Below are 115,343 nucleotides of genomic sequence, written 5' to 3'. Positions count from 1 at the left end.
CATAGGCCATCTTGCTCAGCCCCTCGTCGTGAATCAGCAGCACCGGCGACAGGCCGATCCAACCGATCAGCGGCAAGCCGACCAGGCCCAGCGCAGCGCTGCCGGCGACGAAGCGACGATTGCTCAGCAACTGGACATAACCAGACAACAGCGGCAGCAGGTGAATCGGCGTGAACGGCAGGCGGCTACCGTCGCGGCGCTCGACGCCGAGGGTTTCCGGCATGAAGCGATACAGCAGCCCGAGGGTCAGCAGCGCACCCACGGCAAAAGCCACGAACAACCAGCGCCAGTCCAGCCACTGCAGCATCAACGTGCCCACCAGCGGCCCGAGCAAGGGCGAAAGCAAGGCGATATTGGCCAGCAAGGCCATCATGCGTACGGCATCGGCCTCGCTGAAAGCCTCGTTCAAGGCCGGGTAGCTGACGGTGACGACAAAGCCCAGGCCGATCCCCTGCAACAGCCGCAGCAGGTTGAACAGGCCGATGTCCTGCACCCAGAAGGTCGCCAGGCAGGCTACACCAAAGATCACGCAGCCAGCGAGCAGCAAGGGCCGCCGGCCATAGCGGTCGGCCAGCGGACCGATCAGCCATTGCAGGACCACCCCACCCAGCAGGTACAGGTTCAGCGCGTGCGGGATAAATTCCGGACTGGCGTTCATCTCGGTGACCACATCCGGCATGGCCGGCATGACCGCATCGCTGGCCAGGTAGGTGAGCAGCTCGAACAAGGCCAGGGTCAGACCAAACAGCAAGGCACGGGCCGGGGTGATATACAGCAGTGGTTTCATGGCAGACATCAGTGGATACGAAAGGGGTCAGGTTATATGCCAGAAATGGCACGTTCTGGCTGTGAACAAGTGTAATTAGGGACAAAACAAAACGCGGGCTTGCCCGCGAATGCCCAGCGCCAGCAACATCGTTGCGGCGGGTACACCCGCGGAACAAGCCCGCGCAGTTACAGCGAACGCGGTTTACTGCGCGGCAGTCTCCTGCACCACGCGGATCACCCGTTGCGGGAACGGGATATCGATCCCTTCTGCCTTGAGCCGGTCGCGAGTGCGCTCGTTGAGCATGAACATCACGTCCCAGTAGTCGGCCGTTTTCGTCCACAGACGCAGGGATACCGTGATCGAGCTGTCGCCCAGGGTAGAGATCACCGCCTGCGGCGCCGGGTCCGGCAGCACGCGCGGGTCGTTGGCCAGCTCCAGCAGCACATTGCGCGCCTTCTGCAGGTCAGCTTCGTAATCAACGCCCACATCGAACACCACCTTGCGCGTCGGCTGACGGTTGGTGTTGGTAATGATGCCATTGGACAAGCTGCCGTTCGGCATGATCACGGTCTTGTTGTCACCGGTGCGCAGCACTGTGTGGAAGATCTGGATGCTGTCGACAGTACCGCTGACGCCTTGCGCCTCGATCCAGTCGCCGATGCGGAACGGGCGGAACAGCAAGATCAGCACACCACCGGCGAAGTTGGCCAGGCTACCCTGCAACGCCAGGCCAATGGCCAGGCCGGCAGCACCAATGGCCGCGACGAACGAGGTTGTTTCGATGCCGATCATCGAAGCGACGCTGACCAGCAGCAAGATCTTGAGGATGATATTTGCCAAGGTACTGATGAAGCCCTGCAAGGCCAGATCGGCGTTGCGCAGCCCAACCAGCTTGCCCAGGCGGGCGCTGAGCTTGTTGGTAATCCACCAGCCAACCGCCAGGGTCAGCAGCGCCAGCAGCAGACGGCTGCTGTATTGCATGATCAATGGCAGCCAGGTTTGCGATTGGCGAACCAGTTGATCGACCTCATTGGTCAAATCCATAACTTTCTCCTGATGCCAAACGGCATGTACACAGTGAAGCAGGCCGCAGACAGGCCGCGGCGAGGAGCCCCATGGACCTCAATGTGGCAATGGGGTTCCTGCAGCCAGGTCAATCGCGGAAGTTGTTGAACTGCAGCGGCATGTCGAATTCCTTGGCGCGCAGTGCGGCGATCGCTTCTTGCAGGTCGTCACGCTTCTTGCCGGTGACGCGTACCTGCTCACCCTGGATGGCGGCCTGGACCTTGAGCTTGGCGTCTTTGATGTGGGCGACGATCTTCTTCGCCAGCTCCTTGTCGATGCCTTCGCGGAAGGTCGCTTCCTGTTTCATTTCCTTGCCCGAGGCATAGGCGTCCTTGACCTCCAGGCACTTCACTTCGATCTTGCGCTTGACCAATGCGCTGCGCAGGATCTCGACCATCGCCTCGAGCTGGAACTCGGCCTCGGCGGTCATCAGCACGGTCTGGTCCTTTTCCTTGAATTCGAAGCTACCCTTACCTTTGAGGTCGTAGCGGCGGTCCAGCTCCTTGATGGCGTTGTCGACTGCGTTCTGCACTTCGTGCTTGTCCAGTTCCGATACCACGTCGAACGAAGGCATGGTTGTTCTCCAATATGAAAGCGCCGCGCTCAGCGTGAAGATGGAGCGCGCAGGGTTTGATGGTTAAAATGCGGGACACATTATAACGGGTTGCGAAACGTAGATGAGCAGCACCTGGCATATTCTCGGCGCCGGCAGCCTGGGCAGCCTCTGGGCCTGCCGGCTGGCCCGCGCAGGCAAGGCGGTCCGTTTGATCTTGCGCGACCCGCAGCGCCTGGCGGCGTACCAGGCCGTCGGCGGCCTGACCTTGATCGAGCAAGCGCACAGCAGCTTTTTTGCCATCCCCGCCGAAGCCGATGAAGCGCACGCGCCGATTCATCGCTTGCTGGTGGCCTGTAAAGCCTACGATGCCGCCCCTGCCCTGGCCAGGCTGGCCCCGCGCCTGGCTGTGGGCGCAGAGCTGATTCTGTTACAGAACGGCCTTGGCAGCCAGGACGAGGTGGCTGATCAGGTGCCCCATGCGCGCTGTATCTTTGCCTCCAGTACCGAAGGCGCGTTTCGTCCGGCGGACTGGCAGGTGCAGTTTGCCGGGCATGGCTTCAACTGGTTGGGCGACCCGCTCAACCCCGCCCCGGCCGAGTGGTTCAGTGACCTCGAGGAGGCCGGCATCCCCGCCCAGTGGACGGTGGACATTCTCAGCCGGCTGTGGCGCAAGCTGGCCCTGAACTGCGCGATCAACCCGCTGACCGTACTGCACGACTGCCAGAACGGTGGCCTGCTCGAACACTTGAGTGAGGTGGATGCGCTGTGCGCCGAGCTGGCGCAACTGCTGCACTGCTGCGGCCAGCCGCAAGCGGCCGAGGGCCTGAACGAAGAAGTGCAGCGGGTGATTCTGGCGACTGCAGCCAATTATTCTTCCATGTATCAAGACGTGCGCCATGGCCGCCGCACCGAGCTGCATTACCTGCTCGGCTACGCCTGCCGCGCCGCCCACCGCCATGGCCTAGCCCTGGTGGAGCTGCAACACCTGCGCCAGCGATTGGTCGATAACCTGCAGGCACGCGGCCTGCCCAGTGACTGATCGCTGCCCTCTGACCCGAATACGGACACTGCCTTGCCCATGAAACTGCGCCAACGCCTGGATAACCTCCCGGTCGGGCAGAAACTGCTTGCGGCCCTGCTGGTACTACTGATCACCATCCTGCTGGTGGCCAACCTGGCCTTTATCAGCGCGGCCTACTGGATCACCCAGGAAAGCATGGCGCCACAGGCGCTGCAAACCATCGGCAGGCTGGTCGCCAACCCGCAGCTGTCGGCCCGCGCCGGTGATTCCAGCGATAACGCCAACGCCCTGCTCAAGGAACTCGACAGCTACACCCCACTGCGCGCCGCAGCGGTCTACGGCAGCGACGGGCGCATGCTCGCGCAACTGCAGCACGGCGAACCGCTGGCCCTGCCCAAGCGCTATCGCAACATCGACGGTTGGCGTCTGATGGAGTTTCGCAGCACTCAACTGATTCGCCTGCCGCGTCCGGGCAACCCGCCGGCGTTTCTCCTTCTGGTAGCCAGCAGCGAGCTGCCGACCGCGTTCTACACCGGCACGCTGACCGCCAGCCTGGCGATTCTGGTGTTCAGCATCCTGCTCTGGCTGGTGATCGCCCGGCAGATCAAACGGCTGATCACCCAGCCGATCAATCAGCTGGAAGAACTCAGCCGCCAGGTCACCCGCGAAGAGAGCTATGCCATGCGCGCGCAGCGCGGCAACGACGATGAGATCGGCAGCCTGGCCAACGCCTTCAATACCATGCTGTCGCGCATCGAGGCCCGCGAGCAGCAGCTCAAGCGCACCCGCGACGAATTCCAGACCGCCTACGACCAGGCCCAGGGCCTGGCCGAAGAAACCCGCAATACCAACCGCAAGCTGGAGCTGGAGGTTCAGGTTCGCAGCAAGATCGAGAAGAAGCTCACGGGTTTCCAGAACTACCTCAACAGCATCATCGATTCGATGCCATCGGCGCTGATAGCACTCGATGAGCAGTTGTACGTGACTCAGTGGAACCAGGAAGCCAGCGCCCTCTCCGGCACGCGCCTGGACGAGGCGCTGAACCAGCCGATCTTTATCGCCTTCGAGCCGCTCAAGCCGTTCTTGCCGCAACTCAAAGACACCGTCGAAAAGCACCGGGTGACCAAGATCGAGCGGGTCACCTGGCCCAAAGGTGACGACGCCCGCCATTACGCGCTGACCTTCTACCCACTGACCGGCGGTGGCGGCCGCGGCGTGGTGATCCGTATCGATGACATCACCCAGCGCCTGTCCCTGGAAGAGATGATGGTGCAGTCAGAGAAGATGCTCTCGGTGGGCGGCCTCGCCGCAGGCATGGCCCACGAGATCAACAACCCACTCGGGGCGATCCTGCACAACGTGCAGAACATCCGCCGGCGCTTATCGCCCGACCTGCCGCGCAACCAGGAACAGGCCGCCGAGCTTGGCCTGGACCTGGCCGAGATCAACCGCTACCTGCACAGCCGCGAAGTGCCGCAGTTGCTCGACGGCATCCAGCAGGCGGGAGCCCGTGCGGCCAAGATCGTCACCCACATGCTCAGTTTCAGCCGTCTCAGCAATCGCCAGCTGGCCCCCTGCAGCCTGCCCGCGCTGATCGACCAGGCGGTGGAAATTGCCGGCAACGACTTCGATCTGGCAATTGGTTTCGACTTCAAAGGCCAGGCCATCGTCCGCCAGTTCGACCCGCAACTGGGGCCGGTGCCATGTACCGCCAACGAGCTTGAACAAGTACTGCTCAACCTGTTGAAGAACGCCGCCCAGGCGATCCACCTGCGCCCGCAACCGAGCGAGCCAGGCCGCATCATCCTGCGCACCCGGCTCAATCCGCCGTGGGCGGAAATTCAGGTCGAGGACAACGGCATCGGCATGCCCGAAGCGGTGCGCAAGCGTACCTTCGAGCCGTTCTTCACCACCAAGGAGATCGGCCAGGGCACAGGCCTGGGCCTATCGGTTTCGTATTTCATCATCACCAACAACCACAAGGGGCAGATGGAGGTGCAGTCCTCGCCCGGCCAGGGCACCTGCTTCACCCTGCGCCTGCCCCTCGGCTCGCCCGTGCCTGCAGCACCGGCCCCAACGGAGACATGACATGGGCTTTCGCCTGTCGAAAATCTACACCCGCACCGGTGACAAAGGCGAAACCGGCCTCGGCGACGGCCGCCGTGTGCCCAAGGACCACCCTCGGATCGAGGCGATTGGCGAGGTCGACACGCTCAACAGCCAGCTAGGCGTGCTCTTGGCAGGGCTGAGTGAGGCCGGGCTGAGCGAGTTGAGCGAGGTGCTCGCGCCTTGCCAGCACCGCTTGTTCGACCTTGGTGGCGAGCTGGCGATGCCTAGTTATCAGGCGCTGAACCAGGCTGAAGTCGAGCGCCTTGAAGCAGCCATCGACCTCTGGAACGACGAACTTGGGCCGCTGGAAAACTTCATCCTGCCCAGCGGCTCGGCCTTGATCGCGCAAGCCCACGTGTGCCGCAGCCAGGCGCGCACCGCCGAGCGCCGCTGCCAGGCGCTGAATGCGCTGGAGCCGCTGGAAGGGGTTGGCTTGGCGTATATCAATCGGGTGTCGGATTTGCTGTTTGTTGCAGCGCGTATCATTGGCCGCCGTCAGGGCGTTGCAGAAGTGCTGTGGCAGGCGGCGAAAAAGCCTAAGGCTTGATCCTGCAATCCAGTTGCTGATTTGGGGCTGCTTCGCAGCCCTTCGCGCGCTCCCACAGGACCTTGTGGGAGCGGGCTTGCCCGCGAAGGGCCGCAAAGCGGCTCCTGTTTAAAGCTCAGGCCAGAACGCGCGGATACCCGCCACACCTTGGGCGCCTGCCTGCCAGGCAAGCTCACGGTCTGCCGCGCTGACGCCGCCCAACAAGAACACCGGGAAGCTGACGCTGTCAATCAACGCCGCGGCCTGCTCCCAACCCAATGGCAGTGCATCGGGGTGGGTTTGAGTCGCCTGGACTGGCGACAGAGTGACGAAGTCGACCCCCATCTGCGCCGCCAGGGCCAACTCTTCGGCATTGTGGCAAGACGCTGCCAACCAACGGTGCTCCGGGAACGGCCGGCCCTTGGCGGCGTACTTGCGCAATTGCGCGGCAGTCAGGTGCCAGCCGGCCGAGGGGAAGTCGCCCAACCATTCCAACGGACCTTTGAGCATCAGTTGGGCTTTGCCCGCACACAGTCCAGCCGCATCTACCGCGACATCACGGTACTTGGGGTCGTACATGTCCGGCGCGCGCAGCTGAACCAGCTTGATGCCGTTGGCCACAGCCTTCTGGATACCGCGCAACATCGGCGGCACTTCGAGGCCATCAGGGGTGATCAGGTACTGATCCGGCAAGCGTGCAGCGGCGACGATGGGCTTGTTTGCCGCAGGGAACTGGTACTGGTGCAGGTCACGCGGCGCGACCCATTCCAGCGGCTGACCTTCGGCCCCATGCGGCTCGCCGCTGAATGCGTCAACCTCACGCACGTCGAGCAGGATTTGCTTGTCCGGGTAGTCATGGCTGATCTTGATCAGCGGCCGTGATCCGCTGACCTCGATACCGAGCTCCTCGCGCAGTTCACGGGCCAGCGCTGCTTCGACGCTTTCGCCGGCCTCGACCTTGCCCCCGGGAAACTCCCACAGGCCGCCCTGATGCTGGCTATCGGCGCGACGGGCGATGAGGATCCGCCCGTCGCCACCGCGGATAACCGCCGCTACTACATGAATCCGCTGCACCTTGTACCCTCCGTTGCTGCGTCAGGCGCCCCGGCCAGTGGCCAGACCAGGGCGCAGGCCAATGATCAGGTCCGGTATTCGGCGTTGATCTTGACGTACTCGTGGGACAGGTCGGTGGTCCAGATGGTCTCGCTGCACTGGCCGCGACCCAGTTCGATGCGGATGGTGATCTCTTCTTCAGCCATCACCTTGGAGCCTTGCTCTTCGGTGTAGCTTGGGCTGCGTCCGCCTTTGCTGGCGATGCACACGTCACCGAGGAAAACATCGATCAGGCTGACGTCCAGCTCAGGCACGCCAGCGCGGCCGACGGCAGCGAGGATACGGCCCCAGTTGGGATCGGAGGCGAACAGCGCAGTCTTGATCAGCGGCGAATGCGCCACGGCATAACCAACGTCGAGGCATTCCTGATGATTGCCACCACCGTTGACCTGCACGGTAACAAACTTGGTCGCGCCTTCGCCGTCACGCACGATCGCCTGGGCGACTTCCATGCACACTTCGAACACTGCCTGCTTCAAGGCGTCGAACAGCTCGCCCTTGGCTTCGGTCACTTCAGCGACCTTGGCCTGGCCGGTGGCAATCAGCATGCAGCAGTCGTTGGTCGAGGTATCGCCATCGATGGTGATGCGGTTGAACGACTTGTTGGCGCCGTCGAGGATCAGGTCCTTGAGCACCGCCGGAGCGACCTTGGCGTCGGTAGCGATGTAGCCAAGCATGGTCGCCATGTTCGGGCGAATCATGCCGGCGCCTTTACTGATGCCGGTGACGGTGATGGTCTGGCCATCGAACTGGAACTGACGGCTGGCACCCTTGGGCAGGGTGTCGGTGGTCATGATGCCGGTAGCGGCTTCAGCCCAGTGATTTTCCGAAAGGTTGTCCAGTGCAGCCTGCAGCGCGGCCTCGATCTTCTCGACCGGCAGCGGCTCACCAATCACACCGGTGGAGAACGGCAGCACCGCCTGGGCGTCAACGCCGGTCAGCTCGGCCAGCTTGGCACAGGTGCGCTCAGCGGCGGCCAGGCCTGGTGCGCCGGTACCGGCGTTGGCATTGCCGGTATTGGTCAGCAGGTAACGCACGGTGCCCTGCACGCGTTGCTTGGCGAGGATCACCGGCGCCGCGCAGAACGCGTTGAGGGTGAACACGCCAGCCACGCTGGAGCCTTCGGCGCAGCGCATTACCACGACGTCCTTGCGCCCAGGGCGCTTGATGCCCGCCGAAGCGATGCCAAGTTCAAAACCGGGAACCGGGTGCAGGGTGGGCAAAGGACCAAGACCAACAGCCATTAGAGCGCTCCTAGATAAAAACAGATAGGTTCCATGAAACAAAGCCGCCCCAACTGACACCTTTACGGTGGCTGTAGGAGCGGCCTTGTGTCGCGATGGGCTGCAAAGCAGCCCAAAAATCTCAAGCCAGCAGCGGCCTTAGATCACTCGCATCACTCGCATCACTCAATGGTGCCGTGGCAATGCTTGAACTTCTTGCCCGACCCACACCAGCATGGCTCGTTGCGACCCAGCTTCTGGTCGTTGCGAACCGGCGCGGCGGCAACGGCGACTTCAACGCCCTCTTCGCTCAGCTGCTCGCTTTCCAGGCCTGGTGCCGGCGCATGTTCAAACTGCATGCGCTGGGCCAGCTCTTCGGCGTCGCGACGCAGACGGGCTTCTTCTTCGATCGGGTCTTCGCGGCGAACCTGTACGTGCGACAGCACACGGATGGCATCGCGTTTGATCGAATCGAGCAGTTCCTGGAACAGCGTGAACGACTCGCGCTTGTACTCCTGCTTCGGGTTCTTCTGCGCATAACCACGCAGGTGAATACCGTGACGCAGGTGGTCCATGGTCGACAGGTGGTCTTTCCACAGGTCGTCCAGCACGCGCAGCAGGATCTGCTTCTCGAAGGTGCGCAGAGCCTCTTCGCCGGCCTGATCTTCTTTCTCGGTGTATGCGCTGGTGATCTCGCTCAGGAGCTTCTCACGCAGGGTTTCTTCGTACAGGTGGTCGTCTTCATCCAACCATTGCTGGATCGGCAGCTTGATCGCGAAATCGCTGGCCAGCGCCGCTTCGAGACCGGCCACATCCCACTGCTCAGGCAGCGATTGCGGCGGAATGTGCTGGCTGATGGTGGTATCGAGGACTTCCTTACGGAACTCTTCGATGGTGCCGCCCAGGTCCTGCGCTGCCAGCAGGCTGTTACGCATGTGGTAGATCACCTTGCGCTGTTCGTTGGCCACGTCATCGTATTCGAGCAGTTGCTTACGAATATCGAAGTTGCGCCCTTCGACTTTGCGCTGAGCTTTTTCGATGGCGTTGGTCACCATGCGGTGCTCGATGGCTTCACCGGACTGCATGCCCAGGGCCTTCATGAAGTTCTTCACCCGGTCAGAGGCAAAGATGCGCATCAGGCTGTCTTCCAGCGACAGGTAAAAGCGGCTCGAACCCGGGTCACCCTGACGACCGGAACGGCCGCGCAGCTGGTTGTCGATGCGGCGCGACTCGTGGCGCTCGGAAGCGATCACGTGCAGGCCGCCGGCCTCGATCACTTGCTGATGACGCTTCTGCCAGTCGGCCTTGATGTGCGCAATCTGCTCGGCGGTCGGGTTTTCGAGTGCCGCGACTTCCGACTCCCAGTTGCCGCCCAGAAGGATGTCGGTACCACGGCCGGCCATGTTGGTGGCGATGGTCAAAGCGCCTGGCGCACCGGCCTGGGCAATGATCTCGGCTTCTTTTTCGTGGTACTTGGCGTTGAGCACCTTGTGCTCGATGCCTTCCTTGTTGAGCAAGGCCGACATATGCTCGGAGGTCTCGATGGTCGCCGTACCGACCAATACTGGACGCCCGCTGGACATGCTTTCCTTGATGTCGGCAATGATCGCCAAGTACTTCTCTTCGGCGGTCAGGTACACCAGGTCGTTGAAGTCTTTACGCGCCAACGGCTTGTTCGGCGGAATGACCATCACGTTGAGGTTGTAGATCTGAGCGAATTCGAACGCTTCGGTGTCTGCAGTACCGGTCATGCCGGACAGCTTGTTGTACAGACGGAAGTAGTTCTGGAAGGTGGTCGAAGCCAGGGTCTGGCTTTCGGCCTGGATGTTCAGGTTTTCCTTCGCTTCGATGGCCTGGTGCAGGCCCTCGGAGAGACGACGACCCGGCATGGTCCGACCGGTGTGCTCGTCGATCAGCAGCACTTGACCGTCCTGGACGATGTACTCGACGTTGCGGTGGAACAGCTTGTGCGCGCGCAGGCCGGCATAGACGTGGGTCAGCAGGCCCAGGTTGTGCGCCGAATAGAGGCTCTCGCCTTCAGCCAGCAAGCCGGCCTGGGTGAGCATCTCTTCGATGTACTGGTGGCCGGCTTCGTTGAGCTCGACCTGACGGCTCTTCTCATCGATCGAGAAGTGGCCTTCCTGGGTGACCTGGCCTTCGACTTCTTCGATGTGCTGGGTCAGCTGCGGGATCAGGCGGTTGATTTCGATATACAGCTTGGAGCTGTCTTCAGCCTGGCCGGAGATGATCAGCGGGGTCCGCGCTTCGTCGATCAGGATCGAGTCGACTTCATCGATCACGGCGAAGTTCAGCTCACGCTGGAACTTCTCGTCGACGCTGAAGGCCATGTTGTCGCGCAGGTAATCGAAACCGAATTCGTTGTTGGTGCCGTAGGTGATGTCGGCAGCATAGGCGGCGCGCTTGTCTTCCGGCGGCTGAAAGGCCGAGACGATGCCAACCGAGAGGCCGAGGAATTCGTACAGCGGGCGCATCCAGTTGGCGTCGCGGCGGGCCAGATAGTCGTTGACCGTGACCACGTGCACGCCCTTGCCGGACAATGCGTTGAGGTACACCGCCAAGGTACCGACCAAGGTCTTGCCTTCACCGGTACGCATCTCTGCGATCATGCCTTCATGCAAGGTCATGCCGCCGATCAGCTGGACGTCGAAGTGGCGCATACCCATCACACGCTTGCCGGCCTCGCGGGCTACAGCAAAGGCTTCCGGCAGGAGTTGGTCGAGGGTTTCGCCTTTGGCCAGACGCTCTTTGAACTCGGCGGTCTTGCCGCGCAGTTGCTCATCGGAGAGGGCCAACATTTTCTCTTCGAAGGCATTGACGGTGGTCACCGTCTTGAGCAGGCGTTTGATCTCGCGCTCGTTCTTGCTTCCAAAAAGTTTCTTTAACAAAGGCGCAAACATATCGGCAGGATCTTCCACACTTAGGGATGGAGGGCGGCCCCATGAGTCGCCCGAGCAGCCCTTGGGCCGCATGCGAACGAGCATTCTACCCGGAAACGATGGTGAGGAAAGTGGTCGATTGCCACGATGCTGGCACAGCGCTAGGGTGGGGACGGTTCTTAGATGAGGGTGATTATTACAAGTTCAAGGTTTGCTGAAGATGAAAGCTGCCGAGAATCGCTATTATCCTGCACAACATGCCTTGCCCCCGGCCATTGCGTGCTGATCCAGGGCAACTGCATCATCTGTCGCCACCGGCAATCAATCAGCGCTGCGCACGCAGATGCTAAGATGGCCATTCTGTAACTTCCTGCGTACCGTCATGGCTTACAAACCCTCGCCCGCCCGGCTGCCGGCCGCGCTCCTGCGTGAAGTCCGACCGCTACGGCTGCTGCTCAATCAGGCTGAACGCCTGGTGCATCTGCAGCGTTTGCTCGAAAGTCAGCTGCAACCGGCGGCCCGTGAGCACTGCCACGTGGCCTCCTGGCGCGACGGTGTGTTGCTACTGGTGGTCACTGATGGCCACTGGGCCACGCGCCTGCGCTATCAGCAAAAACGCCTGCAACGGCAACTGATCGAACTTGAAGTGTTCGCCAACCTGCGGCGGATCCTGTTCAAGGTGCAGCCACCAGTGATCCCGGCCAAACGCGGCGGGCACCCGACCCAGCTCTCCGGCGATGCCGCGCAGAGCCTGCGCGAAACGGCCGCAGGCATTGACGACCCCAAGCTCAAGGCAGCTCTGGAACGCCTGGCCAGCCATGCCCAGCACAAGGATCAGCGTTGAATCTGGCGCAATAAAAAGGCCACCCGAAGGTGGCCTCAATGAACTAGAGAGTGTTCGAACTTACACAGCCGCAACAGGGCGCATGTAGGAGATCGGTGCCGTACTGGCATCTTCGAAGGTGACCACTTCCCAGGCATCTTTTTCTGCAATCAGCTTGCGCAGCAGCTGGTTGTTCAGCGCGTGTCCGGACTTGTAGCCCTTGAACTCGCCGATCAGGCTGTTGCCGAGCAGATACAGATCGCCGATGGCATCGAGAATCTTGTGCTTGACGAACTCGTCTTCGGAGCGAAGGCCGTCTTCGTTGAGCACGCCAGTCTCATCGACAACGATGGCGTTATCGACGCTGCCACCCAGTGCCAGATTCTGCTCGCGCAGATACTCGATGTCGCGCATGAACCCGAAGGTCCGTGCACGGCTGACTTCTTTCACGAACGAGGTGCTGGAGAAGTCGACGCTGGCACTTTGGGTCTGGTCCTTGAGGACCGGGTGATCGAAGTCGATCTCGAAGCTCACCTTGAACCCTTCGAAAGGCAGGAAGGTTGCGCGCTTGTCGCCATCCTCCACTGACACTTCCCGCAGGATGCGGATGAACTTCTTGGCTGCGTCCTGCTCTTCCAGGCCGGCAGACTGAATCAGGAATACAAAGGGACCGGCGCTGCCATCCATGATCGGCACTTCCGAGGCGGAGAGCTCGACGTAGGCGTTATCGATGCCCAGACCCGCCATGGCGGAGAGCAAGTGCTCGACCGTATCGACCTTGACGTCACCGTTGACCAACGTCGTCGACATGGTTGTCTCGCCAACGTTGGCCGCACGAGCCGGAATCTCGACCACAGGATCGAGGTCGGCGCGGCGGAAGACGATGCCGGTATCCACAGGCGCAGGCTTGAGGGTCAGGTAGACCTTCTCACCGGAGTGCAGACCGACACCTGTGGCACGGATAATGTTCTTCAGGGTGCGTTGTTTAATCATGGCATTGGCCGCTTCAGCGCAAATTGCGAATTGGTATCAACAAAGGCTGAGGATGATAACAGACCCGTCCTTTGCTGAATACCAATCACCTTTATAGCCCTGATAAATTCCATCAATCAGCCTGACGACGGAGGAAGGCTGGGATGTCCAGGTAATCCAAGTCATCTTGCGGGTTGAGTTTAGCGGCTGCGGCGGCACCTGCATGGGCCTGGTTACGCATCACGGTTGGACGCTCCAGGTCACGGTAGTTGACCGCAGGCTGCTCCTGGCGAGCTGGAGCCGGGTTCGACGCCTCGTAGGCCGCTTGAGCGGTCTGCAAAGTATTGTCGACAACCTTGACCGGCTTCTCGATGCGCGCACCCAGGCCAGTGGCCACAACGGTTACGTGCAGTTCGTCGCGCATGTCCGGGTCGATCACGGTACCGACCTTGACCATCGCGTGGTCGGAGGCGAAGGCTTCGATGATGCTACCGACGTCGGAGTACTCGCCCAGCGACAGGTCAGGACCTGCGGTGATGTTCACCAGGATACCGCGGGCACCCTGCAGGTTGACGTCTTCGAGCAGCGGGTTGCGAATGGCCGCTTCGGTGGCCTCGCGCGCACGGTTCGGACCGCTGGCGCAGCCAGTGCCCATCATCGCCATGCCCATCTCGCCCATCACGGTGCGCACGTCGGCAAAGTCGACGTTGATCATGCCGGGACGCTTGATGATGTCGGAGATACCGCGCACGGCACCGGCCAGCACATCGTCAGCCTTGGCAAAGGCCGACAGCAGGCTGGCGTCCTTGCCGAGAATGGTCAGCAGCTTCTCGTTGGGGATGGTGATCAGCGAGTCGACGCTTTCAGCCAGCATGCGGATGCCTTCATCGGCGATCTGCATACGCTTGCGGCCTTCGAACGGGAATGGACGGGTCACCACCGCAACGGTGAGGATGCCCATTTCCTTGGCCACTTCGGCGATGATCGGCGCTGCACCGGTACCGGTACCGCCACCCATGCCAGTGGTGATGAAGACCATGTTGGTGCCCTGCAGCACCTCGGCAATGCGCTCACGGTCTTCCAGCGCGGCCTGACGACCGACTTCCGGATTGGCACCGGCACCAAGGCCCTTGGTAACACCAGTACCCAGTTGCAGAATGGTCCGTGCGCCAATGCTTTTCAGCGCCTGGGCATCAGTGTTGGCGCAGATGAACTCGACGCCTTCAATGCTGCTTTTGACCATGTGATTGACGGCGTTGCCACCACCACCACCGACGCCGATCACCTTGATGACCGGGCTTTGCGGGACGTTGTCTACGAGCTCGAACATTTTCCCTCTCCTTACAGTTCTCTAGTTGTTTCGCCTACCACTACTGCTTTGAAACTTAGAAGTTGCCCTGGACCCAACGCTTGAGACGCTCAAGCACTGGAGCCTTCGGTTCCTCGCCATAGCTGTTGCTGCTGTTGCTATTGCCGGTCAGGGTCAGGTCCTCGGACTGCTTGAGGAGACCGTAGGTGAGCAGGCCCACACCGGTGGAGTAAATCGGGTTGCGTACCACGTCGCTGAGGCCACGCACGCTGTGCGGGACGCCGAGGCGTACGGGCATGTGGAAAATCTCTTCGGCCAGTTCCACCGCGCCTTCCATCTTCGCCGTGCCGCCGGTGAGGACGATGCCGGCTGGGACCAGGTCTTCGTAGCCGCTGCGACGCAGCTCAGCCTGAATCAGGGTGAACAGCTCGTCGTAGCGCGGCTCGACCACCTCGGCCAGGGCCTGACGCGACAGTTCGCGCGGCGGCCGGTCGCCAACGCTTGGCACCTTGATGGTTTCGCCGGCACCGGCCAGCTTGGCCAGGGCGCAGGCGTAGCGAATCTTGATTTCTTCGGCGTACTGAGTCGGTGTACGCAGGGCCATGGCGATGTCGTTGGTGACCTGGTCGCCGGCAATCGGGATCACTGCGGTGTGGCGGATCGCGCCTTCGGTGAAGATGGCGATATCGGTGGTGCCACCGCCGATGTCGACCAGGCACACGCCGAGTTCTTTCTCGTCATCGGTCAGCACCGAGTAGGCCGAGGCCAGTTGCTCGAGGATGATGTCGTCGATTTCCAGGCCGCAGCGGCGTACGCATTTCTCGATGTTCTGCGCCGCGTTGACCGCGCAGGTCACCACGTGCACCTTGGCTTCCAGACGCACGCCCGACATACCCAGCGGCTCGCGAACGCCTTCCTGGTTGTCGATCACGTAGTCCTGCGGCAGGGTGTGCAGCACGCGCTGGTCAGCCGGAATCGCCACCGCCTGGGCAGCGTCGAGCACGCGCTCGAGGTCGGCCGTGCTGACTTCGCGGTCGCGAATCGCGACGATGCCGTGCGAGTTGAGGCTGCGGATGTGATTGCCGGCCACACCGACAAAGGCCGAGTGAATGCGGCAGCCCGCCATCAACTGGGCTTCTTCGACGGCACGCTGGATCGACTGCACGGTCGACTCAATGTTCACCACCACGCCCTTCTTCAGGCCGCGGGAGGGATGAGTGCCGATCCCGACAATCTCCAGGGTGCCGTCTTCGCCGACTTCACCGACCAGCGCCACCACCTTGGAAGTGCCAATGTCCAGCCCGACGATCATTTTGCCGCTATGCGCGTTTGCCATGGTCCTGCCTCTCTCTAATTCTTCGCAACGGCGGGTTGGGCCGTCGTCGGTGCAATCGGTTCCCGCCAGCCAACAGCCAGGCCGTTGGCGTAGCGCAGATCAATGCGGGCGATATTGGTGATCTGCTCTTTGAGTGTCTTGTCGTATATGGCAATGAAACGGCGCATCTTTTCGACCAGATGGTCGCGCCCGAGCAGCAGTTCGATACCTGGGCCGGCACTGCCGGCACCGGTGGTCAGGAACCAGCTGCCACGTTCACGCAGCTCCAGCCGCGCAATCGAGAAGCCCATCGGGCGCAGCATCTGGCTCAACACCTGATACTGCTGCATGACTTGTTGCTGAGCGCGCTGCGGGCCGAACAGCTGCGGCAGGTGCTCGTAGTTGGCCAGCTCGCGGGGGGTGAACGCTTCGCCCTGGTTGTTGAGCAACGCCTGATCCCCCCAGCGCGCCACGGGCAGTTGTTCTTCCAGGCGAATGACCACTTCGTCCGGCCAGACCCGGCGCACTTCGGCGTGGGCTATCCACGGCATCTGTTCAAGCTCGGCGCGCATCGCGCCCAGGTCGACACTGAAGAAGCTGGCCGCTACAAACGGTGCGATACGTTGCTGCACCGCCTGCTGGCTGATGTAGCTGAGGTCACCCTGCACGGCGATCTTGGTGATCGGCCGGTCAGCGTAAGGCATCAACCGCACAGCGCCTTCGTAGGCAGCAAAGCCCGCAGCCACCAGCAGCACCGGCCACAGCAAGCGCTTGAGCACGCTGAAGTTGGCCTTGGGCAGGCGCGCAGACATCGGCTCCTGGGCCACCATTCGGCTGGCACCGCGCGGCACCGGCTTGTTACGGCCGGGTGCAGGAGGCTGCTGACGAAGCATCGCGCCTTGCATGCTGATTAACCTCGCGTCTCGACGCTGGCAGCCAGGATCGCCAGCACCAACTGCTGGAAGTCCAGGCCGGCCGCGCGGGCCGCCATGGGCACCAGGCTATGATCAGTCATGCCTGGCGCGGTGTTTACTTCGAGCAGCCAGAAGCGGCCCTGCTCGTCCTGCATTACATCCAGCCGGCCCCAGCCTTCGATGCCGATGGCATCACAGGCGCGCGCGGTCAGATCGATCAGTTCTTGTTCCTTGACACTGTCCAGCCCGCACGGAATGCGGTACTGGGTGTCATTGGCGATGTATTTGGCGTCGTAGTCGTAGAACACATGCGGCGTACCGAGGGCGATCGGCGGCAGCACCTGGCCACGCAATACGGCGATGGTGAACTCCGGGCCGTGGATCCATTGCTCGACCAGGACTTGCGAGTCGTACTTGGCGGCGTCTTGCCAGGCGGCGACCAGCTCTTGCGTGCTGTTCACCTTGGCCATGCCGATACTTGAGCCTTCATGGGCCGGTTTGACGATCAATGGGAAGCCCAGTTCCGTACCGGCTGCAATACAGTCCTGTTCAGTCGCCAATACCGCATGACGCGGGGTTGGAATACCCAGGCTCTGCCACACCTGCTTGGTGCGCAACTTGTCCATGGCCAGCGCCGAGGCAAGGATGCCGCTGCCGGTGTAGGGAATGCCCAGGCACTCGAGCAGGCCCTGCATGCTGCCGTCTTCACCGCCACGGCCGTGCAGGATGATGAAGGCGCGATCAATCTTCTCGCGCTGCAGACGCTCGAGCAGATCATCACCCACATCGATGGCCACGACGTCGACACCGGCGCTTTGCAGCGCGCCGATTACCGCCTCACCAGACTTGAGCGAGACTTCGCGCTCGGCGCTCTTGCCACCGTACAGCACCGCCACGCGGCCAAAGGCGGTGACGTCGAGCGTCGAGTGCAGTTGGGCGTAAGTAGCGGTCATTGTGGCTTCTCCTGTTTGGCGACGGCACCGGCAAACAGCGGGCTCTTCATCAGTTGTGGGGCGAGGCCACCAATGTCACCGGCGCCCTGGCACAGCAGGATGTCGCCGGCACGCAGCAGGGGCTTGACCAACGGCGCCAGCTCGACGCCGCGCTCGATGTAGATCGGGTCGAGCTGACCACGCTGGCGGATGCTGTGGCACAGCTGACGGCTGTCGGCGCCCGGGATCGGCTCCTCACCGGCTGGGTAGACTTCCATCAACAGCAGCACGTTGGCGTCGGCCAGGACCTGAACGAAGTCGTCATACAGGTCACGGGTGCGGCTATAGCGGTGCGGCTGATAGACCATCACCAGGCGCCGGCTCGGCCAGCCGCCGCGCACGGCCTTGATCACGGCAGCCACTTCGGTTGGGTGGTGACCGTAGTCGTCGACCAGCATCACGTCGCCGCCTTCGACCGGCAGTTCGCCATACACCTGGAAGCGTCGACCGACCCCCTGGAAGCCCGACAGTCCCTGAACGATGGCGGCATCGCTGATGCCTTCGTCAGTGGCGATGGCAATGGTCGCCAGCGCGTTGAGGACGTTGTGGTTGCCAGGCATGTTGACCGACACATCGAGCGGCTCGCAGTCGCGACGCAGCACGGTGAAATGGGTCTGCATGCCCTGCTGGCGCACATTGATGGCGCGGATGTCCGCCTCATCGCTGAAGCCGTAGGTCACGGTCGGACGCTTCACCAGCGGCAGGATCTCGCGCACCACCGGGTCATCCAGGCACATCACTGCCAGCCCGTAGAACGGCAGGTTGTGCAGAAACTCGACAAAGGTCTTCTTCAGTTTGTTGAAGTCGCCTTCATAGGTGGCCATGTGGTCGGCATCGATATTGGTGACCACGGCAACCATCGGTTGCAGGTGCAGGAAGCTGGCATCGCTTTCATCTGCTTCGGCAATCAGGTAACGGCTGGCGCCGAGCTGGGCATTGGTGCCCGCTGCGGTCAGACGACCACCGATGACGAAGGTCGGATCCAGCCCACCGGCGGCGAACACCGAGGCCAGCAAGCTGGTGGTGGTGGTCTTGCCATGGGTACCGGCCACGGCAATGCCGTGGCGATAGCGCATCAGCTCGGAGAGCATCTCCGCACGCGGTACTACCGGGATGCGACGCTCCAGCGCCGTGGCGACTTCCGGGTTGGCCGGGTTGATCGCACTGGACACCACCAGCACATCGGCATTGGCAGCGTTCTCGGCACGGTGGCCGACAAAGATCTGTGCGCCGAACGACTGCAGGCGTTGGGTGACCGGCGACTCTTTTAGGTCGGAGCCAGACACTTCATAGCCCAGGTTGAGCAGGACTTCGGCAATGCCGCACATGCCCACACCGCCGATACCGACGAAGTGGATACGGCGAATACGGCCCATCTTTGGTTGCGGCATGGCTTTCTGCGCTTCAACCATGGGCCACCTCCAGGCAGATATCGACTACGGTGCTGGTTGCAGCAGGCTTGGCCAGGCGCCGTGCGGTGCCGGCCATGGTGTTGAGTTTCTCGGGTTGCATCAGCACCTCGTTCAGGCGGTCAGCGAGTTGCGCTGCGCCAGTTGTCGCTTGTGGCAGCAGGAAGGCAGCGCCTTCCCGGGCCAGATAATGGGCATTGTGGGTCTGGTGGTCGTCGATGGCGTGCGGCAATGGCACCAGCATCGAGGGCAGGCCTGCCGCCGCGAGTTCGCTGACGGTCAAGGCACCGGCCCGACACACGACCAGATCGGCCCAGCCGTAGACATGGGCCATGTCCTTGATGAACGGCTCGACCTGCGCCTCGATGCCAGCCTCGCGATAACGCTCGGCGGTGATCGGCGCATGTTGTTTGCCAGCCTGGTGGAACACTTCCGGACGCAGCTCAGGGGCTACTTCCGACAGGGCCTTAGGCAGCAATTTGTTCAATGGTTCCGCACCCAGGCTGCCGCCCAGCACCAACAGCCGTGCCCGGCGCTCGCCGAGTGGGGCGCGCTGGGCCTCGAGGAACAGCTCCGGACGTACCGGGTTACCCGTGGTACGGCGCTTGTCGCTGGCGGCGAAGGTGTCCGGGAAGGCTTCGCAGACCCGCGCAGCCAGTGGTACCAACAGACGGTTGGCAGTGCCGGCGCGGGCGTTCTGCTCGTGAATCACCAGTGGCACGCCGCACAGCTTGGCAGCGACGCCGCCGGGGCCGGTGACATAGCCACCAAAGCCGATCACGCACACTGGCTTGAGCTGGGCGATGATCTTGCGCGCCTGCAGTACGGCCTTGATCAGGGTGAACGGCGCCTTGAGCAGCGACAGCTTGCTCTTGCCACGCAGGCCGCTGACCTGAATCTGGTGCAGCGGCAGACCCGCTTGTGGCACCAGCTCGTTTTCGATGCCGCGCGGGGTACCCAGCCAGTGCACGCTATAGCCGCGCGCCTGGAATTCGCGGGCGCAGGCCAGCGCCGGGAACACGTGGCCACCGGTGCCGCCGGCCATGATCAGTACGTTTTTACCGTCAGCGGCCATGATTGCTGGTCTCCTCGGCAAAATCGCTTTCGTTGAATTCATGCTCTTCGCTGCCCAGGTGGGTGCGACTCTCCCACTCGATGCGCAGTAACAAGCCGACGCAGGCGCAACAAATCACCAGCGAGCTGCCGCCGTAACTGAGAAACGGCAGGGTCAGGCCCTTGGTCGGCAGCAGGCCGACGTTCACGCCGATGTTGATCAGGAACTGACCAATCCACAGGAATGCCAGGCCGAACGCCATATAAGCAGCGAAGTACTGCTTGGCCTTTTCGGCCCACAGGCCGATGTACAAGGCACGTACGGTTACGAACACGAATAGCGCCACGGTGCACAGGGTGCCGACCACGCCGAGCTCTTCGGCCAGTACCGAGAACACAAAGTCGGTATGCGCTTCGGGCAGGTAGAACTGCTTCTGTACGCTGTTGCCCAGGCCGACCCCCAACCACTCACCGCGACCAAAGGCGATCAGCGCCTGGGTCAACTGGTAGCCGGAACCGAACTGATCGGACCACGGGTCGGTAAAGGTGATGAGCCGCGCCATCCGATATGGCTGGGCCTGCACCAGGACGAACACGGCCACCACCGCCAGCACCACCATCAGCGAGAAGCGGAACAACCCTACCCCGCCTAGGAACAGCATCGCGGCAGCCGCGCCCATCATCACTACAGTGGCGCCGAAGTCCGGCTCCATCAGCAGCAGCCCGGCCATCGGCAACAGCACGATGAACGGCTTGAAGAAGCCCATCCAGCTTTCACGCACTTCCTGCTGACGGCGTACCAGGTAGCCAGCCAGATAGATCACCACGAAGACCTTGGCGATCTCCGACGGCTGCACGTTAAAGAAGCTGAAACCAATCCAGCGCATCGAACCGTTCACCTCACGGCCAATACCGGGTACCAGTACCAACACCAGCAAGCCAAAGGCGCCGATCAGCATCATGAAACCCATGCGCTGCCAGGTGGCGATCGGCACCAGCATGGTCACGCCGCCGGCGGCCAGGCCGATGGCCACGTACACCAGGTGGCGGTACATGTGATAGAGCGGGTTGCCCGACTGGGCCGCAGCCACTTCCGACGAGGCCGAGGTGATCATCACCAGGCCCAGGCCGAGCAATGCCAGGCAGCCGGCAAGGAAAGCGAAATCGAGGTCGATGCCACGGCCACTGATCAGTGGCGACGGATACGGTTTGAGGAAGCCGAAGATCATGCCAGGCCCTCCACCGCTTGCGCGAACAGCTGCCCGCGTTGCTCGAAGTTCTTGAACATGTCGAGGCTGGCACAGGCTGGCGAGAGCAGCACGGCATCGCCGGGCTGCGCCAGCGCAGCGCACTGCAGCACAGCTTCATCAAGGGTGTTGACGTAAATCTGCGGTACTTGCTCGGCCAAGGCCTGACCCAGACGCTGGGCGTCACGACCCAGCAACACTACTGCACGGCAGTAGCGTGCGACGGGTTCGCGCAAGGCGGCAAAGTCAGCGCCTTTGCCGTCGCCGCCGGCGATCAGCACCAGCTTGCCGTCGATGTCGGCGCCCAGCCCTTCGATGGCGGCCAGGGCCGCCCCGACGTTGGTCGCCTTGGAGTCGTCGTACCAGCTGACAGCGTTGTGCTCGCGCACCCATTGGCAGCGGTGCGCCAGGCCGGCGAATTCGCGCAGCGCTGCAAGCATCGGCTCGAACGGCAGGCCCGCGGCATGCCCCAGGGCCAATGCGGCCAGCGCATTGCTCTGGTTATGCGCGCCACGGATCTTCAGCTCGCGCACCGGCAGCAGGTTCTGGAATTCGAAGGCCAGGTATTTTTCGCCATCGACTTCGCGCAGGCCAAAAGCCTTGAAGTCCGGCGTATTCAAACCAAAGCTGAAGCATGGCCGGCCTTCAACCGGCAGTGGCCGGCTCAGCGCGTCCTGACGGTTGACCACAACCTGATGGGCACCGCGGAAGATCCGGTGCTTGGCCAGGTGATAGGCCGGCAGGCCGCTGTAGCGGTCCATGTGGTCTTCGCTGATATTGAGCACGGTCGCCACTTCGGCGTTGAGCTGGTCAGTGGTTTCCAGCTGGAAGCTGGACAGCTCCATCACGTACAGCTCGATGCTGTCGTCGAGCAGGTCCAGCGCCGGCGTTCCGAGATTGCCGCCAACCGCCACACGCTTGCCGGCCTTGGCCGCCATCTCGCCCACCAGCGTTGTCACCGTGCTTTTCGCATTGGAGCCGCTGATCGCGATGATCGGCGCCTTGGCGTTACGGGCAAACAGCTCGATGTCACCAGACAACTTTACTCCGCGCGCGGCAGCAGCCTGCAAGGCAGGCGTCGCCAGCGCCAGGCCCGGGCTGACGTACAGCTCGTTGGCGCGGCAGAGGAAGTCGACATCCAGTTCACCACAGCGTACTTCCACCTGCGGGTAGTCCCGGCGCAAGGTGTCCAGTTCCGGCGGTTGCTCGCGCGTGTCGGCGACCGCAAAGGCAATGCCCCGGCTCGCCAGGAAGCGAACCAGGGACATGCCGCTCTTGCCGAGGCCGACAACGATGCGGAATTGGTCGGAAGCGATCAATGACACGCTCATCTACCTCAGCTTCAGGGTGGCAAGGCCGACCAGCACGAGAATCACGGTGATGATCCAGAAACGGACAATCACCCGTGGCTCGGGCCAACCCTTGAGTTCAAAGTGGTGGTGAATCGGCGCCATACGAAACACCCGCTTGCCGGTCAGCTTGAAGGAGGCGACCTGGATCACCACCGACAGGGTTTCCATGACAAACACACCGCCCATGATGAACAGGACGATTTCCTGCCGAACGATGACGGCGATGGTGCCCAGGGCAGCGCCCAGCGCCAGTGCGCCGACGTCGCCCATGAACACCTGAGCCGGATAGGTGTTGAACCAGAGAAAGCCCAGGCCGGCACCGATCAACGCGCCGCAGAACACGATCAGCTCGCCAGCGCCTGGCACATAAGGGATCAACAGGTACTCGGCGAACTTCACGTTACCCGACAGGTAGCAGAAGATCCCCAGCGCGCCGCCGACCATGACCGTTGGCATGATCGCCAGGCCGTCGAGGCCGTCAGTCAGGTTTACCGCGTTGCTCGAGCCGACGATGACGAAATAGGTCAGCACCACGAAACCGATGCCCAGGGCGATGGTGACGTCCTTGGCAAACGGTACGATCAAGGTGGTTTCGACGCTGGTCGGCGCGGTCATGAAGAGGAACACCGCCGCGCCCAGGCCGAACACCGATTGCCAGAAGTACTTCCAGCGGCTTGGCAGGCCACGCGAATTTTTCTCGATGACCTTACGGTAGTCGTCGACCCAGCCAATCGCGCCGAACAACAGGGTGACGATCATCACGACCCACACGTAGCGGTTGCTCAGGTCAGCCCAAAGCAAGGTACTGATGGTGATTGCAGACAGGATCAACGCGCCGCCCATGGTCGGTGTACCCGACTTGGACAGGTGCGATTGCGGACCATCGTTGCGCACTGCCTGGCCGATCTGACGGATCTGCAGGGTGCGAATCATCCAGGGGCCCAGCCACAGCGACAGCGACAAAGCAGTCAGAACACCCAGAATCCCGCGCAGGGACAGGTACTGGAAGACCGCAAAGCCTTTATGGAACTGCTGTAGATACTCAGCCAACAGCAAAAGCATTAATGTTTCTCCCCGCTGACACCGCACAGTGCAGCCACGACGTTTTCCATCGCAGCGCTGCGCGAGCCCTTGATCAAGATTGTGGTGTCGCTGGCGGTTTCGCTGCTAACAGCGTCGATCAGCTCAGCCTGAGTTGCGAAATGTCGGCCTTCGGCGCCAAACGCCCGGACCGCATGAGTCATGTTGCTACCTACCGCGTACAAGGCATCGACCTTGCCGCGTGCGTAGTCGCCCACCAGCTGGTGGCCTTCCTGCGCCCATTGACCCAGTTCGCCGATATCCCCGAGCACCAGAACGGTGCGCCCGGAAAAGCCGGCGAGTATATCAATGGCCGCACACATCGAGGTGGGATTTGCGTTGTAACTGTCGTCGATCACGCGCACGCCGTTGGCAGTGATCTGCGCGACCGTACGGCCCTTGACTGGCTGCACCGCGTTCAGGCCAGCGGCAATACCGGGCAAGCTCACGCCCAGGGCATGGGCAGCAGCCGCTGCAGCCAGGGCGTTGCTGACGTTGTGGGTGCCGAGCAGATTCAACTGCACCGCCACCGAACCGGCGGCACTATGCAAGGTGAACGCCGGGCAGCCACGGGCATCGCGACCGATATCGCTGGCGTAAAAATCCGCCTGCGGGTTGTTCAGGGCGAAGCTCAGCACGCGTTTGTCGCCAGCACGTTTGTGCCAGATGGCAAACGCCTTGTCGTCCAGGTTGAGCACCGCAGTGCCACCCTCGCCCAGGCCTTCAAGGATCTCGCCCTTGGCCTCGACGATTTTTTCCGGGCCGCCAAACTCGCCAACGTGGGCGGTGCCGGCGTTGTTGAGGATGACCACCTGAGGCTGGGTCAGGCCAACGGTGTAACGAATCTCGCCAAGGCGCGACGCACCCAGTTCGATGACTGCCGCGCTGTGCTCACTGGCGATTTCCAGCAGGGTCAGCGGTGCACCCAGATCATTGTTGAGATTGCCGCGGGTCGCCAGCACCGGGCCACGGGTGCGCAGGATGCAGGCAAGCATCTCTTTCACAGTGGTCTTGCCGCTGGAGCCGGTGATGGCTGCTACTGGCTTGTCGAACCCGGCACGGTTGAGCGCGCCCAGTTGACCCAGCGCCACACGGCAATCAGCGACAACCAGTTGCGGTAGATCGACGCCTTCGACCTCACGTTCGACCAGCGCCGCGACGGCGCCCTTGGCCTGTACATCAGCCAGGTAATCATGGCCATCGAAGCGCGGGCCGGTAAGGGCAACGAACAGTTGGCCGGCGCCGACGCTGCGGCTGTCGATGCTGACGCCATCGAAGCTGACATCGCTGCCAACCAGGCGCGCCTGCAGCGCTGCGGTCAGTTGGCTCAGGCTCAAGGGCTTAAGCATGTGGGCTCCCCCAGGTTGCCAGGGCTTTCTCGGCTTCAACCAGATCGGAGAACGCATGGCGCTCACCGTGAATTTCCTGATAGTCCTCGTGGCCTTTACCGGCCAGCACGATCACGTCGTCGGCCGCAGCAGAGGCGATCAACTGCGCGATCGCGGCGCCGCGGCCAGCGACGAAGCTGACTTCTGACGGTTTGGCAAAGCCCGGGCGAATATCGTCGAAGATGGCCGCAGGCTCTTCAGTGCGTGGATTGTCGTCAGTGACCAACACGCGGTCAGCCAGCCGCTCGGCGACTTCAGCCATCAACGGGCGCTTGCCGCGGTCACGGTCACCGCCGCAACCAAACAGGCACAGCAGTTTGCCGTGGGCGTGTGGACGCAGGGCTTCGAGTACTTTTTCAAGGGCATCCGGGGTGTGCGCGTAGTCGACCACCACCAGCGGTTTGTTACCGCCGCCCAAGCGCTGCATACGGCCGACCGGCCCTTGCAGGGTTGGCACGACCTTGAGAATTTCGTCCAGCGAATAATCCAGCGACATCAGCGCGGCAATCGCGGCGAGCACGTTGCTCAGGTTGAAGCGACCGAGCAGCTGGCTGCGCAGTATGCTTTCACCCTGTGCCGTAACCAGCACCGCACGCACGCCGTCGTCGTCGAATTTGGCTTCGCGGCAGTACAGCGAAGCTTCTGGATTTTCCAGGCTGTAGCTGAGCAAGCGAGTCTCGACGTGATCGGCGATTGGCTTGCGAGCAAAGTCCTCGGCCAGGCGCCGACCGAACTCATCATCCAGATTGACCACCTGGCTACGCAGGTTCGGCCAGGCAAATAGCTTGGCCTTGGCCGCTTCATACGCCTGCATGCTGCCGTGGTAATCGAGGTGATCACGGGACAGGTTGGTCATCACGGCGATGTCGAAGGCCAGGGCGGCAACGCGGCCCTGTTCCAGGGCATGCGACGACACTTCCATGGCCACGGCTTTGGCGCCGGCTTTTTTCAGGTCGTACAGGGTTGCCTGTACTGCAATCGGGTCAGGCGTGGTCAAGCGGCCGCTCTGCAGCGCGCCGGAGAAACCGGTGCCCAGCGTGCCGATCAGGCCGCAGCGTTGGCCGAGGGCGTCCAGCGCCTGCGCCAGCAACTGGGTCACGCTGGTCTTGCCATTGGTGCCGGTGACGCCGATCAGGTTGAGCTGACGGCTCGGTTCACCGTAGAAACGCCCGGCAATCTCCGACAGCTGCGCGATCAGGCCCTTGACCGGAATCAGTGCAACGTCGGTCAGCGGCAGCACGGTGGCGCCCTGCTCTTCATAAGCGACGGCAGCCGCGCCGCGCTGCAAGGCGTCGGCGATATGGTCACGACCATCGACCAGCGCACCTGGCACGGCCAGGAACAGATCGCCCGGGCGCACGGCCCGGCTGTCCAGGGTCAACTCGCGGATCATCGGATCGCGGCTGGCATGGGCAAACAGCTTGCTCAATGGCATCGTCATCAACCACGCCCTCCTTTGGCTACGGCGGCATTCACTTGCGCCGGTACGGCAGGCGCAACGGGTGCAGGCGGTGGCAGGTTATCTGGTGGTACGTTCATCAACCGCAGGGTCCCGGACATGACTTTGCTGAATACCGGTGCCGAGACCAGGCCACCGAAGTAGCCGCCTTTGCTCGGCTCATCGATGACCACGACGATGGCGTAACGCGGATCGCTCATCGGGCCGAAGCCAGCGAACAGCGAGCGGTAGGCGTTTTCGGTGTAGCCCTTGGAGCCGACGGTGGCCTTACGCGCCGTACCGGACTTGCCACCGACGTGATAGAACGGCACCTGCGCGCGGTAGACACCGCGCGGGGCTTCGATCACCTGCTGGAGCATGCCCTGGATGGTCTCGGCGGTTTCCTTGGGCACCACTTGGGTGAAGTCAGGGGTCTTGTCGACCTTGACGATGCTCAACGGCACCATCTTGCCGTCGTTGGCCAGTGCGGCGTAGGCGTGTACCAGCTGCAATGCGGTCACGGACAGGCCGTAGCCATAGGACAGGGTCGCCGTCTCGGCCTTGCGCCATTCGCGGTGGTTAGGCAGGTTGCCGACGCGCTCGCCAGGGAAGCCCAGGCCGGTGTACTGACCCAGACCCAGCTGCGACATCACCCGGTAGATGGCTTCGCCGCCGATGTCGAAGGCGATCTTGCTCATGCCGACGTTACTGGAGTTGATCAGGATGCCGGTCAGGTCGAGCACCGGGCCCTCGCTGCGCGAAACGTCCTTGATCGTGTAGCGACCGATCTGCAGGCTGCCCGGATACACTTCGACTTTGTCGGTCGGTTTCCAGCGGCCGCTCTGCAATGCAGCGCTCATCGACAGCGGCTTGACCGTCGAGCCCGGCTCGAACACATCGATGATGGCCCGGTTGCGCATCGCAGCCGGGACCATGCTGCGGCGGTTGTTCGGGTTGTAGGTAGGCTGGTTGACCATGGCCAGCACTTCGCCGGTCTTGACGTCCATGATCACCAGGCTGCCGGCCTTGGCTTCCTGCTCGGCAATGGCGTTGCGCAGTTCGCGCGTAGCCAGATACTGCAAGCGCAGGTCGATCGACAACGCCAAAGTCGAACCGGCCTTGGCGTTTTTGGTGACCTGAATGTCTTTGATCAAGCGGCCACGCCGGTCCTTGATCACCTGGCGCTTGCCAGGCACTCCGGCGAGCCATTCGTCATAGGCCAGCTCGACCCCTTCGCGACCGTGGTCGTCAAGGTCGGTAAAGCCAACCATGTGCGCGGTGACATCACCGGCCGGGTAGAAGCGGCGGAACTCTTCGAGGCCGTACACACCCGGCACTTTCAGGTCGAGCACCTGCTGGCCTTGCTCAGGGGTAAGCCCGCGCACCAGATAGATGAATTCTTTGTTGGCCTGCTGGGTGAGGCGCTCGGTCAGTTGTTGCGGATTTTGCCCAAGCACAGCCGCCAGTTGCGCCCAGCGCTCCTTGTACGGCTGCATTTCCTTTGGGTTGGCCCACAGCGTGGTGACTGGCGTACTGACCGCCAATGGCTCGCCGTTACGGTCAGTGATCAGCCCGCGGTGTGCCGGAATTTGAATGTGGCGCAGGCTGCGCGCGTCGCCCTGGCCCTTGAGGAAGGCACGGTCGACGACCTGCAGGTCGATGATGCGCCAGCAGATGGCACCGACCATCAGCGCCAGCAGGCCGATCACGACGCGGAAGCGCCAAGGGTAGAGTGCGCCTTCGAGTTTCATCATGGCGCCACCATCCGCACTTCGTCGGCGGCCGGAACACGCATTTTCAGCTGTTCGCTGGCCAGGCTTTCGATGCGGCTGTGGGCAGTCCAGGTGCTCTGCTCAAGGATCAGCCGGCCCCATTCTGCCTGCGCCTTGTCACGCTCGTTCAGTTCGCCAAACAAGGTGTTGAGCAATTGCCGGTTCCAGTGCGCGCTGTAGGACACCGCCACCGCTGAAACCAGCACAGCGATAAACAGCAGCAGCATCAGCGAGCTGCCGCCGGGCAATGGCTTGGCGAAGAGCTTGCTCAACGGAGCTTCTCCGCAACGCGCATGACTGCGCTGCGTGAGCGGGGGTTGGCCTTGAGCTCGGCCTCGGAGGCGAACTGCGCCTTGCCGATCAAGCGCACTTTTGGCTCGAAGACGGTGTGCTGCACGGGCAGGTTGCGCGGCAGGTTGTCCGCCTCGCCCTTGACCAGCTTGCGCATGAACAGTTTGACGATGCGGTCTTCCAGCGAGTGGAAGCTGATCACCACCAGGCGGCCACCGATCTCCAGTGACTCCAGCGCAGCCTCAAGGCCCGCCTCCAGGTCACCAAGCTCGTTGTTGACGTGGATGCGCAGGCCCTGGAAGGCGCGGGTCGCGGGGTTCTTGCCCTTTTCCCAGGCCGGGTTGGCGACCTTGAGCACTTCAGCCAGGTCGGCCGTGCGGGTGAACGGCTGCTTTTCGCGGCGCTCGACCACGGCCCGGGCCATACGCCCGGAGAAGCGCTCTTCACCGTACTGCTTGAATACGCGGGCGATCTCTTCAGCCGGGGCGGTGGCGATGAACTCGGCGGCGCTCATGCCTTGCGCAGGGTTCATGCGCATGTCCAGCGGGCCGTCGTTGAGGAAGCTGAAGCCGCGCTCGGGGTCATCAAGCTGCGGTGAAGACACACCTAGGTCCAGCAGCACGCCGCTGACCTTGCCGGCCAGGCCGCGCTCGGATACCTCTTCGCCCAGCTCGGCAAAGCTGCGCTGCACAATGACGAAGCGGCCGTCTTCGGCCGCCAGCGCTTGCCCCGTGGCAATCGCTTGTGGGTCTTTGTCGAACCCGAGTAGCCGCCCCTGCGGCCCCAGCTTGCTGAGGATCAGGCGGCTGTGGCCACCGCGGCCGAAGGTACCATCGAGGTAGCAGCCATCGGCGCGCAGGGCCAGTGCCTCGACAGCTTCGTCGAGCAGCACGGTGATGTGGTTGAAGCCGCTATCTATGGTCACAGGATCAGGTCACGCAATTCGTCAGGCAAAGCGCCCGGTTGTTGAATAGCTGCAAGATCGTCTGCCGAAACCGCGTTCCAGGCATCCTCATCCCACAGCTGAAATTTGTTCAGCTGCCCCACCAACATCGCCTTCTTGTCCAGATTGGCGTACTCACGCAGGCGCGGCGGTACCAGAAAACGGCCACTGCCATCGAGCTCCAGGTCTACCGCATTACCGATCAGCAAGCGCTGCAGGCGGCGGTTTTCCTCACGCAACGACGGCAAGGCACGCAACTTGGCTTCTATCTGTTCCCACTCATCGAGGGGATATACACATAAGCAGCGATCGACTGCATCGATGGTCACGATCAACTGGCTCTGGCAACGCGAATCCAACTCGTCACGGTACCGACTCGGCATGGCGAGTCTGCCCTTTGCATCAAGGCTGACGGCATTGGCTCCGCGGAACACGGCTGCGATTCCCCACAATGTTATCGTTTTTAGGCCAGAAAACCCACTTCAACCCACTTTCTGCCACTTGCGCACACTATAGGAATCCGCCCGGTACACCGTCAAGGCGCGCTCGTAGGGAAATCCCTTACACGGCGGAGATTTAGCTCAACAAAGAGATGAAGGAAGATAAAAAGAAGGAAAAATGGCGGGCAAAAAATGTGCGAACTCAGTCAGATAGCGACCGAAGTTAAAGTGATTTATTAAGAGTAAGATTTTTTCGGTATTACCAAGGTGCTTCTGCTGTCGATTACAGCAGGGAGGGAGAGGTGGAGAGTCGATCTATAAGCCGGGTTTTGTCGAGGACAGTCATTCCTCTACGACGGCCATCACTGGACGCCTCTAGCAACCTACCCGGTTCCGACGCGGGCCACGCCTAATGGAACCCTATTTGGTCTTGCTCCGAGTGGGGTTTACCTAGCCACGAACTGTTGCCAGTCGCGCGGTGCGCTCTTACCGCACCTTTTCACCCTTACCGGCACCGAAGTGCTTAGGCGGTTATTTTCTGTGGCACTTTCCGTAGGCTCACGCCTCCCAGGGGTTACCTGGCACTCTGCCCTATGGAGCCCGGACTTTCCTCCCCCCTCTTTTGCGGAACAAAAGAAGGCAGCGACTGTCCAATCGACTCTCCGCCGACAAGGGTAACGTCAGGCGCGCTCAAGAACAAGCTTTAGAGCAACAGGATGTCGCTAATGCTCAATTGGCTTTCTGCTTTTCCAGGGCCGCCTGATACAGCAGGTTCTTGCGCACCCCGGTAATTTCCGCTGCCAGCGCCGCTGCGCGCTTGAGTGGCAATTCCGCCAACAGCAAGTCCAGAACGCGCTGCGCCTCGGTGCTGATCGCCTGCTCGTCTTCGGGCGCACTCCAGCCCCCCACCAACACCACGCATTCGCCGCGCTGCTGATTACTGTCGGCGGCAACAAACGCGTGCAACTCGCCCAGCGGCAGGCCCTTGAGTGTTTCGAACGCCTTGGTCAGCTCACGCCCAAGCAGCGCCGGGCGATCCGCACCGAACACCGCCTGCATGTCATCGAGGCATTCCAGAATGCGGTGCGGGGCCTCATAGAAGATCAGCGTGCGCGGCTCTTCCTTGACCTGTTCCAGGCGGGCACGCCGCCCAGCAGTCTTGGCAGGCAGAAAGCCTTCGAAGATAAACCGGTCAGACGGCAGGCCAGCGGCCGACAACGCAGCAATCAGCGCGCAGGCGCCGGGCACCGGCACCACTTTCACGCCGGCAGCGCGAGCCTGGCGCACCAGGTGATAACCCGGGTCGGAAATCAGCGGCGTGCCAGCGTCAGAGACCAGCGCAATATCGTCGCCCGCCAGCAAGCGAGTCAGAAAACGCCCGCCCTCGTCACGCTCATTGTGCTCATGGCAGGCAGCCAGCGGCGTGTTGATACCGAAGTGCTGCATCAGGCGCATTGAGTGGCGGGTGTCTTCGGCGGCGATCAAGGCTACATCCGCCAGCACCTTGAGCGCGCGGGCACTCATGTCATCGAGGTTGCCGATCGGCGTGGCCACCACGTACAGCGTGCCTGTGGTGGATTTCGAAGCCCCTGCTACATCTGTCACTGCGCGCACCTGTCTTTCGGATCAAAGGCGCCATTGTAGCCCGAGCACCGGTAACAGGGCGCAAACATCTTCACCGGCGGCCCGCTTCAAGCCACCTATAGTGAAGGTTGCACGTCAGCGACATCGCGCCCCGGCCAGTGGTTGGGTACAATCGTCGGCCAACCAGATCGAGTAACAGGACTTTTACATGATCGCTTGTCTGCGGCTGCTCACAGCCCTCTGCCTCGCTGCCTTGCTGGCAGCTTGCGCAAGCTCGCCCTCATCCAGCCTGGGCGAACTCCCGCGCACCCCGGACGCCAGTATCGAGCAACTGCTCGAGCAGGCAGCCACCAGCAAGTCGCCCGAGGACGCAGCCCTGCTGCGCCTGAGCGCTGCCGACCTGGCCTACAAGCAAAAGGACTATCCACGCGCAGCGCGGATTCTCGAACAGGTACCACTGGACCCGCTCAAGCCTGCTCAGCAGGTGTTCGCCAGCACCTTGAGCGCTGAGCTGGCCATGAGCCGCAACCAGCCCAAAGCTGCCCTGACCGCCCTCGCCCACCCTAGCCTGCAGCGTCTGGGCGAGATGCCGGCTGAGCTGCAAGTGCGCACCTACAGCGTGCATGCCGCCGCCCTCGAAGCCGATGGCCAGACCTTGGCCGCAGCGCAGCAGCGGGTGCAACTGGCGCCTCTGCTCAGCGGCCAGGCGGCCAGCGCCAACAACGACGCGACCTGGGCACTGGTCGCTGCCTTGCCTGCCGAGCAGCTGCAATCGACTGGCAACGACACCCTGGCCGGCTGGACCAGCCTGGCCCTGGCGGTAAAAAGCGCCGGCACGCTGGAGCAGCAACAGGCTGCGATCGACGCCTGGCGCAACCAGCATCCAGAGCACCCCGCAGCCAAGCAACTGCCGACCGCGCTGACCAAACTCAAGGAACTGGCCAGCCAGCCCCTGACCAAGATCGCCCTGCTGCTGCCTCAGGAAGGCTCGCTGGCCGGCGTCGCCCGCGCCTTGCGTGATGGTTTCATGGCCGCGCACTTCCAGGCCCAGCAGGCAGGCCAACAGGCACCTGCGATCCAGGTCTATGACAGCTCGCGGATCAGCTCGCTGGACGATTTCTACCGCCAGGCTCAGGCCGATGGCGTGCAACTGGTAGTCGGCCCGCTGGAAAAACCGCTGGTGAAAAAGCTCGCCGCCTACCCGCAGTTGCCACTGCCGACCCTGGCCCTGAACTACGCCGAAGCCGGCCAGAGCGCACCGCCGCAACTGTTCCAGTTTGGCCTTGCCGCAGAAGACGAAGCCCGCGAAGTGTCGCGCCGTGCACGCGCCGACGGCCTGGTCCGCGCTGTTGCGCTGGTGCCGAGCGGCGAATGGGGCGACCGCGTGCTGGCCGCCTTCCGCAAGGACTGGGAAAGCAACGGCGGCACCCTGCTGGCTGCCGAGCGTATCGCCCAGCCGGTCGCCCTCGCCCAGCAAATCGCCGAGCTGTTCCAGCTGCGCCAGAGTGAAGGCCGTGCCAAGAGCCTGCAAAGCACGGTCGGTGGCAACATTGCCGCACAACCGTCACGCCGCCAGGACATCGACTTCATCTTCCTCGCTGCCACCCCGCAGCAGGCGCAACAGATCAAGCCGACGCTGAACTTCCAGTACGCAGGGGATGTGCCGGTCTACGCCACCTCCAACCTGTACAGCGCCAGCGGTGACGTCAACCAGTACAACGACATGACCGGCATCCGCTTCTGCGAAACGCCGTGGCTGCTCGACAGCAGCAACAGCCTGCGCCAACAAGTCGTGCAGCAGTGGCCACAAGCCGCTGGCAGCCTCGGCCGGCTTTATGCGATGGGCGTTGATGCGTATAGCCTGGCACCGCGTCTGGGCCAACTGAAGGCACTGCCTGACAACCGCGTACAGGGCCTGTCCGGCAGCTTGAGCATGAACCCGAGCCAGCGCATCGAGCGTCAACTGCCATGGGCAGAGTTCGCCGGCGGCCAGGTCAAACGCCTGCCGGACACGCCGCGCTGATGCAGGCGGCATCGCCTGGTCGCGCCGGCCAGGATGCTGAGGACTACGCCCTGGAGTATCTTTTGGGGCAAGGTCTGCAGTTGCTGGCGCGCAATTGGCGATGCAAGGGAGGCGAGCTTGATCTGGTCATGCTCGACGCCGATACAGTAGTATTCGTCGAAGTCCGCTATCGGCTGCACGCAGACTTCGGCGGCGCCCTCGGCAGTATCGATGGGCGCAAGCAGCAACGCCTGGCGCTGGCCGCCAGCATGTTTCTGCACAAGGAGTTCCGCTGGGCCAATCACCCCTGCCGCTTCGATGTCATCGCTCTACAAGGCAGCGGCCATGCAGGGCAACCGCTGCAATGGCTGAAAAACGCCTTCGAATGCTGAACCCACTGCGAATTTTTTGCTCTATGTTTCGCGGGCTGGTCCCTGTTGCGCGTCGCGCGGGCCACCGCCCCTCTTAAGGTCACACCAGATGGACATGCAATCCCGAATTCGCCGGCTGTTTCAGGCCAGCATCGACACCAAGCAACAGGCAATGGACATGTTGGCGCCGCATATCGAGCAGGCCAGCCTGGTCATGGTCAATGCCATGCTCAATGAGGGCAAGATGCTCGCCTGCGGCAACGGCGGCTCAGCCGGCGATGCTCAGCATTTCTCGTCCGAGTTGCTCAACCGTTTCGAGCGTGAGCGCCCGAGCTTGCCGGCGATCGCGCTGACCACCGACAGCTCGACGATCACCTCGATTGCCAACGATTACAGCTACAACGAAGTGTTCTCCAAGCAGATCCGCGCCCTCGGCCAGCCCGGCGACGTGCTGCTGGCGATCTCTACCAGCGGTAACTCGGCGAACGTGATTCAAGCGATCCAGGCCGCACATGATCGTGAAATGATTGTCGTAGCAATGACCGGGCGCGACGGCGGTGGCATGGCCTCGCTGCTGCTGCCCGAAGATGTCGAGATTCGCGTACCGTCGAACGTGACTGCGCGCATCCAGGAAGTCCACCTGCTGGCGATCCACTGCCTGTGTGATCTGATCGACAGCCAACTGTTCGGGAGTGAAGAATGATCCCCAAGCGTTTTGGCCTGATGGCCCTGACTCTGTGCCTGAGCCTCTCCGGCTGCAGTTCGGTATTGACCTCTACCCGCGACAATCCTATCGAGGACGATCGCGGCACCCGCACCATCGGCAGCAAGATTGACGATTCACTGATCGAAACCAAGGTCTCGGTCAACATCGCCAAGGCCAACCCTGACCTGGACAAAGGCTCGCACATCGTTGTCAGCAGCTATAACGGCGTTGTCCTGCTGGCCGGGCAAACCCCGCGTGCTGACCTCAAAAGCCTCGCCGAGCAGACCGCCGGCCAGGTGCAGCGGGTCAAGAAGGTGCATAACGAAATCCAGGTGATGCAGCCGTCTTCGATTCTGGCGCGCAACAACGACGCCTGGCTGACCACCAAGATCAAGGCGCAGATGCTTGGCGACGCCAATGTGCCTGGCTCGCGCATCAAGGTCATCACCGAAAACGGTATCGTCTACCTGCTCGGCCTGGTTACCCAGGGCGAAGCCAACGCCGCGACCAGCGTGGTGCAAAGCGTTTCCGGCGTGCAGAAAATCGTCAAACTGTTCGAATACATCGACTAAGTCGCACCCGGCGGGAGGGCTGCGTCCTCCCGCCCTCCTCACCCGATCCAGGAAATACTCCATGACCAAGTTTCTGCTGCCCGCGCTGCTGATCGGCGCCTGCGCATCCCTGGCTGGCTGCTCCAGCCCGAGCATCATCACCCTGAATGATGGCCGTGAGCTGCAGGCATTGGACCAGCCCCACTTCGATCGCGCTTCTGGCTTTTATGAATTCGAACAGCTGGACGGCAAGCGCACGCGCATCAACAAGGATCAGGTTCGTACCATTACCGACCTGTAATTGCTGATCCAACGCTTACAAAAAAGGCGATCCTCTCGGATCGCCTTTTTTGTTACTTGACCACCTTCAGACTCGGTCGTCCGCTAGGACGCGGCGGCTGGCCACCACCTTCGGGCGGGCCGTCGTTATCCGGCTCGTCAACTTCATCCTCAAGCTCTTCATCATCCAGCAGCGAAGGCTCAAGCTCGAACACCATGCCCTGACCGTTCTCGCGGGCGTAGATGCCCAGGATCGCACCAGTGGGCACGAACAACGAATGCGCGACGCCGCCGAAGCGGCCTTCAAAGCTCACTGCGTCGTTATCCATGTGCAGGCTGCGCACCGCACTGGGCGACACGTTCAGGACAATCTGACCATCACTGGCGAAGCCCTGGGGCACCTGGACGGCCGGAAACTCGGCATTGACCAGCATATGGGGCGTGCAATCGTTGTCGACGATCCACTCGTACAGTGCTCTAACCAGATAGGGGCGACTGGAGTTCATCAACGGCTCCTTAAAGCTTGCGCATTTCACGTTCAGCAGCAGACAGGCTCGCCTGGAATGGCTCGCGGGCGAACTGTCGCTCCATATAATCAAGCAGCGGCTTGGCTTGCCGCGGCAGTTCGATACCCATCACCGGCAAACGCCAGAGTATGGGCAGTAGACAACAATCGACCAGGCTTTGCTCATCACTCATGAAGCAGGCCATCTCGGCAAACAATGGCGCAACCCCGGTCAGGCTCTCGCGCAGTTCCTTGCGCGCCTTTGCCTGCGCAGCCTCGGTGCTGCGCTTGTCGAGCAGCACGTCGGCCAGCGAGCACCAGTCGCGCTGGATGCGGTGCACCAGCAGGCGGCTGTTGCCGCGTGCGACCGGATACACCGGCAGCAGTGGCGGGTGCGGATAGCGCTCATCGAGGTATTCCATGACCACGGTCGACTCATACAGCGCCAGATCGCGATCAACCAGGGTTGGCACACTGGCGTAAGGATTCACTTCAACCAGCTTGGGTGGCACACGCCCAGGATCGACGTCGATGATCTGCACGCTGACGCCCTTTTCGGCGAGCACCAGGCGGACCCGGTGCGAGTAATGATCAGCGGGATCGGAATAGCAGGCTAACCTGTTGGTTACGCCCATGCAGCGCCTCCTCGTGGGGATGCTTGTAAAACACAAATGCAAACGCGCCCTGAGGGGCCCAATGCAGTTGCACGGGGCGCCTCAGGGCGCGTTCAACTAACCAGAAATTACTGCGTGATCAGTGCACGTCCTTCCAGTATTCGCGCTTGAGCAAATAGGCGAACACGAAGAAGAAAGCCAGGTACAGCAACACATAGGTACCGATGCGCTGGCTCTCCAGTTTGACCGGGTTGGCCGAATAGGCCAGGAAGGTCACCAGGTTCTTGACCTTCTCGTCGAACTGCTCGGGCGTCAGGGTACCGGATTTCGGCTCGATGGTCAGCTGATCACATGCTTCATGGGTCAATGGGCTGCCCGTCAACGGGTCATATTGCTTCTTGCCGTCAACGACGCTCTGCACCTGCTTGCAGCCAATCACCTGATTACCCTGCAGGCCAACCAGCACGTTAGGCATGCCAACGTTGGGGAAGACCTTGTTGTTGACCCCGTATGGCCGCGACTTGTCCTCATAGAAGCTACGCAGGTACGAGTACAGCCAATCGGTACCACGCACCCGCGCAACCAGGGTCAGGTCTGGCGGCGCAGCACCGAACCAGGTCTTGGCATCAGCCGGCTGCATGCCGATCTGCATGTGGTCGCCGATCTTGGCACCGGTGAACACCAGGTTTTCCAGCATCAGCTCATGGGGGATACCCAGGTCATCAGCGACCCGCTCATAGCGCTGGAACTTCGCGCTATGGCAGCCCATGCAATAGTTGGCAAAGGTCCGCGCACCATCCTGCATGGCGGCTTTGTCACTCAGGTCGATATCGACCTTGTCCAGCTCCAGGCCGTGTTCCGCGGCAAAGGACAAGGCAGGCATCACTGCCAGGAACAGTACTGCAATAAGCTTTTTCATCAGCCAGTCACCCTTTCCGGAACCGCTTTGGTCTTCTCCAGCCTTGTGTAGAACGGCATCAGCAGGAAGTAGGCGAAATACAGCACGGTACAGACCTGCGACAGCAGGGTCCGCCCCGGCGTAGGCGCCAACACACCCAGCACACCGAGAATCACGAAGCTGACGCAGAACACCAGCAGCCAGATCTTGCTCAGCCAGCCCTTGTAGCGCATGGAACGTACCGGGCTGCGATCAAGCCAGGGCAACACGAACAACACGGCAATGGCGGCGCCCATGGCGATCACGCCGAACAGTTTGTCGGGCACCGCGCGCAGGATCGCGTAGAACGGTGTGAAGTACCACACCGGAGCAATGTGCTCGGGTGTCTTGAAGGCGTTGGCTTGCTCGAAGTTTGGTTTTTCGAGGAAGTAGCCGCCCATTTCCGGGAAGAAGAACACCACCGAACAGAACACGAAGAGGAACACCACCACGCCGACGATATCCTTGACGGTGTAGTACGGGTGGAACGGGATACCGTCGAGGGGGATGCCGTTTTCGTCCTTGTGCTTCTTGATGTCGACGCCGTCAGGGTTGTTCGAGCCGACTTCGTGCAGCGCCAGGATATGCAGCACCACCAGGCCGAGGATGACGATCGGCAAGGCCACCACATGCAAGGCGAAGAAGCGGTTCAGGGTGATCCCCGAGATCAGGTAGTCGCCGCGAATCCACTGGGTCAGGTCATCGCCGATCACCGGGATGGCGCCGAACAGCGAGATGATTACCTGCGCACCCCAATACGACATCTGGCCCCAAGGCAGCAGATAGCCCATGAACGCTTCAGCCATCAGCGCCAGATAGATCAGCATGCCGAACAGCCAGACCAGCTCACGCGGCTTCTGATAAGAGCCGTAGAGCAGCCCGCGGAACATGTGCAGGTAGACCACGATGAAGAACGCCGAGGCGCCGGTGGAGTGCAGATAGCGCAGGATCCAGCCGTACTCGACATCGCGCATGATGTACTCGACCGAGGCGAACGCCTCTTCGGCCGAAGGGGTGAAACTCATGGTCAGCCAGACGCCGGTAACAATCTGGTTGACCAGCACCAGCAACGCCAGCGAGCCAAAGAAGTACAGGAAGTTGAAGTTCTTCGGCGCGTAGTATTTGCTCAGATGCTCTTCCCACATCTTGGTCGCGGGGAAGCGCGCATCGATCCAGTCCATGAACTTGCTCATCATGCGTTCTCCTGATCGACGCCGATGACGATGATGTCGTCCGTCTCGTATGAGTGCGGAGGCACTGGCAGGTTGAGAGGTGCCGGCTGAGACTTGTAGACGCGGCCAGCGAGGTCGTAATGAGAGCCGTGGCAGGGGCAGAAATAGCCACCGACCCACTTGGGCCCCAGATCGACCGGCGCCACTTCAGGACGGAAGGTCGGCGAGCAGCCCAGGTGGGTGCATAGGCCAACCAGCAGGAGGATTTCCGGCTTGATCGAGCGCACCTCTGGGTCGACGTAAGTCGGCTGCACCGAGGCCTGCGATTCCGGATCAGCGAGCTCGCCGACGATTTTCTTGAGATTGCCGAGGATCTCTTCTGTGCGTCGCACGATGAATACTGGCTGCCCGCGCCACTCAGCAACCATCTGCTGGCCGGGTTCAATCTTGGCAATATTGACCTTCACCGGTGCACCGGCGGCTTTCGCCTTGGCACTGGGAAACCATGACCCCACGAACGGTACCGCAGCCCCCACAGCCCCCGCTGCACCCACCACGGACGTGGCGGCTACGAGGAAGCGGCGCCGGCCTGCGTTGACGCCGTCATTACTCATTCAGTCCTCTCCCATCAGCTGCTCTGGCCTGTTGAACCAGGCCTGTATTGTGTGAATGTCTGTGGCACTAAATTTTGGTCGCCATGGTAAGAAACAAATCCACACACTGACAAGGTGATTAGCCCCGGCCGGGCTACAACCCACGCTTTGCTTGATCTGCGTCTATAAGGCGACTTGCCACGGACATGCTGACAGGTTAGTTCAAGGCAAAAAAAAAGCCCGGTTCCAAGGAACCGGGCTTCTTTCGACTGCCGAAGCGAAATTAACGCTTGGAGTACTGAGGACGCTTACGTGCTTTACGCAGACCCACTTTCTTACGCTCGACTTCACGAGCATCGCGGGTTACGTAGCCAGCGCGACGCAGAGCAGGGCGCAGGGCTTCGTCGTAGGCCATCAGAGCGCGGGTGATACCATGACGGATCGCACCGGCTTGACCGCTGACACCACCACCGGAAACGGTGACGTAGATGTCGAACTTGGCAACGTTCTCGGTCAGCTCGAGGGGTTGACGAACAACCATGCGAGCGGTTTCGCGACCGAAGAAAGTGTCCAGAGGACGGTTGTTGATGGAGATGTTACCGGTACCTGGACGCAGGAAAACGCGAGCGGTTGCGGTCTTGCGACGGCCAGTGCCGTAATTTTGAGTCGCCGACATAATGAACTATCCCGTTAGATCTTCAGTTCTTGAGGCTGCTGAGCAGTGTGTGGGTGAACAGCGCCCGCGTACACTTTCAGCTTGCGGTACATGTCGCGACCCAGCGGGTTCTTAGGCAGCATGCCCTTGACCGCGGTCTCGATGATACGCTCAGGGGCCTTGGCGATCAGCTTGTCGAAGCTGATTTCCTTGATGCCACCTGGGAAGCCGGAGTGGGAGTAGTACATTTTGTCAGTAGTTTTAGCACCAGTGACACGTACCTGCTCGGCGTTGATTACGACGATGTAGTCGCCGGTGTCAACGTGAGGGGTGTATTCAGCTTTGTGCTTGCCACGCAGACGAAGAGCGATTTCGGTAGCCAGACGACCCAGGGTCTGACCAGCGGCGTCGACGACGAACCAGTCGCGCGTAACTGTTTCTGGTTTAGCAGTAAAAGTTTTCATTATCTCTAAAGCCTCAGAGGCCGCCCAAGCAATAAAAAATAGACGGCGAATCTTACTGGATAGTGCGCAACTTGACAAGCAAGCACGCAGCCGAATACGGACGCTATTGGGGGCTCGGGTCGGGCACGTCCAATATCCGGCGGGTTTCTCTCGTAATGCAGTGCATCACTTCCGCAAAACGGAGAGGGGCAGGATTATCCAGATTGCAGAAAAAAATTCAACCTGCTTTTATGGTCTTTTTCGCCAGAGAGAAGCTTCCAGATGGAATACCGCAAGCTCGGCCGTACCGACCTCAACGTCAGCGCCCTGTGCCTGGGCACCATGACCTGGGGCGAGCAGAACGATCAGGACCAGGCGTTTGCCCAGATCGCCCGGGCCAAGGCCGGCGGGATCAACTTCATCGATACCGCAGAGATGTACCCGGTCCCGCCGCGCCCGGAGACCTACGCCGCCACCGAACGAATCATCGGTAACTGGTTCAAGGCCAACGGCGATCGCGACCAATGGACTCTGGCGAGCAAGGTTGCCGGCCCGGGCAACGGCATCAGCCACATCCGCGACGGCCAGCTCAAGCACAACCGCCAGCACATCGTCGCCGCGCTGGACGCAAGCCTTGAGCGCCTGCAGACCGATCACATCGACCTGTATCAGCTGCACTGGCCAGAGCGCAGCACCAACTTCTTCGGCAAGCTCGGCTACCAGCATCTGCCGCAGGACCACTTCACGCCACTGGAAGAAACCCTCGAGGTGCTCGACGAGCAGGTTCGTGCCGGCAAGATCCGTCACATTGGCCTGTCCAATGAAACGCCATGGGGCACGATGAAGTTCTTGCAGCTGGCCGAGAGCCGCGGTTGGCCGCGGGCAGTATCGATCCAGAACCCCTACAACCTGCTCAACCGCAGCTTCGAGATCGGCCTGGCCGAAGTGGCGATCCGCGAGCAATGCGGGCTGCTGGCCTACTCGCCGCTGGCATTCGGCATGCTTGCCGGCAAGTATGAAAACGGCGCCAGACCTGAAGGCGCGCGGTTGACGCTGTTCAACCGCTTTGCCCGCTACTCCAACCCGCAGACCGTGGCCGCCTGCAGCCGTTACGTGCAGATAGCCCGCGAGCATGGCCTGGACCCGGCCCAGATGGCCCTGGCGTTCGTCACCCGCCAGCCGTTCGTGACCAGCAATATCATCGGTGCGACCAGCCTTGAACAACTGGAAAGCAACCTCGCCAGCGCCGATCTGAACTTGAGCGATGAGCTGCTGGCAGCCATCGAAGCGGTGCACCAGGATCAGCCAAACCCGGCGCCGTGATGCAGCCGTAACAAAGCGGCAGCGGGTCAGCCCGCTGCCGCTGGCAGCTGGATCGGGACGGGGTAGACACAATCGCCAAAAAATAAGACGATCCAGCCGGTGATTGACCACTCTACCCTATAAGAACAATGACAATGATCTTTACCCAACCCACCGCTTCATTGCGGCGCGTCAGCATTCTGGCCGTCGATAATGTGTTCGCCTCGACCCTGATGCAGGCCAAGGATTTCTTCCACCTGGCCAGCCTGCGCTACGGCAAGCAAATGGGCCTGGGCCTGCAACCGATGTTCGAAATCTGCCTGGTCAGCCCCGACGCTGCACCGGTGGACAGCTTCAGCAACGTGCAGGTGCCGGTAGACGGCGGCCTGGGCGATGCCGATGTGATCATCCTGCCGGCGTTCTGGGATGACTTCGACAACCTTCAGCAGCGTTATCCGCAGGTCTTGCCATGGCTACGCGAGCAGCATACGCGTGGCGCGGTGCTCTGTGGCGAAGCCAGCGGCGTGTACTGGCTGGCCGAAGCGGGCTTGCTCGATGGCAAGGAGGCGACCACCTACTGGCGCTTCTTCACTGACTTCGCTGAGCGCTTCCCGGCTGTGCGGCTGAACCAGGACAAGCACCTGACCGATGCCGACAACCTGTACTGCGCGGGCGGCGCGACCTCGGCGTGCGACCTGTACATTTACCTGATCGAGCGCTTCTGCGGGGCCAATGTCGCCCGCGCGGTAGCCCGCGACATCCTCTATGAAGTGCAACGCAACTACACCCCAGGGCGTATGGGTTTTGGTGGGCAGAAGCTGCATCAGGACCTGATCATCCTGCAGATTCAGCACTGGCTTGAAGAGCATTTCGCGGACAAATTCCGCTTTGAAGACGTCGCCCGCAACCATGGCATGAGCATTCGCAATTTCATGCGCCGGTTCCAGACGGCTACCGGCGACAAGCCCCTGCACTATCTGCAACGGCTGCGCATCGAAACCGCCAAGGGCTTGCTGTCGAGTACCCGCAAGAGCATCAAGACCATCAGTTATGAGGTGGGCTACGACGATGCGAGCTTCTTTGCCCGGCTGTTCCGCCAGCATACCGAGCTTTCGCCGAACCAGTATCGGCAGCAGTTCATGCAAGAGGCTTGAGGGGCATGGGGGCTGCCTTGCAGCCCTTCGCGGGTGAACCCGCTCCCACAGCTCACATGGGGCGCTGCGAATCCTGTGGGAGCGGGTTCACCCGCGAAGGGCCGCAAGGCGGCCCCAACTACACCGAATTAAGGCTTATGCGCTCGCGCCAGAAACTCGTGCGACTGCATCTCCAGCAAACGGCTCAGCGTACGCTGGAACTCGAAGCTCAGCCGCCCTCCGGTGTACAGATCCTTCAACTCAACCTCAGCTGAAATGATCAGCTTGACGTTACGGTCGTAAAACTCATCGACCATGTTGATGAAGCGCCGGGCGATATCGTCGGTAGCCACACCCATCTGCTCGACATTGCTCAGCAGCACGGCATGGAAGATCTTGCCCAGCTCGATGTAGTCGTTCTGGCTGCGCGGCCCGTCGCACAAGGCGCGGAAGTCGAACCAGGCGACATCGTCACAGGTACGCAGGGCGTGAATCTCGCGATTCTCGATCATCAGCACGTCGTTCTCGACCGCCTGCGTGCACTCCGGGGTCAGAGCCTTGAAGCTCTGGCGCAGGCTCTCGTGCGCAGCGGCATCGAGCGGGAAGTGGAACAGTTCGGCCTGCTCGAGGTGACGCAGACGATAGTCGACGCCGCTGTCGACGTTCACCACATCGGTGTACTGCTTGATCATGGCGATGGCTGGCAGGAAGCGCGCACGCTGCAAGCCATCCTTGTACAGGCCGTCAGGCACGATGTTGGAGGTCGCGACCAGTGATACGCCGTTCTTGAACAGCTCTTCCATCAAGGTGCCGAGGATCATCGCATCGGTAATGTCAGAGACGAAGAACTCATCGAAACAGATGACCCGGGCTTCGTTGGAGAAGCGCTTGGCGATCACCGTCAGCGGGTTCTTCTCGCCCTTGAGCGTGCGCATTTCTTCGTGCACGCGCTTCATGAAGCGGTGGAAGTGCGTGCGCATCTTCTGTTCGAACGGCAGCGCCTCATAGAAGGTGTCGACCAGATAGGTCTTGCCGCGCCCTACCCCACCCCAGAAGTACAAGCCCTTGACCGGGGCCTGGTCCTTCTTGCCGAACAGCTTGCCGAGCACGCCGGGCTTGTTGTTCTGCGCCGCGACCAGGTCGTCGTACAGACGCTGCAGATGACGCACCGCTGTTTCCTGCGCCGCATCATGGAAAAAATCGGGACGTTTGAGATCTGCTTGATATCGTTCTAAAGGCGTCATAATTCGCTGGCGAGGTAACAAAAGCGGGCCGTCACTGTAGCGACGGGCCCGCATAATGGCAATCAGACTTGCGGCGAAATGCCTCAGTCGGCTTGTGGCTGGAGCGCTGCGTGCAAGGCTTGCACGGCAGCGTCGCGCGCTGATGCATCGGCAAACTGCGGGCCTTCCGCGACCTGCTCACCGTTCAGCCACAGGGCAAAGCTCAGGCCGTCGACGCGTACATCGGCTTCACCACCCTGCTGCAGTTGCTTGCTCACCGCACCGGCGCTCTTGCCGTCGGCGAAGCTGCGCGACAGCAGCAATTGCTCGCCATCGGCGGCCAGCAGGCGGAAGCGGAAGCTGCCGTCTTCATCACGGAAGCTGACAAAGCGGGCGCTCTTGGCGGCCTTTTTCTTCACGTCGGTGCTGGCCTGGACACTGCTGCGGAACGAGCGCAGGCCGACCGCTTCGCGCAGTTGTTCGAGGAACGGCGTCGCGCTCTTGCGCGCCTTGGCCGCGCCGGCCAGAAGGATGTCTTCAAGGTCAGCAGGACGTGCGATCAGCTGATGGTAATGCTCGCGTGGCGCGGCCAGTTGGCCGTCCAGCAGCTGGAACAGGCGCTGCTTGGCCTCGCCCCAGCCCAGCCCTTGCAGCAGCGCTTCATGTAGCTCTGCCGATTGCGCCGGGGTAGCGAACGCTTGGTACAGGGTGAACAGGTGCGAGCTGTCCGGGTCTTTCGCTTCGCCGGGTGCACGGGAGTCGGTGACGATGCGCGAGATGGCGTCTTTCATGTCCTTGGCGCTGGCGAACAACGGGATGGTGTTGTCGTAGCTCTTGGACATCTTGCGCCCATCAAGGCCCGGCAGGGTCGCCACGCTTTCCTCGATCACCGCCTCGGGCATGGCAAAGAACTCCTTGCCCTGGCCGAACAGGTGGTTGAAGCGCTGGCCAATGTCACGGGCCATTTCCACGTGCTGGATCTGGTCACGGCCAACCGGCACCTTGTGCGCGTTGAACATGAGAATGTCCGCCGCCATCAGCACCGGGTAGCTGAACAGGCCCATGGTCACGCCGGCATCCGGGTCTTCGCCGTTTTCCAGGTTCTTGTCTACCGACGCCTTGTAGGCGTGGGCGCGGTTGAGCAGGCCCTTGCCGGCAACGCAGGTCAGCAGCCAGGTCAGCTCAGGGATCTCGGGGATGTCGGACTGACGGTAGAAGGTGACTTTGTCCGGGTCGAGCCCGCCCGCCAGCCAGGTGGCGGCGATCTCCAGGCGCGAACGCTGGATGCGCAGCGGGTCATCGCACTTGATCAGCGCGTGATAGTCGGCCAGAAAATAGAACGAGTCGGCACCGGGCTGTTGGCTGGCAAGGATGGCCGGGCGAATGGCGCCGGCGTAGTTGCCCAGGTGCGGGGTGCCGGTGGTGGTGATACCGGTAAGAATGCGCGTAGTCATGGGTAATCGCTTGATCAGGCTTGGCTCAGTTCGAGAGGCGCGGCAGCACCAGATCCTTCAGATCGGTCAGCTTGCCATGGAAAAAGTGTCCGCATTCTGCCACTTTCAGCAGCTCATGGGGGCGCGACAGGCTGTCGGACCATTCGTAAACCAGCTGAGGATCGACGACTTCGTCGCTGTCTGGCTGGATGACGGTCAACGGGCAAACCTGCGGCAGCGGGAAGTCGTCATTCAAACGCATCACAGCAGGTGCGATCATGAACAGCTGCTGCAGCGTTGCGCCCTGGCTTTCCAGACGCCCGGCAAGACTCGCGGCAACGAAACCACCAAACGAGAAGCCCATCAGCACCAGCGGTAGCTCGGAGTAGCTGGTCCGCACCCAGGCGGCGACGGCCTCGGCATCAGCCACTTCACCCGCGCCCATGTCATGGCCGCCAGCGCTTTGGCCGACGCCGCGGTAATTGAAGCGCAGCGTATTGTAGCCAGCATCGCGAGCAGTGCGTTGCAGGGTCGAGACCACCTTGTTGAGCATGGTGCCGCCCTGCACCGGATTAGGGTGGCAGATCAGCACTACGCCACGCGGCTCGGCCACTTCCAGCTGCAAGGCTTCCAGTTGGCCGCATGGGCCATCGATGAACAAGGGGGTTTCGCGGATAAGCAAAGCACTACTCCGTGACCTCGGAAGGGGTCGACTCGTCTAGCTGATGAATTCTGTTCTGAAATATTTGCGATCGTTCGCGGTATACAGCGCAGGTCTGAGCCGTTAACGTAAAGCAAAGCCGTTTATAGAGGAAGGACTCGTGGAACTCTCGCTCCTTGTTTGGTTGTTGCCGACCCTGGCCCTGGTCGTCGGCGTAGTCGTCGGCTTCGTCGTGGCCCGCCTGCTGCCCAACGCAGCGCCCAGCAGCACACAGCGTCAACTGGATGATATCCAGCAACGTTTCGACAGTTATCAAAGTGAAGTGGTCACCCACTTCAACAGCACCGCAGCCCTGGTTCAACGCCTGACCCAGAGCTATCAGGACGTGCAGGATCACCTGGCCGACGGTGCCAACCGCCTGGCCCTGGACGAGCTGACCCGTCAGCGTCTGCTGGCAGCGCTGCATTCGGAGGCTGCGCAAAGCCATCGCGATCGCCTGACGCCGCCGAAAGACACCGCCGAAGTGCCGCGTGACTACGCGCCCAAGACGCCTAACTCGCCGGGCATGCTCGACGAGAGCTACGGCCTCAAGCGCTGATCCGAGCTGTAAGCACTGGTTCTTCAAGGTTTTATTGCTGATGTTGGGGCTGCTTTGCAGCCCTTCGCGGGTGAACCCGCTCCCACAGGTTTTTGTGGGAGCGGGTTCACCCGCGAAGGGCCGCAAAGCGGCCCCTTTTCGATTCATGAACGAAGCCTGAGCCCGCTCAAACGCTGGCGCGCAATGCCTGCTCGATATCAGCCAGCAGGTCCTCGATATCCTCAAGCCCCACCGACAACCGCACCAACCCCTCGCCTATGCCGTGCTGCGCACGCTCTTCAGGGGTGTAGCTGGAGTGGGTCATGCTCGCTGGATGCTGGGCCAGTGACTCGGCATCACCCAGGCTGACCGCGCGGCTGAACAGCTGCAGGGCATTCATGAAGCGCCGACCGGCTTCGATACCACCCTTGAGTTCGAAGGCGATCATGCCACCCGGCAAACGCATCTGCCGCTGCGCCAGCGGGTACTGGGCGAAGTTCGGCAGGCCGGGATAATGCAGCAACTCGACCTGCTGCTGGCCCTGCAGAAACGCAGCCACCTGCGCCGCATTGGCACAATGCCGATCCATGCGCAGGCCAAGCGTCTTGATTCCGCGCATCAGCAGTGACGCATCGTGCGGCGACAGCACCGCGCCAGTCATGTCTTTCAGACCTTGCAGACGAACACGGTCAATCAACGCCTTGCGCCCCGCCACCAGCCCGGCAGTGATGTCGCCATGGCCACTCAGGTATTTGGTTGCCGAGTGCACGACCAGGTCCGCGCCAAGCTCCAGCGGCCGCTGCAGATAAGGTGTACAGAAGGTGTTGTCGACCACCACATGAATGTCACGACCGTGCACGGCCTGCGCTACGGCGGCAATATCGACCAGTTCCAGAGTGGGGTTGGCGGGCGACTCGAAATAGATCATGCGAGTTTTGTCGTTGATCGCAGCGGCCAGCGCCTGCGCGTCGTTGAGGTCGACGTGCCGGATCTTGACGCCGAACTCGCCGATACCGTGGTGCAGGAAGGCAAAGGTGCAGCCATAAAGCGTCTGGCCGACAAGCAGCTCATCGCCAGGGCGCAGCAAGGTCCACAGGGTGGCGGTGATCGCGCCCATGCCTGAGGCAAGCGCCAGCCCTGCCTCAGCGCCTTCCAGTGAGGCGATGCGCTGTTCCAGCAAGTCCAGGGTAGGGTTGGAAATACGGCTATAGAAATGCCCCGGCTGCTCCCCGGCAAAGCACGCTGCGCCATATTCGACCGTGGGGAAGGCATAGGTAGCCGTCTGGTAAATCGGCGGCACCAGCGCCCCGCCATGGGCGAGCGGATCGTAGCCGTGGTGAATGGCTCGGGTGGAGAATCCGGATTGGCGCTTGGCAACGTCCATGGCTACAGCCTCTTGTGGTTTGTTATAAGCTTATGCCAACGAACCACCGGGATTTTTCCAAAGTCGCCCAGCAAAATCGGCACCTGCGGGCATAAAAACAACAATTGACTCTCTGGAAGGGCAAGCCATGCCTACGACCCTTGACCGCACCGATCGCGCCCTGCTCGGCGCCTTGCAGGACAACGCCCGCCTCACGGTTTCCGAACTCGCCGATCGGGTTTCCCTGACCACTTCGCCCTGCTGGCGGCGGGTCAAGCTGCTCGAAGACAACGGCTACATCACTGGCTATCAGGCAGTGCTCTCGCCCAAGGCCTTGGGCTTTGGCGTGACCGCGTTCGTCAGCATCATGATGGATTCACATACCAAAGAGATGGCCTTGGCATTTGAGCGGCGATTGCTGGAAATTCCCGAGATCGTCGCTTGCCATAACGTGTCCGGACGCTACGATTTTTTGCTGGAGATTCTGGCGCGGGATCTGGAATCGTTTGGGGAATTTACCCGCGAGGTGCTGCAGCGGCTGCCTGGGGTGAAGGAGATCTATTCGAGTTTTTCGTACAAGGCAGTCAAGGAGCGGCGGGTGATTCCGGTGTCCGAGAAGCATATTTGAGGGCCCCACTGCAGCCCTTGCCGATCTTCAGGCACACGCAACAAACAAAAAACCCCGCCGAAGCGGGGTTTTTCAGTTACCTCAACGGGTCTTAGATAGCACCACGCTGACGCAACACTTCCAGCACCTGCTTGACGCCGTCTTCGACGCTGCTGCTCTGGGTATCGATAACCAGATCAGCATCCAGCGGCACATCGAACGGGAAGCTTTCGCCCGGGATGTTATCGCCAGCAGCGGCGTACAGGCCCTGCGGGTCACGCTCGCGGCACGCCAGTGGCGAAGCCTGCACGTAAACCGTGATCAAGCGCTCCTTGCCGATCAGCGCCTTGGCCTGTTCGCGGCCTTCGGCATCCGGTGCGACGAACGCAGCCAGGGTCAACATGCCGGCTTCGTTGAACTGACGCGCGACATGCGCGGCGCGACGCCAGTTCTCGGTGCGCCCGGCGCGGTCCTGTGGCAGGCCCTTGTTCAGGTCATGGCGCAGGTTCTGGCCATCGAGCACGTAGACCGCCCGGCCCATGTCGAACAGCTTGCGCTCCACGGCGTAGGCCAGGGTGCTCTTGCCAGCGCCGGACAGGCCGCTGAACAGCACGGTGGCTGGCTGCTGACCAAAGCGCAGAACGCGCTCTTCGGTGGTGACATGGGCCTGCTTGCCATGCTGACCAGTGCTGCCGTGCGGCAGTACCGGCGGTGCGATGATCATGCCGGCACCAACGGTGCCGTTGGTCAGGCGGTCAATGACGATGAACGCGCCCGTAGTGCGGTTGCTGTCGTAGCCGTCCAGCGCGATGGCGGAGTCGAGGCTGACCTTAACCCGGCCGATCTCGTTCAACTGCAGCGAACTGGCCGCGCCCTTGTCGAGGGTGTTCACATCGACCCTGTGGGTGATGCTGGCGATCGAGCCCGGCACGTAGCTGGTGGCGCGCTTGATGTCGTACTTCTTGCCCGGCAGCATCGGCTCTTCGGCCATCCACACGAGCATGGCGTCGAACTGGTCGGTCACCGGCGGCACGTTGTCGGCATGCACCAGCAGGTCGCCACGGGAGATGTCGATCTCGTCTTCCATGGTCAGGGTCACGGCCTGGCCTGGGCCGGCGTGCTCCAGTTCACCTTCATAGGTGACGATGGATTTGACCCGGCTGCTCTTGCCCGACGGCAGTACGACGATCTCGTCGCCCTTGTGCACCACGCCGCTGGCGAGGGTGCCGGCAAAGCCGCGGAAGTTCAGGTTGGGCCGGTTGACGTACTGCACCGGGAAACGCAGGTCGGTGAAGTTGCGGTCGGCAGCGACTTCGACGGTCTCGAGGATTTCCATCAAGGTCTGGCCGCTGTACCACGGCGAACGCTCGCTGCGATTTACCACGTTGTCGCCCTTGAGCGCAGACATCGGCACGAAGTGCAGGCTGCTCGGGGTCAGGTCAATGGCCTGCGCAAACTTCAGGTAATCAGCCTTGATCGACTCGAACAGCTGCTCGTCGAAGCCTTTGAGGTCCATCTTGTTGACCGCAACGACGATGTGCTTGATGCCCAGCAGCGAGGCGATGTAGCTGTGCCGACGGGTCTGGGTCTGCACGCCGTAGCGGGCATCGACGAGGATGATCGCCAGGTCGCAGGTCGACGCACCGGTGGCCATGTTGCGGGTGTACTGCTCATGGCCCGGGGTGTCGGCGATGATGAACTTGCGCTTGGCGGTAGAGAAGTAGCGGTAGGCGACATCGATGGTGATGCCCTGCTCGCGCTCGGCCTGGAGGCCATCGACCAGCAATGCCAGGTCGACTTCTTCGCCCGTGGTGCCGGACTTTTTCGAGTCGCGGGTAATGGCCTCGAGGTGGTCCTCGTAGATCATTTTCGAGTCGTGCAGCAGGCGCCCGATCAGGGTGCTCTTGCCGTCATCGACGTTGCCGCAGGTAAGGAACCGCAGCAGTTCTTTGCGCTCGTGCTGAGCCAGATAAGCGACGATGTCTTCGCTGATCAAATCGGATTGATGCGACATGGAGTAACCCTGAAAATTAGAAGTAGCCCTGGCGTTTTTTGTCTTCCATGGAGCCTGCGCCATCGTGGTCGATGACCCGGCCCTGACGCTCGGAAGTGCGCGTCAGGAGCATCTCCTGGATGATGTCGGTCAGGCTGTCGGCATCCGACTCCACCGCGCCCGTCAACGGGTAGCAGCCAAGGGTACGGAAGCGCACCTTCTTCTTGACGATGCGGGCTTTCTCTTCCTCGGAGAGGTGCTCGAGAATGCGCTCGTCGTCGATCATGATCAGGGTGCCGTTCTTCTCGATGACTTCACGCTCGGCGGCGAAGTACAGCGGCACGATCGGGATGCCTTCAAGGTAGATGTACTGCCAGATGTCCAGCTCGGTCCAGTTCGACAGCGGGAAGACGCGGATCGACTCGCCTTTGTTGACCTTGCCGTTGTAGACGTTCCACAGCTCAGGGCGCTGGTTTTTCGGGTCCCAGCGGTGCTTGCTGTCGCGGAACGAATAGACCCGCTCCTTGGCCCGGGATTTCTCCTCGTCGCGGCGCGCACCACCGAAGGCGGCATCGAAGCCGTACTTGTCCAGTGCCTGCTTGAGGCCCTGGGTCTTCATGATGTCGGTGTGCTTGGAGCTGCCATGGGTGAATGGGTTGATGCCCTGCGCCACCCCTTCCGGGTTGACGTGGGTGATCAACTCCAGGCCCATTTCCTCGACCATCTTGTCGCGGAAGCTGTACATCTCCTGGAATTTCCACTGGGTATCGACGTGCATCACCGGAAACGGCAGCTTGCCCGGGAAGAAGGCCTTGCGCGCCAGGTGCAGCATCACGGCAGAGTCTTTACCGATCGAGTAGAGCATCACCGGGTTGTCGAACTCGGCGGCCACCTCGCGGATGATGTGGATGCTTTCCGCCTCCAGCTGTTTCAAGTGCGTCAGTTTGTCGACCATGGCTACTCACGTAAAACGATCTTATGAACGGCCAGCGGGCCGTGTTCGAGCGAGCCACTTTAGCACAGCGACTGCTTCTATTTAGGCAGGCGGCTAGATCGAAACGGTCTAACCATATGACTGCCGGTTTGGGGCTTCAGCAGGTGTAGGAGCACGCAATCTGGCGCTCAGATCGGATTCGGGCAGTCGATGAACAGGTGCTCGACGGCAAAGCGCCGGGCCAGATAGTCACCCAGCGCCTGCACGCCATAGCGCTCGGTAGCGTGGTGGCCGGCAGCGATGAAGCTGATGCCGTTTTCGCGGGCGCTGTGAAAGGTCTGCTCGGAGGCCTCGCCACTGATGAACAGGTCGACGCCCTGGGCAATCGCCGTGTCGATGTAGCCCTGACCGCCGCCGGTGCACCAACCGATCCGCCGCACCAGTTGCTCGCCTTCGATGAGCAACGGCTCGCGACCCAGTACCTCTTGCACGCGGCGGGCGAAATCACGCGCCGAGACTGGCTCGTCGAGCGAGCCGAGCATGCCTACCACCTTGGGATTGTTTGGCTCCAGGGGGCCTTCGACGGTGATGCCCAACTGATGCGCCAGTTGCACGTTGTTGCCAACCTCGGGGTGCACATCCAGCGGCAGATGGAACGCCAGCAGGCTGATGTCATGCTTGAGCAGCGTCTTAAGGCGACGTTGTTTGATGCCGGTGATGCACGGGTCTTCGCCTTTCCAGAAGTAACCATGGTGCACCAGCACCAGATCAGCCTCGGCTTCTACTGCCGCATCAAGCAATGCCTGGCTTGCGGTAACGCCGCTGACGATGCGGCTGACCTGGGGCCGACCTTCGACTTGCAGGCCATTGGGGCAGTAATCCTGGATCCGTGCGCTGTTCAGATAGCGTTCGGCTTCGGTGACCAGCGTGGTGAGGGCGACGGCCATGAAAAATCTCCTCGCAGTGGCATGTAGGCGGGGCGCAAGGCCCTATAATGGCGGCCATTATGAGCTGTCGCCGGCGCTGCGGATACCGCTGGCAGACGCCCGCCAAACGCACGCCGACGATGCGCCGCAGTGGCCGTCGCCGCGCGCCGTGTTCAGGTGTATCATCGCGCGCGCCTCCCCGGGCCGCTCTGCGACGGCCCTGCCCTACTCCAGGATTGATTCGATGCTCAAGGTTCTGCGTTACTTTGGCTGGCCACTGCTTACCGGCATATTGATCGCCATGCTGGTCATCCAGCGCTTTCCCGAGTGGGTCGGCCTGCCCAGCCAGGACGTCAACCTGCAGCAGGCGCCGCAGACCACGCGGATCATGCAGGGCCCGGTGTCGTACGCCGACGCCGTCACCCTGGCGGCGCCAGCGGTGGTCAACCTGTACACCACCAAAGTGGTCAACAAGAGTGCCCACCCGCTGTTCGAAGACCCGCAGTTCCGCCGCTTCTTCGGTGACAACCTGCCCAAGCAACGGCGCTGGGAATCGAGCCTGGGTTCGGCGGTGATCATGAGCCCGGAAGGCTACCTGCTGACCAACAACCACGTCACCAGCGGTGCCGACCAGATAGTGGTCGCCCTCAAGGACGGCCGCGAGACCTTGGCCCGAGTGATCGGCAGCGACCCGGAAACCGACCTGGCGGTGCTCAAGATCGACCTGAAGAACCTGCCGGCGATTACCATCGGCCGCTCCGACACTATCCACATCGGCGACGTTTCGCTGGCCATCGGCAACCCGTTCGGGGTTGGCCAGACGGTGACCATGGGCATCATCAGCGCCACCGGGCGTAACCAGCTGGGCCTGAACAACTACGAAGACTTCATCCAGACCGATGCGGCGATCAACCCCGGCAACTCCGGGGGTGCGCTGGTCGACGCCAATGGCAACCTGGTCGGTATCAACACGGCGATCTTCTCCAAGTCCGGCGGTTCGCAGGGTATCGGCTTCGCCATCCCGGTAAAACTGGCGCTTGAGGTGATGAAGTCGATCATCGAACACGGCCAGGTGATTCGCGGCTGGCTGGGGATCGAGGTGCAGCCACTCAGCCAGGAATTGGCCGAATCGTTTGGCCTCGAAGGCAAACCAGGGATCGTCGTAGCAGGGATCTTCCGCGATGGCCCGGCGCAGCGCGCAGGCTTGCAGTTGGGTGATGTGATCCTGAGCATCAACGGCGAGCCGGCGGGCGATGGGCGCAAGTCGATGAACCAGGTGGCGCGGATCAAGCCGACCGACAAGGTGGCGATCGAGGTGATGCGCAATGGCAAGCAGCTCAAGCTGATCGCCGAAGTGGGCCTGCGCCCACCGCCGGCGCCGGTAGCGCCGAGCGAAGAGAAATAAACAAAAGGGGCCGCAATCGCGGCCCCTTTTTGTATCAGTGCAGGATCTGGCTGAGGAACAACTTGGTGCGGTCGCTCTGCGGCCGGTCGAAGAAGTCATCCGGCGCCGCCTGCTCTACGATCTCGCCCTTGTCCATGAAGATCACCCGGTTGGCCACGGTGCGGGCAAAGCCCATCTCGTGAGTCACGCAGAGCATGGTCATGCCGTCTTCGGCCAGGCCCACCATGGTGTCGAGCACCTCCTTGACCATCTCCGGGTCGAGCGCCGAGGTCGGCTCATCGAACAGCATGATCTTCGGCTTCATGCACAGCGCTCGGGCAATTGCCACTCGCTGCTGCTGACCACCCGACAACTGCCCAGGGAACTTGTGCGCCTGCTCCGGGATGCGCACGCGCTCCAGATAGTGCATGGCGATTTCCTCGGCCTTGCGCTTGGGCATCTTGCGCACCCACATCGGCGCCAGGGTGCAGTTCTCGAGAATGGTCAGGTGCGGGAACAGGTTGAAGTGCTGAAACACCATGCCGACTTCGCGGCGGATCGCTTCGATCTGCTTGAGGTCGTTGGTCAGCTCGACGCCGTCAACGACGATGCGCCCTTGCTGATGCTCCTCGAGCCGGTTGAGGCAACGAATGGTGGTCGACTTGCCTGAGCCGGACGGCCCGCACAAGACGATCCGCTCGCCCTGACGCACGTTCAGGTTGATGTCCTTGAGCACATGGAACTGGCCGTACCACTTGTTCACGCCCTGCATCTGGATGATGCCTTCGGGGCCGGCAGGCTGCTTGATCGCTTCACTCATTTTGAAACTCCTAACGCTTGTGGCCAGTGTCCAGCTTGCGCTCCAGGTGCATGGAGTAGCGGGACATACCGAAACAGAAAATCCAGTAAACCAGGGCGGCAAACACGTAGCCCTCGGTCGCCATACCCAACCAGGCCGGGTCTGCCGTGGCTTGGCGCACGCTGTTGAGCAGGTCGAACAGGCCGATGATGATCACCAGGCTGGTGTCCTTGAACAGGGCAATGAAGGTGTTGACGATGCCCGGGATGACCAGCTTCAAGGCCTGCGGCAGGATCACCAGGCCCATCGAGCGCCAGTAACCCAGGCCCATCGCCGACGCGGCTTCGTACTGGCCTTTGGGGATGGCCTGCAAGCCACCGCGTACCACCTCGGCGATGTACGCCGACTCGAACAGGATGACGAAGATCATCGCCCGCAGCAGCTTGTCGAAGCTCATGCCTTCTGGCATGAACAACGGCAGCATCACCGAAGACATGAACAGCACAGTGATCAGCGGAATACCGCGCCAGAACTCGATGAAGGTCACCGACACCGACTTGATCACCGGCATCCGCGAGCGCCGCCCAAGTGCCAGCAGAATCCCCAACGGCAATGCCGCGGCGATACCGACGGTAGCGATCACCAGGGTCAGCATCAGCCCGCCCCACTGCGAGGTCGGTACCTGGCTCAGGCCAAAGCTGCCGCCATGCAGCAGGAAGTACGCCACGGTCGGGTAGACCAGCAGGTAGCCAATGCCGTAGGCCACCTTGCGCGGGAAGCGACGGATGAACAGCGGCGCAGCGCCGATCACGCCCAGCCACACGGTCAGGTCGACTCGCCAGCGCAGATCGCTCGGGTAATAGCCATACATGAACTGGCCGAAGCGCTGCTGGACGAACACCCAGCAGGCGCCCTCCTTGGTGCAGTCGGCGCGGGTAGTGCCGGTCCAGTTGGCGTCGATGAACGCCCACTGCAGCAGCGGCGGCACGGCCAGCCAGACCAGGTAGATGGCAAAGAAGGTCAGCAGCGTGTTGATCCAGCTGGAGAACAGGTTGGCGCGCATCCAGGCCACCACACCAACGGTTTTCACCGGTGGTGGCATATCAGGTTTGAAAACATGGGCGTTCATGCGCGACTCCTACCGCTCGATCAGCGCAATGCGCTTGTTGTACCAGTTCATCAGCAACGAGATGCTGATGCTGATCGTCAGATAAACCGCCATGGTGATCGCCATGACCTCGACCGACTGGCCGGTCTGGTTGAGTACGGTGCCGGCAAACAGCGAGACCAGTTCCGGGTAGCCGATAACGGCTGCCAGTGAGGAGTTCTTGGTCAGGTTGAGGTACTGGCTGGTCAACGGTGGAATGATCACCCGCAGCGCCTGGGGAATGATCACCTTGCGCAACGTCGGGCCTTCGCGCAGCCCCAGCGAACGGGCGGCTTCGGTCTGGCCGTGGCTGACCGAGCGGATGCCGGCACGCACGATTTCGGCAATAAACGCAGCGGTATAGATCGACAGCGCCAGGGTCAGTGCCATGAACTCGGGGATCAGCACCCAGCCACCGGCAAAGTTGAAGCCTTTGAGCTGCGGCACTTCCCACTGCAGCGGGTTGCCGAACAGCAGCACGCACATGGCCGGAATGCCGACCATCAGCGCCAGGCCGACCCAGAACTTGTGGAACGGTTGCCCGGTTAGCTCGAAGCGCTTGTTGGCCTGGCGCACCATCAGCACCACCGCGACAATGGCGACCACCAGCGAAACCACAAACGGCCAGAAGCCATCGGCCATCGACGCGCCCGGCATGTTCACGCCGCGGCTACTGATAAAGAACAGGTCATCGATATTGATGCTGCCGCGCGGCCCAGGCAACGCGGTGAACACCGCGAAGTACCAGAACAGGATCTGCAGCAGTGGCGGGATGTTGCGGAAGGTCTCGACGTAGACCGTGGCCAACTTGTAGACCACCCAGTTGGAGGACAGGCGGCCGACCCCCACGGTAAAGCCGATCAAGGTCGCCAGGACGATACCGATGACACTCGCCAGCAAGGTGTTGAGCAGGCCGACCAGCAGCACCCGCGAGTAGGTGTCCGCTTCGGTATAGTCGATCAGGTGCTGGGCAATGCCGAAGCCAGCACTGCGCTCGAGAAAGTCGAAGCCCGAGGTGATGCCCCGGTGCTGCATGTTGGTTTGGGTGTTGTGGATCAGGTACCAGCCCAGACCGACCACGCAGACCACCGTGAGGATCTGGAACAGCCACGCGCGCACACGTGGATCACTAAGGGAAAAGCCCTTGGGTGCGCCGATTTGATTTTGCATGAAGTGCCCCGGAAAAAAGGGATCAGAACAGCCTGCGGCGGCAGGATGCCGCCGCAGGTGCAGCCATCAGCGCACCGGAGGTGCGTACTGGATGCCGCCGTTGTTCCACAGGGCATTCAGGCCACGATCGATCTGCAGCGGGGTGCTCTTGCCAAGGTTCTTCTCGAACACTTCGCCGTAGTTACCCACTTGCTTGACGATCTGTACCACCCAGTCCTTGGGCAACTTGAGGTCTTTGCCGTATTCGCCGTCAGCGCCGAGCAGGCGGGCGTTGTCCGGGTTCTTGCCGGATTTGGCTTCAGCCTCGACGTTTTTCGAGGTGAGGCCGGCTTCTTCGGCATTGAGCATGGCGAACAGGGTCCACTTGACGATGCTGAACCACTCTTCATCACCTTTACGCACGACAGGGCCCAGTGGCTCCTTGGAGATGGTCTCCGGGAGTACCACGTAGTCGGTCGGTGCTGCCAGCTTGGAGCGTTGTGCGTAGAGCTGCGACTTGTCCGAGGTGAGCACATCGCAACGGCCCGATTCCAGCGACTTGGCGCTCTCGTCGGAGGTGTCGAAGGTGATCGGGGTGTACTTCAGGCCATTGGCGCGGAAGTAGTCGGAGACGTTCAGTTCGGTGGTGGTGCCTGCCTGGATGCAGACGGTCGCGCCGTCCAGCTCCTTGGCGCTGGAAACACCGAGCTTCTTATTGACCAGGAAGCCGATGCCGTCGTAGTAGGTCACGCCAGCGAAGACCAGGCCCATGCCAGCATCACGCGAGCTGGTCCAGGTGGTGTTGCGCGAGAGTACATCGACTTCGCCGGACTGCAGCGCAGTGAAGCGCTCCTTGGCGTTGAGCTGGCTGAACTTGACCTTGGTGGCATCGCCGAACACTGCAGCGGCTACCGCACGGCACACATCGGCATCGATGCCGACAATGTTGCCCTTGGCGTCAGGTACCGAGAAACCCGGCAGGCCATCGCTCACGCCACACTGGACGAAGCCCTTTTTCTTTACCGCATCCAGCGTAGCGCCGGCCTGGGCAAAACTGGTTGCACCCAGCGCGGCGGCAGCGGTCAGGACTGCCAGCGTGGTTTTCAACATCTTCATCTACAACCTCCAAATCGCTCTTGTTGTGTCGAGCCGGAATTGCACCGCACCCTTATGAGGCGCATCCGACCCCTGTTGGCTTGTTTTTGGGTCACGTGGTGCAATGAGCTGTTCTGTGACAGCCTTTGATCCAAACGAGGGGTGTTACCGTCGCCGGTTAATCCCTTCGCATCGGTAGACCCATAGCAAGGCGCGTACCACAGTTGCCGGCTTAAGCGTTTAAGCGGTCGTCAAGTAGGAAAAGTTGTACAGTTGCGACATCTTGTTAAGGCATTCGCTACCCCTGCCTTTTTTTAATGCACCTAATACGTACACGCGCACAAATTCGGAGCAGTTATGACCAACCCGTTGATTATCGAACCGCAAACCACCGCTGACGCCTGTGTGATCTGGTTGCACGGCCTGGGTGCCGACCGTTACGACTTCCTACCGGTGGCCGAATTTCTTCAGGAGCGTTTGCTCAGCACGCGCTTCGTCATGCCCCAGGCGCCGACCCGCCCAGTCACCATCAATGGCGGCTACGCCATGCCCAGCTGGTACGACATCAAGGCCATGACCCCGGCGCGCGCCATCGATGAAGCGCAGTTGGACGAGTCGGCCGAGCAGATCATCCAGCTGATCAAGGCCGAGCAGGCCAAAGGCATCAGCTTGGCGCGGATCATCCTCGCCGGGTTTTCCCAGGGCGGCGCGGTAGTGCTGCACACTGCCTATATAAAGTGGCAGGAAGCGCTCGGCGGGGTCATTGCCCTGTCGACCTACGCGCCGACCTTCAGCGCCGAGCACCAACTCAGTGCCTGCCAGGAGCGCACTCCTGCACTGTGCCTGCACGGCATCCATGACCCGGTGGTGATCCCGTCGATGGGCCGCACCGCCTTCGAGTACCTGAGCCAATGGAACGTCGCCGCGCGCTGGCAGGAGTACCCGATGGAGCATGAAGTGGCCGTGGCCGAGCTTGCCGATATCTACGACTGGCTCAGCGAACGGCTGCGTTGAACCCGGCCGGCAGGCAGCTGCCGGTGCATTCTCCTACGCCGCGCCCGAATCTTGCATTACACTGGCCGGCGTATATTCCTTAATCAAATAACGAGATGACCGTGCTGAAGGCACTGAAAAAGATATTCGGCAAGGGAGACGCCGCAGCGCAAACGGCTGCTCCCCAAGCCACTGAGACAGCACCCGCACCTGCGGTTCTACCGCCTGCTACCGAGGTCAAGCCTCACCCCGAGCCTGCCGTTGCTGCTGCGCCGGTTGTATCGCCGCGCAGCGAAAAGCCTGCGCAAGCCAAGCCTCGCCGCGAACGCAAGCCCAAGCCACAGGCCAGCCTGTGGAAGCCGGAAGATTTCGTCGTCGAAGCTCAGGAAGGCAAGACCCGCTTCCACGACTTCAAGCTCAGCAACGAGCTGATGCATGCCATTCAAGACCTCGGCTTCCCGTACTGCACGCCGATCCAGGCCCAGGTTCTGGGTTATACCCTGCGCGGTCAGGACGCCATCGGCCGGGCCCAGACCGGTACCGGCAAGACGGCCGCGTTTCTGATTTCGATCATTTCCCAGCTGCAGCAGACGCCGCCGCCGAAAGAGCGCTACATGGGCGAGCCGCGTGCGCTGATCATCGCGCCGACCCGCGAGCTGGTGGTGCAGATCGCCAAGGACGCCGCCGACCTGACCAAGTACAGCGGCCTCAACGTCATGACCTTTGTTGGCGGCATGGACTTCGACAAGCAGCTCAAAGCGCTTGAAGCCCGTCACTGCGACATTCTGGTGGCCACCCCGGGCCGCCTGCTGGACTTCCACCAGCGCGGCGAAGTGCACCTGGACATGGTCGAAGTGATGGTGCTCGATGAAGCTGACCGTATGCTCGACATGGGCTTCATCCCTCAGGTCCGGCAGATCATCCGCCAGACCCCGCCGAAGAGCGAACGGCAGACCCTGCTGTTCTCGGCGACCTTCACCGACGACGTGATGAACCTGGCCAAGCAGTGGACCACCAACCCGGCGATCGTCGAGATCGAGCCGGAAAACGTCGCCAGCGAAACTGTCGAGCAGCACGTCTACGCCGTTGCCGGCAGCGACAAGTACAAGCTGCTGTACAACCTGATCACCCAGCAGAAGTGGGAACGGGTGATGGTCTTTGCCAACCGCAAGGACGAAGTACGGCGTATCGAAGAGCGCCTGGTGCGCGATGGCATCAACGCCGCTCAGCTGTCCGGCGATGTACCGCAGCACAAGCGTATTCGTACTCTGGAGAATTTCCGCGAAGGGCGCGTCACCGTGCTGGTCGCTACCGACGTTGCCGGGCGCGGGATTCACATCGATGGCATCAGCCACGTGATCAACTTCACCCTGCCGGAAGATCCGGACGACTACGTGCACCGCATCGGCCGCACCGGCCGCGCTGGCGCCGCTGGCATCTCGATCAGTTTTGCGGGTGAAGACGACTCGTATCAGTTGCCGGGCATCGAAGCCCTGCTGGGTCGCAAGATCAAGTGCGAAATGCCGCCTGACGAGCTGCTTCAGGCTGTGCCGCGCAAGGCGCACTGATAGTCCGATCGCAGGCCCTGCCGAACTACCAGCGTTCGGCAGCCTGCTGATCGCTGTGCCTGCCCTCGACCCAGCGTGGTCCGTCTTCGGTGGTTTCTTTCTTCCAGAACGGCGCGCGGGTTTTCAGGTAATCCATGATGAAGTTGCAGCCATCGAAGGCGGCCTGACGGTGCGCGCTGGCGACGCCGACAAAAACGATCGGCTCGCCGGGCTGAAGCGTCCCTATACGGTGCAGCACCTCAACCTTGAGCAACGGCCAACGCTGCTCGGCTTCGACGATGATCTTGGTCAGGGCCTTTTCGGTCATGCCGGGGGCGTGCTCGAGAAACATCCCCGCCACTTCGCGGCCATCGTTGAAGTCGCGCACATAGCCGACAAAACTCACCACCGCACCGACGCCGGCATTGGCTGCGTGCATGGCATTGACCTCGGCGCCGGGATCGAACGCCTGTTGCTGCACTCGTACGGCCATGTTCAGCCTCCGGTCACCGGTGGGAAAAACGCCACTTCGTCGCCATCTGCCAGTGGTTCAGCCAAACGGCAAAGGTCCTGGTTGCGCGCGCACATCAGGTTCTGCTCGGCGAGCACGGCATACTCCGGGCCTTTGCCAAGTAGCGCCTGGCGCACTGCTTCAACATTTTCGAAGTCGCCCTCCAGACGCTCGCCGTCACGCCCAAGCAGCTCGCGATAGCGGGCGAAGTACACCACCTCGACGCTCATTGCGCGGCCGCCTTGAAGTCGCCGCTCTTGCCGCCGACCTTCTCCAGCAGGCGCACCTGTTCGATGACCATGCCTTTGTCGACGGCCTTGCACATGTCGTAGATGGTCAGCGCGGCGACGCTGGCAGCCGTCAGTGCTTCCATCTCCACTCCGGTCTGCCCGGCGAGCTTGCAGCGGGCAACGATACGCACGCCATCAACGCCATCGGCTGTGAGCTCGACCTTGACGCTGGTGAGCATCAGCGGGTGGCACAGCGGGATCAGGTCACTGGTCTTTTTCGCCGCCTGGATACCGGCAATACGCGCCACGGCGAACACATCACCCTTGGGGTGATCACCGTCGACGATCATCTGCAGGGTCTGCGGCAACATGCGTACCCGCGCCTCGGCCACTGCCTCGCGCTGGGTCACGGCTTTTTCAGTGACGTCGACCATATTGGCGCGCCCCTGGGAATCGAGATGAGTCAGCACTGCTCTGCTCCTGTGAAGGGAGCAGAGAGTGTAAACCTGCAAGTCAGCTTTTCGCAGCGAAAATAACCGGGCGGCGAACCGCCCGGCCAGATGGTTTACATATGCGACTCGGCGTACTCGGCGAGCACCGAGCGCGGAACACCCTGCAGGGTGATGTGCACGCCGTGGGGGAAGTCCTTGAAGCGCTCGGTCAGGTAGGTCAGGCCCGAGCTGGTTGCGGACAGGTAAGGGGTGTCGATCTGCGCCAGGTTGCCCAGGCAGACCACCTTGGAGCCAGCACCGGCACGGGTGATGATGGTTTTCATCTGGTGCGGGGTGAGGTTCTGGCATTCATCGATCAGGATCAGGCTCTGCTGGAAACTGCGACCGCGGATATAGTTCAGCGATTTGAACTGCAGCGGTACCCGTTCAAGGATGTACTCGACACTGCCGTGGGTACTCTCGTCGTCCATGTGCAGGGCTTCGAGGTTGTCGGTGATAGCGCCCAGCCAAGGCTCCATCTTCTCCGCCTCGGTACCGGGCAGGAAGCCGATCTCCTGATCCAGCCCCTGCACGCTGCGGGTGGCGATGATGCGCCGGTAGCGTTTGCTGACCATGGTTTGTTCGATGGCTGCCGCCAACGCCAGGATGGTCTTCCCCGAACCCGCTGCGCCGGTCAGGTTGACCAGATGGATATCCGGATCGAGCAAGGCGAACAGCGCCAGGCTCTGGTGGATGTCACGCGGTTTCAGGCCCCAGGCTTCCTGGTGCAACAGCGGCTCCTGGTGCAGGTCGAGCAACAGCAGTTCGCCCTCGCGGATGCCTTTGACCCAGCCGACGAAGCCTTGCTCGTCGATGATGAACTCGTTGACGTGCACCGACGGCAACGGGTCGGTCAGTTGTACCCGGTGCCAGGTACGGCCGCGCTCCTGACGCGTGTCGACCTTGTTGACGCGGTCCCAGAAGGAACCGCTGACCGAGTGATAGCCCTTGGACAACAGCGATACGTCGTCAACCAGTTGGTCGGTGCTGTAGTCCTCGGCGGCAATGCCGCAGGCGCGCGCCTTGAGGCGCATGTTGATGTCTTTGGTGACCAGCACCACGTCAAGATCCGCACGTTTGGCGCGCAGTTCCAGCAACTGGTTGATGATGATGTTGTCAGCGAGGTTTTCCGGCAGCAGGCGATTGGGCTCGCTGCGCGGGCCCATCAGGATCGACAGGAAGCCTTTTGCTCCGCTCTTGCCACGCTGGATCGGCACGCCCTGTTCGACGTCATTGGGTGACGCGTCGGCAAGGGTCTGGTCGATCAGGCGAATGGCCTGGCGACAGTCGGCGGCGATGGTCTTTGTGCCCGTCTTGAGCTTGTCGAGTTCCTCCAGCACCGTCATCGGGATAGCGACGTGGTGCTCCTCGAAGTTGAGCAGGGCGTTGGGATCGTGGATCAGGACGTTGGTATCGAGCACATACAGGATTGGCTTGCTGGAGGAAGGGTTGCGTCCATGGTCATCCATACTCGGGCACCTTATGTCAGAACCGCGCGACGCATTCTGGCTGCGTCGCAGAGTGACGCCGTTCTCCCCGTATCCGCGTTGTTACGGGCGGGGGGCTCACCTGGCAAAGGAGGGTCTGGATGACGCCACCTGTGCTGCAGGAATCGGCTGTCTGGTTCTTTCATACCGCAAAAACGATGAACAAAAAAAGCTTTTTTACGTGTTGATGAAGTTTATTTTTCCGAATGACGATCCGACCTTGGCGAAGCCCCGGCATGGGTCTAGAGTCATATATCAAGCTCAATCGCCATCACCCGCCTACGCCGCTTTGCGCCGTTGCGTCAGCGTCTGCGCCGCGCCCGTATTCCTTGCAATCCTGCCAACCGATACCGCTCTGCACCGTGTGCTGCAGCAGCCACTCCAGCGCCGGCTGAGCCTTGCTCTGGTTGTCATGAAACTGGATAACGCCCTTGCGCCACAACAGCATCAGCGTCACCACACGCTGGGCTGATGCCTCGGCGGTCAGTGCGCCATCGTCCATTGCGTCGATATCCCACAACGACACCTGCAGCCCTTCGCTGGCCATGAACGCCTCACCATCGCTGCGCCGCTGGCCATAGGGCGGACGGAACAGCGGCACGTACTGCTCGGGTAACTCGGCCTGCACCCACGCCTGGCTGCGCCGCAGTGAATCCTGCCAACCCTGCCATTGCGCGTGGGAGCGATACTCCCAGCCCTGGATGCCAACGCACTGCTTGCGGTACACGTCCTGCAATCGGCCAGCGCCGCTGTCGCGGCGCTGCTGCAGGCGGTTGCCAAGGACGAAGAAGGTGGCGTTGAGTTTCTGCCGGCGCAGGTAATCGGCCAGGTTGTCGGTGCTGCTGCCCTGCCCGCCTGGTCCGCCAACAAAGGTCAGCAGGAACATCCGGTCATTCAGTTCATCGCCGTTGCGCTCGCGGCTGGACAGCCGTTCGATCTCGCTGCTGGTCTGCGGGAACAGCGCGGCCTTGCGCAGCTGTTCATCCAGGTAACGCCGATGGAAGCTATGGCTGGGTTCGGTCCAGCCGACATAGAACTCGCCGACATCGGCATTGAACGTGGCCGCCCGGGTGCGCAATTCGGCCATCGACTCGAGCGGATAGCAGAACGACGCATCCTGCTCGCAACTGCGCTGCGCCTGCTGGTAGTTCTGCCACAGCCGCTGCCACATCCGCGCCCGCACCGCACGCACTACCGGCAGGTTGACCTGCCTGAGCTGCAGCCGCGCCGCCAGCGCCGGCTCGTCGAGCATTTCGCTCTCCTGCAGCACCTGGGCAAACGACAGGATCTCGGCCCGCGACGCCACATCGAACAGCACCGGGCTGTCCAGTTGCTCTGGCCACAGGCTGCGATCAAAGCTGGCCGGGACGACCGGGGCGGCTTGCACGGCCAGGCTCAACACACTGGCCAGCACGGCCAAGGCAATGCGCACGATCAGATTCTCCATTTCATCCTGGCCGGCACTATAGCGCGACCCTCGTCGATGTTCTGTGACTATCGTCGGCATAGTTTGGACTTGCCCGGTTCAGCCCGTAGAATCGGCCCAATTCGATTTCAGGAGCCGACCCGATGCTGACGGTGATTTCCCCCGCCAAAACCCTCGACTACGACACCCCGCCGGTGACCGAGCGTTTCACCCTGCCGCAGTATCTGGATCACTCGCAGGCGCTGATCAGCCAACTGCGCGACCTGAGCCCGGCACAGATCAGCGAGCTGATGCACCTCTCGGACAAACTGGCCGGCCTCAACGCCGCACGCTTTGGCAGCTGGAGCGCAGACTTCACCCCAGACAATGCCAAACAAGCGCTGCTCGCGTTCAAAGGTGACGTATACACCGGGCTCGACGCCGAAAGCCTCAGTGAAGACGACTTCAGCTACGCCCAGGATCACCTGCGCATGCTCTCCGGCCTCTACGGCCTACTGCGCCCACTCGACCTGATGCAACCCTACCGCCTGGAGATGGGCACCAAGCTGGCCAACCCACGCGGCAAGGACCTGTACGCCTTCTGGGACACGCGCATCAGCGAATGGCTGAATCAGGCACTGGCCGAGCAAGGCGACGACGTGCTGCTCAACCTGGCCAGTAACGAGTATTTCAGTGCGGTCAAACGCAGCGCGCTCAAGGCACGGGTCATCAACGTCGATTTCAAGGACTGGAAGAACGGCCAGTACAAGATCATCAGCTTCTACGCCAAGAAAGCCCGCGGGATGATGAGCCGGTTCGTGATCCAGGAGCGGATCGCCGATCCGGAGCAGCTCAAGCAGTTCGATGTGCAGGGGTACTACTACAGTGTTGAGCAGTCGAAGCCGGATCAGCTGGTGTTTCTGCGGGATCACGTGTAGGAGCGGCCTTGTGTCGCGAAAGGCCCGCAAAGCGGGCCGGCGATGTCGGCGGCGAAGCTGAAAATGAGGGCACGCTACGCGCGCCTTTCCGACCGGTCCGGCGTTCCGGCGAGGCCGCTCCTACACGCCAAAGGACGTGCTGACCGCCAGCGTCTTACTCCACCCAGACCCAACCCGCCTCCAGCCCTTGAACTTCGACGCCTTGCGGCACTGCGCGCAGGGGCGTGACGACAACATTGCGCCCTGGCTGATAGTCGTCCGCGCGATACAGCACGTAGTGGCCACTGCCGTCGTCAGTACGCAGCGCCGCTGCAGGCACCGCCAGCGCTTGCTCATTGCTGTACAGCAACACGGTCACCTGCGCGCTCATCCCTAGCCGAACGCCCAGCGCGACCGGGTCTGGCTGAGTATCCAGAGCAATCAACAAATCGAACCAGGCGCCCTGCCCCTCCTCGGTCCTGGCCTGCTGACCAACCGCGACGACCCGGCCGTTGAGCGTGTGCCCAGCAAACCCCTCCCCGCTTACCTGCACGAACATCCCCTCGTGAACCTTGTGCAGATCGCTTTGCTCCAGTGCGGCGCGCACCTGTAACTGGCTCAGATCGACCAGCACAAACAGCGGCGTGCCTTGACTGGCCAACTGGCCGACTTGCAGCGCAAGTTGGCGGTCCTCGCTTAGCCGAGGCACCAGCAGCCCACTGAACGGTGCGCGTACCTCGCGCTGGTTACGTAACGCCGCCAACTCGCGCTGGCGCGCTTGAGCAGCGTCGAGTTCAATGCTCGCCAGTCGCAAATCTACGCCTTGCCCGCGCTCACGGGTTTGTCGCAGATGCTGCCTGGCATCAAGCAGGTCCTGCTGCAGCATCACCACTTGTTGCTGCAAGGCCTCCACTTCCTGACGGGCGACGATACCCCGGTCGAACAGCCGCTGCGTCTGCTTCAAGGCTGCCTGCGCGAGCTCCAGGCTGCTGCTGGCCATAGCCTGCGCGCGTTTGGCCTGGGCCATCTCCGAGCCGCTTGCCCAGGCTTGCAGTTGCCGCAACGCGCGCTGGCTCTGCAGCAGCTGCGCTTCAGCTTGGCCAAGCTGCGGGTCCAGTTCAGCAGTGTCGAGTACAGCAATGATTTCTCCCGCTGCCACCTGCTGCCCCGGCGCTATCGGCAGCGCCTGAAGCAGGCCGGCAAACGGCGCCGCCACGGTCACTTGACGAACAGCCTGAATCCGCCCGAGCACGCCAAGGCGCTGCTCGATGAGTTGCGGCTCGATCCGCAGCCATGACCCGACACTATTCTCGCTCACCTCTGCCGGCCAAGGGCGCCATGGGCTCAGCAGAAGGCAGCCAAGCACCAGCATCGAAATTGCCAACACCTGCTGCCTAGTCATTGATGGCCACGTCCCAGCTGTCCAATGTCGTGCCCAGAATCAAGTCAAGAGCGGTCTGCGCATTCAAATAGGCGATCTGCGCGTCCAGCCGTGCACTCTGTGCGCCGCGCAGATCGCTCTCGAAACTGAGCACCTGAAAGTTGCTCGACAGGCCGAGCGCTAGCTTCTCCTGTTCGATGGCGAGCTTGCGCCGTGACAGATCAAGTGCTCGCCCGGCGATTTGCAACTGGCGCCAGCTGACCTGCACTTCGCGCACGCCATCGACAACCTCGCGCTGCAGTTGCTGACGGGCGTCGGCCAGTTGCAAGCGTCGACTATCAACGGCGACTTGGGCCCGTACCAGCCCTTGCCGCCGGCTCAAGTCAGCAATTGGGATTTCCAACTGCAACCCCAGATAGTGTTCCCAGACCTTGCCGGAACTTGGCCGCTCACGGGCCTGGCTGGTAGCACCGATCAACGACAAGTCCCAGCGCTGCTGATCCTTGGCAAGGCGCAGATCGAGGTCTGCTTGCTGATCGGCCAGCAACTGCAGCAGATAGATCGGCTGCAAGGCTTCAGCCTGGGCTAAAGCCCGCCTCGGATCTAGCCCGATCGGCTCGGCTTCCGCCTCTTCGCTAACGCGCAAGGGCATGTCCAGGTCCAGAGCCAGTGCTTGCAGCAGCGCCAGGCGGCCAGCGTGCAGGTTATTACGACTGCCCTCCAGAGCCAGTTCCTGATTGGCCAGCTCTGCTTCGGCCTGAACAATCTCGAACGCGGCCATGCGCCCGGCGTCAATCAGCTCGCGGTTGACGGCAATCAGCTGGCTGGCCCGTTGCCGTGCATCATCGGTGATGTTTAGTTGTTCCTGCGCACGTAACAGGTCGCGATACAAGCCAATGATGCTGGTGATGGTGTGTGACACTTGATCTTTGAGGGCCAGTCGATTGGCCTGCTCAGCCAGTTCCGCCTGATGCAACGGTGCCATGGCTATGTCACGCCCTGCACCTCTGAGCAGCGGCTGGATCAGCATAAGGTTAGCACCGTCACGATAACGCGGCCCAACTGCATTGCCCCGAGTCTGGCCGTAGGCCCAGTCGAGACTCACGCGGGTGCCGTAAGCCGTCAGCACACTCGCGCTGGGCGTTAACTCTGCCTGGCGATAGCGATCGTCCTGATTGCGGTTGGCCTGATACTGCGCCTTGAAGGAAAGTTGTGGCGCGTAGCGGTCAACTGCAACGCGCAGCTCGAACTTGTCAGCAATGCGCTGCAAGTAAGCACTGCGAATACTGCGGTTGTCGCGCAAGGCCAAGGCAATCGCGTCGCTCAGACTCAACACCAGCTGGTCACGAGCTGTAACCGCCTTGGCCGAAACCGCCCCGGGGATGATCTGGCCAGGCGAGCGCAAGGCGGCTGCGGTGATACCAGGCAGCAGGCACAGCAGCAGGCAGCAGGCAGCAGCGCATCATCCGGTCATTCATCACGCAGCGCTGCCACGGGTTGCAGACGCGCAGCAGCCAGCGCCGGCTGCAGGCCGAAGAACACCCCGATCAGCAGCGCACTGACCACGCCCAGCGGTATCGACCAGGGATCAAGGGCAAAATCCCAGCCCGACAGCCAAGCGAACAACCAGGCGGCCAGTACCCCAACCATCGAACCAAGCACAGCCCCGCCACTTGCCAGAATCACCGCCTCGAGCAGAAACAACCAAGCGATATCCACAGGCCGTGCGCCGAGCGCCATGCGTACGCCGATCTCACGCCGCCGCTCGATGACGCTCATCAGCATTACATTCATGACGCCTACGCCGCCAACCAGCAGTGCGATAGCGCCCAGGCCTGCCAACAACCAGCTGAACAGACGCGCCTGGCTGGCCATGCCATCAAGCAACTGCTGGGGTACCTGCACTTCGACTTCAGCGCCGGGCAGTTGCATGCGCAGATCACCGGCCAATTCATCAGCAGCAACGCGCACGCTTTGTGAATTGCGCGCCAGCGCCACTACCGCGCTGATCTGCGGTGCCGATGACAAGCGGCGCATGGCTTGCAGCGGTATCAGCAAGCCGTCATCGACCGCCACTGGCAGCAACGGGTTGTAGCCAATCGGAGCAAGGATGCCGATCACTTCGAACAGATAGCGACCCAGCTGCAACTGGTCGCCCACGCACGCCTGCAGTTGCTGCGCAGCGATCGCCCCCAGCAGCAGGTAAGGGCTGTGGGCGTCATGCTCTGACAACAACCGTCCCTGGTCGGCGGTCAGGTCGAGAACAGTGGCTAACGCCGGTGTACTGCCTGTGACCATGAGCGCTTCACTGATAGCGCCCAGACGCACCTCGACCGGCGCCATCGCCAGCGGCGCTGCGCTGATCAGCAGTGGTGAAACCGCTGACAGCTGCGGCGGCTGAGCCGTCATCGCCGGGGTCTCGCTATCACGCTGCAAAGTGGCGACCAGCAACTCGCTGCCCATGCCTTGAAATAACTGCCGAGATTGCAAGGCGGCGCTATGGCCGACATTGAGCAACGCCACCACTGCGGCGCAGCCCACCGCAATGCCCAACAAGCCCAGCCAGGCGCGACGCCCCATCGTGCCCAGGTTTGCTATCGATTCGGCCAGCCGCTGAGAAGCGCTCGGCCCGTAATGTTCAGCGAGCATCGCCGACCTGCCCTGCCCACACGTTCAAGCAGCGCTGCATGTGGCTGGCCATCGCGGGATCATGAGTGACCAGCAACAGCGTCACACCGCGCTCACGATTGAGCGCTTTCAATAGCTCAAGCACATCTGCCGCCGCTTCGCCATCAAGGTTGCCGGTGGGCTCATCGGCGAGTAACAACTGCGGCTCGCCGACCAACGCGCGGGCGATCGCGACGCGTTGACGCTGGCCGCCGGAAAGCTCGGCTGGCCGATGGCTCATGCGCGCCCCCAACCCGACCGACTGCAGCTGCCGTCGCGCGGCGCATCTGGCCCGCAGCACAGGCATGCCGCGATAAAAAAGCGGCAAGGCAACGTTGTCCAGCACAGTCAAGCGCGGCAGCAAGTGGAAGCTTTGAAAGACGAAGCCGATGCTGCGGTTACGCATCATTGCCCGTTGCGCACCGCTGGCACCGGTCATGTTCTCACCACCGATCAGCACACGGCCCTGACAGGGTTCATCGAGCAGACCGATCAGGTTAAGCAGCGTGCTTTTGCCAGAGCCTGACGGGCCAACGATGGCGCAGGATTGACCATGAGCGATCGACAGCGAGACATCACCAAGGATCACCTCGCCGCCGAGTGAATGGTGGACGTGTTCAAGCGAGATGGCGGGACTCATGAGGGACTTGCCTCGTTGCCAAGACCTTTGGCGCTGCCCTCGTCGCCGGCCGCATCCTTGCGTTCATTAGCGGGTTTCCATTCGTTGGCCAACATATCAAGAAGAGACGTATTGAATTCTGGCCAGTCAACTTCCTGCACGTCCAGCTGAAGCATGATTTCCACTTCATAATTGCCGTAACGTGATTCCTCTATTGCTGGCAGCGCCTTGTAATATGCCAAGATCTCCTTAAGACCTTCGGTACTTTTTCCTCTCTGCTGATACTCATTCCACATTTTCCCAACAACAGACTTTGACCATTCACTGTACTGCCGACCTGACTCAATCATCGCCGCCTGACGTTCATTAGTCGTGAACGAACCTCCTTCGTCATAGGCAATAACACTCAACTGCTGTGCACTCATGCCAAAGAATGGGTTCTCACTTCGACCATTGATAAAATCCGTCGCTTGCCGGGCACTTGCAAGCCACTGAGGGTCATCGCTGCCAGGTAATTCTGCATCATGTTTTGCTTTGTTGAGATCGTAACTTGCCCCATACACTTTTTCTCTGATGGATGCAGCCAAAGCGGTCAGTTCCTTACGGCTTAATTGACTGTCACGAGCACTTGCGCGTTGTTCAGCTGCACTCAGCCTCTGAGCAAGTGATGATAGGGTTTCCTGGCTGTTTTCGCTGACAACCACACCATTTACAGGTGAGCTTTGATCACCAGTATTGCGTGCGGAAACTCGTACCTCACTGGCGCTATTCAGGGTGAATTCATTATTCTTTATTTGCATCATGCACCTGTTCATTTCGAGCGCCCGCCTTGGATTAAGCGCACGCCCAGATCATGTGCAACCCACTCGTTACACCTGAGCGGGCGGCGCTGTTGGGTAAAACGCTACTTCATCACGAACTCAACTCGCCATGAGTAATTAGCAGCAGTAGCAGTAATGATCGCCGTACAGGTGGCTCCCCCAGACGGGGTGGCCGTTTTGGTCCATTCCGGCTTTTTTATTCCCCCGGGCAACACGCGCATCTGAAACGTGGTGCCGAAAGCACACGTCTTCTGACCGATCGTGTATCGCACCATAGCCGCGTTCACGTCAGGACTAATTACTCGCTGTACCGTAAAGTTATTGCTAGCCCCAGCAGGGACTTCCTCAGCGGGCTTTGGCTTGGCAGCCAAGTAAGTGCTGGACTCATTGGAAGTAACTATTTTCAGGGTCGCTTTCGCCGACCCCATGTTTTTGAATGTTACCTCTACAGGCGGCCCAGCATGCGCCAGCCCCACAGTGGACAGGGATACAGCGCCCATGATGCCTACCATCAGATTTCTCATATTGACTCTTCCCTATTGGGCAGCTCCGTGGATCGGATCTGCTGGGTGGCAGCGCGCACCCTTCATCGGATGGGCGCTGCTCACTGGCTGCTGAAGGTGACTTCTGATCCAAGGCTGCCCACGACGCTCCATCGTTCCAGGCCAGCACCTGCAGCTCATCCATCATCTCTAACGGCACCCAGCCTCAAACCCTTAAGGTTCGTAAGGTCTTGCTCTGTTACGGCATGTGAGCCCCATTGCAGAGCACCGCGTGATAGACGGGGCGGAGCGGCATTAAACGCCAAACATCAGGCGCCAAATAATCGACAAGACAAGCTCGACGCCGCCGCGCCAGCAGACCGTTCGTAATTTTTTGACGAATTTTGCAATTATTTTTCCGGTGATGGCATATAACCATCCCGCTGGGTTTTCACCCTTTATATACCGGGGTGAAACCGTCGCGTGCTATCACCATGCAACTATGCGCACTTAGATAAATATTTAGAAATCTTTCATTTCGTCAGTTTCGGTTCAGGAACTTTGCCCCCAAGGTGCCCCTCATAGGACCCGTAACGAATCTTCATCGCTGCATGTGAGAGATGACTTACAGATGACAAGCGGCAGGTACCTACTACCCGGCCGAAGAACTTAGGCAGACGCCACGGTAACCACCAAGCGCGCTGCCAGCTGAAGGAGATGCAAGCCCCTTAAACGTCCTAGTGGTTGATTTCAAAGGATTTATCCACTTGAAAGAACAAGCACAGCAGTTCGCCACGTAGCGCGCTGCAGTAAAGACGGCTGCATTTCAGGGCACGTTTTTTAATGATCGGTCTTTGACTGCCTACTTAGAGTGCACACCGTTGTGCACTCCGGATTTATTCATGCCTGCGTTCGGTGAAGTGTGCACTCGCCTTGGCAAAGTGCGCCCGAATTAATGCTGGTTAATCAAACCGGCCGGCACTTCCGTGGAAGAGTCGGCGTGATAAACACTTGAGGTGAAAGCGATGCGTATCAGCATTTTTGGTTTGGGTTATGTGGGTGCAGTGTGTGCAGGCTGCCTGTCGGCACGGGGCCATGAAGTGATTGGTGTGGATGTGTCGCAGACCAAGATCGACCTGATCAACAAGGGCAAGTCGCCCATCGTCGAGCCGGGCCTTGAGCAACTGCTGCAACAGGGCATCGCCAATGGCCGTCTGCGTGGCACCACCGACTTCGCCGAGGCCATCCGCGCCAGCGACGTGTCGATGATCTGCGTGGGCACGCCAAGCAAGAAAAACGGCGACCTGGGCCTTGAGTACATCGAATCGGTTTGCCGCGAAATCGGTTACGTGCTGCGTGACAAAGCCAGCCGCCACACCATCGTGGTGCGCAGCACCGTGCTGCCTGGCACCGTCAAGAACGTGGTCATCCCGATCCTGGAAGACTGCTCGGGGAAAAAGGCCGGCGTCGACTTCGGTGTCGCGGTCAACCCTGAATTCCTGCGTGAAAGCACCGCGATCAAGGACTACGACCAGCCACCGATGACTGTCATCGGCGAGTTCGACACCGCCAGCGGCGACGTCCTGCAAGCGCTGTACGAAGAGCTCGATGCGCCGGTGATCCGCAAGGACATCGCCGTTGCCGAAATGATCAAGTACACCTGCAACGTCTGGCACGCAACCAAGGTCACCTTCGCCAACGAAATCGGCAACATCGCCAAGGCGGTCGGCGTCGATGGCCGCGAAGTGATGGACGTGGTCTGCCAGGACACCGTACTCAACCTGTCGCAGTACTACATGCGCCCAGGCTTCGCCTTCGGCGGCTCGTGCCTGCCCAAGGACGTGCGCGCCCTCACCTACCGCGCTGCCAGCCTCGACGTACGTGCCCCGCTGCTCGACTCGCTGATGCGCAGCAACGAATCGCAGGTGCAGAACGCCTTCGACATCATCGAGAGCCACGACAAACGCAAGATCGCCCTGCTCGGCCTGAGCTTCAAGGCCGGCACCGACGACCTGCGCGAGAGCCCGCTGGTGGAACTGGCCGAGCGCCTGATTGGCAAAGGCTACCAGCTCAACATCTACGACCAGAACGTTGAGTACGCCCGTGTCCACGGCGCCAACAAAGAGTACATCGAGTCGAAGATCCCGCACGTCTCGTCGCTGCTCAACGCCAACTTCGAGCAAGTCATCAACGACGCCGAAATCATCATCCTCGGCAACCGTGACGAGCAGTTCCGCGCCCTTGCCCAGCAAGCGCCGGCCGGCAAGCAAGTGATCGACCTGGTTGGCTTCATGAGCAAGCCCACCTGCAGCACCAGCCGCACCGAAGGCATCTGCTGGTAAGCCAGCCTGACGCGGGGCCGCAAGGCCCCGCTCTCTACTGAATTTCGTGACGGATGCCGAACATGCATAGGTTCCAGACAGTACTGATGCAGTGCGCCGGATGGCTGCTCTACATGAGCTTGCTCATGTTGATCGCCCTGGCCCTGCCCAGCGACATCTTCGATTCCGAGTCGAAGCATTTCATCTTCCTGGTCGGTGCGGTCGGCATCTGGCGTTACTCGATGGGCGCCACCCATTTCATCCGCGGCATGATCTTCCTGTATGGCGTCTATCCGTACCTGCGCAACAAGGTACGCAAGCTGGGCGACGACGCCGCGCCATCGCATGTGTACCTGATGGTCACCAGCTTTCGCATCGATGCGCTGACCACCGCGCAGGTGTACAGCTCGGTGATTCGCGAAGCGATCAACTGCGGCTACCCGACCACCGTGGTCTGCTCGTTGGTGGAAAAGTGCGATGAGCTGTTGGTGAAAAGCCTGTGGGCCAAATACAACCCACCAGAGCACGTCACCCTCGATTTCGTGCGTATTGCCGGTACCGGCAAGCGCGATGGCCTGGCCTTCGGCTTCCGTGCCATCTCGCGGATGATGCCCGACCAGCATGCCGTAGTGGCCGTGATCGACGGCGACACCGTGCTCGGCGACGGCATCGTGCGCAAGACCGTACCCTGGTTCAAGCTGTACCCCAATGTCGGTGGCCTGACCACCAACGAATTCTGCGAAGTGCGCGGCGGCTACATCATGAGCGAGTGGCACAAGCTGCGCTTCGCCCAGCGCCATATCAACATGTGCTCGATGGCCCTGTCCAAGCGCGTACTGACCATGACCGGGCGCATGTCGATGTTCCGCGCCAGCGTGGTGACCAACCCCGAGTTCATCGCCGATGTCGAAAGCGACTCACTGATGCACTGGCGCCTGGGCCGCTTCAAGTTCCTTACCGGTGACGACAAGTCGAGCTGGTTCAGCCTGATGCGCCTTGGCTACGACACCTTCTACGTACCGGACGCGGCGATCAACACGGTCGAGCACCCGCCGGAAAAGAGCTTCCTCAAGGCCAGCCGCAAACTGATGTACCGCTGGTACGGCAACAACCTGCGGCAGAACTCGCGCGCCCTTGGCTTGGGCCTGAAGCGCCTCGGCCCGTTCACCAGCCTGGTGCTGTTCGACCAGCGTGTGTCGATGTGGACCAGCCTGCTCGGGCTGACTGTGGCGGTGATCGCCAGCCTGAAATTCGGCATGGCATACCTGCTGGTGTACCTGCTGTGGATCGGCATCACCCGGCTGATCCTGACGATCATGCTGCTGTGCTCTGGGCACAAGGTAGGCCCGGCCTATCCCGTGATCCTTTATTACAACCAGATCGTCGGCGCGATGATGAAGATCTACGTGTTCTTCCGCCTCGACAAGCAGTCCTGGACGCGTCAGCCGACTGCCCTCAAGCGTGACCTTGCCAGCTTTCAACAATGGTTCAACACCTGGTCCTCGCGGACCATGACCTTCTCGGCGGCCAGCATCTTCGTTGCTGTGCTGTTCATGGTCGTGTGAGCCCCTCCGGATCAGAACTAACAGGAACTTGAAATCGCCATGAATAACGCCGTCAACGTCAATGTCGTGCATGAGTCCGAAGCCCAGCGCCAACACGCCCGGGTGCGTATCCCCGCCAAGCTGCGTTTTGTGGACGGCAACCGTGAGCCGCAAGAGGCCAAGGTCGATGACCTGTCTGCTGGCGGCCTGTCCTTCCAGGCCAAGCGCGCACTGCCGATCGGCGAAGTGATCCGCGGTCGCCTGCAGTTCGTGGTCGACAACCTCGGCCTGTCGATGGACATCGAGTTTTTGGTGCGCACCAGCGACGCCGCCACCGGCCGTACCGGTGCGGAGTTCCAGAATCTCGAGCCACGCGACATCGCCACCCTGCGCCACATCATCACCTCGCACCTGTCGGGCGAGTTGATCACTGCCGGTGACGTGCTCAGTACCCTGCAACGCGACAACTTCACCAAGGCGCGCAAGCAGAAGGACGGCGGCTCGGGTCTGAGCGCGTTTGGCCGCCTGCGTGCCGTGACCGTGACCCTGGGCGTGTTCGTGGTCGGTATCGCCGCCTTTGGTTTTGTCGCCAAGTCGCTGTATGGCATGTACTTCGTCAGCCACGCCGAAGCCGGTGTGGTCGCCGTGCCGACCACCACCGTGACCATGCCCCGCGACGGCACCGTCAAGAGCCTAGTCGAAAGCGGCGGGCAAGTGGTCAAGGGCGCGCCACTGGCAAGCTTCAGCACCAGCATGCTGGACATGCTCAAAGGCCACCTGGACGACTCGCAGCTGGAGCCGGCCAAGGTCGAGGAACTGTTCGGCAAGCAACTCGCCGGTACCCTTACCAGCCCGTGTGATTGCGTCGTCGCCGAGCAACTGGTGGATGACGACCAGTACGCCAGCAAAGGCCAGCCGATCTTCCACTTGGTACCGCGCACCACCAACCCGATGATCGAGGCGCGCTTCAGCTACCGCCAGTTCGACGAGGTAAAGCCGGGCACCAAGGTTAACTTCCAGATCGCCGGTGAAGACGAAGTGCGCACTGGCCAGATCGTCAGCAGCGCAAGCCTCAACAGCGAAGACCTGGCCTCCGACATCCGCGTGCAGATCAAACCCGACGGTGCCTTGCCCGCCGAACTGGCCGGTCGCCCGGCAGCGGTCAACAGCGATCGCGGCCCTTCGCTGGATTGGCTGATCAGCAAAGCTGCGGCCCGTGGGCTGTAAGAGGATCTGACCATGAGCCTGTTCAACCTACCCATGGCGTCGCCCGGCGCGCGCCCAGCCACCTGGTGCTCACTGGCGATCGCCATTGCCCTGAGTGGCTGCGCCGGCCTGCCCGATCAGCGCCTGGCCAACGAAGCGCTCAAGCGTGGCGACACCGCCACTGCCGAGCGCAACTACAAGGCCTTGGCTGATCTCGGCTACAGCGATGCGCAGGTCGGCCTGGCCGATATTCAGGTGGCCTCGCGCGACCCTGCGCAACTGCAGCAGGCCGAAGCCACCTACCGCGCCGCCGCCAGCACCTCGTCGCGGGCCCAGGCCCGTCTTGGCCGCCTGCTGGTAGCCAAACCGGACAGCACCCAGGCCGAGCGCGAAGAGGCCGAAAGCCTGCTCAAGCGCGCCGCCGCCCAGGGCGAAAGCAACACCCTGATCCCGCTGGCGATGCTGTATCTGCAATACCCGCAGAGCTTCCCCAAGGTCAACGCGCAGCAACAGATCGAACAATGGCGCGCTGCCGGCAACCCGGAAGCGGGCCTGGCGCAGATCCTCCTCTACCGCACCCAGGGCAGCTACGATCAGCACCTGGATGACGTCGAGCGCATCTGCAAAACCGCCCTGAACAGCACCGACATCTGCTATGTCGAGCTGGCCACCGTCTACCAGAAACGCAACCAGGCCGAGCAACGCACTGCCCTGCTTGAGCAGCTCAAGTCGGCCTATGCCCGCGGCAGCGTACCGGCCAGCCGGGTCGACAGCGTGGCGCGGGTACTGGCTGATCGCAGCCTGGGCCAGACCGACGAGAAAACCGCCAAGGACCTGCTCGAGCAGGTTGCCCCGGCCAACCCGGCCTCCTGGGTCAGCCTGGCGCAGTTGCTGTATGACTTCCCCGAGCTGGGCGACACCGACCAGTTGCTGGCTTACATCGACAAAGGCCGCGCCGCCGAACAGCCGCGTGCCGAGCTGCTGCTGGGCCGCCTGTACTACGAAGGCAAGACCCTGCCAGCCGATGCGGCCAAAGCCGAAACTCATCTGCAAGCCGCCGCTGCTGCCGGCGAAATCAGCGCCCATTACTACCTCGGCCAGTTGTACCGCCGTGGTTACCTCGGCCAGGTCGAGCCGCAAAAGGCGGTCGATCACCTGCTCAACGCCGCCCGCGGCGGCCAGCTCAGCGCCGACTATGCGCTGGCTCAGCTGTACAGCGAAGGCCACGGCATCCGCCAGAACCCTGGCAATGCCTGGGTATTCGCCAGCCTGGCGCAGGCCAACCCGTCGCAGCAGTCGACCGAACTGCTGCAGCAACTCGATCAGCAACTGACGCCTGAGCAGCGCAGCCAGGCCCAGCGCCTGCTTGCGCAAGAGCAGCAGGCACGCGGCAGCATGGCCAAAGCCGGCAACAGCATGATGGCCATCGAAGCCCTGCAAGACGATGAAGACGCCGAGGATTCCTCCCTATGACGCTCAACCCCTTCGTGAAGGCCGGGATCGGCCTGAGCTTCGCCCTGCTCTGGTCGTGCCCGACCTTGGCCGATATCACCGCCGAGAAGAACTTCGGCCTCGACGTGAAAATCACCGGCCAGTCGGAAGACGACCGCGACCTCGGCACCCGCTCCGGCGGTGATGTGCAAGGCCTGGGTCTGGACCTGCGCCCTTGGGTCTACGGCGAGCGTGGCAACTGGAGCGCCTTTGCCATGGGCCAGGCGGTCGCGGCCACCGACACCATCGAAACCGACACCCTGCGCCAGTCCGACGATGGCAGCACCGTCGACACCGCTGCCGACGGCCGCAAAGCCGACAAAAGCTACCTGGCCATGCGCGAGTTCTGGGTCGGCTACAGCGGCTTCACCGCCTACCCCGGCGAGCAACTGCGGCTCGGCCGCCAGCGCCTGCGTAACGACGACGGCATGTGGCGTGACAGCAACATCGAAGCGCTCAACTGGACCTTCGACACCACCCTGCTGCGGGCCAACCTGGGCATGGCCCAGCGCTTCAGCGAATACCGCACCGACCTCACCGAGCTGGCTCCGGAAGACAAGGACCGCACCCATTTCTACGGCGACGTTGCCACGCAGTGGACCCCCGGTCACTGGGTTGGCCTGCGCGCGCACCACACCCATGACAGCGGCAGCCTGAAAAACACTGGCGAGAGCCTCGACGGCCTGGACAAGCGCCGCACCGGCGACCTGACCTGGCTGGGCCTGGAAGCCAACAGCGATGCCTACAACTGGCGCAACCAGCACACCGTCAACTACTGGGGCAGCCTGACCTGGCTGACCGGTGACCGCGACAAGCTCAACAGCGAGCTGGTCGGCAACGAGCAAGTCGCCACCGGCAAGCAGAGCGGCGACGTCAATGCCTGGGCCACCGATCTCGGTATCCGCCTGCGCCTCGACCCGCAGTGGCAAGTCGGCGCGGCCTATGCTCGTGGCAGCGGTGGCGGCGGCAGCAAGGGTTCGAACAACTACGAGCAGACCGGCCTTGAGAGCAATCGCTCCAGCTTCACCGGCACCCGCTCACGGGTGCACCGCTTCGGCGAAGCCTTCCGCGGTGAGCTGGGCAACCTGCAGGCAGCCACCCTGTTCGCCTCCTGGCAGCTGCGCGACGACTACGACGCCAGCTTGATCTACCACAAGTTCTGGCGCGTCAACGGCCAGCAGAACATCGGCTCCAGCGGCATCAATGCGGTGGTCGATGACGAAGGCGTCAACCGCCCACTGGTCAACGGCGAGAAGGACCTGGGCCAGGAGATGGACGTGGTCGTCACCAAGTACTTCAAGCAAGGCCTGCTGCCAGCATCGCTGAGCCAGTCGATCGACGAACCGTCGGCGCTGGTACGCCTGCGTGCTGGCGTGTTCAAGCCTGGCGATGCCTACGGCAAAGAGGCCGACTCGTACATGCACCGCGCCTTTGTCGACGTGATCTGGCGTTTCTGACGTGCGCCGAGGACTGGATATGAACCTGCAACCCAAGCTTCGCTACAGCCTGCTCGCCAGCGCCCTGCTGCTGGCCGCAGGCGTGGCTCAGGCCGCCGAGCCAGGCACGGCCAAGGGCCTGCAGCAGGCCAAGACCTACACCGTGACCAGCGCGCCAGTCGAGCCGCTGCACATGGAGCCGCCCAAGCTGCCTGATCTGACTGGCTACACCGCGCAAGCGGTGCAAGCCAAGATCGATCGCAGCCGCAAGGGCAAGGTCAGCGTGCGCCGCATGCTTCAGGAAGAATCGCTCAAGGAATTCATCGGCGGCGACAACAAGGCCGCCGAGTGGGTCCAGCGCCAGCAGGGTATCCCCCAGGCGATCTTTGTCGACGACGGCCATGTCGACCTGACCGAGCTGAGCAAGCAAGTGCCCAAGCAGTACCTGAGTGAAGTGTCGCCGGGCGTGTATCTGGCACGCTTGCCGATCGTGGTCGGGCAGAAGGGCGTGCTGGAAATCAACGGCAAGGTCAAAGAGCTGCGTCTGTCGCAGGAGCGCGGCGCGTTTCTGGTCAACGACGGCAAGCTGTTCGTCAGCGACACCCAGGTCACCGGCTGGCGCGAGAAGGACAACGGCCCGGCCAGCTTCCGCTCGCCCAAGGAGTTCCGCCCGTTCCTGCTGTCGTGGGGCGGCACCGAGACCTACATCGTCAACAGCAAGATGGCCAGCTTTGGCTACTCCCAGTCCAAGTCGTACGGCGTGAGCATCTCGCAGTACACGCCGAACATGGCGAAAAAGATGGGCCGCGCAGAACCGACCGGCTGGATCATCGGTTCCGAATTCAGTGACATGTGGTACGGCTTCTACTGCTACGAGACCAGCGACTTCGTGGTCAAGGACAGCACCTACCGCGACAACATCGTCTACGGCATCGACCCGCACGACCGTTCGCACCGCCTGATCATCGCCGGCAACACCGTGCATGGCACCAAGAAAAAGCACGGCATCATCGTTTCGCGTGAGGTCAACGACAGCTGGATCTTCAACAACAAGAGCTACGACAACAAGCTCTCCGGGGTGGTGATCGACCGTAACAGCGTCAACAACCTGATTGCCTACAACGAGATCTACCGCAACCACACCGACGGCATCACCGTGTACGAAAGCGGTGACAACCTGATCTGGGGCAACAAGGTCATCAACAACCGTCGCCACGGCATCCGCGTGCGCAACAGCGTCAACATTCGCCTTTACGAGAACATCGCCATGGCCAACGGCCTGGTCGGTGTTTACGGGCACATCAAGGACCTGTCCGACACCGACCGCGACATCGCCCTCGACCCGTTCGACGCCAAGGTTTCGCTGATCGTGGTCGGCGGCGAGTTGACCGCCAATGGCTCCGGCCCCTTGTCGATCGACTCGCCGCTGTCGGTCGAGCTGTACAAGGTGGCCATGCTCGCCCCGCGCAAAGCCAGCGGCATCAGCCTCAATGGCGTGCTCGGCGAGCGCCAGGACGAAATACTCGACCTGCTGGTGCGCCAGCAGAAGGCTGTGCTGATCGACCCGGTCGAACGCCAGACCGAAATGATCGATTAAGGAATGCTGACCATGACCACTGCACCTTTGATGAAACTGCTCGGCCTGACTGCCGCCCTGCTGGCGATCAGCCAGGGCGTGCGCGCCGAACAGGTCCAGGCGCCGAGCTTCACCGCCGAGCCATGCTGTCAGCTGTGCCCGGAAGCGCACGACGCCAGCCGCTACACCACCCGCTACCAGCAGAACTTCACCACCCTGGTGCAGGCGCAGGGCGACTGGTTGTTCCGTACCCGCGAAGACCTGCGCACCGAGTTCAGCACCAGCGCTGCCGGCTACCAGCGCCTGCAGCAGGTGCACGACGCCTTCAAGAAACGCGGCATCGAGCTGGTGATGGTCTATCAGCCAACCCGTGGCCTGGTTAACCGCAACATGCTCAATCCGGCCGACAAGGCCGCGTTCGATTACCAGAAGGCGCTGGGCAACTACCAGGCCATGCTCAAGCGCTTTGCCAAGATGGGCTACACCGTGCCGGACCTGTCGCCACTGACCAACGAGCAGCTGGCGGCAGCCGATCAGGGCAAGGACTTCTACTTCCGCGGCGACCAGCACTGGACGCCGTATGGCGCTGAACGAGCGGCGAAGATCATCGCCAAGAGCGTGCAGCAGATGCCGGCCTTCGCCGACATTCCGCGCAAGGAATTCGAAACCCACAAGTCCGGGCGCATGGGCAAGACCGGCACCCTGCACAACGTCGCCGGCCAGCTCTGCGGCAGCAGCTACGCGGTGCAGTACATGGACCAGTTCGCCACCGAGCCGAAAGGCGCCGCCGGCGACGACGACCTGTTCGGCGACAGCGGCAATGCCGAGATCACCCTGGTCGGCACCAGCCACAGCGGCAAGAACTACAACTTCTCGGGCTTCCTGCAGCAATACATCGGCGCCGACGTGCTCAACGTCGCCTTCCCGGGCGGTGGCCTGGAAGGTGCGATGATCCAGTACCTGGGCAGCGAAGAGTTCAAGACCCACCCGCCAAAGATCCTCATCTGGGAATTCTCGCCGCTGTATCGCCTCGACCAGGAAACCATCTGGCGGCAGATCCTCGGCCTGCTCGACAACGGCTGCGATGACCGCCCAGCACAGATGAGCGCCAGCACCACGCTCAAGCCCGGCACCAACGAAGTCATGGTCAACGGCAAGGGCGGCGTGATCAAGGACCTGGTCAACCGCAACCTGCAGATGGACATCAAGTTCGAAGACACTTCGGTCAAGGTCCTGCAAGCGACCCTGTGGTATCTGAACGGGCGCCACGAGGACATCAAGATCGAAAAACCAGAGACCTCCGACACCGACGGGCGCTTTGTCTTCCAGCTGCGTGAAGACGAAGACTGGGCCAGCCAGAACCTGCTCGCGCTGGAGCTGCAAGGCCCGGAACAAGGCACCCAGAAAGTCGAAGCCAAGCTCTGCAAACGCAACAACTTCGCCAGCCCTGCGCACACAGCGCAGGCTGGCCAGTGAGGCGCACATGATCAAGCCACGCACGACCTTCGCCCCTGCCCTGCTCGCCCTGGCCCTGTTTGCCGGCGCTGCGCAGGCCGAGCTGGTACCCCCACAGGGTTACTACGCCGGCATCGAGCAGATGAAAACCACCGACGGCAAGTTCCGCTGTGAACAGGCGCCCAAGCCTTACACCGGCGCCTTGCAGTTTCGCAGCAAGTACGAAGGCTCGGACAAGGCCCGCTCGACGCTCAACCTGCGCTCGGAAAAAGCCTTCCGCGACTCGACCAAAGACATCACCACCCTCGAGCGTGGCGTCAGCAAGATGGTCGGCCAGTACATGCGCGACGGCCGCCCGGCGCAGCTCGATTGCGCGCTTGGCTGGCTGAGCCAGTGGGCGCAGGCCGACGCCTTGCTCTCGACCGATTACAACCACACCGGCAAGTCCATGCGCAAATGGGCACTGGGCAGCATGAGCGGCTCCTGGCTGCGCTTGAAGTTCTCCAATTCGCAGCCGCTGGCGGCGCACAAGGCCGAAGCCGAAGCCATTGAAAAATGGTTCGCCCGCCTGGCCGAACAGACCGTCAAGGACTGGAGCGACCTGCCGCTGGAGAAGATCAACAACCACAGCTACTGGGCCGCCTGGTCGGTGATGGCTACTGCCGTCGCCACCGACCGCCGCGACCTGTTCGACTGGGCCGTGAAGGAATACCGCGTCGGCGCCAACCAGATCGACGAGCAGGGCTTCTTGCCTAACGAGCTCAAGCGCCGCCAGCGCGCGCTGGCCTACCACAACTACGCTCTGCCGCCGCTGGCGATGATCGCCAGCTTCGCCAAGGTCAACGGGGTCGACTTGCGCAGCGAGAACAACTTTGCCCTGCAGCGCCTCGGCGAAGGGGTGCTGGCCGGTGCCCGTGATCCGCGTCAGTTCGTTGCCCGTACCGGCGTCAAACAGGACATGAAAGACCTCAAGGTCGACAGCAAGTACGCCTGGCTCGAGCCGTGGTGCGCGCTGTACCAGTGCGTTGGCGACACGCTGTCGCGCAAGCATGGCATGCAGCCGTTCGACAGTTTCCGCCTGGGCGGCAACATGACCCGGGTGTATGACCCGAGCGCAGCTAGCAACAAGTAACACTCATCCCTATGGAAGCGGGCTTGCCCGCGAATGAGGCACCGCGTGATGCCAGGCAAAGGCTACGCCTTTGTTCGCGGGCAAGCCCGCTCCCACAGGGTATTAAGTTGCTCCCCGGTCCAGGCTGGGGGGTTTGGGGGGCTGCTGCCCCAGCTACGTACATCCATCAGGAGAACGAGGATGGTCTTCTCGTCAAATGTGTTCCTGTTCCTGTTCCTGCCGATCTTCCTCGGCTTGTACTACTTGAGCGGGCAACGCTATCGCAACCTGCTGCTGCTGGTCGCCAGCTACATCTTCTACGCCTGGTGGCGGGTCGACTTCCTCGCCCTGTTCGCCGGCGTGACCCTGTGGAACTACTGGATCGGCCTCAAAGTCGGCGCCGCAGGCGTGCGCACCAAACCCGCACAGCGCTGGCTGCTGCTCGGCGTAGGTGTCGACCTGGCCATTCTCGGCTACTTCAAGTACGCCAACTTCGGCGTCGACAGCCTCAACGCAATAATCACCTCGTTCGGTTTCGAGCCGTTCATCATCACCCACGTGCTGCTGCCGATCGGGATCTCGTTCTACATTTTCGAGTCGATCAGCTACATCATCGACGTGTACCGCGGTGATACCCCGGCGACTCGAAACCTGATCGACTTTGCAGCGTTCGTGGCGATCTTCCCGCACTTGATTGCCGGCCCGGTGCTGCGCTTCAAGGACCTGGTTGACCAGTTCAACAACCGCACTCACACCCTCGACAAGTTCTCCGAAGGCTGCACCCGCTTCATGCAGGGTTTCATCAAGAAGGTGTTCATCGCCGACACCCTGGCGGTGGTTGCCGATCATTGCTTCGCCCTGGAAAACCCTACCACCGGTGACGCCTGGCTCGGCGCCCTGGCCTACACCGCGCAGTTGTACTTCGACTTCTCCGGCTACAGCGACATGGCCATCGGCCTCGGTTTGATGATGGGCTTTCGCTTCATGGAGAACTTCAAGCAGCCGTACATCAGCCAATCGATCACCGAGTTCTGGCGGCGCTGGCACATCAGCCTGTCGACCTGGCTGCGCGACTACCTGTACATCACCCTGGGCGGCAACCGCAAAGGCACCTTCAACACCTACCGCAACCTGTTCCTGACCATGTTGCTCGGCGGCCTGTGGCACGGCGCCAACATCACCTACATCCTCTGGGGCGCCTGGCACGGCATCTGGCTCGCGATCGAACGTGCGCTGGGCCTGGACACCAACCCGCAGCGCTTCAACCCGATCAAATGGGCGTTCACCTTCCTGCTGGTAGTGACCGGCTGGGTGATGTTCCGCTCGGAAAACCTCGACGTGGCCGGGCGCATGTACGCCGCCATGTTCAGCTTCGGCGAATGGCAGCTGTCGGAACTCAACCGCGCCAACCTCACCGGCCTGCAGGTGGCAACCATGTTCATCGCCTACGCAACCCTGGCGTTCTTCGGCCTGCGCGACTTCTACCGCAATGCCAAGCCAACGCCCAAGGCAACCCCGGTACAGATCAACAGCGACGGCTCGATCGGCCTGGACTGGAGCCGGGTCATGGCCCGCGTGCTGGTGCTGCTGTTGTTCGTTGCCTCGGTGCTGAAACTCTCGGCGCAAAGCTATTCGCCATTCCTCTACTTCCAGTTCTGAGGCACGGACGACCATGACCCGGACACTTCGCATCACCTACTCGCTGACCTTCCTTGGCCTGCTCACCGGCCTTGGCGTGTGGTCGCTGAGCGGCGCTTCGAGCTTTCAGCGCACCGAGCAGATGACGGTGCTCAACGGCAAGCTGGCCAAGGCCGCCGAGACCCATTACGACGAGCAGTTCCCGATCAAGCGCCTGAGCACCAACCTGTGGGCCGCACTGGACTACAAGCTGTTCAACGAAGGCCGCCCCGGCGTGGTGCTGGGCCGCGAGCAATGGCTGTTCAGCGACGAAGAGTTCAAACCCACCGCCGGTGCCGACCAGCTGATGCAGGACAACCTGGCGCTGATCCGCGGCGTGCGCGACACCCTGCAACGCCAGGGCGTGCAGCTGGTGCTGGCGATCATCCCGGCCAAGGCGCGGATCTACTCCGAGTACCTCGGCGAAGAGCAGCCGGCCAGCCTGCATGGTGACCTGTACAACCAGTTCCATGCCCAGGCACGCCAGGCCAACGTGTTTGCCCCTGACCTGCAGGCGCCAATGGAGCAAGCCAAAGCCCGCGGCCAGGTATTCCTGCGCACCGACACGCACTGGACCCCGCTGGGCGCCGAAGTCGCCGCGCAGACCGTGGCCGAAGCCGTGTCCCGGCAAAAACTGCTGCAAGCCGAACCCCAGGCCTACGTCACCGACGCTGGCAGCAGTGCGCCGTACAAAGGCGACCTGACCAACTTCCTGCCGCTCGACCCGCTGTTCAGCGAGTTGCTGCCAGCGCCGGACAACCTGCAAAAACGCACTACCCGCCCAGCGGCCGGCAACGCCGACAGCGGTGACGCGCTGTTCGCCGACAGCCAGATCCCGGTGGCGCTGGTTGGCACCAGCTACAGCGCCAACCCGCACTGGAATTTCCTCGGCGCGCTGCAGCAGGCGCTGCACAGCGATGTCGCCAACTACGCCGAAGACGGCCATGGGCCGTTGCTGCCGATGCTCAAGTACCTGCAAAGCGACGCCTTCAAGGATGCCCCGCCGCAAGTGGTGGTGTGGGAATTCCCGGAACGCTACCTGCCGATGAAAAACGACCTCAGCGGGTTCGACCCGCAGTGGATCGCGCAATTGAAGAACACCCGTAAATCCGAAGAAAACCTGGCCCTGTCGTCCAATCGGACGGAACACTGAAAGAGAGGAACACGCACATGTCCAACAAGCCATCTTTTGCCAAAGTCTTCACCCTCGCTGCGGGCCTGTCGCTGGCCTCGCTGCAAGCCTTCGCCGGCGCCGACGCCGCACTGTACGGCCCCAGCGCACCGAAAGGCTCAAGCTTCGTGCGCCTGTACAACGCCAGCAGCGCACCGGCTGCCGCCAGTGTCGGCAACACCCAGATCAAGCAGGTCGGCGCGCAGTCCAGCAGTGACTTCAGCTTCCTCCCGGGCGGCGACTACAGCGCCCAGGTCGGTGGCAAGTCGGTGCCGGTGAAGCTCGCCTCGGACAAGTATTACACCCTGGTCAACAACGCCAGCGGCAGCCCGCAACTGATCGAAGAGCCACCGTTCAAGAACAAGCAAAAGGCTTTGGTGCGGGTGCAGAACCTCACCGACCAGGCGCTGACCCTGAAAACCGCCGACGGCAAGACCGAAGTGGTCAAGCCGGTAGCGGCCCATGCGCGCGGCGAGCGCGAGATCAATCCGGTCAAGGTCAACCTGGCCCTGTACCAAGGCGACAAGAAAGTCAGCGACATCAAACCTGTCGCGCTGGAACGCGGTGAAGCCGCCGTGCTGTACGTCACCGGCTCCGGCAGCAGCCTGGCCCCGGTGTGGGTAACCCGTCCTGTCTCGACCAACTGATTTCTGCCTCTATCAACCTTTGGAGAAACATCATGATTCCGGTAATCCTTTCTGGTGGTAGCGGTTCGCGTCTGTGGCCTTTGTCGCGTAAACAGTTCCCCAAGCAGTTCCTCGCCCTGACCGGTGAGCACACGCTGTTCCAGCAAACCCTCGAGCGCCTGGTGTTCGACGGCATGCAAGCGCCGATCGTGGTCTGCAACAAGGACCACAAGTTCATCGTCAACGAGCAGCTGACTGCACTGAACCTGCAGACCCAGGCGATCCTGATGGAGCCGTTTGGCCGCAACACCGCGCCGGCCGTGGCCATCACCGCGATGAAGCTGGTCAATGAAGGCAGCGACGAGCTGATGCTGGTACTGCCGGCTGACCATGTGATCGATGACCAGAAGGCCCTGCAACGTGCCCTGGCCCTGGCCACCGTGGCGGCCGAGCGTGGCGAGATGGTGCTGTTCGGCGTGCCGGCGACCAAACCGGAAACCGGCTACGGCTACATCCGTTCCAGCCAGGATGCCCTGCTGCCGGAAGGCGTCGCCCGGGTTGCGCAGTTTGTCGAAAAGCCTGACGAAAAACGCGCCACCGAGTTCGTCCGCAGCGGCGGCTACTTCTGGAACAGCGGCATGTTCCTGTTCCGCGCCAGCCGCTTCCTCGAAGAGCTGAAAAAACACGATCCGGATATCTACGACACCTGCCTGCTGGCACTCGAGCGCAGCGAAGAAGACGGCGACTACCTGAGCATCGACGAAGCCACCTTCGCCTGCTGCCCGGACAACTCGATCGACTACGCCGTGATGGAAAAGACCCAGCGCGCCTGCGTGGTGCCACTGACCGCAGGCTGGAGCGACGTCGGCTGCTGGTCGTCGCTGTGGGATGTGCACGAGAAAGACGCCAACGGCAACGTCACCAAAGGCGACGTGGTGGTGCAGGACAGCCACAACTGCATGATCCACGGCAACGGCAAGCTGGTCTCGGTGATCGGTCTTGAGAACATCGTCGTGGTCGAGACCAAGGACGCCATGATGATTGCCCACAAGGACAAGGTCCAGGGCGTCAAGCAGATGGTCAACACCCTCGACAAGCAAGGCCGCAGCGAGACCCAGAACCATCTTGAGGTGTATCGCCCATGGGGCTCGTACGACTCGGTGGACATGGGCGGCCGCTTCCAGGTCAAGCACATCACCGTCAAGCCCGGCGCCAGCCTGTCGCTGCAGATGCACCACCACCGCGCCGAGCATTGGATCGTAGTGTCGGGCACGGCTGAAGTGACCTGCGACGAGAACGTGTTCCTGCTCACCGAAAACCAATCGACCTACATCCCGATCGCCTCGGTGCACCGCTTGCGCAACCCGGGCAAGATCCCGCTGGAAATCATCGAAGTGCAGTCCGGCAGCTACCTGGGTGAAGACGACATCGAACGCTTCGAAGACGTCTACGGCCGCAGCGCCACGCCGATCGAGCGCGGCGTTTCGGTGAAAACCATCGCCCAGTAACCCTTCCAGCCATACACGGTCCGTGTAGGAGCGGCCTTGTGTCGCGAAAGGCCAGCGTAGCTGGCCCGGCAATGTCAGCGGCGAAGCTGAAAATGCGGGGCCGCTACGCAGCCCTTTCGCGACACAAGGCCGCTCCTACACGCGACCGCGTCGTCCATGTCGCACCGTTTTCACCCCCACCACTATTTCAGCTAGGATGTGCCAAACCCGCACACCCAAGGCTTGCCCTTCCCATGATCATCGGCGCCCTGCTCATCCTGACCTGGCTGGTCCTGCTCATTCGCTACCCGGCCAAGGCCCTGCCGATTTCCCTGGCTGCTGTACTCGGCCTCGGTTTGATCGCCCTCTGGGTTGCCTGGCAGGACACCCGCGAATCCAACCAGCTGGCCCGCCTCGACCTGCGCCTGCAATATGCCCCTGAACTGTGCCCAGCCGACCGCAGCCTGCGCGTGAGCATGAAAAACGCCAACAGCGTGCCGCTCACCGAACTGCGCTGGCAGGTCGGCGCCTACGCCCCCGGCGACACGGTCAACCTCGCCGAAAACACCTACAGCACGCCGCGCTATCGCGGCCCCGGCGACCTGCAGCCAGGCGCCGAGTGGAACGACTGCCTGCCACTGCCGCCGTTGCGCTCCGGCTACCGCGCGCAAACCCTGGAGTTTCGTGCCGAACGCCTGCAGGGCTCGTTTGCCAACTAGCCGCAGGCTGATTTGTCTGGGGTATGATCGAGCACCTTGCACAGCCCACAGGCCCCGCCATGCCCACAGTCCTGATCACCGGTTGCTCCAGCGGCATCGGCCGCGCCCTTGCCGATGCCTTTCGTGATGCCGGTCATGAGGTCTGGGCCACCGCGCGCAAGCCCGAAGCCGTTGCCCAACTGGCTGCAGCGGGCTTTACCGCGCGACAGTTGGACGTCAATGACAGCGCCGAGCTGACACGCCTCACAGATGAGCTGCAAGCCAGCCATGGCGGCCTCGATATCCTCATCAACAATGCCGGCTACGGCGCCATGGGCCCTGTGCTCGATGGCGGTGTCGATGGGTTGCGCGAGCAATTCGAAACCAACGTGTTCGCGCTGGTTGGGGTCACTCGCACGCTGTTCCCGCTGCTGCGGCGTAATCGCGGCCTGGTCATTAACATCGGTAGCGTCTCTGGCGTGCTGGTGACGCCATTCGCCGGTACTTATTGCGCGTCCAAGGCCGCTGTGCACGCGCTGAACACCGCGCTGCGCCTGGAGCTGGCGCCGTTTGGCATTCGCGTGATGGAAGTCCAGCCCGGCGCCATCGCTTCGCAATTTGCCAGCAACGCCCAGCAGCAGGCTGAACACCTGATAGCGGCGGATTCACCGTGGTGGCCGCTGCGCGAGCACATCCGCGCGCGAGCGCGCGCCTCGCAGGACAAGCCAACGCCAACCGCCGAGTTCGCCCAAGGCGTGCTGGCGGCAGCGGGCAAGTCACCGGTGCCGGCCCTGGTGCGGCTGGGCAACGGCAGCCGGGCGCTGCCACTGTTGGCGTGGCTGCTGCCGCGACGTTTGCTCGACAGCATCCTGCGCAAGCGCTTTGGCCTGTTACGACCGCTCTGACAGCCAAGCCTTCGGCGGCGCCTCGGCGAACGCTTGCCAGCCGCCACCGAGCGCCTTGTACAAGCCGACCATCGCCTGCGAGACGGCCGCCGAGCTGTCGATCCACTGCTCTTCGCTGGCCAGCAGCGCCGTCTGCACCGTGAGCACGTTGAGAAAGTCCACCGCGCCTTCCACGTACTGCTGCTGAGCGGTGTCCAGGGCGATGCGGTTTTCGCGCACGGCCTCGGCCAGGTGATCGCGACGCAGCTGGCTGGCGTTGTACAGGCGCAGCACATCGTCGATCTCATGCCAGGCGCCGAGCACCACCTTGCGATAGTTCAGCGCGGCCTCCTGCTGCTGCGCTTCACGCAACTGCAGCGTGCCCTTGAGCCGGCCACCTTCAAAGATCGGCAGCGACAGTTGCGGGCCAAAAGCAAACCGTCGTGAGTCCCAGCCGCCAAAGTCCGCCAATTGCAGGGCCTGCATACCGACGTTGCCCGACAGCCGAATACGCGGATAGAAGTCCGCCTTGGCCACGCCGATGCTGGCAGTTGCCGCATGCAGGCGCGCTTCGGCCTGGCGAATATCCGGGCGGCGCTCGGCCAACTCCGACGGCAAGCCAACCGCAAAGCGCTGCTGCGGCACCGGCAGTTCGCCCGGCGCCAGCAGCTCGGCCTGCAAACTGCGCGGTGGCTCGGCGGCGAGCAGGCTGAGGGCATTGATCAGGTCGTCACGCCTCGCTTGCAAGGTAGGTAAACGCGCTTCGATCGAGGCAACCTGAGCGCTGGCCTGGGCGACATCCAGGCGCGTCGCGACGCCCTCGGCCTGACGGTCGCGGGACAGTTGCAGGCTGTGCCGGGCGACCTTGAGATTGTTTTCGGTCACCTCCAGCGTTTGCTGCACGGCACGCAACTGGATGTAATCGCCGGCGGTCTCTGCGAGCAGCGCCAGCAACACGCCGCGGCGGTCCTCCTCGGCAACCGCCACGCTCGCATCGGCAGCTTCCACCTGACGACGCACCCGGCCCCACAGATCCAGCTCCCAGCCCGCAATCAGATCGCCCTGCCAAAGGTTGTAGGCCGATTTGCCGGCATTGCCTGACGGGTCATTCAGACCCTCGGCACTGTTGCGCGCGCGACTGTAGCCGGCATCCAGACCTATCGAAGGCGTCTCGTCAGCTGCAATCGTGCTGCGCAGCGCGCGGCTTTGCAGCAGGCGCGCACTGGCAATCTGCAGATCGAGGTTGTTGGCGGCAACGCGCTGGATCAGCGCGCTCAGCCTGGCATCGTGAAAACTCTCCCACCAACGCACTTGCAGTGGTTCGGCCAAGGGCTGGCTGGCGGCGGCCTCACCTTGCACCGGCGCCCATTGCTGTGGAGCCTGGCTGGCCGGGCGCTGAAAATCTGGGCCCAGGCTGCAACCGGCCAATGCGACAGCGAGCAGCAACGGGCTGAAGCGGACAAGTGCACTCATCGCGTGCTCACCTGCTGGCTGTCGAGCGAATCGCCCTGTGTGTCGATAGTGACCACCACCGACATGCCCACGCGCAGGCGCGACAGCAACGGCTGGCCATCATCGAAAACGATCTTCACCGGTATCCGCTGCACAACTTTGGTGAAGTTGCCGGTGGCGTTGTCGGGTTTGACTGCGGCAAAGGTCACGCCGGTGGCAGGGGCGATGCTCTGCACATGGCCTTTGAGGGTCACGTCGGAATAGGTATCGACGCTGACGCTGACCGGCTGCCCCGGTTGCACATGGGTCAGCTGGGTTTCCTGGAAGTTACCGACCACGTAGGCCTGCTCCAGCGGCACCACCGACAGTAGTCGCGCGCCGGGGGTGACATAGGCGCCAACCCGCAGGGCGCGCTCGCCGACCATGCCCGCTACCGGCGCAGTAATGCGGGTGTGCGACAGGTCCAACTGGGCCTTGTCGACACCGGCTTCAGCGCGCTTGAGCTGGCCATCGGCGCTGGCGACCTGAGCCGTGAGAATATCCACCTGCTTGCGCGTCGCTACCAATGCGGCCTGGCTGTTGGCTTGCTGCGCCCGCGCCTGATCGACCCGGCTGCGCGCTTGTTGCGCGTTCTGCACGGTGCCCGCGCCCTGCTCGGCCAGGCGGCCGTAGCGTTTGACCTCCTGTTCGGCAAACGCCGCCTGCGCCTGAGCCGCCTTGAACGCGGCCTCGGCCTGGGCGATCAGCGCAGCCTGGCGTTCGAGGGTGGCGCGCGCATCGGCGCTCTGCGCCTGGGCCACCAGCACCTGTGCCTGCGCGGCGGCCAACGCCGCCTCATAGTCGCGGGCATCGATGGTGGCCAGCAGCTGACCAGCCTGGACCTGCTGGTTGTCTTCGACCAGCACCTCCTGGATAAACCCGGCAACCTTGGGCGCCACCACGGTGTAGTCCGCGCTGACATAGGCATCGTTGGTCTGCTGCCGGTGATCACTGCCCAGCAGCCACGGCCCAACCAGTGCAGCCAGCACAGCCACGGCCAGCACCGAGCCGATGACGATAGTCTTGCGATTGTTGCTCATGTTCAGTGTTCTCGAATTCAGTCGGGTTCAGGCCACCGCGCGGGGTGGGTAGACCCGGGTGGGCGCAAAAGGAATCAGGCAAATCAGGATCACGGCGACGCAGGCCAGCAGCAGGTAGAGGTCGGCCGAGGTCAGCACCAGCGCCTGCTGGTGCACGCGCTGAGCCAGCCCGGCTGTGCGGTCATCAAGCAGCGGTGCATTGCCCAGGCTGTCCACTAGGTGATTGGAATGAAAGTGCCGGCGCAGCGTGCCGACGGCTTCCAGCAGGCCCGCAGCGATCACTGCGGCAAGGCCTTTGACGGTGTTGAACCAGGCCGAAGCGAACGGCCCTTCCTGCGGCGACATGCCGTTGGTGGACAGCATCAGCAACGGCAGCACGGCCATTGGTTGGCCGAACACCTGCAACAGGTAAAAGCCGTAGAAATCATTGCGAATCCACTGCGAGGTCAACTGGCTGCTGCCCACACAAGACAGCGCCAGCATGCCCAGGCCCAGCGCCAGCACCCAGCGGCAATCCACCGCGCGGATGTTGCATAGCGCGGCCGTCAACGGCAGCGCGATCAGTTGCGGCATCGCCACCAGCAGCATCAGCGGGCTGGACTGCGCCGGCCGGTAGCCCTGAATCTGCGCCAGGTATGCCGAAGGGATCGAGCCCAGCCCGGACAACACAATCAGCACCCCGGCGAGGGTCAGCAGGGCAAAACTCAGGTTGCGCCGCGAGAGCATGCGCAACTGAAAGAACGGCACCGGCTCGGACCACTCGTTGTACATGAACAGCAGCAACAGCAGCAGGCCGCCGCCGAGCAGCCAACAGATCAGCGGCGAGTCCAGCCAGCCCCAGCGGTCGCCCAGCGACAACCCAAGGACGATGCAGCTCAGTGCAGGCAAGCCCAACAGCACGCCGCGCCAGTTGAACTGCTTGAAGCGCTCCAGCCGCAGCGGGTCCTGCGGCAGGCCCCAGGCCACACAGGCCATGGCCAGCAGCGACGGCAGGATGATCTGCCAGAACGCCCATTGCCAGCCGACGTATTCGGTCCACAGGCCCGCCAGAGGCGTGCCGAGATTGGGTCCGAAGGTGGCGGTCAGGGCATAGCAGGCCAGGCCATAGACTTTGATTCCCGGTGGCAGAAAGCGCAGCGCCACGCTCATCAGCATCGGCGGCAAGGCGCCTGCGGCCAAGCCCTGAACGATCCGCAGCAGCATCAGGCTGTGCAGGTTCGGCGCGTAGGGTTGCAGCAGGCCCAGCACGGCAAACACGGCTATTGCGCAAAGGGTGAAGCGACGCAGGGAAAAGGTCGTCGCCAGCCACGGCGAAAAGGCCATCGCCGACACCGACGCAGCCGCATACACCGCCAGCAACCAGGCGCCCTCGTCGGCACCGATGCCCATCGCGCCGCGAATGTCGTTCAAGGAAATCTTGGTGACCGCCTCGTTCAACCCGGCGCAGAGCACAGCCAGCAGCACACCGAACAGCCCGACCACCACGCGCAGGCCAAATGCGGCCTGAGCGGGGGCGGTAGCCGCAGGGGTGGCGGAAAGCGAGGTCATATCAGGGAAATCTCCAGCAACAAATTGCACTGGAGGCATTTTAAAAAGATCGAATGCTTACGAAAACTGACTTATCGCCAGCTTTAAAGTGCGTCAGACGCAATCCGCTTGTGTCTCGAGTTCAAGGTTCAAGCCCGCAACAGGCCTTCAAGGTCTGGCGCAGCCAACGGTGCGCTGGGTCGCTATCAAAGCGCGGGTGCCAGGCCTGCATGACATTGACCCGCTCCAGCGCCAGCGGGATCTCGAACGAGCGCAGCGGCAGGCCGAGCTTGCTGACACTGCTGAGAATATTCGCCGGCATCGGCAGGATCAGGTCCGAATCGGGCAGAGAAAACAACGCCGAGTGGAAGCTCGGGGTGATCAGCGCTACCCGCCGCTGCACCTTGCAGTGGGCCAGTTCGACATCGATCGGCCCGTTGGCGCGCCCCCGGCGCGATACGCTGATCTGTGGATAACTGGCAAAGCTCTGCGCGGTCACCGGCTCGGCGAAGATCGGATGGTCCTGCCGCGCCAGGCCGATATAGAACGTCTGAAACAGGCTCTGGATCTTGATCTCCGGGCCCAGATCGACAGTCGAGCTGATGATCAGGTCGGTGCGCCCGTCACGCAGCACACTGTCGTCGTCCCCGCCTGGGCTTTCCGGGATGAAGCGCAGCACCGTGCGCGGCGCCTGCTCATGCATCATGCGCAGCAACTGCGCGCCGTACAGGGCAATGAACAGGTCATTGGTGCGGATGTTGAAGGCGCGGTCGAGGCTGGCCAGATCGACCGTATCGGCACTGCGAAAGACCTGCCCGGCCTGCTCCACCAGCACGCTGACCTGCTCGCGCAGGGCGAGCGCCCGTGGCGTCGGCACCAGGCCACGACCGGCGCGGACCAGAATCGGGTCACCGAGCGCATCGCGAATTCGCCCCAAGGTCCGGCTCATCGCCGCCGGGCTCAGGTTCATCCGCTGCGCAGCACCGACCACACTGCCCTCATCAAGCAAGGCATCAAGGGCAACCAGCAGGTTCATGTCCGGGAGTTGCATGGCCGGTTTCCGTGACTGTTGTGGGAATGTGCATGTTAACAGCTCGCACGATTGCGCCAGACGCAACGACGCCGTGCGTGCGGGGCCATTTATCCACAGCTGGCGCTCAGCTCAGAATGGCCTGTCGGCCACATCGCCTCGCGAGGACCCCCTATGCTCCGCTCTGTACTGATCGCCATCGACGCATCCCCTGCCACCAGCAACCTGCTGGCCCTGGCGCAGCGCTTCTGCCGCCCCGATCTGCACCAGTTGCATGTGCTGCTGGCGATCGACTCGACCTTCGCCGTGCACGAGCAACCCGCGCCCTTCACCCAGGCTGAGCGCGAGGAATACCCAGCTGCCTGCGAAGAGCAGCAACACGCAGAGGCCGCCATCGCCGCCGCGGTACAGACCTTGCGCGCTGCCGGCTTTGCAACCGACGGCAGCCTGCGCGCCGACCAACCGGTAGACGCCATCGTCGCTCAAGCCCAGGCGCTGGACTGCGAACTGATCGTCATGGGCCACCGCCACCTGTCACGGCTGGGCCGGCTGCTGGATCCATCGATCAGCGCCAAGGTGCTGGATCGGGTCGAGATACCGGTGTTGGTGGGGGTGACGGATTAGAAGCTTGCGTCTGGTTCGAGTACGCCGGGGGCGCTGCGCACCCCTTTCGCGACACAAGGCCGCTCCTACGGGGACCGCGTGAGTTGATCGTGCGCGGTCACTTGTAGGAGCGGCCTTGTGTCGCGAAAGGGCCGCGAAGCGGCTCCAGCAGTAATGGCCACTATCGCGTTCGCTACTTTCCACCTGGCCTCACCACCACCGTACAGGTCGTCCCCGCAGCCAGCAGAAACCCCTCCGGCACTGCATCGATATGAATCCGCACCGGCACGCGCTGGGCCAGACGTACCCAGTTGAAGGTCGGGTTGACATCGGCGATCAGCTCACGGCTTTGTGGGTTGTCGCGGTCGTAGATGCCGCGGGCGATGCTCTCGACATGGCCGCTGAGGCGCTCGCCACTCATCATTTGCAACTCGGCCTGATCGCCGACACGCACGTGCGGCAGCTTGGTCTCTTCAAAAAAGCCGTAGACCCAGAACGAGTGCTCGTCGACCACCGCCATCACCGGCTCACCGGTGCGCGCATAGTCGCCGCGGTGGACGTTGAGGTTGGTCACGTAGCCATCGACGGTGGCAAGAATGCGCGTGCGTTTCAGGTCCAGCTCGGCGGCGGCCAGCTGCGCAAGGGCCTGCTGGTAATCGGCCTGGGCCGAGTTGGCGATGTTGCTGGCGTCGTCACGGTTTTCCTTGGAAATAACCAGGTTGTCGAGATCGGCCCGGCGCTTGGCGTTGACCTTGCGCATCTCCCAGGTGGCCTTGCGTGAAGCCACCAGCGCCTTGGCCTGGTCGACCGCAACCTGGTAATGCTCGGCGTCGATCTGGATCAGCACATCGCCCTTCTTGACCCGCTGGTTATCGCGCACCGGCACATCGGTGACGTAGCCCGGCACATCGGCGGCGACATTGATGATGTCGGCGCGCACGCGGCCGTCGCGGGTCCACGGGGTAGTCATGTAGTGCAGCCACAGCTGGCGGCCGATGGCCACGGCTGCGACCAGCACCAGCAGGGTAGCGATCAGGCTGAAGAACTTTTTCATCGAGGGGTTCTCACCAGTAGACAGTCAGCGCCAGCGCGCCAAAGAGGCAGATGAACAGGCACAGGCGCAGCAGCGCCGGGTGCCAGAAGAAGCGGTAGCCGTCATGGCTGGCGATAAACCGGTCGAGGCCCCAGGCCAGTCCTGCGGCAAGCAGAAACAACAAGGTCATGGTCGGCATGTACACACCATGGAAGGCAATTTCACGGGGCATGCGGCAGTCCTTGCGCCAGTGGCGATTGCGGGTCGAGCAGCGAGCTGCGGATGAAGTGCAGGTAGCTCTGCGCACGGCGCAGCAGCGAGGTGTCGAAGTGCCGGGCGAACGGCTCGTCGGTGGTCTGCACGCGGCTGATGGCGTGGTCGACGGCGACCAGCGCGCGTTCGTGGTTGCTGGCGCTGGGCTGCAGGAACAACCGCGCCAGGGCACGGCCCATGACTCGGATCGCCTGGCGCCACGGCTGCGATTCGGCGTAGGCCGGGTGCACGGGTGCGTTGTGCTGCTCCTTGCGCAGCTCGATCACGGCGTGGCCGATTTCCAGCACGACGAACATCCAGCGCATCAGCTGGCTCTGCACCTGCGGCTTGCCGGCAGCCAGGCCGTAGGCTTGATGGAGCAGGTCGCGAGTGCGGCTGTCGAAGGCCGAACCGAGCCCGCGCAGGCGCCCACCGATGGCGAACAGCACCTGCTCGCGCAAGTCCTGCTCCAGCCGGCTCCATAACCAGCGGCTGTTCGGCGGCAGGATGATGGCCCCGGCGGCGGCGCAGACCAGCATGCCCAGGAGCATGCCGATGTAGTCGTTGATGAAGGTGTACGGGTTGTACACAGTCAGGTTGTTCGGCACCGAGCCGATCGCGAAGAACACCAGCAGGCCGATCCCATAACCGGCATAGGCTGGTCGCGACGAGAGAAACGCGCCAAGCACGAACACCGGCGCCAGCACCATGCACAGCAGCGGGAAACCGTCGATCCAGGGGAACACGAAAAAGGTTTCGAAAAAGCCAATGAAGGCCCCGAGCAAAGTGCCGCAGGCCATCTGGAACGACATGCGTTTGGGGTTTGGCGAAGCCGCCGATAGACCGGCGGTGACGGTCGCGATCAGGGTCATCATCGCCCCGCTCGGCCAGTCGCTGAGCAGCCAATAGCTGCCGAGCAAGAGCAGTACCGCCGAGGCGCGCAGGCCCGCCGCCAGCGACACCAGCCAGTTGGTCCGCGACACGTACGGTTCGTCCCACTGCTCGCGCTGGTGGCGGTGCGCCGACAGTGAGGCGTGGGTCTGGGCATAGCTGAACATCTCGTCGACCAGGCGATAGAGCAGCTCAAAGGCCGTATGAAAATCGAGCAGCTCGGCTTCGCTGGGATGGGTTTGCAGATACTCGCTGCGCAGGCCGCGCACCTGGGCTTGCAGGCCATCTTTGTAGGCGGCCAGTTCGAGGGTCAGGCGCAATGCGTCGGCTTCGGTCAGGGCCCGGCCCACGTAGGGTTCGAGCAGCTCGACGAGGGTTTCCAGGCCCGGCTCGATGGCGCCGACAATCTGCAAAGGGCCGCGCGCGCGCAGCCGTTCGAGCAATTGATAGAGGGCATTGAAGCGGGTGCTGACGGCCATGAACTCGCTGTTCATGCGCACCAGTCGGCCGCTGCGACGGCGCATGTGCGGGTCTTCGAAGGCGGTGACGTTGCGCAGGCTCTCCAGGCCCACCGCCTCGGCGATGAAGCGCACATTGCTGGCCTCGAAACGGTCGCGCTGAGTGTTGCCGCGCAGCGCCTCGACCACCACCCCGGCAAACACGCCAAAGCGCTGATACAAGGCGTTGCGCATGGCGGCGCTGGCCGACTGCGGCAGGATCGCCGCGCTGACCAGGGTCGACACGAGGATGCCCAGGGAGATTTCCAGCACCCGCCACACCGCCGCCATAAAGGCTTGATCGGGGTGCTCCAGTACCGGCAGGCCGATCATCGCTGCGGTGTAGCCGGCCAGCACGAAGCCATAGGCACGGAAGGTGCGATAGCGCATGGCCCCGGCCGAGCACAGGCCGACCCACAGCGCCAGGCTTGGCAAGAACAGCTCACTGTTCTGCGGGAAGATCGCAATCAACGCGACCATCATCGCCGAGCCCGCCAAGGTGCCTAACACACGGTAAAAGCTCTTGGCGAAGACATGCCCACTCTGCGGCTGCATGACGATGAACACGGTGATCATCGCCGTGCGCGGCTGCGGCAGTTCCAGGCGCATGGCCAGCCACAGGGTAATGAACGCCGCCACCAGCACCTTGAAGATGTACACCCAGGTCACCCCGTCGGTGCGCGCCCAGGCAAAGAAGCCGCGGCGCCATTCCAGGCTGTGCAGCCAGTTCCAGAGCAGGCTCATCGGCGGTCGCCAAGACGATCGACTATGGCCAGGCTGGCCGGCGGTTTCGGCGCGGCCTGTTGCGCTGGCGCGGGCACGTCGTCCCCGGCCTGCAAGCCGCCGCCCAGCGCCGTGACCAGCTCGGCGTGAGCAGTCAGGCGCGCGGCCTGTACCTGCTGCTGAATCTGCTGCTGGCGAAACAGCAAGGTCTGCGCATTGAGCACGTTGACGTAGTCGGTAAGGCCGCGCTGGAAGGCCACCAGGGCGATGTCGTAGGTCTTCTGCGCGGCGGCCACCGACTGCTCGGCGAAGTGCGCCTGCTCGTGCATCGACTCACGACGGATCAACTGGTCGGAGATGCCTTTCAACGCGCCGACCACCGTCTGGTTGTAGCGCGCCACCGCCACGTCATAACCGGCCGAAGCCACCCCCAGCTGTGCCCGCAGGCGGCCGCCATCGAACACCGGCAGGCTGATCGCCGGGCCGACGTTGTAGTTGAACTTGCGCCCGCTGAGAAACGCCAGCGCACCACCACCGGTGGCCATGAACCCCAGGCTGCCGACCAGATCGACATTGGGCATGAAGCTGGCGTGGACGACTTCGATACCGCGCGCCTGAGCCGCCACCTGCCACCGCCTGGCGACTACATCCGGGCGCTGGCCGACCAGTTCGGCGGGCAGTGTCGAGGGCAATTGCAGCGGCGCGGCGAGGGCCAGAGTCGGCCGCTGCAACTGCGCGCCCTCGCCCGGGCCTTTGCCTGCCAACGCTGCCAGCTGGTTACGCGCCAGGGCAATCGCCTCGTTGACTGCATCCAGCTGGCGGTGGGTTTCGGGCAGCGGCGCCTCGGCCTGGCTGACTTCGAAGTGGGTCCCGATGCCGCCGTCAAGGCGACGCCTGGCCAGGACCACGAGCTGCTCCTGCTGCTCAAGCTCGGCCTGGACGATGTCGCGCTGAGCAAAGTACAAGGCAAACTGGATGTAGACCTTGACCAGGTTGTTTTCCAGCTCGAGCTGGGCCTGCCGCGCTTCGGCCACGTTCATGTGCGCGAGGTCGAGCGCCTGCTCGCTGGCACTGCGCTCACCGCCCCACAGGTCGAGCGCGTAGCTCAAACCAAGGCCAGCGTTGTTGTCCCAGGTGTTGGCACCCGACAGCGCACCGGGGCCGTAGAACTGGTCCTCCGGCCAATTATGCCGTTTCAGGTTTGCCTGACCATTGCCCTGCAGCTGCTCGGCCGCTTCGCTGACACCGGCCAGCGCCCGCGCTTCGCGGACCCGCGCGGCGGCCATGGCCAGGCTTGGGCTGTCGGCTATGGCCAGTTCCAGCCAGCGATCCAGCTGGCGATCGCCGTAGGCCTGCCACCACTGCTGGCGCGGCCAGTGGGCGTCCGTGGCGGCCTCGGCGATGGCGTGGTCAGTGAGCAGGGTGTTGGCTTGCAGCGTCTGGGTTTGCGGGGCGATGCCCCAGGTTCCGATACAGCCCGACAAGGTCAGGCTCAGGGCACAGGCACTGAGCGCATTCAGCGCTCCGATGATGCGACGCGGCACAGCTGCGATTTCCCGAGAAGTGGATGAGGCCGGGCAATTCTAGGGGGCCGCCGGACTGGCGATAAGCGCATAATCCTGCGAATCTTTGTTACCAAAACAGCGATAATCCGCCTTTGGTCGAAGCAACGAATTCGTAACTTCATGTCACAATTTCGGCCTCTATTTTGAGAGTGACCCATGGACACCCTGCAAAACATGCGTGCGTTCAGCTGCGTGGCCCAGCTGGGCAGCTTCACCGCCGCCGCTGTGCAACTGGATACCACCACCGCCAACGTGTCACGAGCGGTCTCCAACCTGGAAGCCCATCTGCAAACCCGCCTGCTCAACCGGACCACCCGGCGCATTGCCCTGACCGAAGCGGGCAAGCGCTACCTGATGCGCTGCGAGCAGATCCTTACCTACGTCGAGGAAGCCGAAGCCGAAGCCAGCGACGCCCATGCGCGGCCCGGCGGGCAGTTGAAGGTGCACTCGATGACTGGCGTCGGCCAGCACTTCGTGGTCGATGCCATCGCTCGCTATCGCGAAACCCACCCGGACGTGACCTTTGACCTGACCATGGCCAACCGCGTCCCGGACCTGCTCGACGAGGGTTACGACGTGTCGATCGTGCTCGCCAGCGAGCTGCCCGACTCCGGCTTCGTCTCGCAGCGGCTGGGCATCACCTACAGCATCGTCTGTGCCTCGCCGGAATACGTCGCCCGCCACGGCATGGCGCACAAGCCGGCCGATCTGCTCAAGCACGCCTGCCTGCGCATGGTCAGCCCGGTCATTCCGCTGGAAAAATGGCTGTTCGACGGGCCTGAGGGCCAGGAGCTGGTCAACATCAACAGCTCGCCGTTTCAGGTCAACTCAGCCGATGCGATGAAGACCGCGATCCGCTCGGGTATGGGTGTGGGCGTGCTGCCGATCTACTCGGCCATCGATGGCCTGCGCGATGGCAGCCTGGTGCGGGTGATGCCGGACTACCGCCTGCAGGAGCTGAACCTGTACGCGATCTACCCGTCCCGGCAATATTTGGATGCCAAGATCAAGACCTGGGTCGAGTACTTGCGCAACTCGCTGCCGGAGATCCTCGCCGCCCATGAAGCCGACCTGAAAACCCACGAGCTGCTGGTTGCCCACTGAAAAAGCTGCTGCATTGGGGCCGGGACCAATGGTAGGTTGCTATGCATTGTTCTGGCGCCAGCCTCGACCTACGCGGTCGAGGCCGGCATACCCGTAGCGCCTTGCAGAGAGTTGCCGATGAAAAAGACCGTCCTGGCCTTCAGCCGCATTACCCCGGCCATGGCCGAGCGCCTGCAGCACGACTTCAACGTGATCGTGCCCAACCCCAAATTGGGTGACATCAGCGCCCAGTTCAACGAAGCACTGCCAGAGGCGCACGGCCTGATCGGCGCCGGGCGCAAGCTCGGCCGCGCGCAACTGGAAGGCGCGGCCAAGCTGGAAGTGGTATCGAGCGTATCGGTCGGCTACGACAACTACGACGTCGACTACTTCAACGAGCGCGGCATCGCCCTGACCAACACCCCCGACGTGCTCACCGAAAGCACCGCCGACCTCGGCTTCTCGCTGATCATGGGCTGCGCCCGACGCACCGCCGAGCTGGATGCCTGGACCAAGGCCGGCAATTGGAAGGCCACGGTCGGCCCGGAGCGCTTCGGCACTGACGTTCACGGCAAGACCCTCGGTATCATCGGCATGGGCAATATCGGCGCGGCGATTGCCCGGCGTGGCCGCTTCGGTTTCAACATGTCGATCGTGTATGCCGGCAACAGCCGCAAGCAGGCACTGGAACAAGAGCTCGGCGCGCAGTACCGCAGCCTCGAGCAACTGCTGGCCGAAGCCGACTTCGTCTGCGTGGTGGTGCCGTTGTCGGAGGCTACGCGCAAGCTGATCGGCGCCCGCGAGCTGCAACTGATGAAGCCCAGCGCGTTCCTGATCAACATCGCCCGCGGGCCGGTGGTGGATGAGGCGGCGCTGATTGAGGCGCTGCAGGCCGGGACCATTCGTGGCGCGGGCCTGGACGTCTACGAGCATGAGCCGCTGGCTGAGTCGCCGTTGTTCCAGCTGCCCAACGCGCTGACCTTGCCGCACATCGGCTCGGCCACCGCCGAAACCCGCGAGGCGATGGCCAACCGCGCGCTGGACAACCTACGCGCAGCGCTGCTTGGTGAGCGGCCGCGGGATTTGGTCAATCCGCAGGTTTGGAAGCACTGATCACTACCGTTGGGGGCCGCTTCGCGCCCCTTTCGCGACACAAGGCCGCTCCTACAGGGACCCGTGTAGGAGCGGCCTTGTGTCGCGAAAGGGCCGCAAAGCGGCCCCGGCGATCTAAAGGCTACGGCGCCACCGCTACAGCTTCGGGCCGCTTGACCTTGGGCTTGCGAAAAACCAGTACGTTGCCTGCCATCACCGCCACCAGGCCCAACAACGCTGGCGTGGTCCATTGGTAGCCTTCGGCAAACGCCGACACGTTCAGCGCTACCAGCGGGAACAGCACCGTGCTGTACGCGGCCCGCTCCGGGCCTATGCGCCCAACCAGGGTCAGGTACGCGGTAAAAGCGATCACCGAACCCGGTATCACCAGGTACAGCAGCGAGCCGATGTAACGGCTGTTCCACTCCATGTCGAACGGAATCCCGCGCAGCACGCAGTACATTCCCAGCATCCCGGCACCGTAGAGCATGCCCCAGGCGTTGGTGGTCAATGGCCGCAGCCCGGCTTTCTGCTGCATGCTCGAGAGCATGTTGCCTGCCGAAAAACACAACGTGCCAAGCAAGGCCAGGCCGATCCCGTACAAGGTTTCGCGGCTGGCGCCGTGGCTACTCAGTTCTGGCGAAAACAGCAGCCCCAGCCCGAGCAGGCCCAGTGCACCGCCGGCCAGCACGTTGCTGGCGATGCGCTGGCCGAAGAATATCCGCGCATTCAGCGCATTCCACAGGGTTGCCGTGGAGAACACCACCGCCAGCAGGCCGCTGGCGATCCATTGACTGGCGGTCAAAAAGCACATGAAGTTGACACAGAACAGGCACAAGCCCTGCGCCAGGCAGATCAGATGCCCGCGCCGGTTCATCGGTTGCAGGCGACGGGTGAGCACCAGGATGACGAACAGCAGCAGCCCGGCCAGGGCGAAGCGGTAGACGATCGATACCGGGATGGCGACCACCCCCAACTGCAGTTTCAGGGCGATCCAGGTGGTCCCCCATATGAGTACGGTCAGCAGGTACAGCGACAGGTTCATGGCGGGACTCTCTGGCAAGGCATGACGATGCAGGCAGTGTCCGGCTCGGCTGCTCGCGGCGCTTGCACAAACTTGCGCTTTTGCGTCGCCAGCGGCTGCCATCCGCGCGCCAGCGCAGTAGGATGGCAATCAGAGGATTTCACCATGACCCCATTCAGCCAGTTGCAAGTCTTCAACGTCATGCATGCGGCGCCCAACGCACGCCTGGAGCACAGCGTGCAGCTGGCTGACGGCCTGTCGGCGGCGGTGTGGAGCAACCGCGACGACGCCCGCGATTATCAGGCGCCGAGCCACCACACGCTGTCGTGCTACATCAGCGACGGCACCGGCACCTTTCGCCGTCAGCGCCCTTCGGACAAGGGCGCCCCGAACAAGCTGTGCATCATGCCGGCTGGCTCCGAGTCGAACTGGGTAGTCAACGGCTCGATCCGCCTGGCCCACCTGTACATCAGCGAGGAACAGTTCGCCCTCGGCTGCATTCGCCTGCTCGACCGTGAACCGCGGGAAATGCAGCTGCGCGAAGCGACCTTCGTCGATGACCGCGAGCAGGCGCAGCGCTTTCGCCAGCTGATCGGCATGGCCTGGGACGAACCCGGCGAACGCCTGCTGGCGAGCAGCCTGGCGCATGCCATCGTCGACCATGCGGTGCTCAGCCAGGCCGGGCTGCGCCAGGGCTTACGCCTCAAGGGCGGCCTGGCGCCAAGTGTGCGCCGGCAACTGGCCGAGTACATCGAAGCGCACCTGGACCAGCCGCTCAGCCTCGGCGAGCTGGCACTGCGCTGCAACCTCTCCGAATACCACTTTGCGCGGATGTTTCGTGCAAGCTTCGGCCTGCCGCCGCATCAATACCTGCTGGCCCGCCGCCTGCAGCGTGCTTGCCAGATGTTGCGTTACGGCCAACAGCCCTTGCTGCAGATTGCCCTGCACTGCGGTTTTGCCAGCGCCAGCCACTTCAGCAACCGTTTCCGCCAGGCCTTTGCGGCGACGCCTGGCGAATACCGGGCAGCCTGGCGCGGTTAGAACTCCAGGGTGGTCGACAGGCTGACCTGGCGTGCATCGCCAACAGCAACGAAGTAACTATTCACTGCCGAGCTGTAATAGACCTTGTCGAACAGGTTCTTCACGTTCAGTTGCAGACGCACCTTGTGCTCGTCGAGCTGGGTTTCGTAGCTGGCGAAGGCATCGGCCACGGTGTAGGCCGGCAGGTCGAAGTCATTGGCCGCGTTGCCGGCACGCTCGCCGACATAGCGGGCGCCAGCGCCCAGGCGCAGGCGGTCGCCGCCGAACAGGCTGCCGTAATCATACACCGCCGACAGCGAGCCACTGTTGCGCGCCACGTTCTGCAAACGCTTGCCCTTGAGCTCTGGATCCTTGGTCACTTCGGCATCGGTGAAGGCATAGCTGCCGATCAGGCTCCAGCGCTCGCTGAGCTGGCCGCTGAGGTCCATCTCAAGCCCACGCGAGCGAACTTCACCGGCGTTGCTGTAGATGATCGTGCCAGTGTCGCTGGTGCCATTGGCGACCAGGACATTGCGCTTGGTGATGTCGAACAGGGCAATGTTGCCAGTGAGCTGCCCAGGCATGTCCAGCTTGGCCCCCAGCTCCCACGACTTGCCCTCCTCCGGAGCGATGCTGCCATCCAGCGTGAGGGTCTGGCCAGCGCCGACGCTGATCGGCGCGATGGTCGAGTTGGGCTTGAACGACTCGCTGTAGCTGGCATACAGCGACAACTGCTCATCGACCTTGTACACCACGCCAGCATTCGGCACCCAGGTCTGGCCATTGCTGTCGGTGTTGGCCTTGAACGGGCGGCCGCGGCCGGCGTACTGGTCGTACTGCTGGAAGCGCGCGCCGGCCACCAGAATCCAGTGCTCATCGAGGTGCAGCGCGTCCTGCACGAACAGCGAGTCGGTGCGCAGCTTGTCGGTCTGGTCGCTGTCGCTGGCGCGCACGTTGCTGCCTTCCACCTCCTGGCCATACACCGGGTTCTGGTAGCTGAAGGTCGAGCGGCTGGTCTGGCGGATCAGGTCGCCGCGAAACACCTTGCGGTCTTCGTGATCAAGGCCGAGCAGCAGGTCATTGCGCAGCCCGGCCAATTCGAGGTTGCCGTTCAGGCTGACGGTGGCGAATTGGTCGCGGCTCATCGCGCCGTGGGTGCCATCGATACTCCGGGTCAAGGTGCCACGCGCCTCGTTGACGCCGGTCACGCGGACCTGGCTGGCATCGTAGGTTTCGCGGTTGAAGCTGTAGCCGGCATGGACCTTCCAGTCGTCGCTGAGCTGGTGGTCCAGCTCGAGCCGGTACAGGTCGCTGCGCCCCTGCATGTCGTTGAACGGCTCATCAAGACGCCGGGTTGCCGGGATATTCAACGGGTGGCCATTGCTGCCGAAGGCGGTACCGCGGTCGAACGGATAGAGAAACTCGCGGTGCTCGTAGGCCAGCACCACTTGCGTATCCTCGCCCAACCAAGCCAGCGACGGCGCGACCATCGACTCGCGGTGCACGCCGTAGTTGCGCCAGTAGTCTTCGTCTTCGTGGTCGACGATCAGCCGGTACGCCAGCGGCGTGTCGCCCAGCGCGCCGGTACTGTCGAAGCCGCCGCCGCTGCCGTTCTTGCCGCTGCCGTAGGTCGAGCCGCGCAGGTTCAAGGCGTTGTACTGCTCAAGTTGCGGGCGCTTGCTGACCACGTTGATCACCCCGCCCGGGTCCTGGATGCCATACAACAACGAGGCCGGGCCCTTGAGTACTTCGACCCGCTCGGTGCTGGCATTGAGGCTGCGCCCCTGCACCAGCGGCATGCCGTCGCGCATGATCGAGCCGTCGCGGTTGTCGCCAAAACCGCGTTTCATCACCGTGTCCGCAGTGCCGCCGAAATTGTTGCCCTGGGTGATGCCGCTGACGTTGGCCAGGGCATCGTCCAGGTTGCGCGGCGCCTGGTCGCGGATGACCTGGGCCGGGACCACGTTGATGGTGTGGGGGATGTCCTGCACCGCGCCCTGGCCGCGCATGATCGAGGCGTTGGCGGGGGGTTGATAGCTGTACAGGTCGCTCTGCGAGTTGACGTTGATCGCTTGCAGGTTGAGCGCACCGGAAGTGTCCACCGGCTCCAGCGTAAGGGTGCGTGCATCGACGCGCCGCCAGCTCAGGCCGGCATTGCCCAGCAGTTGCTGCAAGGCCTGTTCGGCGCTGAGCGAACCGCTCAAGGCCGGGGCCAGCAGGTTGGGCAGTTCGACGGTATAGACCAGGCTCTGGCCGGTGGTGCGGCTAAAGGCGTTGAGTGCTGCCGGCAACGGCTGGCTGGGCTGGGCGAAGCTGTACAGCTGTGCTTGCGCCGCAGCACTGGCAGGCGGGGCAACGACGGCGCCGGACAGGCTGGCAAGACCCAGCCAGAGGGGAACGCAACGCGAGGTGAACTTCATGGACGCTGACCTGAAAGAGGGGTGATCGCATGCGAATGAATCGCTTTTCACTCACTACACGGATGGCGTCGCCGGTTACCTCACAACAATTCGCAATTATTTTTCAGAGGCGGCTGATGATGTGAGCAAAGTCAGCCGGCCGAGCAACGTCTGCCGCGAGAAACCCACCACCTGGCCCAGCGAATCCAGCGCCAGCAGCGGCTGATTGGCCGGGATGCTGGCACTGACAAGGCGCTGGCCCAGGGTGTCATCGAGCAGCACGATCCGCCCTGGGTAATAGCGACGCAGGTCTTCCAGCACGTCGGCCAACGGCACCTGTTGATAACTTAGCCAGCCCTGACGCCAGGCCAGGCGGCTGTCACTGTCGACGGCTTCGATCTGCCCGGCGCGGCCTGCGGCATAGGCCAGTTGCTGATTGGCCGTCAGCTCGCGGGCCGACTGACCTGCCGTCGGCGTTACCGCAACGCGCCCGCTGCGCACCGTGACCTGGGCGCCCTCGCCTTGCTCGCGTACTTCGAACTGAGTGCCGAGCACGCGCACTTCACCGCCAGCGGCGTCGACCAGAAAGGGTTGACCGGTGTGGGTCACCTTGAAGAAGGCTGCGCCGCGTAAAAGCTGAATCCGCCGCTCACCGTGATCGAAGTCGACCGCCACCGCGCTGCCCGCATCCAGGGTCATCTGCGAGCCATCGGCCAGGGTGATTTGCTGCAACTCAGCGCCACTGCGGTAGTCGGCCTGGGCATCCTGTAACCAATGCTGCGGCTGCCAGCCGCCGATGCTGCCCAGCGCCAGCAGCAGACAGGCGGCGACAGCCAGAGCACCACCACGACGGCCCCAGCGCTTGGGCTGGCGAGCCTGGCGGATAGCGTCCAGGTATGGCTGCAGACTGGCCTGCTGTTCTTCGGCCAGTTTGGCCGCCGGCAGTTGGCTCAGTTGCCAGACATGCTCTGCGTGCGCATACGCCTCGCGATTGGCCGGGTCGGCCAGCAACCAGCGTTTGAACGGCGCAGCCTGGGCTTCGCCTGGATTGTGAACGATGCGGTTCAGCCAATGCAGCGCCGCCTGCTCGGGAGCCTGGCTGCTTGGCTCGGTGTGGCTGGTCATCGGCCGCCTCCTGGCCTGCGCGGCGCGGCAACGCTTGCCTTGCACGCTTCGAGGGCGCGCATCATATGCTTTTCCACAGCGCTCTGGGACAACTGCATGGCCTTGGCGATTTCGCCGTAGGTGCAGCCGTGGACGCGGCTGAGCAGAAATATCTGCCGGCTGCGCTCGGGCAGGCCGCGCAACGCGGTCTCGATCCGCTGCAGATCATGCTCGGCGGCCAGCGCCTGCTCTGGCGCCGGGCTGTCATCGGCAACCGGCAAGCCTTCGACTACTCGGCCACGGCTGCCCTCACTGCGCAGGTGGTCGATCGCCAGGTTACCGGCGCAGCGCAGCAGGTAGGTATCCAGTGCTTCGACCTTGACCTCGGGCCGGCGCCAGAAGCGCAGGAACAACTCCTGCACCAGGTCCGCCGCGGTCGCCCGGCAGCCCACCCGGCGGCTGACCAGTGCTTCCATGCGCCCGCGCTGGGCGAGAAACACCTGGACGAAGCGCGCCCGGCCACTGGCGGCGTCGGCGTCTGCCGGGTTGCTGGGCGTTGGCTCGTTCAAGCGCTCACACACCCAGCGCAGCCAGCACCGGCCCGAGCAGCACGCTGACCAGGGCCAGGCCAAGCAACAGCCGTGGCTGATAAGGCAGGCCAAACACCCATAGGGTCAGCCCGGCCATCACCAGCGCGAACCACTCAACCAGGCCGAAGGCCAGGCCGCGAACGTTGACAGCAAGGATCAGCGACAGCACCAGCAGCGCCCAGCCAGCCCAACGCAGGGCAGGTAATTGCCCAGGCTTGGGTTTGCGCTTGAGCAGCTCACCGAAGTGCTTTTCCATCGCCAGACACAGGGCCACCAGCCCGGCGAAGGTGATCAGAGCAACGCTCAGCATCAGTTCACCTCGGCCGTGGTCGAGGCGGCTTTGGCAGCACGCGGTGCGCGCTTGGCCTGCACGTTGGGCGTGCGCAGCATCTTGCCAGCGGCCCAGGCGAGGAACAGCCCGGTACCCAGCGCGGTAAGGTCAAAGCCGGCCATGGCCCAGTCGCCCCGGGCGATCGACTGATCAAGGCCGTGGCCGGTGACCACCGCGTTGAGCAGCGGCAGCCCGGCAAACGCCAGTGCCCCCAGCGCCAATTGCTCGCCCCAGGCCTTGCGCCCCGGCCGCAGCAGCGCGTGCAGCGGCGACAGGGCCCAGGCCAGGAAGAACACGTTGATCTCCCAATCAGCCCGTCCCGGCATGCCGATTGGCAGCAACCGATTGGCCCAGAAGAACCCTGCCACGCCGAGCAACAGCCCGCTCATGCTGGAGATATTGAGCACTTCGACCAGGCGCAACTCGAACGGCAAGCGGCCACTTTTGGCATGCTTGAGCTGGCGCTTGCCCAGCCACATCACCAGGCCGGTGCCGATCACCGCAGTACCGGCCACGCCAAACACAAAGTACAACCAGCGCAGCCACGGCCCGGCAAAGTTGCCCATGTGCAGGCCGGCGATAGTGAACGAGGTCATCATCGCCGCGCTTTCCGGCTCGCCCTGGCTGAGCTGCGCGCCGCTGACGCCATCGAAGGTCCAGTTGGCGCTGCGCTGATAGGCGACGTGATCGGCGGCGGCCTGGGTCACGGTCACCCGGGCATTGCTGTCGCCGGGGTTGGCAACCTGCAGGTAGCCGATGCGGGCGCCGGGCACGATGGTCTGCACCTTGGCATACAGCGCCGGCAGATCGGTCAGCGGCGCTGCCACGCCGGCGGCCTTGGGCGCTTCGTCACGGCCGAACAGCTCGCTGAAGTAAGTGTCGGATTCGCCCTTGTACGCCGCCATGATGCTCGCCGGCATGACCATGTACATGAACAGCAGCAGGCTGCTGTAGCTGATCATCAGGTGAAACGGCAGCACCAGCACGCCGATCGCGTTGTGGCCGTCCAGCCACGAGCGCTGGCCCTTGCCTGGGCGGAAAGTGAAGAATTCCTTGAAGATCTTCTTGTGGGTGATGATCCCGGTGACCAGCCCCAGCAGCATGATCAGCGCGCAGAAAGTCGCCAGCCAGCGGCCCCACGGGTGCGGCATCTGCAACTGGAAGTGGAAGCGGTAGAAGAAGTCGCCACCGCGGCTGTCGCGCACCTCTACCCTCTCACCGCTGCGCGCGTCCAGCTCATGGCTGATGAAACCGCGCCGCCCGGTGGCGTTGGGGTCGCGCCAGCTGACGCTGAGGGCAGGTTCGCGGTCGCTGGGCAGGCGAATGAACCAGCTGCCGGCAGTGGCGGCGTTGCTCTGCAGATACCGCTGGGCGAGGCCAAGGCTGGCAGCCGGGTCGAGCTGATGGCGCTGTACCTCGGGCTGGCTCCAGTGGGTGATCTCGTCCTTGAAGTACGACAGCGTGCCGGTCAGGAAAATTGCGAACAGCAGCCAGCCAAACAGCAGCCCAGTCCAGGTGTGCAGCCAGGCCATGGCCTGGCGAAAGCCTTCTTTCATGGGTTCTTCATCCAGTAAGCCAGCCCATTGATCAGCGCCAGCGCAAGGCTTGGCAGCAGTACACCAAGCCAGGCGCGGGCGGCCGTGCGGCAGGCGAAGCACCAGATGAACGCCAGCAGGTAAAACACGAACGACAGCATCATCCCGGTCAAGGTCGCGTCGACCGGGGTCATGGGCACCAGCAAGGTGATACAGACGCTTGCCATCGACGCCAGCAGGTAGCCGCCAAGCAAGGCCGCCAGGCAGCGCGAGGCTACAGCCAGTCGATAGCTCAGGAGAATCCCGCCAGCTTTGCGCTTCATGACAAGGTCCGCTAATTGAAGCCATCAATAATAATGATTTCAATTCTCATAAGCAAAGCTCGGCTGCGGCTGCTATCGGTTTTTTGAGGATTGCCGACATGCTGCAGGGAAATTACAATGCGAACCATTCTTACTAGCACTCGCGCCTATCAGCGCCGGAGTCGTTACGGTGTCCAGCGCCCTTTCTGCAACCGTCGAAGGCCTCTATCACGAGCATCACAGCTGGCTCACCGGCTGGTTGCGGCGTCGTTTGGGCTGCCCGCACAGCGCTGCCGATCTGGCCCAGGACACCTACCTGCGCCTGCTCCAGGCGCGCGAGGCGCCGCAACTGCTAGAGCCGCGGGCGTTTCTCGCCACCGTGGCCAAGCGGGTGCTGTGCAATCACTTCCGCCGCCAAGAGCTGGAACGCGCCTACCGCGAAGCTTTGGCGCAGGTGCCTGAGCAGTTCGCCCCGTGCGAAGAACAGAAGGCGATCATCTTCGAGACCCTACTGGAGCTGGACCGCCTGCTCGACGGCTTACCGCCGCTGGTCAAGCGCGCCTTCCTGCTGGCCCAGGTCGATGGCCTCGGGCAAAGCGAAATCGCCCGTGAACTGGGTATCTCGCTGGCCACGGTGAAGCGTTATCTGAGCAAGGCAGCCCTGCGCTGCTACTTCGCCCTGTGAACAGCAGCTTTGGCGCCGAGGTCGCCGAGCAGGCGGTGCACTGGCTGATCGAGTCCCAGGGCGATGATTTCGACGCGCGCCAGCAGCATGCGCTGCAGCGCTGGCTGGAGGCTGACGGCGAGCACCAGCGCGCCTGGGCGCATATCCAACAGGTCAACCAGCGCTTGCGTGGGGTCGCCTCGCCCGTTGTGCATGCGACTTTGCAGGCGCCGCCATCGCCTGCCCGGCGGCGTGCGCTCAAGGCTTTGTTGCTGCTTGGTGTGGCCAGCGCAAGCGGGCTCGCTGTGCAGCAACATAGCCCCGTGCCGGGGCTGCTGGCCGACTACCGCAGCCCGGTCGGCCAACGCCGGCGGCTAACCCTCGATGACGGCAGCCAGCTGCAACTCAACACCGGCAGCGCCGCCGATGTGCGCTTCGACAGCCAGCAGCGGCTGCTGCGGTTGGTCGAGGGCGAGCTGCAAGTTGAGGTGGTCAACGATAGCCGGCCAATGCTGCTGCGCAGCGCCGAAGGCGTGCTGCGGCTAGAACCGGGGCGCTTCAACCTGCGTCAGTTCAGCGGCTTCAGCCAACTGGCGGTGTACAGCGGCCGCGCCAGTCTCGACGGGCAGTCATTGCTGGCGGGCCAGCAGGCAGATTTTGCCAACGCTGGCTGGCAGGGTATTGCGCCGTTGCAGGCGGATCGCGGTGCCTGGGTCGACGGCATGCTGGTGGCCGCGCAAATGCGCCTGGCGGACTTTCTCGACGACCTTGGTCGCTACCGCCACGGCCGCTTGAGCTGCAGCGAGCAAGTCGCCAACCTGCGTATTTCCGGCTCTTATCCGCTGGATGACAGCGAGCGGATCCTGCAGATGCTCGAAGTGGCACTGCCGGTCAGCGTGCGCCGTTTCACCCGCTATTGGGTCACGGTCGAGCGCCGCGTTGGCTAGTCAGCAAGTATTTTTCAAATAACCTGAGCCATTTCTGCAAGCTCGCGTGACAGACAAGGCAGACCCCCTCTCAAGGACCCGCTCATGCTGTTGCGTCCCAGCTCCCTCGCCCTGTTGCTTGCCTCCACCTTCAGCCTCGCCGCGCCTGCCGTGCTGGCCGCCGAGTACCACATCGCCGCCGGCTCGCTGGAGCAGGCCTTGAACCAGTTTGGCCGCGAGAGCGGTGCGCTGATTTCGTACGGTTCGCAACTCACCCAAGGCTTGCAGAGCCCGGGCCTGCAAGGCGAGTACGCGCTCGATCAGGGCCTGGAGGCACTGCTGCGCGGCAGCGGCCTGCAAGCTCGCCAGGAAGGTGCCAATGCCTTCAGCCTGCAGCCTGTCGCGGCACCTGCGGCCAGCGCGCCGATCGAGCTGGGCGCGTCCACCGTGGTCGGTGACTGGCTGGCCGAAGCGCAAGCCGACAATGTCTTCGACCACCCCGGCGCACGTGACGTGATCCGCCGCGAGCAGTTCGAACGCAGCGGCGCCAGCAGCCCGCGTGAAGTGCTCAACCGCATCCCAGGGGTGAATGCGCCGGACACCAGCGGCACCGGCGGCCACGACCTGGCGCTGAACTTCGGCATCCGCGGCCTCAACCCGCGCCTGGCCTCGCGCTCGACGGTGCTGATGGACGGCATCCCGGTGCCGTTCGCGCCGTATGGCCAGCCACAGTTGTCGCTGGCCCCACTGAGCCTGGGCAACATGGACGCGGTAGACGTGGTGCGCGGCGGCGGTGCGGTGCGCTATGGGCCGCAGAACGTCGGCGGCATCGTCAACTTCGTGACCCGGGCGATCCCCGAACAGGCCACGTTCAAGGCGGCCATGCAGAACCAGCTGACGCCGTCGTCCAGCCACGATGGCATCAAGAACAGCGCCAACCTGCTGGTCGGCGGCACCAACGCCAATGGCCTGGGCGGCGCCCTGCTGTATTCCGGCAGCCGCGGCGGCGACTGGCGTGAGCACAGCGATACGCAGATCGACGATTTGATGCTTAAGGGCAAGCTGCAGCTCGATGAGGCCAACAGCCTGCACGCCATGGCGCAATACTATGAAGGCGAAGCCGAGATGCCCGGCGGCTTGAGCCAGGCAGCCTACGACGCCGATCCATATCAGTCGACCCGACTCAAGGACAAGTTCTGGGGCCGGCGCACGCTGGTCAACGTCGGTTACGACTACAAGCAGGATGATCGCCAGGTCAGCATCAACAGCTTCTTCACCAAGACCCTGCGCAGCGGCTATCTGGACCAGGGCAACTTCGTCTCGCTGTCGCCACGCGAATACTGGGTACGCGGCATCGAAACGCGCTTCTCGCAAGGCCTGGCCCTGGGTGACAGCTGGCATGAAATCGGCGTCGGCTACCGTTACATCAACGAAGCCGGCCACGAGTTGCGCTACCAGGCACCGGTCAATGGCGACCTGCCGACCAGCAGCAGCTTTCTCGGTCGCGACACCCGCGGCAGCACCGAAGCGCATGCGATTTACCTGGACGACCGTATCGATATCGGCCGCTGGACCATCACCCCGGGCGTGCGCTACGAGATGATCGACTCCGAGCAGAGCAACAAGATCAGCGGCCAGCGTTACCAGGGCAGTTACAACACCGCCCTGCCCGCCCTGAACGTGCTTTACCACCTGACCGACAGCTGGAATCTGTATGCCAACACTGAAGGCTCATTCGGCAGCGTGCAGTACAGCCAGATGCCCAATCGCGTCAGCAGCGGCGAAGTAAAGCCGGAAAAAGCCCGCACCTGGGAGGTCGGCACGCGCTACGACAATGGCGACCTGCAGGCGGAGATCGGCGCATTCTTGATCAATTTCGACAACCAATATGAAAGCAACCAGAGCAACGACGCGGTCATCGCACGCGGCGAAACGCGCCACCAGGGCATCGAGACCAGCCTGCGTTACGCGCTCGATGGTTTGAGCCCGGCATTAAGCGGCTTCGATGTGCACCTTGGCTACGCGTTCGTCGATGCGACCATCCGTGAAGACGGCGCCAACAAGGGTAATCAGGTGCCGTTCTCGTCTCGTCACAAGGGCACCCTCGGCCTGGGTTATACCGATGGGCCGTGGCAGCTGAACCTGGACAGCAGCTTCCAGAGCAGCCAGTTCGCCGACAACGCCAACACTCGCGAGGAAAGCGCCAATGGCGCCAATGGGCGCATCCCCGGC

General features: G+C 62.5%; 104 protein-coding genes and 1 other RNA gene (2 of these 105 only partly in view). 38 read left to right on the top strand and 67 right to left on the bottom strand.

Annotated elements, in window-relative coordinates; translation table 11 throughout:
• The 3 genes from M2396_RS16180 to M2396_RS16170 all read right to left on the bottom strand — a co-directional run.
• On the bottom strand, positions 1–787 hold the 5' portion of the coding sequence (locus M2396_RS16180) for an MFS transporter (RefSeq protein ID WP_150570626.1). The gene continues 458 nt to the left of window position 1, outside the view; the window shows 787 of its 1,245 coding nt (coding positions 1–787); the start codon lies at positions 785–787; its stop codon lies off the left edge, out of view.
• 183 nt (positions 788–970) lie between these two features.
• On the bottom strand, positions 971–1,813 hold the full coding sequence (locus tag M2396_RS16175; RefSeq protein WP_150570627.1) for a mechanosensitive ion channel family protein: 843 nt from the start codon (positions 1,811–1,813) through the stop codon (positions 971–973).
• Positions 1,814–1,922: 109 nt separating this feature from the next.
• On the bottom strand, positions 1,923–2,408 hold the full coding sequence (locus M2396_RS16170; protein WP_101321976.1) for a YajQ family cyclic di-GMP-binding protein: 486 nt from the start codon (positions 2,406–2,408) through the stop codon (positions 1,923–1,925).
• A gap of 103 nt (positions 2,409–2,511) precedes the next feature.
• Between M2396_RS16170 and M2396_RS16165 the strand changes: the two genes are divergently transcribed.
• Genes M2396_RS16165 through M2396_RS16155 form a run of 3 tightly spaced genes read left to right on the top strand, consistent with a single transcriptional unit; the run spans position 2,512 to position 6,067 of the window.
• Positions 2,512–3,429, top strand: a complete 918-nt coding sequence (locus M2396_RS16165; protein WP_259075960.1) for a putative 2-dehydropantoate 2-reductase — start codon at positions 2,512–2,514, stop codon at positions 3,427–3,429.
• Between the two features lie 39 nt (positions 3,430–3,468).
• A complete protein-coding gene (locus M2396_RS16160; RefSeq protein ID WP_101321978.1) occupies positions 3,469–5,499 on the top strand; it encodes an ATP-binding protein in 2,031 nt (676 codons plus the stop codon).
• Position 5,500: 1 nt separating this feature from the next.
• The gene (locus tag M2396_RS16155) at positions 5,501–6,067 is read left to right on the top strand and encodes a cob(I)yrinic acid a,c-diamide adenosyltransferase (RefSeq protein ID WP_259075958.1); all 567 of its coding nucleotides are present in this window, start codon (positions 5,501–5,503) and stop codon (positions 6,065–6,067) included.
• 108 nt (positions 6,068–6,175) lie between these two features.
• On the opposite strand, the gene M2396_RS16150 is transcribed toward M2396_RS16155, so the two are convergent.
• The 3 genes from M2396_RS16150 to secA form a co-directional block, all read right to left on the bottom strand.
• Positions 6,176–7,120: a Nudix family hydrolase gene (locus M2396_RS16150; protein WP_101321980.1), complete on the bottom strand. Its 945-nt coding sequence runs from the start codon at positions 7,118–7,120 to the stop codon at positions 6,176–6,178.
• A gap of 65 nt (positions 7,121–7,185) precedes the next feature.
• Entirely contained in the window at positions 7,186–8,403 is a 1,218-nt protein-coding gene (argJ, locus tag M2396_RS16145) for a bifunctional glutamate N-acetyltransferase/amino-acid acetyltransferase ArgJ (RefSeq protein ID WP_101321981.1), read from the bottom strand.
• 161 nt (positions 8,404–8,564) lie between these two features.
• Complete coding sequence (gene secA, locus M2396_RS16140; protein ID WP_101321982.1) at positions 8,565–11,300, bottom strand: preprotein translocase subunit SecA; 2,736 nt, start codon at positions 11,298–11,300, stop codon at positions 8,565–8,567.
• A 361-nt stretch (positions 11,301–11,661) separates the two neighbouring features.
• Between secA and M2396_RS16135 the strand changes: the two genes are divergently transcribed.
• A complete protein-coding gene (locus M2396_RS16135) occupies positions 11,662–12,123 on the top strand; it encodes a DUF721 domain-containing protein (protein ID WP_101321983.1) in 462 nt (153 codons plus the stop codon).
• A gap of 60 nt (positions 12,124–12,183) precedes the next feature.
• On the opposite strand, the gene lpxC is transcribed toward M2396_RS16135, so the two are convergent.
• The 18 genes from lpxC to rsmI form a co-directional block, all read right to left on the bottom strand.
• Entirely contained in the window at positions 12,184–13,095 is a 912-nt protein-coding gene (lpxC, locus tag M2396_RS16130; protein ID WP_101321984.1) for a UDP-3-O-acyl-N-acetylglucosamine deacetylase, read from the bottom strand.
• A 112-nt stretch (positions 13,096–13,207) separates the two neighbouring features.
• Positions 13,208–14,404, bottom strand: a complete 1,197-nt coding sequence (gene ftsZ / locus M2396_RS16125; RefSeq protein ID WP_101321985.1) for a cell division protein FtsZ — start codon at positions 14,402–14,404, stop codon at positions 13,208–13,210.
• 55 nt (positions 14,405–14,459) lie between these two features.
• Entirely contained in the window at positions 14,460–15,719 is a 1,260-nt protein-coding gene (ftsA, locus tag M2396_RS16120; RefSeq protein WP_101321986.1) for a cell division protein FtsA, read from the bottom strand.
• 14 nt (positions 15,720–15,733) lie between these two features.
• Complete coding sequence (locus M2396_RS16115) at positions 15,734–16,603, bottom strand: cell division protein FtsQ/DivIB (RefSeq protein WP_101321987.1); 870 nt, start codon at positions 16,601–16,603, stop codon at positions 15,734–15,736.
• A gap of 5 nt (positions 16,604–16,608) precedes the next feature.
• On the bottom strand, positions 16,609–17,565 hold the full coding sequence (locus M2396_RS16110; RefSeq protein WP_150570636.1) for a D-alanine--D-alanine ligase: 957 nt from the start codon (positions 17,563–17,565) through the stop codon (positions 16,609–16,611).
• Complete coding sequence (gene murC / locus M2396_RS16105) at positions 17,562–19,016, bottom strand: UDP-N-acetylmuramate--L-alanine ligase (protein ID WP_101321989.1); 1,455 nt, start codon at positions 19,014–19,016, stop codon at positions 17,562–17,564. The genes M2396_RS16110 and murC overlap by 4 nt, the downstream gene beginning before the upstream one ends.
• On the bottom strand, positions 19,009–20,088 hold the full coding sequence (murG, locus tag M2396_RS16100) for an undecaprenyldiphospho-muramoylpentapeptide beta-N-acetylglucosaminyltransferase (RefSeq protein WP_259075950.1): 1,080 nt from the start codon (positions 20,086–20,088) through the stop codon (positions 19,009–19,011). The genes murC and murG overlap by 8 nt, the downstream gene beginning before the upstream one ends.
• Positions 20,078–21,295, bottom strand: a complete 1,218-nt coding sequence (ftsW, locus tag M2396_RS16095; protein WP_409035105.1) for a putative lipid II flippase FtsW — start codon at positions 21,293–21,295, stop codon at positions 20,078–20,080. Before ftsW ends, murG begins: the two co-directional genes overlap by 11 nt.
• Complete coding sequence (gene murD / locus M2396_RS16090; protein WP_150570708.1) at positions 21,292–22,638, bottom strand: UDP-N-acetylmuramoyl-L-alanine--D-glutamate ligase; 1,347 nt, start codon at positions 22,636–22,638, stop codon at positions 21,292–21,294. Before murD ends, ftsW begins: the two co-directional genes overlap by 4 nt.
• Positions 22,639–22,644: 6 nt before the next feature.
• Complete coding sequence (mraY, locus tag M2396_RS16085) at positions 22,645–23,727, bottom strand: phospho-N-acetylmuramoyl-pentapeptide-transferase (RefSeq protein WP_101321992.1); 1,083 nt, start codon at positions 23,725–23,727, stop codon at positions 22,645–22,647.
• Entirely contained in the window at positions 23,727–25,094 is a 1,368-nt protein-coding gene (gene murF, locus M2396_RS16080; RefSeq protein WP_101321993.1) for a UDP-N-acetylmuramoyl-tripeptide--D-alanyl-D-alanine ligase, read from the bottom strand. The genes mraY and murF overlap by 1 nt, the downstream gene beginning before the upstream one ends.
• Positions 25,087–26,574 (bottom strand): UDP-N-acetylmuramoyl-L-alanyl-D-glutamate--2,6-diaminopimelate ligase, encoded by a 1,488-nt coding sequence (locus M2396_RS16075; protein ID WP_181088864.1) that lies wholly within the window; start codon positions 26,572–26,574, stop codon positions 25,087–25,089. The genes murF and M2396_RS16075 overlap by 8 nt, the downstream gene beginning before the upstream one ends.
• Complete coding sequence (locus tag M2396_RS16070; protein WP_181003854.1) at positions 26,574–28,322, bottom strand: penicillin-binding protein 2; 1,749 nt, start codon at positions 28,320–28,322, stop codon at positions 26,574–26,576. Before M2396_RS16070 ends, M2396_RS16075 begins: the two co-directional genes overlap by 1 nt.
• Positions 28,322–28,615: a cell division protein FtsL gene (ftsL, locus tag M2396_RS16065; RefSeq protein ID WP_101321996.1), complete on the bottom strand. Its 294-nt coding sequence runs from the start codon at positions 28,613–28,615 to the stop codon at positions 28,322–28,324. The genes M2396_RS16070 and ftsL overlap by 1 nt, the downstream gene beginning before the upstream one ends.
• Entirely contained in the window at positions 28,612–29,559 is a 948-nt protein-coding gene (gene rsmH, locus M2396_RS16060) for a 16S rRNA (cytosine(1402)-N(4))-methyltransferase RsmH (RefSeq protein ID WP_409035104.1), read from the bottom strand. Before rsmH ends, ftsL begins: the two co-directional genes overlap by 4 nt.
• Complete coding sequence (gene mraZ, locus M2396_RS16055) at positions 29,556–30,011, bottom strand: division/cell wall cluster transcriptional repressor MraZ (RefSeq protein WP_101321998.1); 456 nt, start codon at positions 30,009–30,011, stop codon at positions 29,556–29,558. Before mraZ ends, rsmH begins: the two co-directional genes overlap by 4 nt.
• Positions 30,012–30,319: 308 nt before the next feature.
• An RNA gene (rnpB, locus tag M2396_RS16050) (RNase P RNA component class A) lies at positions 30,320–30,679 on the bottom strand.
• A gap of 67 nt (positions 30,680–30,746) precedes the next feature.
• Positions 30,747–31,622: a 16S rRNA (cytidine(1402)-2'-O)-methyltransferase gene (rsmI, locus tag M2396_RS16045; RefSeq protein ID WP_259075946.1), complete on the bottom strand. Its 876-nt coding sequence runs from the start codon at positions 31,620–31,622 to the stop codon at positions 30,747–30,749.
• A gap of 187 nt (positions 31,623–31,809) precedes the next feature.
• Between rsmI and M2396_RS16040 the strand changes: the two genes are divergently transcribed.
• The 5 genes from M2396_RS16040 (at position 31,810) to M2396_RS16020 (ending at position 35,532) form a co-directional block, all read left to right on the top strand.
• Positions 31,810–33,624 (top strand): penicillin-binding protein activator, encoded by a 1,815-nt coding sequence (locus tag M2396_RS16040; protein ID WP_259075944.1) that lies wholly within the window; start codon positions 31,810–31,812, stop codon positions 33,622–33,624.
• Complete coding sequence (locus M2396_RS16035) at positions 33,624–33,995, top strand: YraN family protein (RefSeq protein ID WP_181088866.1); 372 nt, start codon at positions 33,624–33,626, stop codon at positions 33,993–33,995. Before M2396_RS16040 ends, M2396_RS16035 begins: the two co-directional genes overlap by 1 nt.
• Positions 33,996–34,083: 88 nt before the next feature.
• Entirely contained in the window at positions 34,084–34,677 is a 594-nt protein-coding gene (locus M2396_RS16030; RefSeq protein WP_101322002.1) for a phosphoheptose isomerase, read from the top strand.
• Positions 34,674–35,252 carry a BON domain-containing protein gene (locus M2396_RS16025; protein ID WP_101322003.1) on the top strand — a complete coding sequence of 193 codons (579 nt, stop codon included), beginning with the start codon at positions 34,674–34,676 and terminating at the stop codon, positions 35,250–35,252. Before M2396_RS16030 ends, M2396_RS16025 begins: the two co-directional genes overlap by 4 nt.
• 61 nt (positions 35,253–35,313) lie before the next feature.
• Positions 35,314–35,532, top strand: coding sequence for a YgdI/YgdR family lipoprotein (locus M2396_RS16020; RefSeq protein ID WP_101322004.1), 219 nt, complete (start codon positions 35,314–35,316; stop codon positions 35,530–35,532).
• A 52-nt stretch (positions 35,533–35,584) separates the two neighbouring features.
• Here the strand turns inward: M2396_RS16020 and M2396_RS16015 are convergent, their stop codons facing one another.
• The 7 genes from M2396_RS16015 to rplM form a co-directional block, all read right to left on the bottom strand.
• Entirely contained in the window at positions 35,585–36,016 is a 432-nt protein-coding gene (locus M2396_RS16015; protein WP_101322005.1) for a ClpXP protease specificity-enhancing factor, read from the bottom strand.
• Between the two features lie 10 nt (positions 36,017–36,026).
• Positions 36,027–36,650 carry a glutathione S-transferase N-terminal domain-containing protein gene (locus tag M2396_RS16010; RefSeq protein WP_101322006.1) on the bottom strand — a complete coding sequence of 208 codons (624 nt, stop codon included), beginning with the start codon at positions 36,648–36,650 and terminating at the stop codon, positions 36,027–36,029.
• A 118-nt stretch (positions 36,651–36,768) separates the two neighbouring features.
• On the bottom strand, positions 36,769–37,548 hold the full coding sequence (locus M2396_RS16005) for a cytochrome c1 (protein ID WP_101322007.1): 780 nt from the start codon (positions 37,546–37,548) through the stop codon (positions 36,769–36,771).
• Entirely contained in the window at positions 37,548–38,759 is a 1,212-nt protein-coding gene (locus M2396_RS16000) for a cytochrome bc complex cytochrome b subunit (RefSeq protein WP_101322008.1), read from the bottom strand. The genes M2396_RS16005 and M2396_RS16000 overlap by 1 nt, the downstream gene beginning before the upstream one ends.
• Positions 38,759–39,352, bottom strand: a complete 594-nt coding sequence (gene petA, locus M2396_RS15995) for a ubiquinol-cytochrome c reductase iron-sulfur subunit (RefSeq protein ID WP_101322009.1) — start codon at positions 39,350–39,352, stop codon at positions 38,759–38,761. The genes M2396_RS16000 and petA overlap by 1 nt, the downstream gene beginning before the upstream one ends.
• 262 nt (positions 39,353–39,614) lie before the next feature.
• A complete protein-coding gene (gene rpsI / locus M2396_RS15990) occupies positions 39,615–40,007 on the bottom strand; it encodes a 30S ribosomal protein S9 (protein ID WP_101322010.1) in 393 nt (130 codons plus the stop codon).
• Positions 40,008–40,021: 14 nt separating this feature from the next.
• Complete coding sequence (gene rplM / locus M2396_RS15985; RefSeq protein WP_101322011.1) at positions 40,022–40,450, bottom strand: 50S ribosomal protein L13; 429 nt, start codon at positions 40,448–40,450, stop codon at positions 40,022–40,024.
• Between the two features lie 261 nt (positions 40,451–40,711).
• Here rplM and M2396_RS15980 point away from each other — a divergent pair, with 261 nt between their 5' ends.
• Both M2396_RS15980 and M2396_RS15975 read left to right on the top strand, forming a co-directional pair.
• Complete coding sequence (locus M2396_RS15980) at positions 40,712–41,752, top strand: NADP(H)-dependent aldo-keto reductase (protein WP_101322012.1); 1,041 nt, start codon at positions 40,712–40,714, stop codon at positions 41,750–41,752.
• 236 nt (positions 41,753–41,988) lie between these two features.
• Entirely contained in the window at positions 41,989–42,885 is an 897-nt protein-coding gene (locus tag M2396_RS15975; protein WP_259076222.1) for a GlxA family transcriptional regulator, read from the top strand.
• Between the two features lie 128 nt (positions 42,886–43,013).
• On the opposite strand, the gene zapE is transcribed toward M2396_RS15975, so the two are convergent.
• The 3 genes from zapE to M2396_RS15960 form a co-directional block, all read right to left on the bottom strand.
• The gene (zapE, locus tag M2396_RS15970) at positions 43,014–44,108 is read right to left on the bottom strand and encodes a cell division protein ZapE (RefSeq protein ID WP_101322014.1); all 1,095 of its coding nucleotides are present in this window, start codon (positions 44,106–44,108) and stop codon (positions 43,014–43,016) included.
• An 83-nt stretch (positions 44,109–44,191) separates the two neighbouring features.
• On the bottom strand, positions 44,192–45,541 hold the full coding sequence (locus M2396_RS15965; protein WP_101322015.1) for a tryptophan--tRNA ligase: 1,350 nt from the start codon (positions 45,539–45,541) through the stop codon (positions 44,192–44,194).
• 25 nt (positions 45,542–45,566) lie between these two features.
• Positions 45,567–46,202 (bottom strand): alpha/beta hydrolase, encoded by a 636-nt coding sequence (locus tag M2396_RS15960; RefSeq protein ID WP_259075936.1) that lies wholly within the window; start codon positions 46,200–46,202, stop codon positions 45,567–45,569.
• Positions 46,203–46,341: 139 nt separating this feature from the next.
• Here M2396_RS15960 and M2396_RS15955 point away from each other — a divergent pair, with 139 nt between their 5' ends.
• Positions 46,342–46,779 carry a YhcB family protein gene (locus M2396_RS15955; protein WP_101322017.1) on the top strand — a complete coding sequence of 146 codons (438 nt, stop codon included), beginning with the start codon at positions 46,342–46,344 and terminating at the stop codon, positions 46,777–46,779.
• A 166-nt stretch (positions 46,780–46,945) separates the two neighbouring features.
• On the opposite strand, the gene M2396_RS15950 is transcribed toward M2396_RS15955, so the two are convergent.
• The gene (locus M2396_RS15950; protein WP_188036619.1) at positions 46,946–48,142 is read right to left on the bottom strand and encodes a methionine gamma-lyase; all 1,197 of its coding nucleotides are present in this window, start codon (positions 48,140–48,142) and stop codon (positions 46,946–46,948) included.
• A gap of 127 nt (positions 48,143–48,269) precedes the next feature.
• Between M2396_RS15950 and M2396_RS15945 the strand changes: the two genes are divergently transcribed.
• Positions 48,270–48,749 (top strand): Lrp/AsnC family transcriptional regulator, encoded by a 480-nt coding sequence (locus M2396_RS15945; protein ID WP_101322019.1) that lies wholly within the window; start codon positions 48,270–48,272, stop codon positions 48,747–48,749.
• A gap of 91 nt (positions 48,750–48,840) precedes the next feature.
• Here M2396_RS15945 and cysN read toward each other — a convergent pair whose 3' ends face one another.
• The 3 genes from cysN to M2396_RS15930 form a co-directional block, all read right to left on the bottom strand.
• Positions 48,841–50,742, bottom strand: coding sequence for a sulfate adenylyltransferase subunit CysN (gene cysN, locus M2396_RS15940; RefSeq protein WP_188036620.1), 1,902 nt, complete (start codon positions 50,740–50,742; stop codon positions 48,841–48,843).
• Positions 50,743–50,758: 16 nt separating this feature from the next.
• Complete coding sequence (gene cysD, locus M2396_RS15935; RefSeq protein ID WP_101322023.1) at positions 50,759–51,676, bottom strand: sulfate adenylyltransferase subunit CysD; 918 nt, start codon at positions 51,674–51,676, stop codon at positions 50,759–50,761.
• A gap of 167 nt (positions 51,677–51,843) precedes the next feature.
• A complete protein-coding gene (locus M2396_RS15930; protein ID WP_188036621.1) occupies positions 51,844–52,602 on the bottom strand; it encodes a Nif3-like dinuclear metal center hexameric protein in 759 nt (252 codons plus the stop codon).
• Positions 52,603–52,825: 223 nt separating this feature from the next.
• Between M2396_RS15930 and algW the strand changes: the two genes are divergently transcribed.
• Positions 52,826–53,986 (top strand): Do family serine endopeptidase AlgW, encoded by a 1,161-nt coding sequence (algW, locus tag M2396_RS15925; RefSeq protein WP_101322025.1) that lies wholly within the window; start codon positions 52,826–52,828, stop codon positions 53,984–53,986.
• 34 nt (positions 53,987–54,020) lie between these two features.
• Here algW and M2396_RS15920 read toward each other — a convergent pair whose 3' ends face one another.
• The 4 genes from M2396_RS15920 to M2396_RS15905 all read right to left on the bottom strand — a co-directional run bounded on the left by M2396_RS15920 (position 54,021) and on the right by M2396_RS15905 (position 58,176).
• Complete coding sequence (locus M2396_RS15920) at positions 54,021–54,785, bottom strand: amino acid ABC transporter ATP-binding protein (protein WP_103438495.1); 765 nt, start codon at positions 54,783–54,785, stop codon at positions 54,021–54,023.
• Between the two features lie 10 nt (positions 54,786–54,795).
• Entirely contained in the window at positions 54,796–55,893 is a 1,098-nt protein-coding gene (locus tag M2396_RS15915) for an amino acid ABC transporter permease (RefSeq protein ID WP_101322027.1), read from the bottom strand.
• A gap of 9 nt (positions 55,894–55,902) precedes the next feature.
• Positions 55,903–57,081 carry an amino acid ABC transporter permease gene (locus M2396_RS15910; RefSeq protein ID WP_101322028.1) on the bottom strand — a complete coding sequence of 393 codons (1,179 nt, stop codon included), beginning with the start codon at positions 57,079–57,081 and terminating at the stop codon, positions 55,903–55,905.
• A gap of 66 nt (positions 57,082–57,147) precedes the next feature.
• A complete protein-coding gene (locus M2396_RS15905) occupies positions 57,148–58,176 on the bottom strand; it encodes an amino acid ABC transporter substrate-binding protein (protein WP_101322029.1) in 1,029 nt (342 codons plus the stop codon).
• A gap of 336 nt (positions 58,177–58,512) precedes the next feature.
• Between M2396_RS15905 and M2396_RS15900 the strand changes: the two genes are divergently transcribed.
• Both M2396_RS15900 and rhlB read left to right on the top strand, forming a co-directional pair.
• Entirely contained in the window at positions 58,513–59,169 is a 657-nt protein-coding gene (locus tag M2396_RS15900) for an alpha/beta hydrolase (RefSeq protein ID WP_220632509.1), read from the top strand.
• A gap of 101 nt (positions 59,170–59,270) precedes the next feature.
• Positions 59,271–60,716, top strand: coding sequence for an ATP-dependent RNA helicase RhlB (gene rhlB, locus M2396_RS15895; RefSeq protein ID WP_101323100.1), 1,446 nt, complete (start codon positions 59,271–59,273; stop codon positions 60,714–60,716).
• 25 nt (positions 60,717–60,741) lie between these two features.
• Here rhlB and moaE read toward each other — a convergent pair whose 3' ends face one another.
• The 5 genes from moaE to M2396_RS15870 all read right to left on the bottom strand — a co-directional run bounded on the left by moaE (position 60,742) and on the right by M2396_RS15870 (position 64,846).
• Entirely contained in the window at positions 60,742–61,188 is a 447-nt protein-coding gene (gene moaE / locus M2396_RS15890) for a molybdopterin synthase catalytic subunit MoaE (RefSeq protein ID WP_101322031.1), read from the bottom strand.
• 2 nt (positions 61,189–61,190) lie between these two features.
• The gene (locus M2396_RS15885) at positions 61,191–61,436 is read right to left on the bottom strand and encodes a MoaD/ThiS family protein (RefSeq protein WP_150572142.1); all 246 of its coding nucleotides are present in this window, start codon (positions 61,434–61,436) and stop codon (positions 61,191–61,193) included.
• The gene (gene moaC / locus M2396_RS15880; RefSeq protein ID WP_101322033.1) at positions 61,433–61,906 is read right to left on the bottom strand and encodes a cyclic pyranopterin monophosphate synthase MoaC; all 474 of its coding nucleotides are present in this window, start codon (positions 61,904–61,906) and stop codon (positions 61,433–61,435) included. The genes M2396_RS15885 and moaC overlap by 4 nt, the downstream gene beginning before the upstream one ends.
• 95 nt (positions 61,907–62,001) lie before the next feature.
• Entirely contained in the window at positions 62,002–63,396 is a 1,395-nt protein-coding gene (locus tag M2396_RS15875) for a PhoH family protein (protein WP_220632510.1), read from the bottom strand.
• A 289-nt stretch (positions 63,397–63,685) separates the two neighbouring features.
• Complete coding sequence (locus M2396_RS15870) at positions 63,686–64,846, bottom strand: polysaccharide deacetylase family protein (protein ID WP_259076220.1); 1,161 nt, start codon at positions 64,844–64,846, stop codon at positions 63,686–63,688.
• A gap of 137 nt (positions 64,847–64,983) precedes the next feature.
• Here M2396_RS15870 and yaaA point away from each other — a divergent pair, with 137 nt between their 5' ends.
• On the top strand, positions 64,984–65,757 hold the full coding sequence (gene yaaA / locus M2396_RS15865; protein ID WP_220632511.1) for a peroxide stress protein YaaA: 774 nt from the start codon (positions 64,984–64,986) through the stop codon (positions 65,755–65,757).
• Between the two features lie 154 nt (positions 65,758–65,911).
• Here the strand turns inward: yaaA and M2396_RS15860 are convergent, their stop codons facing one another.
• The 5 genes from M2396_RS15860 to M2396_RS15840 all read right to left on the bottom strand — a co-directional run bounded on the left by M2396_RS15860 (position 65,912) and on the right by M2396_RS15840 (position 71,206).
• On the bottom strand, positions 65,912–67,054 hold the full coding sequence (locus M2396_RS15860; RefSeq protein ID WP_259075929.1) for an efflux RND transporter periplasmic adaptor subunit: 1,143 nt from the start codon (positions 67,052–67,054) through the stop codon (positions 65,912–65,914).
• A gap of 76 nt (positions 67,055–67,130) precedes the next feature.
• Positions 67,131–68,522, bottom strand: a complete 1,392-nt coding sequence (locus M2396_RS15855) for a TolC family protein (RefSeq protein ID WP_259075927.1) — start codon at positions 68,520–68,522, stop codon at positions 67,131–67,133.
• A 65-nt stretch (positions 68,523–68,587) separates the two neighbouring features.
• Positions 68,588–69,766 (bottom strand): ABC transporter permease, encoded by a 1,179-nt coding sequence (locus tag M2396_RS15850; protein ID WP_259075925.1) that lies wholly within the window; start codon positions 69,764–69,766, stop codon positions 68,588–68,590.
• Positions 69,756–70,424, bottom strand: a complete 669-nt coding sequence (locus M2396_RS15845) for an ABC transporter ATP-binding protein (protein WP_259075923.1) — start codon at positions 70,422–70,424, stop codon at positions 69,756–69,758. The genes M2396_RS15850 and M2396_RS15845 overlap by 11 nt, the downstream gene beginning before the upstream one ends.
• Positions 70,421–71,206 carry a hypothetical protein gene (locus M2396_RS15840; RefSeq protein WP_259075921.1) on the bottom strand — a complete coding sequence of 262 codons (786 nt, stop codon included), beginning with the start codon at positions 71,204–71,206 and terminating at the stop codon, positions 70,421–70,423. The genes M2396_RS15845 and M2396_RS15840 overlap by 4 nt, the downstream gene beginning before the upstream one ends.
• Positions 71,207–72,731: 1,525 nt before the next feature.
• Here M2396_RS15840 and M2396_RS15835 point away from each other — a divergent pair.
• The 14 genes from M2396_RS15835 (at position 72,732) to M2396_RS15770 (ending at position 90,410) form a co-directional block, all read left to right on the top strand.
• Positions 72,732–74,048, top strand: coding sequence for a nucleotide sugar dehydrogenase (locus M2396_RS15835; RefSeq protein WP_101322042.1), 1,317 nt, complete (start codon positions 72,732–72,734; stop codon positions 74,046–74,048).
• Between the two features lie 53 nt (positions 74,049–74,101).
• Positions 74,102–75,592: a glycosyltransferase family 2 protein gene (locus M2396_RS15830; RefSeq protein WP_101322043.1), complete on the top strand. Its 1,491-nt coding sequence runs from the start codon at positions 74,102–74,104 to the stop codon at positions 75,590–75,592.
• A 39-nt stretch (positions 75,593–75,631) separates the two neighbouring features.
• Complete coding sequence (locus M2396_RS15825) at positions 75,632–76,798, top strand: alginate biosynthesis protein Alg44 (protein ID WP_101322044.1); 1,167 nt, start codon at positions 75,632–75,634, stop codon at positions 76,796–76,798.
• A gap of 33 nt (positions 76,799–76,831) precedes the next feature.
• Entirely contained in the window at positions 76,832–78,250 is a 1,419-nt protein-coding gene (gene algK, locus M2396_RS15820; RefSeq protein ID WP_103438849.1) for an alginate biosynthesis TPR repeat lipoprotein AlgK, read from the top strand.
• A complete protein-coding gene (locus tag M2396_RS15815; protein ID WP_101322045.1) occupies positions 78,247–79,725 on the top strand; it encodes an alginate export family protein in 1,479 nt (492 codons plus the stop codon). Before algK ends, M2396_RS15815 begins: the two co-directional genes overlap by 4 nt.
• Positions 79,726–79,744: 19 nt before the next feature.
• On the top strand, positions 79,745–81,301 hold the full coding sequence (gene algG / locus M2396_RS15810) for a mannuronan 5-epimerase AlgG (protein WP_101322046.1): 1,557 nt from the start codon (positions 79,745–79,747) through the stop codon (positions 81,299–81,301).
• A gap of 12 nt (positions 81,302–81,313) precedes the next feature.
• Complete coding sequence (locus M2396_RS15805) at positions 81,314–82,756, top strand: alginate O-acetyltransferase (protein WP_101323103.1); 1,443 nt, start codon at positions 81,314–81,316, stop codon at positions 82,754–82,756.
• Between the two features lie 7 nt (positions 82,757–82,763).
• Positions 82,764–83,867 (top strand): mannuronate-specific alginate lyase, encoded by a 1,104-nt coding sequence (locus M2396_RS15800; protein ID WP_101322047.1) that lies wholly within the window; start codon positions 82,764–82,766, stop codon positions 83,865–83,867.
• Between the two features lie 180 nt (positions 83,868–84,047).
• The gene (locus M2396_RS15795) at positions 84,048–85,505 is read left to right on the top strand and encodes an MBOAT family protein (RefSeq protein ID WP_101322048.1); all 1,458 of its coding nucleotides are present in this window, start codon (positions 84,048–84,050) and stop codon (positions 85,503–85,505) included.
• Positions 85,506–85,518: 13 nt separating this feature from the next.
• Positions 85,519–86,676, top strand: coding sequence for an alginate O-acetyltransferase (locus M2396_RS15790; protein WP_150570661.1), 1,158 nt, complete (start codon positions 85,519–85,521; stop codon positions 86,674–86,676).
• 17 nt (positions 86,677–86,693) lie between these two features.
• Positions 86,694–87,341, top strand: coding sequence for an alginate O-acetyltransferase AlgF (locus M2396_RS15785; protein ID WP_101322050.1), 648 nt, complete (start codon positions 86,694–86,696; stop codon positions 87,339–87,341).
• A 32-nt stretch (positions 87,342–87,373) separates the two neighbouring features.
• Positions 87,374–88,828, top strand: a complete 1,455-nt coding sequence (locus tag M2396_RS15780) for a mannose-1-phosphate guanylyltransferase/mannose-6-phosphate isomerase (RefSeq protein WP_101322051.1) — start codon at positions 87,374–87,376, stop codon at positions 88,826–88,828.
• 233 nt (positions 88,829–89,061) lie between these two features.
• Complete coding sequence (locus tag M2396_RS15775; RefSeq protein WP_101322052.1) at positions 89,062–89,526, top strand: multidrug transporter; 465 nt, start codon at positions 89,062–89,064, stop codon at positions 89,524–89,526.
• A gap of 59 nt (positions 89,527–89,585) precedes the next feature.
• A complete protein-coding gene (locus M2396_RS15770; protein ID WP_103438516.1) occupies positions 89,586–90,410 on the top strand; it encodes an SDR family oxidoreductase in 825 nt (274 codons plus the stop codon).
• Here M2396_RS15770 and M2396_RS15765 read toward each other — a convergent pair.
• The 4 genes from M2396_RS15765 to M2396_RS15750 form a co-directional block, all read right to left on the bottom strand.
• A complete protein-coding gene (locus tag M2396_RS15765; RefSeq protein WP_259075914.1) occupies positions 90,396–91,862 on the bottom strand; it encodes an efflux transporter outer membrane subunit in 1,467 nt (488 codons plus the stop codon). The genes M2396_RS15770 and M2396_RS15765 overlap by 15 nt on opposite strands.
• Positions 91,859–92,920 carry an HlyD family secretion protein gene (locus M2396_RS15760; protein ID WP_259075912.1) on the bottom strand — a complete coding sequence of 354 codons (1,062 nt, stop codon included), beginning with the start codon at positions 92,918–92,920 and terminating at the stop codon, positions 91,859–91,861. The genes M2396_RS15765 and M2396_RS15760 overlap by 4 nt, the downstream gene beginning before the upstream one ends.
• A gap of 27 nt (positions 92,921–92,947) precedes the next feature.
• A complete protein-coding gene (locus M2396_RS15755; protein ID WP_150570665.1) occupies positions 92,948–94,468 on the bottom strand; it encodes an MFS transporter in 1,521 nt (506 codons plus the stop codon).
• Positions 94,469–94,589: 121 nt separating this feature from the next.
• Positions 94,590–95,498: a LysR family transcriptional regulator gene (locus tag M2396_RS15750; protein WP_220632524.1), complete on the bottom strand. Its 909-nt coding sequence runs from the start codon at positions 95,496–95,498 to the stop codon at positions 94,590–94,592.
• Between the two features lie 153 nt (positions 95,499–95,651).
• Between M2396_RS15750 and M2396_RS15745 the strand changes: the two genes are divergently transcribed.
• A complete protein-coding gene (locus M2396_RS15745) occupies positions 95,652–96,101 on the top strand; it encodes a universal stress protein (protein WP_101322058.1) in 450 nt (149 codons plus the stop codon).
• A gap of 172 nt (positions 96,102–96,273) precedes the next feature.
• Here the strand turns inward: M2396_RS15745 and M2396_RS15740 are convergent, their stop codons facing one another.
• From M2396_RS15740 to M2396_RS15725, 4 genes are read right to left on the bottom strand one after another with little or no spacing between them, the layout of a single operon-like run.
• Entirely contained in the window at positions 96,274–97,134 is an 861-nt protein-coding gene (locus tag M2396_RS15740; protein ID WP_259075910.1) for an HlyD family secretion protein, read from the bottom strand.
• 10 nt (positions 97,135–97,144) lie between these two features.
• The gene (locus tag M2396_RS15735; protein WP_101322060.1) at positions 97,145–97,345 is read right to left on the bottom strand and encodes a DUF1656 domain-containing protein; all 201 of its coding nucleotides are present in this window, start codon (positions 97,343–97,345) and stop codon (positions 97,145–97,147) included.
• Positions 97,335–99,497, bottom strand: a complete 2,163-nt coding sequence (locus tag M2396_RS15730) for an FUSC family protein (protein WP_259075909.1) — start codon at positions 99,495–99,497, stop codon at positions 97,335–97,337. Before M2396_RS15730 ends, M2396_RS15735 begins: the two co-directional genes overlap by 11 nt.
• Positions 99,494–101,020 (bottom strand): efflux transporter outer membrane subunit, encoded by a 1,527-nt coding sequence (locus tag M2396_RS15725; protein ID WP_259075908.1) that lies wholly within the window; start codon positions 101,018–101,020, stop codon positions 99,494–99,496. The genes M2396_RS15730 and M2396_RS15725 overlap by 4 nt, the downstream gene beginning before the upstream one ends.
• Before the next feature lie 177 nt (positions 101,021–101,197).
• Here M2396_RS15725 and M2396_RS15720 point away from each other — a divergent pair, with 177 nt between their 5' ends.
• Together M2396_RS15720 and M2396_RS15715 are read left to right on the top strand one after the other, a co-directional pair.
• Positions 101,198–102,145: a LysR family transcriptional regulator gene (locus tag M2396_RS15720; RefSeq protein WP_101322063.1), complete on the top strand. Its 948-nt coding sequence runs from the start codon at positions 101,198–101,200 to the stop codon at positions 102,143–102,145.
• 117 nt (positions 102,146–102,262) lie between these two features.
• The gene (locus tag M2396_RS15715) at positions 102,263–103,237 is read left to right on the top strand and encodes a D-glycerate dehydrogenase (RefSeq protein ID WP_101322064.1); all 975 of its coding nucleotides are present in this window, start codon (positions 102,263–102,265) and stop codon (positions 103,235–103,237) included.
• A 121-nt stretch (positions 103,238–103,358) separates the two neighbouring features.
• Here the strand turns inward: M2396_RS15715 and M2396_RS15710 are convergent, their stop codons facing one another.
• Positions 103,359–104,261, bottom strand: a complete 903-nt coding sequence (locus tag M2396_RS15710; protein ID WP_181089702.1) for a DMT family transporter — start codon at positions 104,259–104,261, stop codon at positions 103,359–103,361.
• Positions 104,262–104,405: 144 nt separating this feature from the next.
• Between M2396_RS15710 and M2396_RS15705 the strand changes: the two genes are divergently transcribed.
• Positions 104,406–105,281, top strand: a complete 876-nt coding sequence (locus tag M2396_RS15705; RefSeq protein ID WP_259075905.1) for a helix-turn-helix domain-containing protein — start codon at positions 104,406–104,408, stop codon at positions 105,279–105,281.
• Here M2396_RS15705 and M2396_RS15700 read toward each other — a convergent pair.
• From M2396_RS15700 to M2396_RS15675, 6 genes are all read right to left on the bottom strand, one after another.
• Entirely contained in the window at positions 105,278–107,680 is a 2,403-nt protein-coding gene (locus M2396_RS15700) for a TonB-dependent receptor (protein WP_259075903.1), read from the bottom strand. The two genes, M2396_RS15705 and M2396_RS15700, sit on opposite strands and share 4 nt — an antisense overlap.
• 96 nt (positions 107,681–107,776) lie before the next feature.
• Positions 107,777–108,784, bottom strand: a complete 1,008-nt coding sequence (locus M2396_RS15695; protein ID WP_259075901.1) for a FecR domain-containing protein — start codon at positions 108,782–108,784, stop codon at positions 107,777–107,779.
• Positions 108,781–109,332: an RNA polymerase sigma factor gene (locus tag M2396_RS15690; RefSeq protein WP_259075899.1), complete on the bottom strand. Its 552-nt coding sequence runs from the start codon at positions 109,330–109,332 to the stop codon at positions 108,781–108,783. Before M2396_RS15690 ends, M2396_RS15695 begins: the two co-directional genes overlap by 4 nt.
• Before the next feature lie 4 nt (positions 109,333–109,336).
• Positions 109,337–109,663 (bottom strand): DUF3325 domain-containing protein, encoded by a 327-nt coding sequence (locus tag M2396_RS15685; protein ID WP_181107783.1) that lies wholly within the window; start codon positions 109,661–109,663, stop codon positions 109,337–109,339.
• Entirely contained in the window at positions 109,663–111,240 is a 1,578-nt protein-coding gene (locus M2396_RS15680; protein WP_259075895.1) for a PepSY domain-containing protein, read from the bottom strand. The genes M2396_RS15685 and M2396_RS15680 overlap by 1 nt, the downstream gene beginning before the upstream one ends.
• Positions 111,237–111,542: a DUF3649 domain-containing protein gene (locus M2396_RS15675; RefSeq protein ID WP_101322071.1), complete on the bottom strand. Its 306-nt coding sequence runs from the start codon at positions 111,540–111,542 to the stop codon at positions 111,237–111,239. Before M2396_RS15675 ends, M2396_RS15680 begins: the two co-directional genes overlap by 4 nt.
• Before the next feature lie 169 nt (positions 111,543–111,711).
• On the opposite strand from M2396_RS15675, the gene M2396_RS15670 reads away from it, so the two are divergent.
• From M2396_RS15670 to fecA, 3 genes are all read left to right on the top strand, one after another.
• Entirely contained in the window at positions 111,712–112,206 is a 495-nt protein-coding gene (locus tag M2396_RS15670) for a sigma-70 family RNA polymerase sigma factor (protein WP_101322072.1), read from the top strand.
• Positions 112,203–113,132, top strand: a complete 930-nt coding sequence (locus tag M2396_RS15665; RefSeq protein ID WP_150570678.1) for a FecR domain-containing protein — start codon at positions 112,203–112,205, stop codon at positions 113,130–113,132. The genes M2396_RS15670 and M2396_RS15665 overlap by 4 nt, the downstream gene beginning before the upstream one ends.
• An 84-nt stretch (positions 113,133–113,216) precedes the next feature.
• Positions 113,217–115,343, top strand: the 5' portion of a protein-coding gene (gene fecA / locus M2396_RS15660) for a TonB-dependent Fe(3+) dicitrate receptor FecA (RefSeq protein ID WP_259075892.1). The gene runs 186 nt beyond the window's last position; the window shows 2,127 of its 2,313 coding nt (coding positions 1–2,127); it begins with the start codon at positions 113,217–113,219; its stop codon lies off the right edge, out of view.

This window comes from Pseudomonas sp. BIGb0278 (assembly GCF_024809895.1).
In the GTDB taxonomy this organism is placed as follows: Bacteria; Pseudomonadota; Gammaproteobacteria; order Pseudomonadales; family Pseudomonadaceae; genus Aquipseudomonas; species Aquipseudomonas shirazensis.
This window is presented reverse-complemented; position numbering and strand designations above follow the sequence as displayed.

Bases quoted from the DNA above. Each gene is read 5' to 3' on its own strand.
- M2396_RS16175 (WP_150570627.1), bottom strand. From the start codon at position 1,813: ATGGATTTGACCAATGAGGTCGATCAACTGGTTCGCCAATCGCAAACC.
- M2396_RS16170 (WP_101321976.1), bottom strand. From the start codon at position 2,408: ATGCCTTCGTTCGACGTGGTATCGGAACTGGACAAGCACGAAGTGCAG.
- M2396_RS16165 (WP_259075960.1), top strand. From the start codon at position 2,512: ATGAGCAGCACCTGGCATATTCTCGGCGCCGGCAGCCTGGGCAGCCTC.
- M2396_RS16160 (WP_101321978.1), top strand. From the start codon at position 3,469: ATGAAACTGCGCCAACGCCTGGATAACCTCCCGGTCGGGCAGAAACTG.
- M2396_RS16155 (WP_259075958.1), top strand. From the start codon at position 5,501: ATGGGCTTTCGCCTGTCGAAAATCTACACCCGCACCGGTGACAAAGGC.
- argJ (WP_101321981.1), bottom strand. From the start codon at position 8,403: ATGGCTGTTGGTCTTGGTCCTTTGCCCACCCTGCACCCGGTTCCCGGT.
- secA (WP_101321982.1), bottom strand. From the start codon at position 11,300: ATGTTTGCGCCTTTGTTAAAGAAACTTTTTGGAAGCAAGAACGAGCGC.
- M2396_RS16135 (WP_101321983.1), top strand. From the start codon at position 11,662: ATGGCTTACAAACCCTCGCCCGCCCGGCTGCCGGCCGCGCTCCTGCGT.
- lpxC (WP_101321984.1), bottom strand. From the start codon at position 13,095: ATGATTAAACAACGCACCCTGAAGAACATTATCCGTGCCACAGGTGTC.
- ftsZ (WP_101321985.1), bottom strand. From the start codon at position 14,404: ATGTTCGAGCTCGTAGACAACGTCCCGCAAAGCCCGGTCATCAAGGTG.
- ftsA (WP_101321986.1), bottom strand. From the start codon at position 15,719: ATGGCAAACGCGCATAGCGGCAAAATGATCGTCGGGCTGGACATTGGC.
- M2396_RS16115 (WP_101321987.1), bottom strand. From the start codon at position 16,603: ATGCAAGGCGCGATGCTTCGTCAGCAGCCTCCTGCACCCGGCCGTAAC.
- M2396_RS16110 (WP_150570636.1), bottom strand. From the start codon at position 17,565: ATGACCGCTACTTACGCCCAACTGCACTCGACGCTCGACGTCACCGCC.
- murC (WP_101321989.1), bottom strand. From the start codon at position 19,016: ATGGTTGAAGCGCAGAAAGCCATGCCGCAACCAAAGATGGGCCGTATT.
- murG (WP_259075950.1), bottom strand. From the start codon at position 20,088: ATGGCCGCTGACGGTAAAAACGTACTGATCATGGCCGGCGGCACCGGT.
- ftsW (WP_409035105.1), bottom strand. From the start codon at position 21,295: ATGATCTTCGGCTTCCTCAAACCGTATCCGTCGCCACTGATCAGTGGC.
- mraY (WP_101321992.1), bottom strand. From the start codon at position 23,727: ATGCTTTTGCTGTTGGCTGAGTATCTACAGCAGTTCCATAAAGGCTTT.
- murF (WP_101321993.1), bottom strand. From the start codon at position 25,094: ATGCTTAAGCCCTTGAGCCTGAGCCAACTGACCGCAGCGCTGCAGGCG.
- M2396_RS16075 (WP_181088864.1), bottom strand. From the start codon at position 26,574: ATGACGATGCCATTGAGCAAGCTGTTTGCCCATGCCAGCCGCGATCCG.
- M2396_RS16070 (WP_181003854.1), bottom strand. From the start codon at position 28,322: ATGAAACTCGAAGGCGCACTCTACCCTTGGCGCTTCCGCGTCGTGATC.
- M2396_RS16040 (WP_259075944.1), top strand. From the start codon at position 31,810: ATGATCGCTTGTCTGCGGCTGCTCACAGCCCTCTGCCTCGCTGCCTTG.
- M2396_RS16035 (WP_181088866.1), top strand. From the start codon at position 33,624: ATGCAGGCGGCATCGCCTGGTCGCGCCGGCCAGGATGCTGAGGACTAC.
- M2396_RS16030 (WP_101322002.1), top strand. From the start codon at position 34,084: ATGGACATGCAATCCCGAATTCGCCGGCTGTTTCAGGCCAGCATCGAC.
- M2396_RS16025 (WP_101322003.1), top strand. From the start codon at position 34,674: ATGATCCCCAAGCGTTTTGGCCTGATGGCCCTGACTCTGTGCCTGAGC.
- M2396_RS16020 (WP_101322004.1), top strand. From the start codon at position 35,314: ATGACCAAGTTTCTGCTGCCCGCGCTGCTGATCGGCGCCTGCGCATCC.
- M2396_RS16015 (WP_101322005.1), bottom strand. From the start codon at position 36,016: ATGAACTCCAGTCGCCCCTATCTGGTTAGAGCACTGTACGAGTGGATC.
- M2396_RS16010 (WP_101322006.1), bottom strand. From the start codon at position 36,650: ATGGGCGTAACCAACAGGTTAGCCTGCTATTCCGATCCCGCTGATCAT.
- M2396_RS16005 (WP_101322007.1), bottom strand. From the start codon at position 37,548: ATGAAAAAGCTTATTGCAGTACTGTTCCTGGCAGTGATGCCTGCCTTG.
- M2396_RS16000 (WP_101322008.1), bottom strand. From the start codon at position 38,759: ATGAGCAAGTTCATGGACTGGATCGATGCGCGCTTCCCCGCGACCAAG.
- petA (WP_101322009.1), bottom strand. From the start codon at position 39,352: ATGAGTAATGACGGCGTCAACGCAGGCCGGCGCCGCTTCCTCGTAGCC.
- rpsI (WP_101322010.1), bottom strand. From the start codon at position 40,007: ATGTCGGCGACTCAAAATTACGGCACTGGCCGTCGCAAGACCGCAACC.
- rplM (WP_101322011.1), bottom strand. From the start codon at position 40,450: ATGAAAACTTTTACTGCTAAACCAGAAACAGTTACGCGCGACTGGTTC.
- M2396_RS15980 (WP_101322012.1), top strand. From the start codon at position 40,712: ATGGAATACCGCAAGCTCGGCCGTACCGACCTCAACGTCAGCGCCCTG.
- zapE (WP_101322014.1), bottom strand. From the start codon at position 44,108: ATGACGCCTTTAGAACGATATCAAGCAGATCTCAAACGTCCCGATTTT.
- M2396_RS15965 (WP_101322015.1), bottom strand. From the start codon at position 45,541: ATGACTACGCGCATTCTTACCGGTATCACCACCACCGGCACCCCGCAC.
- M2396_RS15950 (WP_188036619.1), bottom strand. From the start codon at position 48,142: ATGGACGTTGCCAAGCGCCAATCCGGATTCTCCACCCGAGCCATTCAC.
- M2396_RS15945 (WP_101322019.1), top strand. From the start codon at position 48,270: ATGCCTACGACCCTTGACCGCACCGATCGCGCCCTGCTCGGCGCCTTG.
- cysN (WP_188036620.1), bottom strand. From the start codon at position 50,742: ATGTCGCATCAATCCGATTTGATCAGCGAAGACATCGTCGCTTATCTG.
- cysD (WP_101322023.1), bottom strand. From the start codon at position 51,676: ATGGTCGACAAACTGACGCACTTGAAACAGCTGGAGGCGGAAAGCATC.
- M2396_RS15930 (WP_188036621.1), bottom strand. From the start codon at position 52,602: ATGGCCGTCGCCCTCACCACGCTGGTCACCGAAGCCGAACGCTATCTG.
- algW (WP_101322025.1), top strand. From the start codon at position 52,826: ATGCTCAAGGTTCTGCGTTACTTTGGCTGGCCACTGCTTACCGGCATA.
- M2396_RS15920 (WP_103438495.1), bottom strand. From the start codon at position 54,785: ATGAGTGAAGCGATCAAGCAGCCTGCCGGCCCCGAAGGCATCATCCAG.
- M2396_RS15915 (WP_101322027.1), bottom strand. From the start codon at position 55,893: ATGAACGCCCATGTTTTCAAACCTGATATGCCACCACCGGTGAAAACC.
- M2396_RS15910 (WP_101322028.1), bottom strand. From the start codon at position 57,081: ATGCAAAATCAAATCGGCGCACCCAAGGGCTTTTCCCTTAGTGATCCA.
- M2396_RS15905 (WP_101322029.1), bottom strand. From the start codon at position 58,176: ATGAAGATGTTGAAAACCACGCTGGCAGTCCTGACCGCTGCCGCCGCG.
- M2396_RS15900 (WP_220632509.1), top strand. From the start codon at position 58,513: ATGACCAACCCGTTGATTATCGAACCGCAAACCACCGCTGACGCCTGT.
- moaE (WP_101322031.1), bottom strand. From the start codon at position 61,188: ATGGCCGTACGAGTGCAGCAACAGGCGTTCGATCCCGGCGCCGAGGTC.
- M2396_RS15885 (WP_150572142.1), bottom strand. From the start codon at position 61,436: ATGAGCGTCGAGGTGGTGTACTTCGCCCGCTATCGCGAGCTGCTTGGG.
- M2396_RS15875 (WP_220632510.1), bottom strand. From the start codon at position 63,396: ATGGATGACCATGGACGCAACCCTTCCTCCAGCAAGCCAATCCTGTAT.
- yaaA (WP_220632511.1), top strand. From the start codon at position 64,984: ATGCTGACGGTGATTTCCCCCGCCAAAACCCTCGACTACGACACCCCG.
- M2396_RS15850 (WP_259075925.1), bottom strand. From the start codon at position 69,766: ATGCTCGCTGAACATTACGGGCCGAGCGCTTCTCAGCGGCTGGCCGAA.
- M2396_RS15845 (WP_259075923.1), bottom strand. From the start codon at position 70,424: ATGAGTCCCGCCATCTCGCTTGAACACGTCCACCATTCACTCGGCGGC.
- M2396_RS15840 (WP_259075921.1), bottom strand. From the start codon at position 71,206: ATGATGCAAATAAAGAATAATGAATTCACCCTGAATAGCGCCAGTGAG.
- M2396_RS15835 (WP_101322042.1), top strand. From the start codon at position 72,732: ATGCGTATCAGCATTTTTGGTTTGGGTTATGTGGGTGCAGTGTGTGCA.
- M2396_RS15830 (WP_101322043.1), top strand. From the start codon at position 74,102: ATGCCGAACATGCATAGGTTCCAGACAGTACTGATGCAGTGCGCCGGA.
- M2396_RS15825 (WP_101322044.1), top strand. From the start codon at position 75,632: ATGAATAACGCCGTCAACGTCAATGTCGTGCATGAGTCCGAAGCCCAG.
- algK (WP_103438849.1), top strand. From the start codon at position 76,832: ATGGCGTCGCCCGGCGCGCGCCCAGCCACCTGGTGCTCACTGGCGATC.
- M2396_RS15815 (WP_101322045.1), top strand. From the start codon at position 78,247: ATGACGCTCAACCCCTTCGTGAAGGCCGGGATCGGCCTGAGCTTCGCC.
- algG (WP_101322046.1), top strand. From the start codon at position 79,745: ATGAACCTGCAACCCAAGCTTCGCTACAGCCTGCTCGCCAGCGCCCTG.
- M2396_RS15805 (WP_101323103.1), top strand. From the start codon at position 81,314: ATGACCACTGCACCTTTGATGAAACTGCTCGGCCTGACTGCCGCCCTG.
- M2396_RS15800 (WP_101322047.1), top strand. From the start codon at position 82,764: ATGATCAAGCCACGCACGACCTTCGCCCCTGCCCTGCTCGCCCTGGCC.
- M2396_RS15795 (WP_101322048.1), top strand. From the start codon at position 84,048: ATGGTCTTCTCGTCAAATGTGTTCCTGTTCCTGTTCCTGCCGATCTTC.
- M2396_RS15790 (WP_150570661.1), top strand. From the start codon at position 85,519: ATGACCCGGACACTTCGCATCACCTACTCGCTGACCTTCCTTGGCCTG.
- M2396_RS15785 (WP_101322050.1), top strand. From the start codon at position 86,694: ATGTCCAACAAGCCATCTTTTGCCAAAGTCTTCACCCTCGCTGCGGGC.
- M2396_RS15780 (WP_101322051.1), top strand. From the start codon at position 87,374: ATGATTCCGGTAATCCTTTCTGGTGGTAGCGGTTCGCGTCTGTGGCCT.
- M2396_RS15775 (WP_101322052.1), top strand. From the start codon at position 89,062: ATGATCATCGGCGCCCTGCTCATCCTGACCTGGCTGGTCCTGCTCATT.
- M2396_RS15770 (WP_103438516.1), top strand. From the start codon at position 89,586: ATGCCCACAGTCCTGATCACCGGTTGCTCCAGCGGCATCGGCCGCGCC.
- M2396_RS15765 (WP_259075914.1), bottom strand. From the start codon at position 91,862: ATGAGTGCACTTGTCCGCTTCAGCCCGTTGCTGCTCGCTGTCGCATTG.
- M2396_RS15760 (WP_259075912.1), bottom strand. From the start codon at position 92,920: ATGAGCAACAATCGCAAGACTATCGTCATCGGCTCGGTGCTGGCCGTG.
- M2396_RS15755 (WP_150570665.1), bottom strand. From the start codon at position 94,468: ATGACCTCGCTTTCCGCCACCCCTGCGGCTACCGCCCCCGCTCAGGCC.
- M2396_RS15750 (WP_220632524.1), bottom strand. From the start codon at position 95,498: ATGCAACTCCCGGACATGAACCTGCTGGTTGCCCTTGATGCCTTGCTT.
- M2396_RS15745 (WP_101322058.1), top strand. From the start codon at position 95,652: ATGCTCCGCTCTGTACTGATCGCCATCGACGCATCCCCTGCCACCAGC.
- M2396_RS15740 (WP_259075910.1), bottom strand. From the start codon at position 97,134: ATGAAAAAGTTCTTCAGCCTGATCGCTACCCTGCTGGTGCTGGTCGCA.
- M2396_RS15735 (WP_101322060.1), bottom strand. From the start codon at position 97,345: ATGCCCCGTGAAATTGCCTTCCATGGTGTGTACATGCCGACCATGACC.
- M2396_RS15730 (WP_259075909.1), bottom strand. From the start codon at position 99,497: ATGAGCCTGCTCTGGAACTGGCTGCACAGCCTGGAATGGCGCCGCGGC.
- M2396_RS15720 (WP_101322063.1), top strand. From the start codon at position 101,198: ATGGACACCCTGCAAAACATGCGTGCGTTCAGCTGCGTGGCCCAGCTG.
- M2396_RS15715 (WP_101322064.1), top strand. From the start codon at position 102,263: ATGAAAAAGACCGTCCTGGCCTTCAGCCGCATTACCCCGGCCATGGCC.
- M2396_RS15710 (WP_181089702.1), bottom strand. From the start codon at position 104,261: ATGAACCTGTCGCTGTACCTGCTGACCGTACTCATATGGGGGACCACC.
- M2396_RS15705 (WP_259075905.1), top strand. From the start codon at position 104,406: ATGACCCCATTCAGCCAGTTGCAAGTCTTCAACGTCATGCATGCGGCG.
- M2396_RS15700 (WP_259075903.1), bottom strand. From the start codon at position 107,680: ATGAAGTTCACCTCGCGTTGCGTTCCCCTCTGGCTGGGTCTTGCCAGC.
- M2396_RS15695 (WP_259075901.1), bottom strand. From the start codon at position 108,784: ATGACCAGCCACACCGAGCCAAGCAGCCAGGCTCCCGAGCAGGCGGCG.
- M2396_RS15685 (WP_181107783.1), bottom strand. From the start codon at position 109,663: ATGCTGAGCGTTGCTCTGATCACCTTCGCCGGGCTGGTGGCCCTGTGT.
- M2396_RS15680 (WP_259075895.1), bottom strand. From the start codon at position 111,240: ATGAAAGAAGGCTTTCGCCAGGCCATGGCCTGGCTGCACACCTGGACT.
- M2396_RS15675 (WP_101322071.1), bottom strand. From the start codon at position 111,542: ATGAAGCGCAAAGCTGGCGGGATTCTCCTGAGCTATCGACTGGCTGTA.